93 protein-coding genes and 2 tRNA genes (1 of these 95 running past the window's edge) are annotated in these 107710 nt (G+C 74.6%); 56 read left to right on the forward strand and 39 right to left on the reverse strand.

The features are described from left to right. Both CPE01_RS04290 and purE read left to right on the forward strand, forming a co-directional pair. Positions 1–699, forward strand: the 3' portion of a protein-coding gene (locus CPE01_RS04290; protein ID WP_146805399.1) for a 5-(carboxyamino)imidazole ribonucleotide synthase. Its footprint begins 468 nt before the window's first position; the window shows 699 of its 1167 coding nt (coding positions 469–1167); its start codon lies off the left edge, out of view; its stop codon occupies positions 697–699. Between the two features lie 23 nt (positions 700–722). After that, positions 723–1262, forward strand: a complete 540-nt coding sequence (gene purE, locus CPE01_RS04295) for a 5-(carboxyamino)imidazole ribonucleotide mutase (RefSeq protein ID WP_146805400.1) — start codon at positions 723–725, stop codon at positions 1260–1262. An 86-nt stretch (positions 1263–1348) separates the two neighbouring features. Here purE and CPE01_RS04300 read toward each other — a convergent pair whose 3' ends face one another. Genes CPE01_RS04300 through CPE01_RS04320 form a run of 5 tightly spaced genes read right to left on the reverse strand, consistent with a single transcriptional unit; the run spans position 1349 to position 7565 of the window. After that, the gene (locus CPE01_RS04300) at positions 1349–3469 is read right to left on the reverse strand and encodes an acyltransferase family protein (protein ID WP_146805401.1); all 2121 of its coding nucleotides are present in this window, start codon (positions 3467–3469) and stop codon (positions 1349–1351) included. Beyond that, positions 3466–4596, reverse strand: coding sequence for a glycosyltransferase (locus CPE01_RS04305; protein ID WP_246783734.1), 1131 nt, complete (start codon positions 4594–4596; stop codon positions 3466–3468). Before CPE01_RS04305 ends, CPE01_RS04300 begins: the two co-directional genes overlap by 4 nt. Continuing rightward, on the reverse strand, positions 4593–5426 hold the full coding sequence (locus CPE01_RS04310; RefSeq protein WP_146805402.1) for an ABC transporter ATP-binding protein: 834 nt from the start codon (positions 5424–5426) through the stop codon (positions 4593–4595). The genes CPE01_RS04305 and CPE01_RS04310 overlap by 4 nt, the downstream gene beginning before the upstream one ends. Next, a complete protein-coding gene (locus CPE01_RS04315; protein ID WP_146805403.1) occupies positions 5413–6309 on the reverse strand; it encodes an ABC transporter permease in 897 nt (298 codons plus the stop codon). The genes CPE01_RS04310 and CPE01_RS04315 overlap by 14 nt, the downstream gene beginning before the upstream one ends. Further along, positions 6306–7565 carry a nucleotide sugar dehydrogenase gene (locus CPE01_RS04320; RefSeq protein ID WP_146805404.1) on the reverse strand — a complete coding sequence of 420 codons (1260 nt, stop codon included), beginning with the start codon at positions 7563–7565 and terminating at the stop codon, positions 6306–6308. The genes CPE01_RS04315 and CPE01_RS04320 overlap by 4 nt, the downstream gene beginning before the upstream one ends. Positions 7566–7745: 180 nt before the next feature. On the opposite strand from CPE01_RS04320, the gene CPE01_RS04325 reads away from it, so the two are divergent. Continuing rightward, entirely contained in the window at positions 7746–9536 is a 1791-nt protein-coding gene (locus CPE01_RS04325) for an SGNH hydrolase domain-containing protein (protein WP_146805405.1), read from the forward strand. Between the two features lie 10 nt (positions 9537–9546). Beyond that, positions 9547–10722 (forward strand): class I SAM-dependent methyltransferase, encoded by a 1176-nt coding sequence (locus tag CPE01_RS04330; protein WP_146805406.1) that lies wholly within the window; start codon positions 9547–9549, stop codon positions 10720–10722. A gap of 72 nt (positions 10723–10794) precedes the next feature. Here CPE01_RS04330 and CPE01_RS04335 read toward each other — a convergent pair whose 3' ends face one another. Beyond that, positions 10795–13221, reverse strand: coding sequence for a glycosyltransferase (locus CPE01_RS04335; RefSeq protein WP_146805407.1), 2427 nt, complete (start codon positions 13219–13221; stop codon positions 10795–10797). A gap of 51 nt (positions 13222–13272) precedes the next feature. Next, the gene (locus tag CPE01_RS04340; RefSeq protein WP_146805408.1) at positions 13273–15402 is read right to left on the reverse strand and encodes an acyltransferase family protein; all 2130 of its coding nucleotides are present in this window, start codon (positions 15400–15402) and stop codon (positions 13273–13275) included. A 128-nt stretch (positions 15403–15530) separates the two neighbouring features. On the opposite strand from CPE01_RS04340, the gene CPE01_RS04345 reads away from it, so the two are divergent. Continuing rightward, the gene (locus CPE01_RS04345; protein ID WP_146805409.1) at positions 15531–15956 is read left to right on the forward strand and encodes a hypothetical protein; all 426 of its coding nucleotides are present in this window, start codon (positions 15531–15533) and stop codon (positions 15954–15956) included. On the opposite strand, the gene CPE01_RS04350 is transcribed toward CPE01_RS04345, so the two are convergent. Genes CPE01_RS04350 through CPE01_RS04355 form a run of 3 tightly spaced genes read right to left on the reverse strand, consistent with a single transcriptional unit; the run spans position 15944 to position 19367 of the window. Next, the gene (locus CPE01_RS04350) at positions 15944–18433 is read right to left on the reverse strand and encodes a glycosyltransferase (protein ID WP_146805410.1); all 2490 of its coding nucleotides are present in this window, start codon (positions 18431–18433) and stop codon (positions 15944–15946) included. The genes CPE01_RS04345 and CPE01_RS04350 overlap by 13 nt on opposite strands. Further along, complete coding sequence (locus tag CPE01_RS16345) at positions 18430–18585, reverse strand: hypothetical protein (protein WP_186811405.1); 156 nt, start codon at positions 18583–18585, stop codon at positions 18430–18432. The genes CPE01_RS04350 and CPE01_RS16345 overlap by 4 nt, the downstream gene beginning before the upstream one ends. Continuing rightward, positions 18585–19367 (reverse strand): hypothetical protein, encoded by a 783-nt coding sequence (locus CPE01_RS04355; protein WP_146805411.1) that lies wholly within the window; start codon positions 19365–19367, stop codon positions 18585–18587. The genes CPE01_RS16345 and CPE01_RS04355 overlap by 1 nt, the downstream gene beginning before the upstream one ends. Positions 19368–19511: 144 nt before the next feature. On the opposite strand from CPE01_RS04355, the gene CPE01_RS04360 reads away from it, so the two are divergent. Both CPE01_RS04360 and CPE01_RS04365 read left to right on the forward strand, forming a co-directional pair. Further along, complete coding sequence (locus tag CPE01_RS04360) at positions 19512–21692, forward strand: glycosyltransferase (protein WP_146805412.1); 2181 nt, start codon at positions 19512–19514, stop codon at positions 21690–21692. Then, positions 21689–22261 carry a hypothetical protein gene (locus CPE01_RS04365; RefSeq protein WP_146805413.1) on the forward strand — a complete coding sequence of 191 codons (573 nt, stop codon included), beginning with the start codon at positions 21689–21691 and terminating at the stop codon, positions 22259–22261. Before CPE01_RS04360 ends, CPE01_RS04365 begins: the two co-directional genes overlap by 4 nt. A gap of 85 nt (positions 22262–22346) precedes the next feature. On the opposite strand, the gene CPE01_RS04370 is transcribed toward CPE01_RS04365, so the two are convergent. Beyond that, positions 22347–23339 carry an LCP family protein gene (locus tag CPE01_RS04370; protein ID WP_146805414.1) on the reverse strand — a complete coding sequence of 331 codons (993 nt, stop codon included), beginning with the start codon at positions 23337–23339 and terminating at the stop codon, positions 22347–22349. Between the two features lie 199 nt (positions 23340–23538). Here CPE01_RS04370 and CPE01_RS04375 point away from each other — a divergent pair, with 199 nt between their 5' ends. Next, entirely contained in the window at positions 23539–23733 is a 195-nt protein-coding gene (locus CPE01_RS04375; protein WP_146805415.1) for a hypothetical protein, read from the forward strand. Positions 23734–23824: 91 nt separating this feature from the next. On the opposite strand, the gene CPE01_RS04380 is transcribed toward CPE01_RS04375, so the two are convergent. Then, positions 23825–25060, reverse strand: a complete 1236-nt coding sequence (locus tag CPE01_RS04380) for an LCP family glycopolymer transferase (protein ID WP_246783735.1) — start codon at positions 25058–25060, stop codon at positions 23825–23827. 132 nt (positions 25061–25192) lie between these two features. After that, positions 25193–26476 (reverse strand): LCP family protein, encoded by a 1284-nt coding sequence (locus tag CPE01_RS04385; protein WP_246783736.1) that lies wholly within the window; start codon positions 26474–26476, stop codon positions 25193–25195. A gap of 217 nt (positions 26477–26693) precedes the next feature. Here CPE01_RS04385 and CPE01_RS04390 point away from each other — a divergent pair, with 217 nt between their 5' ends. From CPE01_RS04390 to CPE01_RS04405, 4 genes are read left to right on the forward strand one after another with little or no spacing between them, the layout of a single operon-like run. Beyond that, positions 26694–27866 (forward strand): glycosyltransferase family 2 protein, encoded by a 1173-nt coding sequence (locus tag CPE01_RS04390; RefSeq protein ID WP_146805416.1) that lies wholly within the window; start codon positions 26694–26696, stop codon positions 27864–27866. Positions 27867–27873: 7 nt separating this feature from the next. Further along, on the forward strand, positions 27874–28743 hold the full coding sequence (locus tag CPE01_RS04395; RefSeq protein ID WP_146805417.1) for an ABC transporter permease: 870 nt from the start codon (positions 27874–27876) through the stop codon (positions 28741–28743). Continuing rightward, entirely contained in the window at positions 28721–29854 is a 1134-nt protein-coding gene (locus CPE01_RS04400; protein ID WP_246783737.1) for an ABC transporter ATP-binding protein, read from the forward strand. The genes CPE01_RS04395 and CPE01_RS04400 overlap by 23 nt, the downstream gene beginning before the upstream one ends. A gap of 35 nt (positions 29855–29889) precedes the next feature. Continuing rightward, positions 29890–30996 (forward strand): glycosyltransferase, encoded by a 1107-nt coding sequence (locus tag CPE01_RS04405; protein ID WP_246783738.1) that lies wholly within the window; start codon positions 29890–29892, stop codon positions 30994–30996. A gap of 72 nt (positions 30997–31068) precedes the next feature. On the opposite strand, the gene CPE01_RS04410 is transcribed toward CPE01_RS04405, so the two are convergent. Both CPE01_RS04410 and CPE01_RS04415 read right to left on the reverse strand, forming a co-directional pair. After that, positions 31069–31428 (reverse strand): hypothetical protein, encoded by a 360-nt coding sequence (locus tag CPE01_RS04410; RefSeq protein WP_146805419.1) that lies wholly within the window; start codon positions 31426–31428, stop codon positions 31069–31071. Beyond that, positions 31425–32735, reverse strand: a complete 1311-nt coding sequence (locus CPE01_RS04415; protein ID WP_146805420.1) for a glycosyltransferase family protein — start codon at positions 32733–32735, stop codon at positions 31425–31427. Before CPE01_RS04415 ends, CPE01_RS04410 begins: the two co-directional genes overlap by 4 nt. A gap of 220 nt (positions 32736–32955) precedes the next feature. On the opposite strand from CPE01_RS04415, the gene CPE01_RS04420 reads away from it, so the two are divergent. Continuing rightward, positions 32956–34185, forward strand: a complete 1230-nt coding sequence (locus CPE01_RS04420) for a glycosyltransferase family protein (protein ID WP_146805421.1) — start codon at positions 32956–32958, stop codon at positions 34183–34185. A gap of 62 nt (positions 34186–34247) precedes the next feature. On the opposite strand, the gene CPE01_RS04425 is transcribed toward CPE01_RS04420, so the two are convergent. From CPE01_RS04425 to CPE01_RS04435, 3 genes are read right to left on the reverse strand one after another with little or no spacing between them, the layout of a single operon-like run. Continuing rightward, positions 34248–36080, reverse strand: a complete 1833-nt coding sequence (locus tag CPE01_RS04425; RefSeq protein ID WP_146805422.1) for a glycosyltransferase family 4 protein — start codon at positions 36078–36080, stop codon at positions 34248–34250. Beyond that, a complete protein-coding gene (locus tag CPE01_RS04430) occupies positions 36073–37401 on the reverse strand; it encodes a glycosyltransferase (RefSeq protein WP_146805423.1) in 1329 nt (442 codons plus the stop codon). The genes CPE01_RS04425 and CPE01_RS04430 overlap by 8 nt, the downstream gene beginning before the upstream one ends. 49 nt (positions 37402–37450) lie before the next feature. Beyond that, positions 37451–38752: a nucleotide sugar dehydrogenase gene (locus tag CPE01_RS04435; RefSeq protein ID WP_146805424.1), complete on the reverse strand. Its 1302-nt coding sequence runs from the start codon at positions 38750–38752 to the stop codon at positions 37451–37453. 167 nt (positions 38753–38919) lie between these two features. Between CPE01_RS04435 and CPE01_RS04440 the strand changes: the two genes are divergently transcribed. From CPE01_RS04440 to CPE01_RS04460, 5 genes are all read left to right on the forward strand, one after another. Continuing rightward, positions 38920–40686 (forward strand): glycosyltransferase, encoded by a 1767-nt coding sequence (locus CPE01_RS04440; RefSeq protein WP_146805425.1) that lies wholly within the window; start codon positions 38920–38922, stop codon positions 40684–40686. A gap of 140 nt (positions 40687–40826) precedes the next feature. Then, positions 40827–43364, forward strand: coding sequence for a cell wall-binding repeat-containing protein (locus CPE01_RS04445; RefSeq protein ID WP_146805426.1), 2538 nt, complete (start codon positions 40827–40829; stop codon positions 43362–43364). Then, on the forward strand, positions 43361–45589 hold the full coding sequence (locus tag CPE01_RS04450; RefSeq protein ID WP_146805427.1) for a cell wall-binding repeat-containing protein: 2229 nt from the start codon (positions 43361–43363) through the stop codon (positions 45587–45589). Before CPE01_RS04445 ends, CPE01_RS04450 begins: the two co-directional genes overlap by 4 nt. Then, positions 45586–46653 carry a non-hydrolyzing UDP-N-acetylglucosamine 2-epimerase gene (wecB, locus tag CPE01_RS04455; protein ID WP_146805428.1) on the forward strand — a complete coding sequence of 356 codons (1068 nt, stop codon included), beginning with the start codon at positions 45586–45588 and terminating at the stop codon, positions 46651–46653. Before CPE01_RS04450 ends, wecB begins: the two co-directional genes overlap by 4 nt. Then, the gene (locus CPE01_RS04460; protein ID WP_146805429.1) at positions 46650–48038 is read left to right on the forward strand and encodes a SpoIID/LytB domain-containing protein; all 1389 of its coding nucleotides are present in this window, start codon (positions 46650–46652) and stop codon (positions 48036–48038) included. Before wecB ends, CPE01_RS04460 begins: the two co-directional genes overlap by 4 nt. A gap of 105 nt (positions 48039–48143) precedes the next feature. On the opposite strand, the gene CPE01_RS04465 is transcribed toward CPE01_RS04460, so the two are convergent. The 4 genes from CPE01_RS04465 to CPE01_RS04480 form a co-directional block, all read right to left on the reverse strand. Further along, positions 48144–49130, reverse strand: coding sequence for a Gfo/Idh/MocA family protein (locus tag CPE01_RS04465; RefSeq protein WP_146805430.1), 987 nt, complete (start codon positions 49128–49130; stop codon positions 48144–48146). After that, complete coding sequence (locus CPE01_RS04470; RefSeq protein WP_146805431.1) at positions 49130–50221, reverse strand: DegT/DnrJ/EryC1/StrS family aminotransferase; 1092 nt, start codon at positions 50219–50221, stop codon at positions 49130–49132. The genes CPE01_RS04465 and CPE01_RS04470 overlap by 1 nt, the downstream gene beginning before the upstream one ends. Continuing rightward, positions 50218–50820, reverse strand: a complete 603-nt coding sequence (locus CPE01_RS04475; protein WP_146805503.1) for an acyltransferase — start codon at positions 50818–50820, stop codon at positions 50218–50220. Before CPE01_RS04475 ends, CPE01_RS04470 begins: the two co-directional genes overlap by 4 nt. 136 nt (positions 50821–50956) lie before the next feature. Next, the gene (locus tag CPE01_RS04480; protein ID WP_146805432.1) at positions 50957–51787 is read right to left on the reverse strand and encodes a TIGR03089 family protein; all 831 of its coding nucleotides are present in this window, start codon (positions 51785–51787) and stop codon (positions 50957–50959) included. A 248-nt stretch (positions 51788–52035) separates the two neighbouring features. Between CPE01_RS04480 and CPE01_RS16880 the strand changes: the two genes are divergently transcribed. From CPE01_RS16880 to CPE01_RS04495, 3 genes are all read left to right on the forward strand, one after another. Next, positions 52036–52383 (forward strand): WhiB family transcriptional regulator, encoded by a 348-nt coding sequence (locus CPE01_RS16880; protein ID WP_146805433.1) that lies wholly within the window; start codon positions 52036–52038, stop codon positions 52381–52383. A 127-nt stretch (positions 52384–52510) separates the two neighbouring features. After that, positions 52511–56239 (forward strand): glycosyltransferase, encoded by a 3729-nt coding sequence (locus CPE01_RS04490; protein ID WP_146805434.1) that lies wholly within the window; start codon positions 52511–52513, stop codon positions 56237–56239. Further along, complete coding sequence (locus CPE01_RS04495; protein WP_146805435.1) at positions 56236–57798, forward strand: DUF5719 family protein; 1563 nt, start codon at positions 56236–56238, stop codon at positions 57796–57798. Before CPE01_RS04490 ends, CPE01_RS04495 begins: the two co-directional genes overlap by 4 nt. 11 nt (positions 57799–57809) lie before the next feature. Here CPE01_RS04495 and CPE01_RS04500 read toward each other — a convergent pair whose 3' ends face one another. Beyond that, on the reverse strand, positions 57810–58295 hold the full coding sequence (locus tag CPE01_RS04500; RefSeq protein WP_246783739.1) for a metallopeptidase family protein: 486 nt from the start codon (positions 58293–58295) through the stop codon (positions 57810–57812). A gap of 169 nt (positions 58296–58464) precedes the next feature. Between CPE01_RS04500 and CPE01_RS04505 the strand changes: the two genes are divergently transcribed. From CPE01_RS04505 to CPE01_RS04525, 5 genes are all read left to right on the forward strand, one after another. Beyond that, positions 58465–58872 carry a DUF3499 domain-containing protein gene (locus CPE01_RS04505; protein WP_146805437.1) on the forward strand — a complete coding sequence of 136 codons (408 nt, stop codon included), beginning with the start codon at positions 58465–58467 and terminating at the stop codon, positions 58870–58872. Between the two features lie 3 nt (positions 58873–58875). Continuing rightward, positions 58876–59148: a hypothetical protein gene (locus CPE01_RS04510; protein ID WP_146805438.1), complete on the forward strand. Its 273-nt coding sequence runs from the start codon at positions 58876–58878 to the stop codon at positions 59146–59148. Positions 59149–59230: 82 nt separating this feature from the next. Then, on the forward strand, positions 59231–60751 hold the full coding sequence (locus CPE01_RS04515) for a phosphomannomutase/phosphoglucomutase (RefSeq protein WP_146805439.1): 1521 nt from the start codon (positions 59231–59233) through the stop codon (positions 60749–60751). Then, complete coding sequence (locus CPE01_RS04520; protein WP_146805440.1) at positions 60748–60957, forward strand: Trm112 family protein; 210 nt, start codon at positions 60748–60750, stop codon at positions 60955–60957. Before CPE01_RS04515 ends, CPE01_RS04520 begins: the two co-directional genes overlap by 4 nt. A gap of 46 nt (positions 60958–61003) precedes the next feature. Then, a complete protein-coding gene (locus CPE01_RS04525) occupies positions 61004–61915 on the forward strand; it encodes a cation diffusion facilitator family transporter (protein WP_146805441.1) in 912 nt (303 codons plus the stop codon). 53 nt (positions 61916–61968) lie between these two features. Here CPE01_RS04525 and CPE01_RS04530 read toward each other — a convergent pair whose 3' ends face one another. After that, complete coding sequence (locus CPE01_RS04530) at positions 61969–62787, reverse strand: RDD family protein (RefSeq protein ID WP_146805442.1); 819 nt, start codon at positions 62785–62787, stop codon at positions 61969–61971. 94 nt (positions 62788–62881) lie between these two features. Here CPE01_RS04530 and CPE01_RS04535 point away from each other — a divergent pair, with 94 nt between their 5' ends. Then, complete coding sequence (locus CPE01_RS04535; protein ID WP_146805443.1) at positions 62882–63871, forward strand: stage II sporulation protein M; 990 nt, start codon at positions 62882–62884, stop codon at positions 63869–63871. A gap of 93 nt (positions 63872–63964) precedes the next feature. Here the strand turns inward: CPE01_RS04535 and CPE01_RS04540 are convergent, their stop codons facing one another. The 5 genes from CPE01_RS04540 to CPE01_RS04560 form a co-directional block, all read right to left on the reverse strand. Next, positions 63965–65305 (reverse strand): DUF58 domain-containing protein, encoded by a 1341-nt coding sequence (locus CPE01_RS04540; protein ID WP_146805444.1) that lies wholly within the window; start codon positions 65303–65305, stop codon positions 63965–63967. A 10-nt stretch (positions 65306–65315) separates the two neighbouring features. Next, entirely contained in the window at positions 65316–66386 is a 1071-nt protein-coding gene (locus CPE01_RS04545; RefSeq protein WP_371861982.1) for an AAA family ATPase, read from the reverse strand. Between the two features lie 122 nt (positions 66387–66508). Then, positions 66509–67717, reverse strand: a complete 1209-nt coding sequence (locus CPE01_RS04550; protein WP_146805445.1) for a DUF4350 domain-containing protein — start codon at positions 67715–67717, stop codon at positions 66509–66511. Beyond that, positions 67714–68427: a DUF4129 domain-containing protein gene (locus CPE01_RS04555; protein WP_246783740.1), complete on the reverse strand. Its 714-nt coding sequence runs from the start codon at positions 68425–68427 to the stop codon at positions 67714–67716. The genes CPE01_RS04550 and CPE01_RS04555 overlap by 4 nt, the downstream gene beginning before the upstream one ends. Further along, positions 68424–69812 carry a hypothetical protein gene (locus CPE01_RS04560; protein WP_146805446.1) on the reverse strand — a complete coding sequence of 463 codons (1389 nt, stop codon included), beginning with the start codon at positions 69810–69812 and terminating at the stop codon, positions 68424–68426. Before CPE01_RS04560 ends, CPE01_RS04555 begins: the two co-directional genes overlap by 4 nt. Before the next feature lie 174 nt (positions 69813–69986). Here CPE01_RS04560 and mtrA point away from each other — a divergent pair, with 174 nt between their 5' ends. The 3 genes from mtrA to CPE01_RS04575 are packed head-to-tail and all read left to right on the forward strand — an operon-like array spanning position 69987 to position 74084. After that, positions 69987–70670, forward strand: coding sequence for an MtrAB system response regulator MtrA (mtrA, locus tag CPE01_RS04565; RefSeq protein ID WP_146805447.1), 684 nt, complete (start codon positions 69987–69989; stop codon positions 70668–70670). Between the two features lie 31 nt (positions 70671–70701). Next, complete coding sequence (gene mtrB, locus CPE01_RS04570) at positions 70702–72402, forward strand: MtrAB system histidine kinase MtrB (protein ID WP_146805448.1); 1701 nt, start codon at positions 70702–70704, stop codon at positions 72400–72402. Continuing rightward, on the forward strand, positions 72399–74084 hold the full coding sequence (locus CPE01_RS04575) for an LpqB family beta-propeller domain-containing protein (protein WP_146805449.1): 1686 nt from the start codon (positions 72399–72401) through the stop codon (positions 74082–74084). The genes mtrB and CPE01_RS04575 overlap by 4 nt, the downstream gene beginning before the upstream one ends. Here the strand turns inward: CPE01_RS04575 and CPE01_RS04580 are convergent. Together CPE01_RS04580 and CPE01_RS16355 are read right to left on the reverse strand one after the other, a co-directional pair. Beyond that, complete coding sequence (locus CPE01_RS04580) at positions 74072–75067, reverse strand: PH domain-containing protein (protein ID WP_146805450.1); 996 nt, start codon at positions 75065–75067, stop codon at positions 74072–74074. The genes CPE01_RS04575 and CPE01_RS04580 overlap by 13 nt on opposite strands. A gap of 24 nt (positions 75068–75091) precedes the next feature. Then, positions 75092–75259, reverse strand: coding sequence for a hypothetical protein (locus CPE01_RS16355; protein ID WP_186811407.1), 168 nt, complete (start codon positions 75257–75259; stop codon positions 75092–75094). Positions 75260–75522: 263 nt separating this feature from the next. Here CPE01_RS16355 and CPE01_RS04585 point away from each other — a divergent pair, with 263 nt between their 5' ends. The 5 genes from CPE01_RS04585 (at position 75523) to secA (ending at position 82446) form a co-directional block, all read left to right on the forward strand. Next, positions 75523–76440, forward strand: a complete 918-nt coding sequence (locus CPE01_RS04585; RefSeq protein ID WP_146805451.1) for a ComF family protein — start codon at positions 75523–75525, stop codon at positions 76438–76440. A 152-nt stretch (positions 76441–76592) separates the two neighbouring features. Beyond that, positions 76593–77216 carry a ribosome hibernation-promoting factor, HPF/YfiA family gene (hpf, locus tag CPE01_RS04590; RefSeq protein ID WP_146805452.1) on the forward strand — a complete coding sequence of 208 codons (624 nt, stop codon included), beginning with the start codon at positions 76593–76595 and terminating at the stop codon, positions 77214–77216. 157 nt (positions 77217–77373) lie between these two features. After that, positions 77374–78708, forward strand: coding sequence for a winged helix-turn-helix domain-containing protein (locus tag CPE01_RS04595; RefSeq protein ID WP_246783741.1), 1335 nt, complete (start codon positions 77374–77376; stop codon positions 78706–78708). Further along, positions 78705–79715 (forward strand): DMT family transporter, encoded by a 1011-nt coding sequence (locus tag CPE01_RS04600; RefSeq protein WP_146805453.1) that lies wholly within the window; start codon positions 78705–78707, stop codon positions 79713–79715. Before CPE01_RS04595 ends, CPE01_RS04600 begins: the two co-directional genes overlap by 4 nt. After that, positions 79678–82446 (forward strand): preprotein translocase subunit SecA, encoded by a 2769-nt coding sequence (secA, locus tag CPE01_RS04605; RefSeq protein ID WP_146805454.1) that lies wholly within the window; start codon positions 79678–79680, stop codon positions 82444–82446. Before CPE01_RS04600 ends, secA begins: the two co-directional genes overlap by 38 nt. A 421-nt stretch (positions 82447–82867) precedes the next feature. Here the strand turns inward: secA and CPE01_RS04610 are convergent, their stop codons facing one another. After that, positions 82868–83470, reverse strand: a complete 603-nt coding sequence (locus tag CPE01_RS04610) for an Rv3235 family protein (RefSeq protein ID WP_146805455.1) — start codon at positions 83468–83470, stop codon at positions 82868–82870. After that, entirely contained in the window at positions 83467–84531 is a 1065-nt protein-coding gene (locus CPE01_RS04615) for a LysM peptidoglycan-binding domain-containing protein (protein ID WP_146805456.1), read from the reverse strand. The genes CPE01_RS04610 and CPE01_RS04615 overlap by 4 nt, the downstream gene beginning before the upstream one ends. Before the next feature lie 174 nt (positions 84532–84705). Here CPE01_RS04615 and CPE01_RS04620 point away from each other — a divergent pair, with 174 nt between their 5' ends. Then, complete coding sequence (locus CPE01_RS04620; protein WP_146805457.1) at positions 84706–85233, forward strand: hypothetical protein; 528 nt, start codon at positions 84706–84708, stop codon at positions 85231–85233. A 58-nt stretch (positions 85234–85291) separates the two neighbouring features. On the opposite strand, the gene CPE01_RS04625 is transcribed toward CPE01_RS04620, so the two are convergent. Then, the gene (locus CPE01_RS04625; protein ID WP_146805458.1) at positions 85292–85528 is read right to left on the reverse strand and encodes a helix-turn-helix domain-containing protein; all 237 of its coding nucleotides are present in this window, start codon (positions 85526–85528) and stop codon (positions 85292–85294) included. Between the two features lie 123 nt (positions 85529–85651). Here CPE01_RS04625 and CPE01_RS04630 point away from each other — a divergent pair, with 123 nt between their 5' ends. The 5 genes from CPE01_RS04630 (at position 85652) to CPE01_RS04650 (ending at position 88529) form a co-directional block, all read left to right on the forward strand. Next, a complete protein-coding gene (locus CPE01_RS04630; RefSeq protein WP_146805459.1) occupies positions 85652–86332 on the forward strand; it encodes a hypothetical protein in 681 nt (226 codons plus the stop codon). Continuing rightward, the gene (locus tag CPE01_RS04635; protein WP_146805460.1) at positions 86329–87654 is read left to right on the forward strand and encodes a CpaE/TadZ family protein; all 1326 of its coding nucleotides are present in this window, start codon (positions 86329–86331) and stop codon (positions 87652–87654) included. The genes CPE01_RS04630 and CPE01_RS04635 overlap by 4 nt, the downstream gene beginning before the upstream one ends. Before the next feature lie 55 nt (positions 87655–87709). Beyond that, the gene (locus CPE01_RS04640; protein WP_146805461.1) at positions 87710–88174 is read left to right on the forward strand and encodes a DUF6912 family protein; all 465 of its coding nucleotides are present in this window, start codon (positions 87710–87712) and stop codon (positions 88172–88174) included. A gap of 117 nt (positions 88175–88291) precedes the next feature. Continuing rightward, positions 88292–88363: transfer RNA gene (locus tag CPE01_RS04645), tRNA-Gln, on the forward strand. A gap of 93 nt (positions 88364–88456) precedes the next feature. After that, a tRNA-Glu gene (locus tag CPE01_RS04650) sits at positions 88457–88529 on the forward strand. 161 nt (positions 88530–88690) lie between these two features. On the opposite strand, the gene CPE01_RS04655 is transcribed toward CPE01_RS04650, so the two are convergent. After that, a complete protein-coding gene (locus CPE01_RS04655; RefSeq protein WP_048343457.1) occupies positions 88691–89410 on the reverse strand; it encodes an IclR family transcriptional regulator in 720 nt (239 codons plus the stop codon). Positions 89411–89525: 115 nt separating this feature from the next. Between CPE01_RS04655 and leuC the strand changes: the two genes are divergently transcribed. From leuC to CPE01_RS04680, 5 genes are all read left to right on the forward strand, one after another. After that, positions 89526–90989 carry a 3-isopropylmalate dehydratase large subunit gene (gene leuC, locus CPE01_RS04660; RefSeq protein ID WP_146805462.1) on the forward strand — a complete coding sequence of 488 codons (1464 nt, stop codon included), beginning with the start codon at positions 89526–89528 and terminating at the stop codon, positions 90987–90989. A 30-nt stretch (positions 90990–91019) separates the two neighbouring features. Further along, positions 91020–91682 carry a 3-isopropylmalate dehydratase small subunit gene (leuD, locus tag CPE01_RS04665; protein WP_146805463.1) on the forward strand — a complete coding sequence of 221 codons (663 nt, stop codon included), beginning with the start codon at positions 91020–91022 and terminating at the stop codon, positions 91680–91682. Between the two features lie 281 nt (positions 91683–91963). After that, entirely contained in the window at positions 91964–93280 is a 1317-nt protein-coding gene (gene murA, locus CPE01_RS04670; protein WP_146805464.1) for a UDP-N-acetylglucosamine 1-carboxyvinyltransferase, read from the forward strand. A 34-nt stretch (positions 93281–93314) separates the two neighbouring features. Beyond that, entirely contained in the window at positions 93315–94070 is a 756-nt protein-coding gene (locus CPE01_RS04675; RefSeq protein ID WP_146805465.1) for a lysophospholipid acyltransferase family protein, read from the forward strand. Then, a complete protein-coding gene (locus CPE01_RS04680; protein ID WP_281285097.1) occupies positions 94067–95101 on the forward strand; it encodes an NAD(P)H-dependent glycerol-3-phosphate dehydrogenase in 1035 nt (344 codons plus the stop codon). The genes CPE01_RS04675 and CPE01_RS04680 overlap by 4 nt, the downstream gene beginning before the upstream one ends. On the opposite strand, the gene CPE01_RS04685 is transcribed toward CPE01_RS04680, so the two are convergent. Beyond that, positions 95091–96290, reverse strand: a complete 1200-nt coding sequence (locus CPE01_RS04685; RefSeq protein ID WP_246783742.1) for a trans-sulfuration enzyme family protein — start codon at positions 96288–96290, stop codon at positions 95091–95093. The two genes, CPE01_RS04680 and CPE01_RS04685, sit on opposite strands and share 11 nt — an antisense overlap. Before the next feature lie 194 nt (positions 96291–96484). On the opposite strand from CPE01_RS04685, the gene CPE01_RS04690 reads away from it, so the two are divergent. Further along, the gene (locus CPE01_RS04690; protein ID WP_146805509.1) at positions 96485–97576 is read left to right on the forward strand and encodes a D-alanine--D-alanine ligase family protein; all 1092 of its coding nucleotides are present in this window, start codon (positions 96485–96487) and stop codon (positions 97574–97576) included. A gap of 48 nt (positions 97577–97624) precedes the next feature. On the opposite strand, the gene CPE01_RS04695 is transcribed toward CPE01_RS04690, so the two are convergent. Further along, positions 97625–98110 (reverse strand): DUF3515 family protein, encoded by a 486-nt coding sequence (locus tag CPE01_RS04695; RefSeq protein ID WP_307723671.1) that lies wholly within the window; start codon positions 98108–98110, stop codon positions 97625–97627. Positions 98111–98229: 119 nt separating this feature from the next. On the opposite strand from CPE01_RS04695, the gene CPE01_RS04700 reads away from it, so the two are divergent. Then, a complete protein-coding gene (locus CPE01_RS04700; protein ID WP_146805467.1) occupies positions 98230–99279 on the forward strand; it encodes a thiamine-phosphate kinase in 1050 nt (349 codons plus the stop codon). Positions 99280–99331: 52 nt separating this feature from the next. On the opposite strand, the gene CPE01_RS04705 is transcribed toward CPE01_RS04700, so the two are convergent. After that, the gene (locus CPE01_RS04705; RefSeq protein ID WP_186811409.1) at positions 99332–99856 is read right to left on the reverse strand and encodes a GNAT family N-acetyltransferase; all 525 of its coding nucleotides are present in this window, start codon (positions 99854–99856) and stop codon (positions 99332–99334) included. Between the two features lie 96 nt (positions 99857–99952). After that, complete coding sequence (gene rpmB / locus CPE01_RS04710) at positions 99953–100144, reverse strand: 50S ribosomal protein L28 (protein WP_048343462.1); 192 nt, start codon at positions 100142–100144, stop codon at positions 99953–99955. Positions 100145–100455: 311 nt separating this feature from the next. Here rpmB and CPE01_RS04715 point away from each other — a divergent pair, with 311 nt between their 5' ends. The 8 genes from CPE01_RS04715 (at position 100456) to rpmF (ending at position 107645) form a co-directional block, all read left to right on the forward strand. Beyond that, entirely contained in the window at positions 100456–102012 is a 1557-nt protein-coding gene (locus CPE01_RS04715; RefSeq protein ID WP_186811410.1) for a DAK2 domain-containing protein, read from the forward strand. A gap of 81 nt (positions 102013–102093) precedes the next feature. Further along, on the forward strand, positions 102094–104259 hold the full coding sequence (locus CPE01_RS04720) for an ATP-dependent DNA helicase RecG (RefSeq protein WP_186811411.1): 2166 nt from the start codon (positions 102094–102096) through the stop codon (positions 104257–104259). Between the two features lie 150 nt (positions 104260–104409). Further along, positions 104410–105018: a 16S rRNA (guanine(966)-N(2))-methyltransferase RsmD gene (rsmD, locus tag CPE01_RS04725; RefSeq protein WP_146805471.1), complete on the forward strand. Its 609-nt coding sequence runs from the start codon at positions 104410–104412 to the stop codon at positions 105016–105018. Continuing rightward, positions 105015–105644, forward strand: coding sequence for a GNAT family N-acetyltransferase (locus tag CPE01_RS04730; protein WP_246783743.1), 630 nt, complete (start codon positions 105015–105017; stop codon positions 105642–105644). Before rsmD ends, CPE01_RS04730 begins: the two co-directional genes overlap by 4 nt. Before the next feature lie 5 nt (positions 105645–105649). Further along, the gene (gene coaD, locus CPE01_RS04735) at positions 105650–106132 is read left to right on the forward strand and encodes a pantetheine-phosphate adenylyltransferase (RefSeq protein WP_146805472.1); all 483 of its coding nucleotides are present in this window, start codon (positions 105650–105652) and stop codon (positions 106130–106132) included. Positions 106133–106217: 85 nt separating this feature from the next. Beyond that, on the forward strand, positions 106218–106712 hold the full coding sequence (locus CPE01_RS04740) for a hypothetical protein (protein ID WP_146805473.1): 495 nt from the start codon (positions 106218–106220) through the stop codon (positions 106710–106712). Between the two features lie 154 nt (positions 106713–106866). Next, positions 106867–107445, forward strand: a complete 579-nt coding sequence (locus tag CPE01_RS04745; RefSeq protein WP_146805474.1) for a YceD family protein — start codon at positions 106867–106869, stop codon at positions 107443–107445. Positions 107446–107447: 2 nt separating this feature from the next. After that, the gene (gene rpmF / locus CPE01_RS04750; RefSeq protein ID WP_094180454.1) at positions 107448–107645 is read left to right on the forward strand and encodes a 50S ribosomal protein L32; all 198 of its coding nucleotides are present in this window, start codon (positions 107448–107450) and stop codon (positions 107643–107645) included. Positions 107646–107710 lie beyond the last annotated feature (65 nt).

Raw genomic sequence — 107710 nt, forward strand, 5'->3', positions numbered from 1 at the left:
GTCGTCTCGTCGTCCGACGAGGCCGACGACTGGCTCGCCGCCGCGGCGCTGCCGGACGGCGTCCCGGTGCTCGTCGAGGAGAAGGTGCCGTACACGCGTGAGCTCGCGGTGCTCGTCGCGCGCCGCCCCTCGGGCGAGGTGCGCACGTGGCCCGTCGTCGAGTCGGTGCAGCGCGACGGCGTGTGCGCGGAGGTCGTCGCCCCCGCGCCGGACCTCGCGGACGCGACGCGCGACGAGGCGCTCGACGTCGCGGTGCGCGTGGCCGAGGGCCTCGGCGTCGTCGGCGTGCTGGCCGTCGAGCTGTTCGAGGTGCCGGGCGGTCCCGGTGAGGCGCCCCGCGTGCTCGTCAACGAGCTCGCCATGCGCCCGCACAACTCGGGTCACTGGACCATCGACGGTTCGGTCACGAGCCAGTTCGAGCAGCACCTGCGTGCCGTGCTGGACCTGCCGCTCGGCGACCCGGCGCCCCGCGCGCGGTGGACCGTGATGGCGAACGTGCTCGGCAGCACGCTGCCCGACCTGACCGCCGCGCTCCCGCTCGTCGCCGCGCTCGACCCCGGCGCCAAGGTGCAGCTCTACGGCAAGGACGTGCGGCCGGGCCGCAAGCTCGGTCACGTCAACGTCAGCGGCGACGACCTCGACGAGGTGCGCGCCCGCGCGCTCGCCGCGGCGGCGCTGCTGCGCGGTGAGACACTCTGACGCGCGACGACAAGGAGACTTCGATGACCGCAGCCGCCCAGGTGGGCATCGTGATGGGCTCGGACTCCGACTGGCCGGTCATGGAGGCCGCCGCGCAGGTGCTCGCGGAGCTCGGCGTCCCGGTCGAGGTCGACGTCGTCTCGGCGCACCGGCAGCCCGACAAGATGATCGCGTACGGGCGGCAGGCGGCCTCGCGCGGGCTGCGCGTGATCGTCGCGGGTGCCGGCGGCGCCGCGCACCTGCCGGGCATGCTCGCGTCGGTGACGACGCTGCCCGTCGTGGGCGTGCCCGTGCCGCTGCGGTACCTCGATGGCATGGACTCGCTGCTGTCGATCGTGCAGATGCCCGCGGGCATCCCCGTCGCGACCGTGTCCGTGGGCGGCGCGCGCAACGCCGGGCTGCTGGCCGCGCGCATCCTCGCCTCGGGCACGGACGACGAGTCCGCGCGCCTGGCCCAGCGGCTCGCGGCGTTCAGCGACGACCTGCGCGCGCAGGCCGACGCGAAGGGCGAGCGCCTGCGCGGGCTGACGTCGGGCCGTCCCGCCACGGGTTTCCAGGCCTGACCACGCCGGGCGTCTGACCGGCGCGATCCGTCCCGCGGGTCGGCGCAGCCGAAATCGGGCAGCGTCGGGTCAGGGCAGCGGTCGGGTCAGGGGAGCCCCGCGGCGACGAGCTGCTGCTCGAGCACGTCGGTGAGCGACCGGGCGTACGTCGCGGTGATGTGCGAGCCCTGCCGGTACACCGTCACGCCGCCGATGACCGGCCAGCCGTGGTTGCCCGGCGTGATCCACGGCTGCATGTCGGCGACCGGCGTCCCGGTGCGCTCGGCGGCCTGGATCAGCGTCGGGCGCTTCTCGACGGCCAGCCGGAACTCGCACGCGGAGACGTCGTCCTCGTGCGACGCGACGCACGCGATCATGTCGGTGTCGGGCTTGCGGTTGTCGGCGACGACCACCGGACGACGCCCCGCGTCCGTCAGGTCCCGCAGGACGTCCTCGAGCGCGCCGCGCATGACCTTGCGGCTCTGCCGGGCGCACGAGTCCGGGGAGGCGCACGCGACCTGGCTCGCCTGCGACAGCAGGACGTGGTCGATCGCGTCGTCCGCGAGGACGGCGTCGATCCGGACGTCGTTCACGCGGCGGCACGCGTCGTTCGGCGCGTCCTCGCGGTCGACCACCGTCACGTGGGCGAACGGGCACGCCGACTGCAGCATCGTGACGAGGTGCCAGCCACGACGGTCGGCGATCTGCTGGAGCGCGTCGAGCCACTGGTGCATCTTCGAGTCGCCCACGACCGCGATCGTCGGGCCGGTCGGGTCGCCGTAGTCGCACAGCTCGACGTCCTCGGCACGCACCGGACCGATGCACTTCTCACCGGCGAGCGCGCCGACGTCGTCGCCGATCAGGCTCGGGGTCGGGAGGTAGCCGGTGGGGCTGCGGTCGTCGGGAGCCCAGTCGGCGGGCGGCTCGTCGAGACCGAGCACGCGCCCGCCGGGGTGCGTCTGGCCGAGGGTCTGCGCCGCGGCCTGCTCGGTCGCCAGACGGCGGTCCGCCGCGAGGACGAGCGCGCCGGCCGCGACCAGGCCGACGAGGATGCAGACCAGCCCCGCGGCAAGCGCGCGTCGCGGCGCGGCGAGCAGCGTCGACGTGTGGAACGGCTGCTCGACCACCCGGTACGCGAGCCAGGCCGGCACGACCGAGAACCCGATCGCGAGCAGCGCGGTGGGCACCCGCAGCGGCTCACCGGGCGTGCCCCAGAACGCCTGCGCTCCGATGAGCACGGGCCAGTGCCACAGGTAGAGCGAGTACGACAGCGCGCCGACGTCCTGCATCGGTGCGAGCTCGAGCGGCGCGAGCCGGCCGCGGCCGTCTCCCGTCCCCGCGGCGATGACGGCCGCAGCGCCCAGGACGGGCAGCAGCGCAGCGAGGCCGGGGAACGGCGTGCTGACGTCGAACAGCGCCGCCGCGGCGGCGATCGCGGCGATGCCGGCCCAGCCCAGCGCGGTGCGCACGACGAGCGGGAGCCGTCCGACCCGGGTCAGCCCGACCGCGAGCAGCGCGCCCACGGTGAGCTCCCACAGCCGCGTCGTCGTCACGAAGTACGCCCGTCCCGGGTCGGCCGAGGTGAGGTGCACCGACCAGGCCAGTGACGGCACGGCGATGACGAGCAGACCGAGCGCGAGCCGGCCGCGCGACAACGGACCGGAGCGCCGCCGCGCCCACCAGAGCAGGCCCACGATCAGCAGCGGCCAGACGACGTAGAACTGCTCCTCGACCGCGAGCGACCAGAAGTGCTGCAGCGGGCTGGTGGCGGTGTCGGCGGCCAGGTAGTCCACGGACAGGTCCGCGAACCGCCAGTTCACGACGTACAGCGCGGACGCGACCATGTCTGAGGCCACGTCGCGCCACTGCGAGACGGGCAGGACCGCGGCCGTGACGGCCGCCACGGCGACGAACACGAGCGCGGTCGCGGGCAGCAGGCGGCGGGCGCGGCGCGCGTAGAACCGCGTGAGCGACAGGCGTCCGGTGCGCTCGATCTCGCGGACGATCAGTCCCGTGATGAGGAAGCCGGAGATGACGAAGAAGACGTCGACGCCGACGTATCCGCCCGGCAGGCCGGGGACGCCCGCGTGGTAGAGCAGGACGAGCGCGACGGCCACCGCGCGCAGCCCCTGGATGTCACGCCGGAAACCCGGCGGGGCTGAGCCGGTGGTGCTCGAACCCGACGGACGGTCCCGCTCGCGCGGGACGGTCATCGTCGCCGAGGTCACGGCGTGGTGCTTCGTCGCGTCCGGTGCTTGGCGACGACCCGCTCGAGCTCGGCCAGGAAGGCCGCGCTCTGCACCGACCAGTCGAACTCGGCGACCGCGGTGGCCCGCCCGGACTGCGCCATGCGCTCGCGCAGGTCCGGGTCCTCGAGCAGCCGCAGGACCGCGTCGACCGCGACCGACGGCGTCGCGAACGGCACGACGAAGCCGCACTCGGCGCGCTCGACGAGCGCCTGCGCGAGGGGCAGGGGAGTGGTCACGACCGGCACGCCGTGCGCCATGTACTCGACGACCTTGGTCGGCAGGCTCGCGCGGTAGTTCGCGGTGTCGTGCAGCAGACTCAGCCCCGCGAGCGCCCCGTCGAGCGCCTTCATCGCGACCTCGGAGGACTGCCGCCCGTCCCAGCGCACGTCGCCCGCCTCGACGGCGGCCCGCAGCGCGGTCGTCGTCGGCTCGTCGGCGGGACCGATGAGCCGCAACGTGACGGCGCCGTCGGTGCGCCTGCGCAGCTGACGGCCGACCTCGATGAGGTCGAGGCCGCCACGGACGCGGGTGATCGAGCCGACGTACAGCACGGTGGAGCCGCCGCTCGGGCTCACGTCGGCGGGGACGCGGACCGTGTTGGGCACGACCGTGTGCGCCTGCGAGAAGCGGTCCTGGTAGGCGTGCTCGGCCAGGATGAGGTCGAAGTGCCGCTCGGACCAGCGCTCGAGCCAGCGCGCGGCCGCGGACGCGACCCCGCGCGCGCTGCGCGGCAGCCAGCCCTTGTGCTCGATCGCACCCGCGGTGTCCTCGTGCACGTCCCAGACGACCGCCGGCGTGCTGCGCGACGCGGTCGCGAGCACGAGCTCCGGGTCGTGCAGGAGCACGAGGTCGTGCCGCGGCGACTCGGCGTGCACGAGCCGCCGCGCGGCACGCCACGCGGCGGCACGCCGACGCCCGTACGCGCGGGGCAGGTCGAGCGCCCGCAGGCGCGGGAGCTCGGGGACCGGGGCGCCGGTCGCGGAGAACGGCGCGGCGTACGTGACGTGCCACCCCGCGTCGAGCATCGCCGCGATCTGGCGCGCGAAGATCCGGGAGTCGCGCGGGTCGTGCACGATCGTCACCACGAGGACTCGCACCGCGCTCACCCCCGCAGCCGCTTCTTGCGACGGATGGCCCGCATGACGCGCTCGTAGCTGTCGCAGACCTCGTCGGTGGGGCCGTCCATGCGCAGCAGGCCGCGGTCGATCCAGATCGCGCGGTCGCACATCTTGCGCACGGTCGCCGTCGAGTGGCTCACGAGGAACACGGTGCCAGCCTGCTGCCGGATCTCCTCGACGCGCGCCGCGCTCTTGGCACGGAACTCGACGTCACCGGTCGACAGGGCCTCGTCGATGATGAGGATGTCGGGTGCGGTGGACGCCGAGATGGCGAACCGCAGGCGCGCGGCCATGCCCGACGAGTAGGTGCGCATGGGCAGGTGGACGAAGTCGCCGATGCCCGCGAAGTCGACGATCCAGTCGTGCAGCTCGTTGACCTGCTTACGGCTCAGGCCCTTGGCCAGGCCGCCGAGCATGATGTTGCGCTCCCCGGACAACGCGCTCGACAGCGCCGCGTTGACACCCATGAGCGCGATGTCGCCGCCTGCCCACACCTCGCCGCCGGCGGTGGGGATGAGCCCCGCGATCGCGCGCAGCAGCGTGCTCTTGCCCGAGCCGTTGCGGCCGATCACGCCGATCGACTCACCCTCGTACGCCACGAAGCTGACCCCGCGCACCGCGGGGACCTCGGTGACGGTGCCCACGTGCCGCGTCACGCGGTCGAGCGCGCGGCCGAGCCGGCCCTCGGCCTCGTCGCCGAGCGCGTTGCGCTTGCCGCCGTACGCCTTGTACGTCACGCGCAGGTCGCGCACGACGATGGACGGCACACGCCCGGGCGGGACCGGGACACCGGTGCCGGTCACGTCAGTCGCGGCCATAGCGGCCCTCCGCGCGCCAGAACACGACCGCGCCGACGACGAGGAAGCCGACGGCCCAGACCGCGCCCCACAGCCACAGCAGCGGGTCCTGCGGCACCTCCGACAACAGGCACGAGCGCACGAGCTGCAGGAACAGCGCGACGGGCTGGTACTGCATGACGAGGCTCAGCGCGCCGTGCCCCGCGTACGCGGCGATCGAGAAGAACACGCCCGAGACGTAGCGCAGCAGGCGCACCGCGACGGGGATGAGGTTCGTCGCGTCGCGCACGTCGAGCACGAGCCGCGCGCAGATCATGGACAGTCCCGCGCAGAAGCCGAAGAGCAGCGCCATCGCGCCCGGCAGCAGCAGCCACTCCCAGCGCGGCGGCTCGCCGACGATCGGCAGCAGCACGAGCAGCACGCCGATCGCGGGCAGCAGCAGCAGGAACTCGGCGAGCGCGACCGAGACCGGCAGCGCGGCGCGCGGGAAGCGCACGCTGCGCACGAGCGACAGGTTGCTGGTGATCGACTTCGCCCCGGTCGTCGCGCTCGCCGCGATGAACGAGAAGATGAAGATGCCGACCGAGAGGAACGCGGGGTAGTTGTCGACGCCGCGCGACGTGTCCAGCAGCAGCCCGAAGATGAGGAAGTACGAGCCGGCCAGCAGCAGCGGGTTGAGCGCGGCCCACAACTGGCCGAGCACATTGTTCTGGTTGCGCTCGTAGGCACGCGCGGTCGCCAGCTCGATGACGAACGCACGCCGCTCCCACAGCTGACGCAGGTAACGGACGAGTCCCGGAGGGGTGTCCACCCGCTCGAGGCCGTACTCGTGGGCGAGCTCCGCCACCTGCGAGGCTGACCACGGCGGGTCGACCTCGAGGGCGGGCCACCGGCGTCCGGTCACAGACGATGTGCCTTCTCGGGGCTCACCACGCCGCGGGTGTCGAAGAACCGCTTCGCACCACCGACGAGCGCGTCGACGTCGTAGACCTTGTGGTTCTGCACCAGCACGACGAGGTCGGCCTCGGCGACCGCCTTCTCGAGGTCCTCCTCACGCGGCATCGTCGTGCCGTGCACGCCCCAGTTCGTCACGTACGGGTCGTGGAACCGCACCTCGGCACCGAGCTCGGCGAGCGACTTGGCCAGGTCGACCGCGGGCGACTCACGCTGGTCGGCGATGTCCGGCTTGTAGGTCACGCCGAGGAGCAGGATGCGCGCGCCCTTCGTGGCCAGGCCGTCGTCGTTGAGGATGTTCTGCGCGCGGCTCGCGACGTAGCGCGGCATCGTCGCGTTGATCTCCTGCGCGAGCTCGACGAACCGGAACGGGTAGCCGAGGCGGCTGCGCACGTTGTAGCTCAGGTAGTTCGGGTCGATCGGGATGCAGTGCCCGCCGACGCCCGGACCCGGGTAGAACGCCTGGAAGCCGAACGGCTTCGTCTTCGCCAGGCGGATGACGTCCCACAGGTCGATGCCGAGCTCGTGGCAGAACCGCGCCATCTCGTTGACGAGCGCGATGTTGATGTGCCGGAACGTGTTCTCGAGCAGCTTGGCGGTCTCGGCCTCACGCGTGCCCGACGCCGGCACGACCGTGTCGATGAACTTGCCGTAGAACGTCACCGCGCGCTCGGTGCACAGCGGCGTGCAGCCGCCCACGACCTTCGGCGTGTTCTTGATGCCGTACACCGGGTTGCCCGGGTCGACGCGCTCGGGGGAGAACGCCAGGTGGATGTCCTTGCCGACCTCGAGGCCGCCGGCCTCCAGCGCGGGCTTGACGAGCTCCTCGGTCGTGCCCGGGTACGTCGTGGACTCGAGCACGACGAGTGTGCCCGGCTGCAGGTTGCGCGCGACCGTCGCGGTCGCGGAGCGCACGGGGCCGAGGTCCGGACCGCCGTCCTCCGACAGGGGGGTCGGGACGCAGATCACGATCGTCTGCGCGCCCGCCAGCTCGGTCTCGTCGGTCGTCGCCCGGAAGCCCGCGGCCCGCATCGCGGCGACGTCGGCGTCCGACAGGTCGTCCACGTGGGAGACGCCGGAGTTGAGCCCGTCGACCACGGCCTGGTTCACGTCGAACCCGGTCACCGACAGACCCGCGCGGCTCGCCTCCTGTGCGAGCGGCAGTCCGACGTAGCCCAGTCCGACGATGACGAGATCTGCAGGCATGGTGAGGAGTCTTCCCATCGGAGTGAGAGTCGGGGCGGCCGCGCGCGTGGCCCGGCACCGTCGAAGAATGCTACCTGAGCCCTGTCCGGGACCAGGCGCACCCGTGGGCGAACTACCCTGGTGCGGTTGTCAGGGCGCGATGGCTCGCCTGCACACGACGGACGAAGGACGAACGAGGCGATGCAGGACGTGAGCCGGCGGCTGCTGCGCGGACGCAGCGGGAAGGCCGCGGTGATCGGCGTCGCGGTCCTGCTCGCGACCGTCGTCGTGTGGCTCCTGGTCGCGGCGCGCCACGACCCGGCGGTCCCCGTCTCGCCGGTCCCCACGCAGGCCGCGCAGGACGTTCCGCAGGTCGACGGCCGGCGGTGCCTGACCGGTGCGCGGGCGGCCACCCCGGTCGCGTGCGAGCTCGGGGCGCCCGACGCGCAGCCCTCCCTGGCCGTCGTCGGGGACGCGGCGGCCGAGGCGCTGCTGCCCGCGCTGGCGGTGCTCGCGGAGGAGAACGGCTGGCGCCTGACGACCGACCTGCGCGACGGCTGCCAGCTCGTCGACGCCGCGGTCACCACCGCGGGCGGCGACCGCGTCGACTGCGGTCGGCCGTACGACGCGCGGCTGCGACGGCTCACGCACGACCCCGGCATCAGCCACGTGCTGCTCGTCGGCTCGGCCGGGACGACGGCGTGCACCGGCGCGGGCTGCGACGAGCCGGACCGCGCCGTGCTGGTGCGTGAGCTGCGGCAGACGGTCCGCGCGCTGCAGAAGGCCGGCAAGGACGTCGTGGCGGTGCGCGAGCTCGGCGTGCCGTCGCAGGACCTGCCGGCGTGCGTCGCGCAGCGACCGCGCGACCTCGACGACTGCGGGTTCGACGCGCCGCAGGTCCAGGGGGCGCTGGCCGCCGCGGCGCGGCGCGAGCTCGTGCCGGTCGTCGACCTCACCGACCGGATGTGCTCGGAGGGGTGGTGCCCGGCCGTGGCCGACGGCGTGCTGCGGTACCGGCCGGACGGGCGGCTCACGGCGAGCTACGCACGCACCCTGAGCGACGTCCTCGGTGCCCGGCTCGCTGCTGCCGGCGTCGTGGCGGGCCCGTCGGACCTGCTCGGGGCCGGTGTGCTGCGCCCGGACCCGAGCGCGTCGGACGCGGGCCGGGTCGTCGACGAGGTGCCGTGGCTCACGCCGCCCGTCGCGAGCGCGACGCACGACGCGGCCGACCCGTACGTCGAGGGGTGCCACCAGAACCAGGCGGACGACGAGGCGCTCTCGTGTACCTACGGCGCGGCCGGCTCGAGCACGGTGATCGCGCTCGTCGGGGACTCGCACGCGGCCCAGTGGCAGCCCGCGTTGCGCGCGGTCGCCCAGGAGCGGGGCTGGCTCTTGCGCACGTACACCAAGTCCGCGTGCCTGTTCGCCGACGTCAGCGTGTGGAACGGCGCCCAGGACGGCGCCTACGAGTCGTGCACCGCGTGGTCCCGCAACGTCGTCGACGCGCTGCGCGCCGACCCGCCCACCGTGCTGATCCCGGTCTCGACGGGGCGGTACGCGCTGGCGACCGACGACGGCCCGCTGCGCGACGAGGCGGCGATCGTCGACGGCATGGTCCGCACGTGGAGCGCGGTCGCGCAGACCGGGACCCGCGTGCTCCCGATCGTCGACACCCCGTGGCTCGACGAGGACATGCGCGCATGCGTGCGGGAGAACCCCGAGCACCTGTCGGCGTGCGCCGTGCCGCGCGACCGCGCGGTGGCGAAGTCCGCGCGGGCATGGCAGGACGCGGCGGTCGCCCGCGTCGCCGACGCGGCGCTCGTCGACCTCACCGACGTGGTCTGCCCGGCCGACCGGTGCGCACCCGTGATCGGCAACGTGCTGGTCTGGCGGGACGCCCACCACCTCACCGCGACGTACGCGCTGTCGACCACGCCCTTCCTCGACGAACGGCTCACACCGCTCGTCGAGGCCGCCTCGGCGCACCGGTAAGGTGGCCGTCGTGCAACGACGACTGCTGGTGATGGTGGCGGGCGTCGGGCTCGTCGTGGTGGCGGGGCTCCTGGGCGCCCTGGCGGGATGGGGCCGGCTGGTCGACGCCGTCCTGGTCGTGCTCGCGGGTGTCGGGGTGGTGCTGCTCCTCGACCTGCGCCGACGTGCGGGCGAGTCCACGGTGCTGTTCCGCCGCGCGGCCGAGCGCGACCGCGAGCTGTCGCGGCAGGTCGGGGCGCTGGCCCGAGCGCGCGGAGCCGCAGCGCCCGGCACCTCGTCGCCCGGTACCTCGTCGCGCACGGTGACGGCCGACCTCGAGCGGCAGGTCGCCGCCCTCGGCGAGCAGCTCGCCGCGGTCAGCGCGTCGCTGGTCGACGCCGTCAGCGAGCCCGTGCAGCGGGTCCTCGGGCCCGATGGCCAGGTCGAGCAGATGGAGCGGCGCGTCATCGGCTCGTTCGAGGCCGAGCGCCTGCAGGCCGCCGAGCGGCACCGTGAGCTCACCGCCGCCTTCGCGCAGCAGGGCGAGCTGGTCCAGAGCGAGACCAAGCGCACGGTCGACGCGCTGACGACCGTCGCGCGCGACGAGACGCGCCAGGTCGAGGCTCTGCTCCAGATCGTCCCCGGTGTCGACCGCAACGCCCTGCTGCCGCCGAGCGGCCGGTGGGCGATGGACGCCCGCTCGATCGGGCACCTCCTGGACATCGTCCGCGCCCGCGCGCCGCGGCTCGTCGTCGAGCTCGGCGGCGGCACCTCGACCATCTGGCTCGGCTACGAGCAGCGGGAGCGGCAGGGGCGCGTCGTCAGCGTCGACCACGACCCCACGTTCGCGGGGCTCACCGGCGAGTCCGTCTCCCGGCACGGCCTCGACGACGTCGTGGACGTCCGGCTCGCGGAGCTCACCGAGCGGCCCGACGGCGCGTCCTGGTACGACACCGCTGTCCTCGAGGATCTCGAGGGCATCGACCTGCTGCTCGTCGACGGCCCTCCGGGGCACACGGGTCAGAAGAACCGGTCCTTCGCGCTGCCGTACTTCATCTCGCGACTGAGCCCGGACGCGGTCGTGCTGCTCGATGACGCCAACCGCCCCGACGAGCAGGAGATCGTCGACGAGTGGTGCCGCGAGTTCGACCTCGAGCAGGTCGACGCCGGCGTGTCGCGCCTCGCGGTGCTGCGGCCGCGCCGGTAGCACCCGGCCGTCCCGGTCGCGCCCGCGACCGGGTGCTGCGCGGCCGGGACGTGCCTCGGTCCGGGACGCGCCTCAGGACGCCAGGATCGTGGCGACCTGCTTGGCGTAGCTCGCGCGGCTGAACCGCTCCTCGACCCGCCGCACGGCCAGCTCGGACTGCGCGCGGTACAGCTCGGGGTCGGCGTAGTAGCGCTCGACCAGCTCGCTGGTCTCGGCCGGGGTCGCGTACAGCGCCGCGTCGCCGAACGTCGCCTCCATCTCGCGGGGCAGGATCGCGACGAGACCCGTCGCGAGCGCCTCGAGGACGGCACGCCCGAACGCGTCGTACGCCTCCGGGTGCTGGTGGTAGACGAAGAAGTCGAGCGAGTTCAGGAAGGTCCGCACCGGCATCTCGTCGGCGTCGAACACGAGCCACGTCGGCGGGGTCGGTGCGCCCAGGACCTCGCTCGGCGCCTTGCGGCCGCCCATCGCGCGGACCTCGACCGAGCCGTCGGCCGGGTACGCCGCGAGCAGCGTCTCGCGGTCGGCGGGCCACTTCATCGCGTTGTCGCGCGAGTGGCGGCCGATCACCGGCCGGTCCGAGCGGAACGAGGTGCGCTCGGACCGCCACTCGTCCACGTCGATGATGCCGGGGAAGTCGTAGTCCGCGAGCTCGCCCGGCGCGACGTCGTCCTCGATCGCGGCGCGCGCGGTCGGACCCTGCGGGACCCACAGCGCGCGACGGCCGAACACGGCCTCGGCGTGCGCCGAGACGTCCTGCACCACGTAGCGCAGGTCGCTGCCGTCGCGCTCGCTCGGCGCCTGGTTGGCGACGACGACGAGCCGCTCGACCTGCAGCTTCGACGGGTGCGCGGGCGGGAACTGCAGCAGCGGCGGGTAACGCAGCGCGAGCAGCTCCACGACGTCCTCGTCGTCCTCGAGCACGCGCGTGACCTCGCCCGCGTGGATGAGCGCGCGGATGGGCTCGCACAGCAGCCGGTCGTCGGTGCTCATGAAGCGCAGCGCGTCGAGGTGCAGGATGCCGACGGTCCGGCCCGCGGCGCGCAGCGCGGCGACCTCCTCGAGCATCGAGCGCTGGGGGCCACCGAGGAACCGCCAGTCGCCCGCGAGCACGACGTCGAACCGGCGCGGAGCGGCGGGCGTGACTTGGAACCGCACGGGCACGGGGACGGGCGCCTGGGCCTGCGTGGGCGTCGAGCCGATCACGAGGTTCTTCGGCTGGGTGTTGGCGTGCCAGTGCCGGTAGGCGTCCTTGTAGGCCACGCGGGCGGGATGGTTCCAGCCGGGTGCGAAGTCGGGGCTCGACAACGACCCCGCGCGCACGCGCATGACCGACAGCGGGAGGCGGATCTCGACGTGCGGCTGCTCGGCGTACCGGTCGAGCCGCATCATGAGCTCGGTGTCGGAGGCGCGGCGCGTCGGGATGAACCCTCCGACGGCCAGAGCGAGGTCGCGTCGGAACAGCAGCGACGACACGTTCGCGAACACGTGCGCGTAGCCCGGGCGCTGGGCGACGAGCCGCTCGTCGGTGCGCATGCACCAGCCGATGCTGGAGGGGATCGACGGATCCTCGAGGAGCGGTCGCACCTGGCGCTCGATGCGCTCGGGGTGGGACCAGTCGTCGTCGTCCTGGTTCGCGACGAAGACGCCGCGCGCGGCCTCGAGCGCCGCGTTGCGCGCGAGGTACGTGCCGCCGTTCGTCGGCATGCGCAGCACGCGCACCCGCGGGTCGAGCGCGGCCAGCGCGTCGAGCACGTCGCCGTACTCGGCGGGGGAGGCGTCGTCGACGACGATCAGCTCGACGTTGGTCCACGTCTGGCGCAGCACCGAGGTCGCGGCGTGCACCACGTACGGCAGCTCCGGCTTGAACGTGGTCATGACGACGCTCACGAGCGGTCCGTCGACCGCCGGCAGGTCGTCGGGCGCGGCGAGCCGTTCGAACCCCGTGACGTCGGTGCGCAGCACGGGCTTGATGAGCTCCGCGCGCTCGAACCGGCGCCGGAACCGGTGGACCCACTCCTCCTCGTCGGCGAACGGGCTCGCCGTCTGGGGGTTGGCGAGGTCCATGCGGAGGTAGTTGTAGCCCGTCTCCTTGAGGAACTTGCTGTGCTGGATCACCTCGCGCGCGCCGACGTAGTCCTCGCGTGCGAACAGCAGCTCGGCGAGCAGCTTGCGGTACGGCCGGGCGTCGCGCTCGGGGAGCCCGGGGACTGCCTCGCGGAGCAGCTCGATGCCGACGGCCTGGTCGTCGGGCATGAGGTTCTGCAGCGCGACGACGCGCCCGAGCGACGCGAGCCACCGGTGGTCGGTGGCGAGCGACGGGCGCGCGACGACCTCGTCGAGGCGAGCGGTGCCGCCGGTGGCGAGGTAGGCGAGCAGCTCGCGTGCGCCGTACGAGCGCGAGCGCAGCGCGGTGTTCTCGAGCGCCGAGGAGGACCGCCGCGAGACCACGTCGGCGTAGTCGTGCAGGAGCCTTTGCGCCGGCGGCTGCAGGGCCACGAGCGGTCGACGGTCCGACTCCGGCGGCGCTTGCGTGCTCGAGATCGACACTCAGTCCTCCATCAGGGGAGCGGCGGGCGTCGCCGCCAGTGCGCTGACCAGCTGCGCGTGCAGGGGCTCGGTCAGCGTCGAGACGTAGGTCCGGGTCAGGTGCGAGCCCTGTCGGTAGACAAGCACGTCTCCGATGACCGCGGGGCATTTCCCACCCGGGCAGATCAGCTCGGACAGGTCGAGGACCACGGCGCCGGTCGCCCTCGCCGCCGCGCTCTGCACCTCACGGGTCGGGTACGTCGCCTCGAACGCGCACGTCGACAGCGCGTCGGGGTGCTGGGCCACGCACTCGTACACCTCGTCGTCGGGTGCGGCGTTGTTGGCGATCGCGGCGACCGTGATCCCGGCGTCGCTCAGCTCGCCCCAGCGCTCCTCGAGCCCGGCGACCATCGCCTCCGACGTGCCCGCGCTGCTGCCCGAGCCGGCCGCAGCGGCGCGTGCCGCGTTCTGGGAGGTGATGACGAGCGCGGGCTTCTGCTCGAGCAGGAGAGCGGTGACCGCGTCGTTCCACTCGTTGCACGTGTCGTAGGGCTTGCCGTCCCGCAGGACGTCGGCCGCGGTGAACGCGCACGTCGACTTGGTGTGCGTGATGACGCGCCAGCCACGCTCCTTGCCGATCTCGTCGAGCGCGGTGATCCACTGCAGGGCCTTGGAGTCGCCGACGAGCGCGACGGTCACGTCGCCGTTCTCGTCGCCGTACACGCACTCGACGGGCTCGCTCGAGTCCTGCGACACCTGGCAGCCCCGGTCGTACGCGTCGGGGACGTCGGCCGTCGCCTGCTCGGGCGCGGGCGTGATCGAGTCGGCCGTGTCCAGCTTCCACAGGTTCGCGGCGCCCTGCTCGTCGGCGGCGATCGCCGCCGCGCCGAACGGCTTGGTCGGGTCGGCCGCGACCGGGGTGGGCCGTGCCGTGACGAGCGGCAGGCACAGCACGAGGCCGGCGATCGCCGCGGCGAGCGAGAGGTTGCCGCCCAGGGACAACGACAGGCCGTTGGAGCGCGCGAGCCGCGGCGAGAAGCGCACGGGGTTCTCGACGAGCTTGTGCGACAGCCAGGCGGGGATGAACGCGAGCGCGGTGAGCAGCAGTCCGCGCTTGGCGCCGAGCTCGCCGTAGTGCGCGGTGCCGCCCACGATGAACAGCCAGTGCCACAGGTACAAGGAGTACGAGATCCCGCCGACCCACACGAACGGTCGCCAGGCCAGCAGGCGGTTCACGCCGGTGTCGGCGGCGGACACGCCCGCGATGATGACGGCGGCGGTGGCGAGCACGGGGACCATCGCGAGCGAGCCGGGCCACGGGTCCTGCGCGTCGATGACGAAGCCCGAGTACGCCAGTCCGAGCGCGCCCAGGACGCCGAGGACGATCGCGAAGGCGCGCGGCAGCCGCTTCCACCACAGCGCGCCGACCGCCACGGCGGCGCCGATGCCGAGCTCCCACAGGCGCGTGCTCGTCACGAAGAACGCGGTCGAGGGGGACGCCGCGGTCTGGTGCACCGACCAGGCGAACGTCGGCACGACGACGAGCGCGAGCGCGACGCCGAGGGTCGGGCGCAGCGGCGTGGAGAACCGGCGCGCGACGAGCAGGCCGACGATGATGAGCAGCGGCCAGACGATGTAGAACTGCTCCTCGACCGCGAGCGACCAGAAGTGCTGCACGGGGGAGGCGGCCACGTCCTCGGCGAGGTAGTCCACGGACCGGTCCGCGAGGCGCCAGTTCACGACGTAGAACGCGGCCGAGACGATGTCCAGGCCGAACACGCGGCGTTGCGTGATCGGCAGCAGCCACCAGGTCATGAGCGCCGCGGCCACCAGGACCAGGGCCGCGGCCGGCAGCAGGCGGCGCGCGCGGCGCGCGTAGAACTGCGCGAGCGCGACCCGTCCGGTGCGCTCGATCTCCCGCACGAGCAGCGACGTGATGAGGAACCCCGAGATCACGAAGAACACGTCGACGCCGACGAACCCGCCGGGGACCCAGTCGACACCCGCGTGGTAGATGAGCACGAGGCCGATCGCCACCGCGCGAAGGCCCTCGATGTCGGGCCGGAACGCGGTCGAACGGTGCTTGCCCGACGCCGCCTCGGGACCCTGCGGGGTCAGCGGTTCGACGTGGGCGGTCGACGTGGCGGCCATGCAACTCCTCGTTCGGGTGACCGCGGCATTCTACGGGGCGGGAGGGAGTGCCCCTGCGGGCGGGTAGCCTCGACGCGGGCGGCCGGACCTCAGGCGGGCCGCGTCCCACGGACGAGAGGAACTGTACGGTGCGCGCACGAGTCAAGGCCCTGCTTCCCGTCGCGGCGGCGGGGGTGCTCGGGGTCGTCGCCGCGGTGCTCGCCCTCGCGGGGGAGCAGAAGGCGGCGCTGGCGCTGGTCGCGCTGCTGGTCACGCTCGTGGCGGCCGTCGCGGTCGACGTGTGGCTCCGCACACGTGACTCCCAGCACATGCTGCGGCTGTCGGCGGAGCGGCAGAACGTGATCGCGGGTCGCCTGAGCGCGTTCCTCGACGACACGAGTCTCGAGGGTGACGGCGAGGAGCGGCAGGGCAACAACCTCGTGCTGCGCCTCGAGGCGATCGAGCGCCGCGTGGTCGCCGCGCTCGAGTCGGAGCGGCTGCGGTCGGCCGACGAGCGCGCCGAGCTGCGCCGTGAGGTCGCCGAGCTGCGCGCCGCGAGCCGTCAGGACGGCTGAGCGCCGGTCCCCGCGACCACGCTCGAGTCGAGCAGCGGGCGCAGGGTGTCGACGAACCGCGCGACGGTGAACCGCTCGGCCGCGAAGCGCTGACCGCGGCGCGACTGCGCGAGCCACTCGGCGGGGTCGGCGTGCAGGCGTCGCACGACGTCCGTGACCTCGAGCGCGTCCGCGTACACCGCGGCGCCGCCGTAGACCGGGCGGTAGACCTCGGGCACGACGAGCACGGCGCCCGACGCGAGCGCCGCGGCATGCGTCGTGCGCATGCGCGTGAGCGGGCCGGACTGGTCGACGTAGAACTCGAGCTGGCCGAGGTACTCCCGCGGCGTGACCTCGTCGCGCACGTAGACGAGCCACCCGGGCGGCACCGACCGGCGGCCCAGCATCGCGCGCACGCGCTTGGGGGAGCCGATCAGCCGCACGTCGAGCGAGCCGTCGACGGGGTAGAGGCGGCGCACCTCGTCGGCCTGGGGCGGCCAGTCCCGGCGGTCGTCGGCGCGCTGCCCGACGACCGGGGTCGACGAGCGCGGCAGCGTGCGCGGCACGGCGAACCGCTCAGGGTCGGCGAGCATCGGCACGTCGTGCTCGGCGAGCTCGAGGCCGACCCACGCCTCGGCCACGAGCGACGCGCGCACGAGCTCGTCGCGCGGCACCCACAAGGGCGTTCGGCCGAAGATACGCTCCGCGTTGCGCGTGCAGTCGCGCACCGAGTACGCGGCCACGCCGTGCGCGGGGTCCGTGGGCTCCTGGTCGACGAGCACGAGCACGCGGTGCACGTCCATGAGCGAGGTCTCGGCGGGCGGCAGCTCGAGCAGCCCGGCCTCGGCCACGACGAGCGTGCCGATCTCGACGTCGTCCTCGTCGAGGAGCAGACGGTCGACCGTGCGTGCGTTGATCATGTCCTGCACGGACGGGTGCATCTCGAGGCGTCGCCGCACCGGGTAGCGGTTGTCGGGCAGGTGCACGAGCCCGACGCGCAGGCCCGCGCCCCGCAGCGCGTCGACCTCGTCGAGCACCGGGTGGCGTGCCGAGTCGCTCGTGCGCCAGTCCGCGGCGACCGCGACGTCGTACCGGTCGGGGCGCACCTTGACGGGCTCGTAGCGGCGCGGCACGACGACCGAACGGCCCGCCTCCGCGGGGTCGAGGCCGTCGCGCACCATGACCTGGTGCGCGCGCCCGGCCGACGCCCAGAACGCGGCGCGGGCCGGGTGGTGCCAGCCGGGACCGAACTCGCCGCGCGAGAGCGAGGCGACGTCGAGCCGGTAGAGCGCCAGGGGCACGTTGATGTCGCGCACGGGCTGGCCCGTGAACGCCTCGACGCGGCGCATGAGTTCGGTGTCGGCGCCCTTGCGGGCGTGCACGAAGCCGTCGCAGCGGCGCAGCGTGTCGCGCCGGGCCATGTACGTCGCGGCGTGCCGCCCGGAGACGGGCTGCCCGATCCGGTCGATCTCGAGGTCGGCGGTGACCATGTACGCGAGCACGCGCGTCGCCGTGACCGTCGGGTCGTCGAGGAACGCCCGCACCTGGTGCTCGATGCGCCGCGGGTGCGACCAGTCGTCGTCGTCGTTGCCGGTGACGAACTCGCCGTTGGCGACGGCGAGAGCCGCGTTCCGCGCGAGGTACGTGCCGCCGTTGACGGGCTGGCGCAGCACGCGGATCCGGGGGTCGAGCGCCTCGGCCTGCACGAGCACGTCCTCGTACTCGGGACCCGAGCAGTCGTCGACGACGAGGATCTCCAGGTTGCGCCACGACTGCTCCGCGAGCGAGCGCAGGGCGCCGAGCAGCTTGGGGCCGGGGTGCCACGTCGTGACCGTGATGGTGACCAGGGGCCCGTCGGTGACGGGCGGCGGCGCGTCGACGACGAGGCGGTCGAGCGGGTCGTCGTCGCCTGGACCGACGCGCGGCACCTCGAGGCCGTAGCGCGTGAACAGCGCCTCCCAGCCGGCGTCCCACGCGGCGGCGTCCGCGTACGGGCCGCCCGTGAACGGGTTCGCGAGGTCGAGCTCGAGGTACTGGCGGCCCGGCGTGCTCGGCGGGATCTGCGCGAGCTGCTCGGCGGCGGCCGCGGCGTCTCCGAGCGTCTCGAGCAGACGCGCGTAGAACAGGCGGTCGGCGGGCTTGAGCCGGTTCGAGGGCACCTGGGCGAACAGCAGCCGCGCGGACTCCATGTCGTACGGCTCGCCCGTCTGCAGCGCGAGCACGCGCGCGAGCGCGACGAGGCCCCCGGGGCTGAGGTCGTCCGGCAGCGCGGCGGGTGCGGTGCGCAGGCGGCGCACGAGGTCCTCGTAGCGCATCTGCCCGCGCGTCGCGCGGTGCGCGAGCACGGCACGCATCGAGCGCGACCGGGTGCGCAGCGCGTGCGCCTCGACCGCGCGTGAGCTCGGTGCGATCTGCTCGAGCGAGTCCAGCAGCGTGAAGTCGCGGGGGTAGACGTCCTCGTCGGGCCGCTGGGCGGGTCGGGAGGTCGGGTCGGTCACTCGTGCGGCCCCTGCTCCGCCAGTCGCGCCTCGGCGGCCTGCGCGCGGTCGAGCGCCTCGTCGAGCGCGGCGCGCAGCATCGCGAGCTCGACCTCCTGCTGCGCGAGCTTGTTCGTCAGGTGCGTGATGACGACGTTCGCGTCGACGTCCACTAGATCTTCTCCAGCTTGAGCTTGCCGCGGACGACCGAGAGCCGGTACAGGTGGTCGGCCACCTTGTCCTTGAGGATCGGGCCCCGGCCCGCCGAGAAGCGTGCGTCGCCGTCGAACCGGACCTCGCCGGTGCGACGGCTGATCCGCAGCACGCGCCGCTGCTCGCCGGTCTCGTCCTCGTGCGCCGAGACCACCAGGTCGTTCGACGGGGCCGGCGACATCTCGACGGACCAGCGCTGGTCGGCGGGCGCGCCGGGGCGGTCGACCGCGAACTCGAGCCGCGTCCGGGACAGGCGCAGCGTCGCGCGGTGCACCGTGAAGTCGGCGTTCGACGTGGTGATGTTGGTGTGGTCCTCGCCGTACGGGATCGCCAGGCGCGTCTTCATCAGACCGGCGGCGTTCGCCACCTCGATCGAGAAGTGGCGGTGCGGACGACCGCCGTCGTTCGCCTCGTCGTGCGCGCCCATCCACGCCTTCATGACGGGGTTGTCGGGATCGGTGTAGTCCCACCACCCGATGAACGCCTTCGCCGCGGGGTGGCGCCACCGCAGCTCCATGACGTCGCCCGAGCGGTTGTTCGCCGTGTTGGAGCGCGTGTACGACTCGAGGACGAGCCGGCTCGAGCGCGTGCTCTTGCCGCCCGCGTGCGGGGTCGGCGGCGTGCGCAGGTACAGGTCGCCCGTGATCGTCGCGCCCGTCGTCGAGAGCTCGACCGGCCCGGCTGCGTCGGTGGCGCGCTTCGCGGGCGTGCGCACGGCGTCGTCGCCGGTCGGCAGCGTCACGGGAGGTCCTCCTCGGGTCGGGTGCGCAGCGATTGTCCGCACTGCGTCGCGCGGGCGGCAAATCAGCCCAGGCCAGCCCACCGTACAATCAGCGGGCATCTTCGAGGACGCCGCGTCGGCGCCTCACCCTGACGAGAGGACGTCGTGAGCCCAGCCCAGCACTACGACGTCCTGCTGGCGTCGGACCTGCGTCTTCCCGGCGGCACCACGGCGAGCATGGCCGAGGAGCTGCGCGCGCAGGCCGCCGCCGGCTACCGCACCGCGCTGCTGCACGTGCCGAGCAGCCTCGCCAACCGCGGCCTCGGCATCGAGCCCCGGCTGCGGCGCTGCCTCGACGACGGTCTCGCCGACCTCGTCGTCGCCGGGACGCCCGTGCACGCGACGCTCGCCGTGCTGCGCAACGCGACCGTGTTCGACGCCGTGCCCGCGAACCTGCCCGTGACGGCCGACCGCGCGATCATGCTCGCCAACCACGTCCGCGTGGACGCGGCGCGCGTCCAGCACTACGACGTGGCCGTGACCGACCAGGCCGTCACCGACTGGCTCGGCGTGCGCCCCACCTGGTACCCGATCGGTCCGGCGGTCCGGCCCGGGCTCGAGTCCGTGCGCGACCAGATCGAGCTCGCCGGCACCGACTGGCTCAACCTGCTCGACGTGGACGAGTGGGCCGTGCCGCGCACGGGCGTCGCGCCCGGTGCGATCCCCGTGATCGGCCGCCACTCGCGCTCGTCGGCGGCCAAGTGGCCCGAGCGCGCCGCGGACCTGCTCGCGGCCTACCCCGACGACGGCTCCGTCCGCGTACGGGTGCTCGGCGGGGCCGACGCGGTCGCCGACGTCGTGGGCCACGTGCCGGCCTCGTGGACCGTCGAGGAGTTCGGCGCGCGCGACCCGCGCGACTTCGTCGCCGGGCTCGACTTCTTCGTCTACTTCCACCGCAGCGACCTCGTCGAGGCGTACGGGCGCACGATCATGGAGGCGCTCGCGAGCGGCGCGGTCGCGATCCTGCCGGAGCACTTCCGGTCCGTGTTCGGCGACGCCGCGCTCTACACGACGCCCGCGGGCGTGCGCGAGATCGTGACCCGGCTGTCCGGCGACCGCGACGCCTACCTCGCGCAGTCCGCGATCGGTCAGCAGTTCGTGCGCGCGACGCACGGTCACGAGTCGCACGCCGCGCGCCTGGCCGCGCTCATCGGCCCGCCGTCCGACGAGCCGCGCACCGTCCCGTCCCGGCAGCGTCCGGCCGGCCGTGAGCGCGTCATGTTCGTCAGCAGCAACGGCGCGGGCATGGGGCACCTGACGCGGCTGCTCGCGATGGCGAACCGGGCCGACGAGCGCATCGAGCCGATGTTCTTCTCGCTCTCGCAGGCCGTCGGCGTGGTCGAGCAGTACGGGCACCCGTGGGAGTACTGCCCGTCGCGCGGGGACCTCGGCTGCTCGGTCGAGGAGTGGAACGAGCTGTTCCCCGTGCGGTTCGCCGAGGTGCTGCGCCGCTACCGTCCGCGTGCGGTCGTGTTCGACGGGACCATGCCGTACGTGGGCATGGTCTCCACGCGCGCGAAGTTCCCCGACATCGCCTTCGTCTGGTCGCGCCGCGGGATGTGGCGGGAAGGGACGACGACGAAGTTCCTGTCGCGCGGCGCGATCTTCGACCTCGTGCTCGAGCCTGGCGAGGTCGCCGCAGCCGCCGACCGCGGACCGCTGGTCGGCCGCGGGGACAGCACGCACGTGGGCCCGATCACGCTCCTGGACACCGCCGACCTGCTCGACCGCGCGACCGCACGCGCCGAGCTCGGCATGGACCCCGACGCCCCGGCGCTCCTGCTGAGCCTGGGGGCCGGCAACATCAACGACATCGCGTCCGACCTCGACCTGTTCGCCGACGCGGCCGCGGCGCTGCCCGGCGGCTGGGTCACGTACGCGACCAAGCCGCCGATCCAGCGGCGCGGCGGGCCCCTGCGCGAGCACGTCACGCCGCTGTCCGTGTACCCGCTCGCGCGCTACCTGCGGGCGTTCGACGCGGCCGTCGTCGCGGCGGGCTACAACAGCTTCCACGAGGTGCTCATGGCCGGTGTTCCGTCCGTCGTCGTGCCGAACCTCGCGACGACCACCGACGACCAGGGCGCGCGCGCCGCGTACGCCGACGCCCAGGGCTGGGCCGTGGCGGTCGCCGAGGTGACCGCGCAGTCGGCCGCCGACGCGCTGCGCCGCGTGACCGACCCCGCGTGGGCCGCCGCGGCCTCGGCGCGCGCGCTCGAGGCGTATCCGGCCAACGGCGCAGGCGAGGCCATGCAGCATGTCGAGCGTCTGATCGGGGTGCACCGATGAGCGCCGGTCGCCGCGTGCAGCGCGCTGCCCGCCGGGTGCTCGCGTTCCCCGCCGCGCGCCGGGTCGTCGTCGCGGTCGGCCGCCGCGCACCTCGCGTCAAGGACGCCGGCAAGGTGCTCCTCGGCGTCGAGGCGGGTGGCTCGCGGCACCTGCACGGCAAGCCGCGCGTCGACATCCGCGGCGGGCACATGCTGCTGCCGCACCAGGGTCGGCGCTGGCCCATCGTGCTCGTCGTCGCGCTCGGCCTCGAGCCGGGGGACACCGAGGTGGTGGCGGACGCGATCGAGCGCGTGCAGCTCACCACGGGTCGGTTCCGGCCGCTGTTCCTGGTCGACTCGGGGCAGCTCGGGCCCTTCCGCTCGCGCTCGTACGCGGTCGAGACCGTCATGCCGCGGGCGATGTACGCGTGCGTGAACCCGCAGGACTCCTACGGCGACTACCTGGCCGACCGGACGCAGTCGATCGTGCACGCGTACGGCGTGCGCTCGGTGGTGCCGGTGTCCGTGGCGGCGCTGCGCGACGGGGTCCGCCCCGACGAGCTGCGCCTGCTCGGCCAGCTCGAGCTCTAGCCCGACCGCCGACCCCGGCAGCGTCGACCCCGGCAGGCCGGACGAGCCTGACCCGTCGGCCCACCGGGGGCCGGGCGCCGAGCGCCTAGACGCCGCCGACCTTGCCGGGCTTCAGCTCGCCGTCGCGGATCTGCCGGAAGAACTCGGGCGCCGCGCCCGGGTCGAGCAGGACCGTCGAGCCGACGCCGCCCGGCCGGTAGTCCATGCTCGCGATCGGCGGCGTGCCCGTGATCCCGGCGTCGCTGTTCGCGGCGCGGAACGCCAGCGCGAGCCGCCCCAGATCGATGATGTCGGCCGACTCGTCGACCGTGAGCGTGCCGGTCGCGGCGTCGATCAGGTCGACCTGACGGCTCGGGTGCAGCACGAGCTCGCGCGGCTCGACGTCCGCCAGGACGGCCTTGACGAGCTGGCGCTGCCGCTCGGCGCGGCCGATGTCACCCAGCGGGTCGGACTTGCGCATGCGCGCGAACTGCAGCGCCTTGGTGCCGTCCGCGGTGTGGCAGCCGGCTTTCCACTTCAGCTTGGAGTCCTTGTCGTCGACGTCGCGGTCGTAGCACAGGCGCACGCCCCCGACGGCGTCGACGACCTGCTTGACGCCCGCCATGCCGATCTCGGCGTAGTGGTCGACCGTCAGGCCCGACAGCTTTTCGACCGTCTCGACCAGCAGGGGAGCGCCGCCGTACGCGTAGGCCGCGTTGATCTTGCCGGGACCCTTCCCGGGGATCTCGACGTACGTGTCGCGCGGCAGCGAGATGAGGGCCGTCGGGCCGCTGCTCGGTACGTGCAGCAGCAGGATCGTGTCGCTGCGCTGACCCGCGGTGCCGTCGTCCTTGACGCCGCCGTCCGCGCGCGAGTCGGAGCCGGTGATGAGGTACGTGGTGCCGGGCGTCCCGGTCGCGCCGGACAGCGCGTCGACGTGCTCGATCTTGCCGTTCGCCCACATCACCAGACCGATCGGCCAGGCGAGCATGAGCACCAGCACGAGCGCGACGACGGCGAGCACGAGGCGGCGGCGGCGCTTGCGCCGCGGCGGAGCCTGCCCCGGACCCTGCCGGCCGGGACCCTGCTGGCCCGGCACCTGTTGACCAGGCCCCTGCGGGCCCGACCGCTGACCGCCGCGAGCCGAGGCGGGACGCGACGGGGGAGCGCCCGCGGCACGTCCGGTCGCGTGGCCGCTCGCGGTCCGACCCGCCGGCCGGGCGTCTGCGGGGCGTCCGGCGGTGCTCCGGCCCGTGCGCGCAGCGCTCTGTGCGCCACCCGTGCCCTGCGCACCGCTCGTGCCCTGCGCGCTGCCCGGCGAGAACGACGGCGGGGTCCCGCCCGTGCGAGCGGGCTGGCGCGACGAGGGCGACGACGCGCGGCGCGGCGCGGCAGGTGCCGACGAGCGCTGCGTGCGCGCCTCGGCTGCGGAGTCGGGCGTGCGCGCGCTCGTCGGACGAGCCGGACGGCCCGGCGTACGGGCGTCGTCGTGACCCACGGCGACCGCGTCACGTGCGGTGGGCCGGGAGGCGCCACCGCCGGGCGCGAAGCTCGGCGGCGTGCCGGGCTCGTCGCGACGCATGCTCAGCACTTGCCCGTGTCGTCGTCGAGCGTGAAGGACTCACGGCCCGCCTTGCGCGTGGCCTTGGCGGTCGGCTCCTTGGTCGGGTTGGCGCTCGCCGTGCTCGACGGGGCCTTGGTGGGCTCCTTCGTCGGCTGGTTCGCGCGGTCGTCCTTGGTGCCGGTGAGCATCGGGACGTCGTTGGCCATGTTCGACCAGATGATGTCGGCCTCGGACGTCCAGACCACCCGGTTCTTGTTGTCGGGTGCCGCCCCCCACGGGATCGTCATGAACGTGATGTTGCCAGTCCGGATGCCGCGGGCGCTGTAGGCGAGCCCGGCGAGGTCCGAGGTCGACATCGAGGTCGTGACCGACTTGGTCGCGGCGTTGAGCAGCCCGAGCAGATCGGTCCAGTCCGTCAGGACGTTCTTCGAGAGCGTCTGCGAGGCCATCGCGGCGAGCAGACGCTGCTGGTTGCCGATGCGTGCGATGTCGGAGCCGTCGCCCGCCTGGCTGTGCCGCGACCGGGCGTACGCGAGCGCGGTCTTGCCGTCGAGGTGCCGGTTGCCGGCCTCGATGTGCAGGCGCGCCTTCTTGTCGTCCATGTCGGTCGGGATGCACATGTCGACGCCGCCGATCGCGTCGACCATCGTCTGGAAGCCCGCGAAGTCGACGAGGACGAAGTCGTGGATCGTGACGCCCGTCGTGGCCTCGACGGTGCGCCACGTGCAGGCGGCGGCCGACGCGAGGTCGAGCCCCTTGTCCCAGCCCCGTGCGAACGCCTCGTTGAACATCGCGCGGCTGCTCGCGCTCGTGTCGCCGTTCGTCGTGCGGCACGAGGGGATCGCGACGAGCGAGTCGCGGGGGATCGAGACCATCTCGACGCGCGAACGGTCCGCGGAGATGTGCATGACGATCGAGGTGTCGGAGCGCATGCCGCCTGCGACCCGGCCGCCGATCGCGCCGTTCTCGCCCTCCCGAGAGTCGGAGCCGAGCAGCAGGATGTTGACGGCCTTCCCGGCGTTGGGGTCCTCGCCCGCCTGGGGCGTGACCGTCGGCCGGGGCCCGAGCAGGCCCGAGACGTCGACGTAGTCGATGTTGCCGTTGAGCTTGAGGTACACCGAGTAGGCCGCGGTCCCGCCGAAGGCGAGGAGCGCGACCGTCACCAGGGCGACGCTCTGCAGGATCCGACCGCGGCGGTGGTTGCGCGCGTGACGGGCGTTCGCAGGGCGCTCGGCAGACATGTGGCGGACAGGCACGGCGTCGATCCTAGGGACGGCGGTCGGACGAGCGAGGGAGCCAACGCAGGCGCGCGGTGGAGAAGTTGTGCAGATCGGATGTCACGATCCGTGCAGGTCAGCGGGCGATCCGGACACCGCAGGACGCAGCGCTCAGCACGAGGCGGTCTCGTCGGCGAGGGTGAACGCCTCACGGCCCGCCTTCTTGGTCGCGCCGGTCCTCGCCGGGGTCCGGGTGGGTGCCTGCGTCGCGCCGGCGGTGGGCGGCGTCGTACCCGCCGTCGGGCGGTCGCGCGCCGGGTCCTGCGACGTGCCGGTCAGGACCGGCAGGTCGCGGGCCAGGTTGTCCCACACGGTCGCGGCCTCGTCGGACCACACCAGGCGGTTCCTCGGGTTGTCCGGGTCGGGGACCGTCGGGGTGCTCAGGAAGGTGATGTCGCCCTTCCCGACGCCGCGCAGGCTGCGGGCCAGCCCCGCGATGTCGGTGGTGCCCATCGACGTCGTGAGCGAGCGGGTGCCGGCGTCGAGCAGGCGCATGAGGGCCGGGACGTCGGTCAGCACGTCGTCCGACAGCGCCCTGTCGGCCATCGCCGCCAGGAGTCGCTGCTGGTTGCCAATGCGTCCGACGTCCATGCCCAGGTTGCCCTGGAAGCCACGTGAGCGCGCGAACGCCAGCGCGGTCGGCCCGTCGAACCGCTGGTAGCCGGCCTTGACGTGCAGCTTGGCCTTGTCGTCGTCCATGTCCCGGGGCACGCAGATCCAGACGCCGTCGATCGCGTCGACCATGTCCCGGAACCCGACGAAGTCGACCAGCATGAACTCGTCGACGACGACGCCCGTGGTCGCCTCGACCGCACGCCACGCGCAGGCCGCCGCCGACTCGAGGTCCCCGCCGTGGTCCCAGCCCCGCGCGAACGCCTCGTTGAACTGCCGGTAGTCGCGCGCCGGGATCGTCTCGCCGCTCGTCGTCGTGCACTCCGGGAGCGAGACCATCGAGTCGCGCGGGATCGACACGAGCTCGACGCGGGACCGGTCCGCCGAGACGTGCAGCACGATCGTCGTGTCCGACCGCATGCTGGTCGAGACCCGGCCGCCGATCGCGCCGTTCCTGCCGTCGCGCGAGTCGGAGCCCAGCAGCAGGATCGTGCGGGCGCGGCCAGCCGCGGGGTCGACCTCCTGGGCGGCCTGCGTGGGGCGCGGGCCGAGCAGCGGGTCGAGGTCGACGTGCTCGATGTTGCCCTCGAGGCGGGCGACGAACGCGAGCGCCGCGGTGCCCGTGAACGTCACGGCGGCGAGCGCGGTCAGCGCCACCACGCGCCACGCCCGGCGGTCGCGGCGCGCGCGGGCGTGCCTGGTCGTCGTCGGGCCCGGGGTCTCGTGCTGCGGAGCCCCGTGGTCGGCGGGCTCGCGGTCGGCCGGCCCGTGATGGCGTGTCACGCGGCTGACGCTAGGAGCGTCCTGCCGTGCGCGCGGGAACTCCTGCGACCACGCGGTGGAGAGCTCGTGAAGATCCGCGCACGCGCGCCCGCCCCCCTCCCTGCCGCGGGTGCGGCGGACGCGTGGCGGCCGAGCGCCCGGCCTCGTCGGCGCGCGTCGCCCGGCTGTCCCCAGGCGCGCACCTCCGGGGGGTTCGGCTGGGCTAGCCTGGTCCGCGATGTCCCCCTCGACCAGCCCGTCGGCCCCCGACGGCACCCATGACCTCTCCCCGGTCTCGCCGCCGTCGGACGCGTCCCCTCCGGTCGCTCTTCCTGCGGTCTCGGTGTTCCTCACGGTTCGTGAGGAGGAGCGGCACCTGACGGCCGCGGTCGAGCAGGTGCTGGACCAGGACTATCCCGGCGAGCTCGAGGTCGTCGTCGCGGTCGGGCCCAGCCACGACCGCACGCGCGCGATCGCCGACGAGATCGCGGCACGCGACCCGCGCGTGCGCGTGCTCGACAACCCGACGGGCCTGACCCCGTGCGGGCTCAACATCGCGGTCGCCGCGGCGGCGCACGACGTGCTGGTGCGCGTCGACGGGCACAGCGAGATCGACCGCGACTACGTGCGCGTCGCGGTCGAGGCGTTGCTGGAGACAGGGGCCGCGAACGTCGGGGGCCTCATGGTCCCCGTGGGCACCACGCCGTTCGAGGAGGCCGTCGCTCGCGCGATGAGCAGCAGGCTCGGCATCGGCGCCGCGTCGTTCCACACGGGGGGCGAGGCCGGTCCGGCCCCGACCGTCTACCTCGGGGTCTTCCGCCGGGACGCGCTCGAGCGCGTCGGCGGGTACGACGAGCACTTCGTGCGGGCGCAGGACTGGGAGCTCAACCACCGGCTGCGCGAGAACGGTGAGGTCGTGTGGTTCGACCCGCGTCTCGCGGTGACCTACCGCCCGCGCGGCGACGTGCGCTCGCTCGCCCGGCAGTTCTTCCGCAGCGGGCAGTGGCGACGCCAGGTCGTGCGGCACCACCCCGAGACCGCGGGGCTGCGGTACCTCACGCCGCCGGCCGCGGTGGTCGGCATCGTCGGCGGCGCCGTGCTGGGCGTGGTCGGGGCGACCGTGGGCCCGACGTGGCTCGTCGCGGGCGCCGCGGTGCCCGCCGCGTACGTGGTCGGCGTGCTCGCGGGGTCGGTCGTCGTCGGACGCGGCATGCGACCCGCGGCGCGGCTGCGCCTGCCCGCCGCGATCGCGACCATGCACGTCGCCTGGGGCTCGGGCTTCCTGCGAGGTGTGGGGCGCGAGGCTGGCGGCTCGCGGGCGTCCGTCCTCTATCCTGATCCGGCCAATGCGTCCCGACCGGCCCGATCCGCCGCGGGCGAGGGAATCAACCGTCACTCGGCGGAGGACTGAGCCAGACATGCCCACCCAGGAAGCCGTGCGCCCGCGTCGGGGCGAGCTTCGCGTCTACGAGCCGCACCGCGCCGGCCTGCCCAAGTTCGGGCCGTACTTCAGCGACCTGCGTCACCGCCTCCCGTTCGCCGCCGAGTTCTCGCGGTCGGGCATCCGGGCCGCCCACACGCAGACCGTCTTCGGGCAGCTCTGGCTCGTGCTGAACCCGCTGCTCATGGCGCTCGTGTACTACCTGCTCGTCGCGATCATCAGCAACAGCGGCGGCGGCGTGGACCGCCTCGCGCACATCGTGTGCGGACTGTTCGTGTTCCAGCTCGTCGCGGGCGGCCTGCAGCAGGGCGCCACCTCCGTCACCGGCGGCGGACGCCTGATCATGAACATGGCCTTCCCGCGCCTGCTCATGCCGCTGGCCGCCGTGCGCACCGCGTTCTTCCGGTTCCTGCCGACGGTTCCCGTGTTCCTGGTGATCAAGGCGTTCACGGACGAGCCCTGGGGCTGGCAGATGGTGCTGTCGGTCGTGTTCCTGCTGATGCTCACGGTGTTCAGCTTCGGGCTCGCGGCGATCATGGCGACGCTGCAGGTCTACTTCCGGGACACGTCGAGCTTCCTGCCGTTCTTCACGCGCATCTGGCTCTACCTGTCGCCGGTGCTGTGGACGATCGACGACCTGGGCGGGCACGGGCAGCGGTTCGCGCACCTGATGCTCGTCGGGAACCCGCTGTTCTCGTTGATCGGCGGCTGGACGCAGCTCGCCCTGCTCAACGAGGTCCCCGAGCCCAAGGTGTGGCTCGCCGGTGCGGCGTGGGCGCTCATCGCCGCCGTCGCCGGGTCGCTGCTCTTCATGTCGAGGGAGCGTGAGTTCGCTGTCCGCCTCTGACATGGACACGCAGGGTGCTGCTCGTCGGACCGACGCGCAGGCCGCCGCTGACAACCCCGCCGTCGCTGCTCCGGACGCCCCCGGCGCGGAGCCGCAGGCCGCGACCGACTCGTCCGCCGTCGTCGAGGCACCCGCGGCCGACGCCCCGGCCGCCGACGGGTCCGCGGTGTCGGGCGAGGGTGCGGTGTCGGACGAGGGCGGTGCCGCGCAGGCCGCGACGCCGCAGCCGGGCGACGAGCCGCCCGCCGACGCGCCCGTCGAGGACGCGCCCGCACCTGAGACCGCCCCGGCGGCCGCGGTGACGAAGCCGCGGATCGAGCGCACGTACCCGGTCGACCCGGACGCCCCGCCCGCGGTGAGCGTCCAGGACCTCACGATCACGTACCGCACGACGTTCGAGAAGGTGCCGACGATCAAGAGCGCCATCGTGCGCCTGGGTCGCGGCGAGCGTGCCGTGCGCGAGGTGCACGCGCTGCAGGGCCTGACGTTCGACGTCATGGAGGGCACGGCCCTCGGCATCATCGGTGCGAACGGTGCCGGCAAGTCGACGCTCATGCGCGCGCTGGCCGGCGTGCTGCCGCCCACGAGCGGACGCATCGAGGTCCGCGGCGAGATCAGCTCGCTGCTGTCGCTCGGCGTCGGCTTCAACGGGGCGCTGTCGGGCCGCGAGAACGTCATGCTGGGCGGCCTCGCGCAGGGCCTGACGCGTGCCCAGGTGGCCGAGCGGGCCGAGGAGATCGCCGAGTTCGCCGAGCTCGGCGACTTCATGGACCTCCCGCTGCGCACCTACTCCGCGGGCATGGCCCAGCGCCTGGCGTTCGCGGTCTCGGTGCACATGGAGCCCGACATCCTGCTCATCGACGAGGCGCTGTCCGCCGGTGACGCCAGGTTCAAGAACAAGGCCGCCGCGAAGATGGACGAGCTCATGTCCTCGGCGCGTGCGATGTTCCTCGTCAGCCACTCGCTCGCGTCGATCCGCGAGCTGTGCAACGACGCGATCTGGATCCACGAAGGCCGACTCATGATGCGCGGCACCCCGCAGGCATGCGGTGACGCCTACACGCGCTTCCTCGAGGTCGGCGAGAACGCCTTCACCCTCGAAGATCTCTGAATGGAGACCACGCGGTGAGGCCGCAGGTGAGCATCGTGACCTCCGGTCACGATGTCGCTGACGCGCGTCTGCACCGCGAGGCGGCTGCGCTGCAGCGTGCCGGTCTGCGCGTCGAGGTCCTCGGCCTCGGGGCGGCCGGCTCGGGCCCGCCCGGGGCGCGCACGCGCACGTGGCCGCGCCGGGGCGTGACGCGTCGCGCCTGGTACGCGCTCACGCTGCCGCTGCGCACCAGCGGCGACGTGGTGGTCGCGCTCGACCCGGACTCGGCGGCGGGTGCACGGCTCGCGCAGCGGCTGCGGCGCGTGGGCGGCCGACGCACCGCGCTCGTGACCGACGTGCACGAGGACTACGAGCTGCTGCTCAAGGACCGCGCCTGGGCGTCGGGCCTGCGCGGCGCGGTCGCTGCGGTCTCCGCGCGGCTCGGCTCGCGCGCCGCGCGGCGCGCCGACCTGCTCGTCGTCGCGGACGACCACCTCATGCCCGACGCCGAGCGCCGGCTCGTCGTGCGCAACCTCGCCGACACCTCGATGCTGCCCGCCCCGACCGACCCGGGGCCGACGCCGCGCGCGGTCTACATCGGCGACCTGCGGCGCAGCCGCGGGCTGTTCGCGATGCTCGACGCGGTCGAGGCCGCGGGCGGCTGGGAGCTCGACCTCGTCGGGCCGATCGCGCCCGCCGACCGCGAGGAGTTCCTCGCGCGCCTGGCCTCGCCGCAGCTGTCCGGCGTCGTGCGGTGGCACGGTCGCCAGCCTCCGCGCGAGGCGTGGACGTTCGCGCGCGGCGCGTGGGTGGGCTTCCTCATGCTGGACGCGACGCCCGCCTTCCGCGATGCGATCCCGTCGAAGCTGTTCGAGTACCTCGCCTGCGGGCTCGCCGTCATCACGACCGACCTGCCGCGCAGCGCTGCCGTGGTGCGGGAGACGCGTGCCGGGGTCGTCGTGGCCGACTCGCAGGAGGCCGCGCAGGCCCTGCGCGCGTGGGCGGCGGACCGCTCCGAGCACGAGCGGCTGCGCACGTCGGCCCTCGCGGCCGCCGACTCGTACGTCGCGGGGGAGGACCTCGCGTCGTTCGCCGACGCGATCGCCCGTCTGGTGCCGGACGCGCCCACGACCCCCGACGAGGGCGCGGACCGGGGCGCCTGACGTCCGACGTCGCCCCCGGCGCGGATCGTGCACGGCCTCGCTCGTCCGGCTGGACGAGCCTGCCCGTCGCAGTCAGCGCGCGCCGAGGGCCTGGAGCGCGGCCGGTACCCCGTTGACCAGCTCGGCGCGGGGGTTCCAGCGTCGGCAGCGCCAGACCGCGGCGACCGCGGTCCTGTCGGCGGCGACGACCAGGTCGGCGTGCGCGACGAGCTGCCGGTGGTCGGCGGTGAGGCGTCGCGCGGCGGCCCACGAGTCGGCCGTCTCCCGGACCGCGCGCAGCGCGGAGCGTGCGCCACGCTCGGCGAGCCGTGCGGGACGGAGGTCGACGACCGTCAGCTCGGCTCCGGCCGCGCGCAGCGCGTCGGCGTGCGCCTCGATGGCGTCGTCGGAGGCGTGCCGCGCGGCGACGACGAGGACGGTGGCGGTGCTCATGCGTCCTCCCGCGGGCGCAGTGCGGCGACGCGCGGTGCGAGCTGCCGGTCGCGGCGTAGGCGGTCGGCGAGCGCGTCGAGCGTCGCGCGGGTCTGCTCGTCCTGCCGATCGACGAGTGCGGCACCCTCGGCGAGGGCGCGCGCGACCTCGTCGGCGGTCACCGCGTCGATCCGGGCGACGAGCGGGTGGTCGGCCAGCACGTCGGTCGTGGCGTTCGCCGGGTCGTGCACGGCGACGATCGGCCGCTTGGTCGCGACGTACTCGTAGACCTTGCCGCTCGTGACGTACCGACCCGTCCCGAGCGCCAGGACGAGCACGTCCGCGTTCGCGTAGAAGTCGGCGACCTGCGCCTTGGCCACCGGTCCGACGTAGCGGACGCCGTCGGTCGCGGCATCGGCGAGGACCTCCGCGAGCGGGCCCTGCGGCACGGCGAAGTAGCCGAGGTGACCGCCGAGCGTGAGCGTCGACCCCGCCGGCAGGCGCCCGTCCGCCATCGCGGCGCGCCAGCCCGCGAGCAGCTCGCCGAGCGGGACCTTGGGCGTGACCGTCCCGAGGTAGGCGAACCGCAGACCGCCGTCGTGCGGCACGGCCGGCGGGACCGGCGGCAGGAGCGCGGGGTCCCAGCCGTTCTCGACGACGACCATGCGGTCGGCCACCGCGGGGAAGTGCCGCGCGTGCCAGTCGCGCAGCGGGCGGTTGACGAACCAGACCTCGCGCGCGTCGGCGAGGAGCCTGGCCTGCCAGCGCGAGACGCGTGAGCGCGCGCTCGTCGTCGTGCGGCCCGAGAACACGTCGAGCGTCCAGGCGTCGCGGTAGTCCATGACGTACGGGACGCCGGCCGCGCGCCACAGGTCGTGCGCGGCGGCGAACGTCACGTGCGGGTTCGCGGTCGCGAGCGTGAGGTCCACCGGCTTGTCGTCGTGCACCGCGCGTGCCGCCGCGGCCAGCGGAGCGCGCCACGGCCCGTACGACGGCTCGGGGAAGGTCCGCTCGTCCTTCAGCCGGCGCAGGCGTGCCCACACCGGGGGGAGCGCGACCCGCAGCGGGCTGTAGCGGCGGATGTCGGTGTCCTGCGCGGGCCAGTCGAAGCCGATGCGGCGGACCACGACGCGCGGGTCGACGCGCTCCTCGAGCGAGGCGTCGGCGCCGGTGTAGCGCTCGAACGTCTCGCGCGACGCGGTCACGACGGTGACGTCCCAGCCGGCGTCGGCGAACGCGTTGACGGTCGCGAGCGCGCGGTACACGCCGCCGGCGCGCGACGGGGGGAAGCCCCACGCGAGGTACAGCAGGTGCGGCGGTCTGGTCATCGTTCCTCGGGGTGCGCGGGGTCGGGCCGCCCCCGAGGTTACGCGACCAGACGTGCCCGTCGGCGCGTGCCCCGGCCTACCGCGAGGGCCGTAGCCGGCGCCTCGCGCGAGGTGCCGGTCAGACCTGCCGCGATCGGGGAGGATGGTCGCCGGGCTCACGACCTGGGCTCACGACCCGGGCCGACGACCTGGGCCGACGAGAGCGGAGGACGACGTGGGCGTGGCACGACGAGCACGCGACCTGGCGGCCGGGGCGGCAGGGGCGGTCACCGCGCGTCGGCACCTGCTCCCGGCGCGGCTCGACCGCGCGCTGGACGTCGCGAAGTGGGCGCGCACGCCGTGGACCGCCGACGCCTGCGACGTGCCGACGCTGGTCTCACCGCGCTCGGGCCGTCCCGCGCGGGTGCTCGTCGGACCGGCCAACTTCGCCGGGCAGGGGCTCGCCTGGGCGTCCGCGCTCGACCGCGCAGGCGTCCCGGCGGTCTGCTGGGCGTTCGCCGCCGACCCGCGCTTCCGGTTCGGCGCGGACCACCGCGCACCGCTGACGGCCGTGCACCGCGCGTCGCGCGCCTACCAGCGCCGCGTGTTCGACCGCGTGGTCGAGACGGTCGAGGCCGTCGTGATCGAGGCGGGCCGACCGCTGTTCGGCCGCCTGCACGGCTACGACCCCGTCGCGGAGGCGCACGCGCTGCAGGCGCACGGCGTGCGGGTCGCGCTGCTGTGGCACGGCACGGACATCCGGGTGCCCAGCGTCCACGCCGCGACGCACCCCGACTCGCCGTTCGGCACCGCGGACGCCCGCACGCGCTCGCTCGAGGCCGTGGCGCTGCGCAACCGTCGCCGCGCCGCCGCGTTCGACGGACCGGTGCTCGTCTCGACCCCCGACCTCCTGCCCGTCTGGCCGGGGGCGCGTTGGTGCCCCGTCATCGTCGACGCCGACACGTGGTCGAGCGACGAGCCGCTGCTCGCACGCGACCGACCGCTCGTCGTGCACGCCCCGAGCAACCGGGCGCTCAAGGGCACGGACCTCGTCGAGCGCGCCGTCGGGACGCTCGAGGGCGAGGGGCTGCTCACCTACCGCGAGGTCGCGGGTGTACCGGCCGACGAGGTCCGCGACCTGTATCGCGGCGCGGACGTGGTGCTCGACCAGTTCCGGCTCGGCATCTACGGCGTCGCGGCGTGCGAGGCGATGGCCGCGGGCCGCGTCGTCGTGAGCCAGGTCGACGCCCAGGTGCGCGCCGAGGTCGCGGCGACGGGCCACGCGCTGCCGGTGCGGGACACGGCCCCCGACGGGCTCGAGGCGACGCTGCGGGACGTGGTCACCGACCGCGCGCGCGCCCGCGAGCTCGCTGCGCGGGGGCCTGCGTTCGTCCGCGCGCTGCACGACGGCCGCCGCAGCGCGTCGGTCCTCGTCGACGCGCTCGGTCTCGAGGCGCCCGCGGACCGCTGAGCCGCACCTTCCGCCGGTCGACCCGTCGCCCTGCGTCGACCCGTCGCCCTGCGCCGCCGCCGTCAGTCCTGCGTCGGCGCCGTCGGCTCCGGGGCCGCGCTCGAGCCCTGCGTGGCCGCGGCGGCGCGCTCGCGCGCGGTCGCGACGAGGTCGCGCACGACCGCGTCGGAGACCGCTCCGACGATCTCGGCGTCGGGGTAGCGCTGCGCGAGCCGCCACGCCAGCGGCACCGAGGCCTCGTCGCCCATGACGATCACGTCGGGGACGTGCGCGTCGAGCCACGCGCCGTGCTCGTCGACCACGTGCCGCGCGATCCGTGCCGGACCGATGTGCGAGTACACCCGGCGGTCGAGCACGGTCTCGACGCGGCGCGCGAGCTGGTGGTGCTTCGAGAGCACCTTGCTCGTCAGGTTCACGCCGCGCTGCGCGGGAGCCCGCAGCGGCGTCGACGTCGAGGCGACGAGGGTGCAGCCGCGGCGCACGCCGCGCACGAGCGTCTTCGGGACGACGTCGACGATCACGTGCGGCACGAGGTGCGCGGGGCCGCGGTGGACCTGCGGGCCGAGGTCGAGCACGTCGACGTACGGCTCGGTCTGCGGCCCGTTGTTCTCCGCGGCGGTGACGAGCGCGACGCGCGCGCCGGCGCGCAGCGCCTCCGACTGCACGCGCACGAGGCGGCGGGCGGCGAGCTGCGTGCTCGCGAGGCACAGCACGAGCGGTGCATCGGCCGCGGGCGCGGGCACGGGCGGCCGTCCGGCGAGCGCACGGCGCAGGCGCTCGCCGTAGTGCTGCGCGCCGTACCGGCTCACGAGGACCTCGCGGACGGCCGCGGCGTCGGCCGTGGGCAGCGCGTCCTCGAGGCGGTGCACCGCGGTGACGGTGCTCTCGGGCGTGGCCGGCAGGCCCACGTACTCGGCCATGCCCGACGCCGCGGCGTCGGAGAGCGTCTCCTGCGGGCCGCTGCTCGTCGTCACCACGACCGGCAGGCCCGACATCGCGGCCTCGACGACGGTCAGTCCGAACGTCTCGAACGCGGACAGGTGCACGAGCACGTCGTGCTCGGCGAAGATCCCGGGCAGGTCGTCGGGTCTCGCGTGCCCGTGGAACGTGACCTTGTCCTGCAGGCCGAGCTCGGCGACGAGCGCGACGAGCTCGTCACGGTCGGGTCCGCCGCCGACGAGCGTGAGGTGCGCCGTCCGCGGGCGCTCGTCGGCCCACTGCGCGAACGCCCGCACGAGGGTCGTGACGCCCTTGCGCTCGATGAGGTTCCCGACGAACACCCACCGGTCCAGGCTCGTCGGCGTGCGCTCGCGCAGCGTGAAGCGCTCGTCGTCGACCGGGTTGGCGATGACCCGCACGCGCGACCCGAGCTCGGGGTAGAGGCCGCGGACCCGCCGGGCCTCGAGCTCGGACACCGCGAGGTACCACTGCGCGCGGCGCATGAGCTCGCCGTACAGCTTCGCGCCCTCGGGCAGCCGCAGCACGGTGCGCAGGTACGTCGCGTGCTCGGTGACCACGAGCTGCTGGTCCGGGCGCAGCAGACCGCTCACGGCCCAGCCGGTCGGCATGCCGACGTGCGCGTGCACGACGTCCGCGTCCCGCAGCTCGGGCAGGTCCGCGCGGCGCAGCGCCTCACGCTGCAGGCGGGCGGTGTCGACGCGCGGGCTCATCGGGTCGACCGGCAGGTCGATGCGGACGAGCTCGCCGTACGGCGTCGTCGAGCGTGTCACGCCCGCCTCGGCGCCCGGCGGGAGGTTGCGCACGTGCACGATCGTCGTGAGCTCGGCCGGGTGCCCGAGCGCGGCGACCGACTCCTGCACGAAGATGCCGTCGTACGGCCGGCCCTCGACCGGGTACCACGGTGTGGTGACGACGAGTCGCTTGCCCTCAAGCACGTGTGATGACCTCCCGCAGCGCGGCGTCGAGCACGCGCACCTGGTTCTCGCGCCGGTAGGTGTCGGCGTGCGCGCGCGCTGCCGCGTAGACCTCCGGCGTGGCGCTGCGCGCCGCGCGCGCCGCGTCGACGAGCGCGTCCGCGACCGCCGGGCCGTCGACCGAGCGGACCGGGAACCACAGCGGGTACCCGCGCATCGGTTCGGTCGCCGCGGTCTCGGGCGTGTGGATCGCGACGACCGGCTTGCCCGTCGCGAGGCACTCGTACGTCTTGCCCGCGGTCACGAAGCGTGACGACGGGATCATCATGAGGATCACGTCGAGCGACTCGTACGCCGCGCGCACGTCCGCCTTCGCGACCGGACCCTCGAGGAGCACGCCCGCCTCGGGACCGGGGATCATCGCGCGCAGCGCCTGCGCGTCGCGCGGGAAGAAGCCCAGGTGGCCGTACAGGTGTGCGGTCGCGCCCGCGAGCTCCGGGTGCGTGCCGAGCGCGAGGTTCCAGCCGTGCCACGTCGCGGCGTGGGGCAGGTGGCTCGTGATCGTTCCGAGGTAGCCGAACCGCAGCGGCCGGTCCGGAGCAGGGACCTCCTGCTTCACCTCACCGAGCAGCTCGGGGTCGAAGCCGTTCTCCACGACGAGCATGCGGTCGGCGGCGCGCGGGTAGCGCTCGGCGTGCCACGCACGCATCGGCTCGTTGACGTGCACCACGCGCGCCGCGGCCTCGATGAGGCGCCGCTCGGCGGCCACCTCGCGGGAGTCGTCGGCGAACGCCGGACGCTCGTTGAACTGGTCCAGCGTCCACGAGTCCCGGTAGTCCATGACGTACGGGACGCGCGCGAGCCGGCCGAAGTCGTACGCGGCGCGGAAGGCGGTCCACGGGTTCCCGGTCGCGAGCACCACGTCGACGCGTTGGCGGCGGTGCACGCCCGCCAGACGCTTGACGACCCCCGGCAGCCACGTCACGTACTTGTCGGGGAACACCTTCTGACCGATCCGCGCGCCCGCCGTGGCGAGCAGCGGCATGTCGGCGCGCAGGCGTGACATCTTGCGCACGTCACGCTGCAGGTGCTGGGAGGGCACCGGCACCCGCTCGACCCGCACGCGCGGGTCGATCGCGGCGAGCAGGCTGTCGTCGCGCGAACCCGTGATGTCGTCGAAGAACGAGGGGTCGGCCGTCACGACCGTGACGTCCCACCCCATCTCGACCAGCAGGTTCGCGGTCGCGAGCGGGCGGTACACGCCGCTCGCACGTGAGGGCGGGAAGAACATCGCGACGATCGCGATGTGCGGACGTGCGCCGGAGTCGTTGGTGGTGCTCACTCGTGTCCCGTCGTCCTGGGGGCGTCCTGGCGGCTGCGGTGCGGTCGCGTCAGGCGCGCGAGGCGCGCCCGATCACCGTACGGGTGACCGTGGGCCACAGCGCGGCGTCGGTGACGCCGCGGCCGTCGACGAGCGTGCGCACGCCCGGCAGGTCCGCCTCGCCGAGGGTCCGGTACTCCGCGTGGTCCGCCTGCACGACCGCCGCGTCGACCTGCTCGCCCACGTGGTAGGCGTCCAGGCCGAGCTTGGCGAGCTCCTCGTCCGAGTACAGCGGGTCGTGCACGAGCGGCGTCGCGCCCGCGGCGCGCAGCGCCTCGACCGTCGGGAAGACGCCCGAGAACGCCGTCTCCTTGACGCCGCCGCGGTACGCCGCGCCGAGCACGACGACGCGCAGCCCGGTCAGCGGGCCGGTGGCTGCCTCGAGCAGCGCGACCGCGTGCGCGGGCATCGCGGCGTTCGCCTCGCGCGCGGCCCGCACGACCGTCGCGTCCGGGTCGTTGAACAGGTACAGGCGCGGGTACACCGGGATGCAGTGGCCGCCGACGGCGATGCCGGGCCGGTGGATGTGGCTGTAGGGCTGCGAGTTCGACGCGTCGATCACGGCCTGCACGTCGATGCCCTCGCGCTCGGCGAACCGCGCGAACTGGTTCGCCAGGCCGATGTTGACGTCGCGGTACGTGGTCTCCGCGAGCTTCGCGAGCTCGGCGGCCTCGGCCGAGCCGAGGTCCCACACGCCGTTCGCGCGCTCGAGGTCGGGGCGCTCGTCGAAGTCGAGGACCGCCTCGTAGAACTCGGTCGCGCGCTGCGCGCCGCGCTCGGTCAGGCCGCCGACGAGCTTCGGGTAGCGGCGCAGGTCGGCGAAGACGCGTCCGGTGAGCACGCGCTCGGGGGAGAAGACGAGGTCGAAGTCCTCACCCTCGGTCAGGCCGGAGATCTCCTCGATGAGCGGCTTCCAGCGCGTGCGCGTGGTGCCGACCGGGAGCGTGGTCTCGTAGGACACGAGCGTGCCGGGCGTCAGGTGCGCGGCCAGCGAGCGCGTCGCGTCGTCCATCCAGCCGAAGTCCGGCTGCCACGTCGCGTCGTCGACGAACAGCGGCACCACGAGCACGACGGCGTCGGCGCCGGGGATCGCGTCGGCGTAGTCGGTCGTCGCGCGCAGCCGGCCCGCCGGCACGAGCTCGGTGAGCTTCTCCTGCAGGTGCGCCTCGCCCGGGAAGGGCTCGGTGGCGGCGTTCACGAGCGCCACGACCTGCGGGTTCACGTCGACGCCGACGACGTCGTGCCCCTTCGACGCGAACTGGACGGCCAGCGGGAGGCCGATCTTGCCAAGGGCGACGACAGCGATCTTCACAGGATCCTCAAGGTGCAGACGGCGGTGGGCGGCCGGCGAGCCCGGGCAGATGAGTCCGGGCAACCCGGGCGAACGGCCTCCCTATACTAACGACGGCTTCGAGCCGGTCAGGGTTCGAATGTCCCCCCTGCAGCAGCGCCGCCGCTGCCGTGCCCCCAGGAGGTCGAGTGGTCCACGCCGAGCCCGCGCTCATCGCCTCCGACGTGCGCGACAGGCTCGTCGTGGTGACGCCGTGGTACCCGACGGCGAGCAACCCCTACGGCGGCGCGTTCGTGCGCGAGACGACGCGCGCGCTGCTGTCCCACTTCCCGGACCCGCTCGTGGTGCACACGGAGGTGCGTGCGCTCGACGCCGAGCCTGTCGCGGCCTCGCGCGGCGTCGTCGACGGCCTCGACGTGCTGCACCTGCCGGTGCCCATGGACCCGCTGACGCCGCGCGCCCGCGTCGCCGAGCTCGTCCGGGACGCGCTCGCGCCGTACGCGCAGGCGCTCGCGGAGGCCGAGGTCGTGCACGTGCACGTCGGGATGCCGACGGGCTGGGCGGTCGTCGACCTGCTCGGCGACCGCACGCGCGTCGTCGTGAGCGAGCACGCCTCCTACCTCAACAAGCTCTGGGCGCTGCCCGAGTCCGAGGCGATGTACGCGCGGACGGTCCGCGAGGCGGCGTTGGTCACAGCCGTGGGCCAGGACACGACACGCGCGCTGCAGCAGCGCTACCCGGACGTCGCCGACAAGGTCCACACCGTGCCCAACCCGCTGGACGTCGAGCGCTTCGTGCCGGGGGACGTCCCGCCGACGAACCTGCACCGCTGGCTGTACGTCGGCAACCTGCTCGAGGCCAAGGGCGTGCTGCGGCTCGTGCGCGCGTTCGCGGCGTGGCACGAGCAGCGTCCCACCGCGACGCTCACGGTGGCCGGCGGAGGCGTCGACGCCGACCGCATGCGCGCGCTCGCGGCCGAGCTCGGCGTCGCCGACGCGGTGACGTTCGTGGGCCGCGTCGCGCCTGCGCAGGTCGGCGAGCTCTACCGCGACGCGGACGTGCTCGTGCACCTGTCGGTCGCCGAGACGTTCGGCCTGACGGCGGTCGAGGCGCTCGCGAGCGAGCTTCCCGTGGTCGCGACCGCGACGCGCGGTGGGGTGCGCACGCTCGACGTCGCGCAGGACGAGGGCATGGCCCGCCTGGTCCCGGTGGGCGACGGCGTGGACGACGTCATCGCGGCGGTGCGTGACCTCGAGGAGCGACGCGCGAGTGCCCGGCCGTGGCTCGTGCGCGACGACCTCGCGGTGCGGTTCGGCACGGGACCGGTGGCGGCCGTGCTGGCGGACGCGCTGCGTGGTGCGCCCGTCGACGAGCCCGCGCCCGATGCGCCGCTCGTCGTCGCGGTCGCGCTGCACGGCTCGGCCGTGCCGGGCGCGGCCCGCGTGGTGCGCGACGCCGTGCGGCGTGGCGCGCGTGCGGTGCTCGTCGCCGACCGGGCCGACGAGCTCGCCGACGAGCTGGACCTCGACCACCGCGTGCAGCGCGTGGACGTGAGCCCCGTCCGGGCACGGCTGCTCAGCCACCGCATGGAGAAGTGGGTGCTCGACGCCGTGCCGCGCACGCTGATCCGTGCCGCCGGGCCGGTGGCGCGGGCCGCGGGCCGCCCGCAGGCCGTCGACGCCGCGCTACGCCGCCAGCAGCGGCTGTCGGCGCGGTGGAAGCAGGTGGTGGGCCGCCCGGGCCACGCGCGCATCGATCCGGGGGCGCTCGCGCGCGTCGTCGCCCGCGAGTCCGCGGCGCTCGTCGCGGATCCCGTGCTCGTGACCTGGGGACACGCGCAGGGCAGGCCGCTCGCCGAACGGATCGCGCAGCGCAGCCCGGGCGCCACCGTCGTCCAGGACGCCGACCTGGACCTCGTCTCGAGGCTCGTCGCAGGGGCCCGTTCCGCACGGTGACGCGGCTCGCCGGTGGCCCGGTGAAACGTGCATGTGTGACAGGTGTGAATTACTGTGACGGCGGTTCGGGCCCTTCCCGCGGCGCTCGGGCACCAGTCTCAGCAGTGAAGGGCACCTCGATGCGACCTCGCGGAGCACCTGTGCCGCACGGCGGCCGACCGATCCTGGCCGGTGCGGTGGTCGCCGCGCTGCTGACCACGCTCGCGCCCGCGGCGACCGCGTCGCCCGGCGGCAGCTCGACCGGCAGCATGACCGGCACCGGGGCCGGCATCGCGGCAGGCGCCACCGGGTCCGGGCTCAGCGTGCCCGTCGCACCCGACGCCCCTGTCAGCACCACCACGCTCGCGCTGTCCGCGAGGGTCGACACCGCGAGCCGCGCGGCGCTCGCGCTGCCCGTCGAGGTCGACGACGAGCACGCGGGACAGGCGGGGCGCCTCGCCGTCCTCACGCCGGCGCGCGCGACCACCGACTTCGACGTCGTCGGCGTCACGTGGGACCAGGGCGTCGACGTCGGGCGCGTGCTCGTGCGGACGCGGCACGACGACGCGTGGTCGAGCTGGACCGAGCTCGAGATCGACCCCGAGGCGCCCGACGCGGGGACCGCGGAGGCCAAGGCCGCGCGGCCCGGCACCACGCCGTACGTGCGGACCGGGGCCGACGGGCTGCAGGTGCGGGTCGAGACCGCGAGCGGGATCGCCCCGACGGGGCTGGCCGCGACGCTCGTCGACGCGGGCGTCGAGGACCTGGCCGACGCGAAGGTCACGACCGCGCCGGACGCGGCCGGTGACGCGGCCGCCGCCGAGGCGAGCGCAGCCGCTCAGGATGTGGACGACGTCGAGGCGGCGGCGACCGCCGGGGTGAGCCCCGCGCGCCTGCGACCCGCGCTCGTGACGCGTGAGCAGTGGCACGCCGACGAGTCGATCCGCAAGGCGATCGACTGGAGCTCGACCATCCAGGCGGCCGTCGTGCACCACACCGTCAACGCGAACACCTACTCGAGGGCGCAGGCGCCCGCGCTCGTGCGCGGCATCTACGAGTACCACGTCAAGGGCCGCGGCTGGAGTGACGTCGGCTACCACTTCCTCGTCGACCGGTTCGGGACCGTGTACGAGGGCCGCAAGGGCTCGATCGACAAGATCCCGCTCGGCGTGCACTCGGGCGGCTTCAACACGAACACGATCGGCATCGCCATCATCGGCGAGTTCACCGGCTCGGCCCCGCCCGACGCCGCGATGCGCTCGGTCGCGCAGGTCGCGGCCTGGAAGCTCGCGACGTTCGCGCGGGACCCGCTCGGCACGACGGTGCTGACCGCGCGCGAGGGCAGCACGCACCCGGTGCGCAAGCCCGGCTGGACGGGGTCTCTGCCCGTGATCATGGGGCACCGCGACGTGGCGTCGACCGCGTGCCCGGGCCAGAAGACGTACGACCGGCTGAGCACGATCCGCTCCTACGCCGCCGACCAGGTCAACCGCGTCGTCTCGCGGGGCGCGGTCACGTGGGCGACGCCGGGCAGCGCCGTGGTCGCGCAGGCCTACAACGCCTCGACGACGGCGTGGACGGCGACCGTGCGGTCCGCGTGCGCGGGCGGCATCGTGCGGACGCTGTCCGGCAAGGGCCGCGGCTGGGTCGACGTCGCGTGGGACGGCAACCGTGACAGCGGGTCGCGGGCGTCCGCGGGCATCTACAAGATCACGACGACGCGGCACGGCCTGAGCGACTCCGTCTGGGTCGAGCGTCTGCCGTCCGGCGGTGCGGGCAAGGAGACGTGCGGGCTGTCCCGCTGGGGCGGCGCCGACCGGTGGGGGACCGCGGTCGCGCTCGGCGGCGCGCGGTCGTCCGGCTCCGACGAGGTCGTGATCGTCGCCGGCACGCAGGCGTCGATCGTCGACGGGCTGGTCGCAGGTCCGTTCGCCCGGTCGCGCAACGCGCCCGTGCTGCTCTCGGCGCGTGACGCGCTGCCGGCGGCGACGCGCGACGAGATCCTCCGGCGCTCGCCGTCGAAGGTCTGGCTTGTGGGCGGCACGGGCGTGCTGAGCACCGCGCTCTCGCGCGAGCTGCGCCGTCTGGGCGTCGACGACGTGCAGCGCCTCGCGGGCGACGACCGGTACGGCACCGCGGCGGCGGTCGCGCGGGCGATGCCCGCCTCGTCGCAGGTCGTGCTCGCGTCGGGCGAGCAGGCGCACCTGGTCGACGCAGCGGCCGCGGGCGGCGCGGCCGCCGGGACCAAGCAGCCCGTCCTGCTCACGACCCGCAAGAAGCTCCCGACCCCGACGCGCAGCGCGATCATCGACCGGAAGGTCACGCGCACGACGATCGTCGGTGGCACCGGCGCGGTCTCCGAGGCGACCGCCGAGCAGGTGGAGTTCGTGACGAAGGGCAAGGTCGTGCGCTACGCGGGCGACGACCGGTACGGCACCGCGCTCGCGACCGCGCAAGGCTTCGCCTCGCGCGTCGGCACGAGCCGCGTGGTCGTCGCCGCGGGCAAGGACGCGCACCTGATCGACTCGGTGACGGCCGGGGCCCTCGCACGGCTCGTCGTGCTGGTCCCGGGCGCGAGCGGGCACACCGACGTGCAGCGCTGGCTGACCTCGGTCGGCACGAAGGACCTGGACCTCGCCGGCGGGCCGGGGGCGATCACCCCCGCCACGGCACGACTACTGATCGGCGCGGTGAGATGACGCAGGAGCACGACGCGGCGGCCGGGCACGGTCGCCGCGCACTGAGGGGCGCTGTCGCGGGGGCGGTCGTCGCCCTCCTCGTCGGCCTCATGACGCCCGCGGCCGGGGCCGCCGACGTCCCCGCGGCGGGCACCGAGCGCGGCGCCCTGACGTCGAGCGTGCGCGCCGCCGCCGCGGTCCCGTCGACGTTCACGTTCACGGGCAGCGGATGGGGCCACGGCCTGGGCATGTCGCAGTACGGCGCCTACGGCATGGCGCTCGACGGCTACTCGGGTGCGGGCATCCTCGAGCACTACTACGAGCCGGCGACCGTCACGCGCCGCACCGACGACCCGCTCCTGCGCGTGCAGGTGCTCACGGGCGTCCGCTCGGTCACCGTGTCGCGCGACTCGTCGACCACCTGGACGCTCGGCACGGCGCCGAGCACGACGCACACGATCAAGGCGAGCTCGCTGACGTTCACCTACTCGAGCGCGAGCGGCACGGCGCGTGTGGTCGTCGTCGCCGACGGTGTGGAGTACCGCACCAACCCGTCGACGTGGTCCGAGCTGCGCCTGAGCTGGTCGGGCGGGCTGGTGAGCGTCCCGCTGGCGAACGCCGGCAGCGGGACCGTGCGCTACGCGCGCGGCATGCTCTCGTTCGGCCCGCTCAGCGGCGGGACGAACGTGGTCAACACCCTGCGGCTGAACAGCGAGTACCTCTACGGGATCGCCGAGATGCCGTCCTCCTGGCCCGCTGCCGCGCTGCAGGCCCAGGCCATCGCGGCACGCACGTATGCCTACCGCAAGGTCGAGGCGGGCGTCCGGTCGGGGCTCAACGCGCACCTCACGGACGAGACGACCGACCAGAAGTTCACCGGGTGGAACAAGGAGGCCGAGCCCGGGTACGGCACGTACTGGGTGGCTGCGGTCGACGCGACCCGCAACAAGAACGGCGCGCAGGTCGTCGTGGCCCCGGGCGGCAAGCTCGCCGAGACCTACTACTCGTCGTCGACGGGTGGCCGCACCACGAACTCGGAGGACGTGTGGGGCAGCGCGACGCTGAGCTACCTGCGCAGCCGCGACGACAGGTGGTCCGTCGACCCGCGCGTGCGCAACCCGTACGCGAGCTGGCAGACGACCATGACGCAGGCGCAGGTGCGCGCCAAGTTCCCGTCGCTGGGCGACGTCGCCACGCTCACGGTGACCCAGCGCGCGAGCTCGGGTGCGGTGATGCAGCTGCGCGCCACCTCGTCGACGGGCAGGTCCGCGCTGCTGCAGACCAAGGTGACCACCGACGGCGTCCGCACCAAGATGGGCCTGAGGTCGGCGTACTTCTCGGTCGGGTCGCTGTCGGCCGTGCAGCGGCTCGCGGGCGACGACCGGTACCAGACCGCCGCCGCGATCGGCCGGGCCGCGTTCCCGACGGGACGCGAGGTCGTGATCGTCTCGGGCGAGCAGAAGTCGCTCGTCGACGGGCTCGTGGCCGCGCCGTACGCGCGCTCGCTCAAGGCCCCCGTCCTGCTCGCGACCAGCACGACGGTCCCGAAGGCGACGCTCGACGAGATCGCCCGACGCGGTGCGACGCGCGCGACGCTCGTCGGCGGCAAGGGAGTGCTCGGTCCGCGGGTGGTCAACGCGCTGCGCAGCGCAGGCCTCGAGGTCACCCGGCTCGCGGGTGACGACCGCTACGCGACGGCTGCGGCGGTCGCGAAGGCGTTCGGCAAGGCGACGAGCGTCGTCGTGGCATCGGGTGTCGCGGCCAACCTCGTCGACGCTGCCGCGGCGGGCGGCCCCGCCGCCGCGAGCGGGCAGCCGATCCTGCTCGTGCCGCGCAGCGCCGTCCCGAAGGCGACCCAGGACGCGATCACGGCGCTCGGGGCGAGGACGGCCACGGTCGTCGGAGGAACCGGGGTCGTCACGGCCGACGTCACGGCCGCGCTCGGCGCCGCGGGGCTGACGTTCAACCGTCTCGCGGGCGACGACCGGTACGCGACGGCGGCCGCGGTCGCCACCGCGTACGAGTCGCGCGTCGGGAGCGACGCGGTGCTGCTCGCGTCGGGCAAGGACGCCAACCTCGTCGACTCGCTCACGGGTGGCGTGCTGGGCCGGCTCACGCTCCTGACGGCCGGGTCGAGCGCACCCGCGCCGACGATCACGTGGCTCGCGGCCCGGCAGGTGCCGCAGCTGCTCGTCGCAGGAGGGGCGGGGGCGGTGCCCGACGCCGTGGTCGAGGCCCTGCGGTGAAGGTCCTGTCCGTCGTCGGGGCGCGCCCGCAGTTCGTGAAGCTCGCTCCCGTCGCCGAGGCGCTCGGGGACGCGGGCGTCGAGCACGTCATCGTGCACACGGGTCAGCACTACGACCCGGAGCTGTCCGACGTGTTCTTCGCCGACCTGCGGATCCCGGCGCCCGACGTGCACCTCGCGGTCGGCTCGGGCTCGCACGGCGCCCAGACGGGCGCGATGCTCGGCCCGCTCGAGTCGGTGATGGCCGAGCAGCGCCCCGACTGGGTGCTCGTCTACGGCGACACCAACTCCACGCTCGCGGCCGCCCTCGCCGCGGTCAAGATCCACGTGCCGCTCGCGCACCTCGAGGCCGGGCTGCGGTCGTTCAACCGCCGCATGCCCGAGGAGCACAACCGGGTCCTGACGGACCACGCCGCCGACCTGCTGCTCGCGCCCACGCAGGTCGCGGTCGACCACCTGGCCGCCGAGGGTCTCGCCGCGCGGACCGAGCTCGTCGGCGACGTCATGACGGACGTGTGCTTCCGCGTGCGTGACGCGGTGCTCGCCGCGGGCACGCGCGCACCGGGTGCGCCCGACGGCGACCACGTCGTCGCGACCCTGCACCGCGCGGAGAACACCGACGACTCCGCGCGCCTGGCGGCGATCGTCGAGGCGCTCGCCGCCCTGCCCGTGCCCGTCCTGCTGCTCGCACACCCCCGGCTGCGCGCCAAGGCGGCGGAGCACGGCATCGCCCTCGACCGTGGCTCGATCGTCGTGGCCGACCCGCTGCCGTACCACGAGATGGTCGCGGCCGTGCTCGGGGCGAGCGGTGTCGTGACAGACTCGGGCGGACTGCAGAAGGAGGCCTACCTCCTCGGGCGCCCGTGCACGACGCTGCGGACCGAGACGGAGTGGGTCGAGACGCTCGAGGGGGAGTGGAACATGCTCGTGCCCACCATCGCCGAGCTCGCGCGGCTGGACGAGATCGTCCTGCGCGGAGCGGGTGCGTCGCCGCAGGCGACGCCGTACGGGGCGGGGGACGCCGCACGGCGCGTCGCGGCCGTGCTGCAGGAGCGTCGGCCGTGAGCGCGCGCAGAGGCGCGGCAGCGCGCGCGGGCGCGTCCGCGGTGGCGGTGCTGCTCGCCGCCGCACTCGCCGTCCCGGCGTCCGCGGCCACCCCCGCGGCGTCGGCGGACGCGGCCGGTCCGGACGGTGCGGGGCCCGACTCCGCCGTCGCGCTCGAGTCGGCGCTGAGGTCCGGCCTGCTCGCCACCGCCTCGGGGCGCGCGGTCCCGGCGGCTGCGGGTGACCTCGTGATCGAGGGCCGCGGGTTCGGCCACGGCATCGGGCTGTCGCAGTACGGCGCTCAGGGCCGCGCGAAGAAGGGCCAGTCGGCGCAGAAGATCGCGGCCGTCTACTACCCGGGGACCTCGCCGGCGAGCGCGTCGGACACGCGCACGCTCGACGTGTGGCTGCGCGGCGACACCGACGGCAAGCTCGACGTCGTCGCCGAGAAGGGGCTGCGGATCCGCGGCTCCGACCCGGTCGCCGGCCGCACGGGCTCGCTGGTGTCGCTGCCGACGACCGTCACGAGCGGCTCGCGCAAGGCGACGCCGTCCCGCTGGCGCGTGAGCCGGCTCAGCTCGGGCTGGCGCCTGCAGGCGAGCGTCGGCGGCACGTGGACCACGGTCACGAGCTCGGCGATCAAGGCGACGCTCACGGGCGCCACGCGCGTGACGATCTCCGACTCGGACTACACGGTGCGCAACGTCGTGGGCTCCACCGCGACCGAGTACGTCGGCGCGCTCAACGCGGACCTCACCGACGCCGCGACGCGCACCGTGAACGTCACCCTGACGTCCAGCTACCGCTCGTACCTGCGCTCGGTGGTCCCCGCCGAGATGCCCTCGTACTGGCACGCCCAGGCACTCGGCGCGCAGGCGATCGCTGCCCGGACCTACGCCTCCTACGAGCAGGCAGGCGGGTACCGCCCGTGGTGGTGGGACACGTGCGACACGACGTCCTGCCAGGTGTTCAAGGGCGCCGCGTCGTACGACCTCAAGGGCCGGCGGACCGCGACGCACACGACCGCGGCGACCGACGCGGCGGTGCGCGCCACCGCCGGGAAGATCCGTACCTACGGCGGCAAGCCCGCGTTCGCGCAGTTCAGCGCGTCCAACGGGGGCTACTCCGTCCGGGGCTCGCAGCCGTACCTCAAGGCCAAGCCGGACCCGTACGACACGTTCGCGTGGAGTGTCACCGTGAGCAAGGCGACTCTCGCCAGGGCGTACCCGTCGGTCGGCACGGTCACGTCGGTGAGCGTGACGCGCGACGGCAAGGGCGCGTACGGCGGCCGCGCGACGTCGGTGAAGATCACCGGGACGGGCGGCACGACGACGGTCACGGGCGACCAGTTCCGCCTCGCGCTCGGCCTGCGCTCCACGCTCTTCGCGGTCACCGTCAAGCGCTGACCGGGGCGGCACGCCCCGCCGCGCACGCGCGGCCACCGCACGACGAACGCCCGGCCCCCGAGGGGACCGGGCGTTCGTGCTGCCGGGGTCTGCCGAGCGGGTCGCTCAGACGAGCTGCGTCGTGCCCGAGGCCGCCGAGGCCAGCACGGCCTCCGCGACGCGCACGGTCGCGAGACCGTCCTGCATCGTGACGATGTCGACCTCCTTGCCGAGCACCGCGTCGCGGAACGCCTCGTGCTCGGTGCGCAGCGGCTCGGGCTTCGGGATCGCGAACCGCACCACGTCGCCCTCGCTCACACCGCGGAACTTGGCGATGGACTCCCACGTCGTGGGGACCGTGCCGTTGGCGTAGAAGGTCAGGTCGGCCGTGAGCGTGTCGGCGACGAACGCGCCGCGCTCACCGGTGACGACCGTGACGCGCTCCTTGAACGGGGACAACCAGTTCACGAGGTGGCTCGTCACGGTGCCGTCGGCGAGCTTGCCGACGACCGCGACCATGTCCTCGTGCTGGCGTCCGCTCTGCAGCGACGTCTGCGCGGCGACCGAGACGAACGGCGACTGCGTCACCCACGCGGTCAGGTCGATGTCGTGCGTCGCGAGGTCCTTGACGACACCCACGTCGGCGATGCGCGCCGGGAACGGTCCCTGGCGACGCGTCACGACCTGGTAGACGTCGCCGAGGTCACCCGCGGCGAGGCGCTCGCGCAGGTTCTGCAGCGCGGGGTTGTACCGCTCGATGTGCCCGACGGCTCCGACGAGCCCGCGCGAGGCGAACGCGTCGGCGACGCGCTGCGCGGACGGCGTGTCGGGCGCGAGCGGCTTCTCGACGAGCGCGTGCACGCCCGCCTCGGCGAGCGTGATCGCGATCTGCTCGTGGAACGTCGTCGGCACCGCGACCGTCACGTAGTCGACGCCTGCCGCGATGAGGTCCTCGACCGACGAGCCCACGGGGAGCCCGTTCGCGACGCCGTGCGGGTCCCCCGCGGGGTCGGCCACGGCGACGAGCTGGACGCCCGGGAGCGAGCGCAGCACGCGCGCGTGGTGCCGGCCCATCATCCCCAGGCCGATGAGCCCGGCGCGCAGGTCGGCCATCAGGCACCCGCCTTCGCGACCGCGTTGACGCCGGCGACGATGCGCTCGAGGTCCTCGTCGCTCAGCGACGGGTGCACCGGCAGCGACAGGACCTGCTCGCAGGCCTCACGCGTGACCGGCAGGTCGAACTCGAGGCCGAACGAGGGCAGCTGGTGGTTCGGGATCGGGTAGTAGACGCCCGAGCCGACGCCGTGCTCCGCCAGCAGCGCCTGGGCGAAGCCGTCGCGGTCCTGCGGCACGCGGATCGTGTACTGGTGCCACACGTGCGTCGCGCCCTGCGCCACGTGGGGGACGCCCACGCCCTCGAGGTGCTCGGACAGGAACGTCGCGTTCGCCTGCCGCTTCGCGGTCCAGGCCGGGAGCTTGCCGAGCTGGACCCGCCCGATCGCGGCGTGCACGTCCGTCATGCGCGAGTTGAAGCCCACGACCTCGTTCTCGTAGCGCCGCTCCATGCCCTGGTTGCGCAGGAGCTGCACCTGGCGGACGACCTCGGGCGTCGCGCACGAGACCATGCCGCCCTCACCCGACGTCATGTTCTTGGTCGGGTAGAGCGAGAACATGCCGAACGTGCCGAACGAGCCGACCGGAGCGCCCTGCCAGGTCGCGCCGTGCGCCTGCGCGGCGTCCTCGAACAGCTGGACGCCGCGGGCCTGCGCCAGCGCGCCGAGCGCGGTCATGTCGGCCGGGTGCCCGTACAGGTGCACGGGCATGATCGCCGCGGTGCGCTCGGTGATCGCGGCCGCGACCGAGTCGGCGGCCAGGCAGTACGTCTCGGGGTCGATGTCCGCGAAGACGGGCGTCGCGCCCGTCAGCGCCACCGAGTTGGCGGTCGCGGCGAACGTGAAGGACGGCACGATCACCTCGTCGCCCGGGCCGATCCCCGCGGCGAGCAGGCCGAGGTGCAGACCCGTGGTGCCCGAGCTCACGGCGACGCACGTCCGACCGCCGACGAGCTGCTCGCCGAACTCACGCTCGAACGCGGCGACCTCAGGGCCCTGCGCGATCATGCCGGAGCGCAGCACGCGGTCGACCGCGGCGCGCTCCTCGTCACCGATCAGCGGCTTGGCCGCGGGGATAGTCGTTCCGGTCATGCGTGCAGCTCCTCGTCCGCCGACGCGCGTCGCGTCAGCACACCCTCGTGCTCGTCGTACAGCTCGCCCGTGGTGGGGCAGCGGTACGTCCCATCTCCTTGGTCCTGCAGCGGGACGCCGGCCCGGCCGACCCACTTGAGCCGGCGAGCCGGCACGCCCGCGACCAGCGCGTAGTCGGGGACGTCCTTCGTGACGACCGCGCCGGCGGCGACCGTCGCCCAGCGTCCGACCGTGACGGGTGCGATGCACACGGCACGCGCGCCGACCGAGGCGCCCTCGCGCAGCGTGACGCCCACGGCCTGCCAGTCGTGCGCGCTCTTGGGCGTCCCGTCCGGGTTGACCGCCCGGGGGAACTCGTCGTTGGTCAGCACCGCCGCGGGGCCGACGAACACGCCGGGCTCGAGCACGGCGGGCTCGTACACCAGCGCGTAGTTCTGGATCTTGCAGTTGTCCCCGACGCTCACGCCCGAGCCGACGTAGGCGCCGCGCCCGATGATGCAGGACTCGCCGATCGTCGCTCCGTCGCGCACCTGGGCCAGGTGCCAGATCGAGGAGCCTTCGCCGACGGTCGCCGTGGGGTCGACGTCCGCGGACGCCATGATGCGTACGTTCACCAGCCAGCTTTCCGCTCGGGGGCGTTCCGGCGACGGCCGGACCTGCCACAGCCTACCGACGGCGCGCTCGTCGCCGGGGACCGGAGTCCCAGGCGACGCCCCGTCGGGGACGTCGTCCTCGTCACGTCCCGACCAGCTCGCGCGTGACGCGCTCGTCGGCCGCGAGACGTGCGAGCCAGGCTCGCGCACGACCCTGTGCGTCCTCGCGCTGGTCGTCGGCCGCGGTCGGCGTGTCGGCCGGCGGCGCGGTGCGTGCGGGGGAGAGCAGCACGAGCGAGCCGTCCGCGGCGAGCGACCCGACGACCTGCGCGAGCCACGCGCCGACGTCGCTCGAGGCCGCGAGCAGGACGCGCTCGCGCGGCTCGCCCGCGGTCCACCACGTGGCGAGCCCGGCGTGCGTGACGGCCGCGGCGTCGGCCCGCTCGAGCGCGTCAGCCGTCGGGTCGGCGGGTGGGACCCAGCCGAGCCGGTCGCCGTAGGTCATGACGGCGGCCGCGGCGTCGATCGCGCCCGCGGGTACCCGGTCGACCGCGCGGCGCGCGAGCGCCGCGAGCGTCACGACGACGAGCGCGGGCCCGCGCCCCGCCGCGACCGGGGGCTGCGGCCGGCTCGTCACCAGCACGTCGAGGTCGCCCGGCGCGTGTCCGTCGGGACCCGGCAGGACGACGGTGGCGCCCGCGCGCCAGGCCGCCAGCGCCCACAGGACGGTGCGCCAGTGCGCGGGCAGCTCGAGCCCGACGCGCGTGCCCGGTCCGGCATCGAGCTCCTCGACGAGGAGGTTCGTGGTCTTGTTCACCCAGTTCTCGAGGACGGCGCCGGAGAGCTCGACGCGCTCGCCGTCGTCGCCGTACCACGTGAGCCGCGGACGCCCCGGGTCGGCCGTCAGGAGGCGCAGGATCGCGGGCACGTCGGTCGGTGCGGTGCTGGGCGCGGGAACGCGCTCGGAGGTCATGCGCGCCACCCTAGGCGTGTGATCGACACGCTTCGAGGCGGCGATCGCAAGAAGTTCACCCGACAAATCGGGACAACTACCATGGCTCCGGTTGACTGCTACGAACGACACGCGTGTAATTCAGATTGTCCGATGACAACGAGCGCGAGCACCACGGCGCGGCAGCCCTGACCGTCTCCCGGCGGTCGACGACGGGGCGTCGCTCAGGTCGAGCCTTGACCGAGAAACAGCATCAGCCGGAGGCACGCATGTGGAACCTGCTCGACGGTGACGGGGCCACCTCCGAGTTCCCAACTGACGCGCACCGCCCGGCGGCGCCCGTCTCCCAGACTCCCTCGAACGTCCTGTCGCTGTTCGGCACGCCCGACGACGACGGGCCCATGGGCTGGCAGGAGCGCGCGCTGTGCGCCCAGACCGACCCGGAGGCGTTCTTCCCCGAGAAGGGCGGCTCGACGCGCGAGGCCAAGAAGGTCTGCACGGGCTGCGACGTCCGAGCCGAGTGCCTCGAGTACGCACTCGCGAACGACGAGCGGTTCGGCATCTGGGGCGGGCTGTCCGAGCGCGAGCGTCGCAAGCTCAAGCGGCGCGTCGTCTGAGCGCGCGTCGGTCGCAGGGTCGCTACGACGAGGTGACGACCCGGTCGACCGACCCGTCCGTCCGGTCCGGACGGCGTGGCGAGTCGCTCCCCACGCGCACGGGCCGGGCGTGCATCATGGCCCGAGCATGAACGCGACCCGTCCGCCCGTGGACCACCCGACGAGCACCGCGGTCCCGTCGACGCCCACGACCGGGGCCATCCCGACGACGACGTCGGTGACCGCCGTCCTCGTGACCCGTGGGACCACCCCGTACCTCCGCACGACCCTCGCGGCTCTCGCGGGGCAGGCCCGGCGGCCCGCACGCGTCCTCGTCGTCGACGTCGCCGAGGCGCACGTGGGCGACCCGCTGCCGCTCGTCGTGGAGCGCGCGTTCGCGGTCGTCGGCGGTCCGGCGCCGCAGGTGCAGGTGCTGCAGGCCCCCGCGGCGCGCACGTTCGGCGACGCCGTGCGGGCCGCGCTCGCCTCCGACGACGGTCCGTCGACGACCTGGCTGTGGCTGCTGCACGACGACAGCGCACCCGAGCCGACGGCGCTCGCCGAGCTCTCGCGCGCCGTGGCCCGCGCGCCGTCCGTCGTGGTCGCGGGCGCCAAGCAGCACACCTGGACCGACCCGGTCCGGCTCATCGAGGTCGGTGTCCGCACCGCGCGCTCCGGGCGTCGCATGACCGACGTCGAGCCCGGCGAGCTCGACCAGGGCCAGCACGACGCGCGTGAGGACGTGCTCGGTGTGGGCCTCGCGGGCGCCCTGGTGCGGCGCGACGTGTGGGACGAGCTCGGCGGTCCCGACCCCGCGCTCGGCCCCTACGGCGACGGCCTGGACCTGTCGCGTCGCGCACGCCTCGCGGGGCACCGCGTCGTCGTCGTGCCCGCGGCCGTCGTCCGGCACGCGCAGGCCGGGTACCTGGGGCTGCGGTCGGTCGCGCCGTCCGGGGTCGACGACGACGGGGACGGCGAGGACGACAGCGCCGACCCGCGCCGCTCGTTCGCCGCGCGCCGGCGCGCGCTCACGCACCAGCGGCTGGTCACCGCGCCGCTGGTCCTCGTGCCGTTCGTGGTCGTGCTCGCGCTCGTGGGTGCGGTCGTGCGCTCCCTCGTCCAGGTCGCCGCCAAGCAGCCCGGTCTCGCGGTCGACGAGCTGCGCGGCCCGCTGGCCGCGCTCGCCCGTCCCGGCGCCGTGGCCGCGGCGCGGCGTCGCGCGCGGGCGACCAGGCGCCTGCGGCGTCGCGCGCTGCGTCCGCTGCAGGCGACGTGGCGCGACGTGTGGCGCCAGGCGCGCGACAGGCGGCTCGCGCGGCGCGAGGAGCGCCGCGTGGTGCAGGCGCCGTCCGAGCTCGAGCTGCGCGAGCTCGCGGCCCTCGCGACCAGGCGCCGGGCAGGGCTCGCCGCCGTGACGGTCGGCCTGGTGGCGGTGTCGACGGTCGCGTTCGGGCCGCTCGTGGCCGCGGTCGGCAGCGGCGCGCGGCTCGTCGGAGGTGCGCTGCTCCCGCTCGCCCAGAGCGTCGGGGACGTGTGGGACGCAGCGACCTCGAGCTGGGTGTCCGGCGGCGTCGGCGCGGCCGGACCCGCGGACCCGCTCCTCGGCGTGCTCGTCGTGCCGGCGACGCTCGCGGGCGGGCGGCCGGACGCGGGAGTCGCGCTCGTCGTGCTCGGCTCCGTGCTGCTCGCAGGTCTGGGCGCCTGGGTCGCGGCGGGTGCCGCGACCCGCTCCGTGACGCTGCGCGCGTGGGCGGCCGTCGTCTGGGCGGGTGCGCCCGCGCTGCTGCTCGGCGTGGCCGACGGGCGGCTCGGGCCCGTGCTCGCGCACGTCCTGCTCCCGTGGGTCGCGCTCGGTCTCGCGCGCGCCGTCGGCGTCCAGCGCGTCGACCTCGTGCTCTCGGGTGTCGCGACGGCCCGCCGCGGGAAGGATCGCGAGGGCACGGTGATCGTCCCGGGCGACGACGAGGACCTCGCGGACCTCGGTCGGTCCGCCCGCAGGACCTCCCGCACGACCCCGGCGACCTCGTCGACCGGCGTGACCGCGTCCGGCGCCGACCCCGACGCGTCCGCCGAGTCCTCGTCCGAGTCCTCGTCGGACTCACGCGACGAGGAGCGCACCGTCCCCGTCGGGCGCGACGAGCACGACGTGCGGGAGGACGGCGAGGGCCGTGACCCGGCGAGCGGGACGGAGGTCGACGAGCCCGGCCAGGCCGGGGCCCCCGCGCCGGAGCCGCAGGCGGCCGACTGGGTCGGCGCCGCTCGCCCGACGGGCTCGGTCACGGCCGCCGCGGCCGCGTCGCTCGCGCTCGCCGCAGCGGTCGCGAGCGCGCCGTCGCTGCTCGTGCCGTGCGTGCTCGCGGTGCTCGTCGCCGCGGTGTGCGCCCCGCGGCACCGCCGGCGGCTCGTCCTCGCGCTCGGTCCCACGCTCGTCGTGCTCGGCCCGCTGCTCGTCGAGGCCGTCTCGCGCGGTCGAGACGGCCTGCGGCTGCTCGTGGCCGACCCCGGGCTGACCGTCGCGACCGCACCCGAGGGCGCGGTCGAGCGGCTGCTCGGGCTGCCGTCGGCCGCGGCGGCGCTCGTGCCGGAGTCCGTCCCGGACGACCTCGCCCGGTTCTGGCCGCTCGCGCTCGGTGCGGTCGTCGTCGCGGTGGCCGCGCTCGCGCTGCTGCGCGGTGACGTCGCGCGCGGCGTGCGGCTCGGCTGGGTGGTCGCCGCGCTCGGCCTCGGCGCCGCGACGCTCGTCGCGCTCGTGCCGGTGGGCCTGGACGACGGCGTCGCGGCCTACGGCTGGACCGGTCCGGCGCTCTCGCTCGCGATGCTCGGGTTCCTGGCAGCCGCGCTGCTCGGCGCGGACGGCATGCTCACGCGCCTGTCGCGGCACTCGTTCGGCTGGCGCCAGCTCGTCGTGGGCGTCGTGACGGTCGCCGCCGTCGTCGTCCCCGTGGCCTGGCTCGGCGGCTGGAGCGTGCAGGTGCGCGACGGCACCGCGATGAGCGCGACCGCGCTGGACCGCACCGTGGTCCCCGCGGTCGGCCGCCAGGCGCAGGGCTCGGCGAACGCGTCGCGCATCCTGGCGCTCGCGCGCGACGCGAGCGACGGCGCGGTGACCTGGCAGCTGCTGCGCGCGGACGGCCCGCAGCTCGTCGACCTCGCGGCCACGGTCCGCACGCTCGACCTGACCGGGCGCCGTGACGCGCCGCGTGCCGCCGAGCCGGACGCCGCGACGCAGGAGATCGACGCGCTCGTCGCGCGGATCGCCACGGGCGCGAGCGGTGACGTGGCGGGCCCGCTCGCGGCGCTCGCGGTGAGCGACGTCCTCGTCCCGGTGCTGCCCGCCGGGCTGTCCGACGACGACGAGGCGGCAGCCGACCGGGCGCGGGACGCGCTCGTCGGCGAGCTCGACGCGACCGCGGGGCTCGAGCGGGTCACGCAGAACGCGTCGGGCATCCTGTGGCGCGTCCAGCCGGCCTTGCCCTCCGGCGGCGGCGAGCCGACACCGGTCGTGACCGCGTGGGCGCGCCTGGTCGCCGGAGGGGACGCCACGAGCCCGGACACCCTGGACCCGGGCACGGCGGCCGTGGCGGTCGAGGCCCGAGGCCGCTCGATCGACACGCGGATCGCGGCGGGGGACACCCCGCGGCTGCTCGTGCTCGCCGAGCGCGCCGACCCGCACTGGCGCGCGACGCTCGGCGGCAGGTCGCTGCGCGCGGTGTCGAACGGCTGGCGGCAGACGTTCGAGGTCCCGGCCGCGAGCGGCCGTCTCGTCGTGGAGCACGAGGCGCCGCAGCGCACCACGTGGCTCGCGGCGCAGGCGCTCGTGCTGGGCCTGACGGTGCTGCTCGCGATGCCGGTGCGACGACGGAGGGCGGGCCGATGAGCGCGGCGACGAGCGTGGTCCGGCTGGTCTCGGGGGCGGCGGTCGCGGCCCTCGTGGTCGCCGCCGTCGGGTGGGGGCTGCAGCAGCCGTCGCCCGCGACGGGCGAGACGGTGTCCGAGGGATCGGTCGTCGACGTGCCGCCCTCGCCGACGCGCCTCGTGTGCGCGGGCCCGCTCGTCCTGCCCGAGGAGCGCGAGTCCGACGCGGCGTTCGACCCGGTGCCCGTGGACCCGCTCACGTCGCTCGTGGCTGTCGCCACGTCCAGCGGCGGCGGCGCGCTGGTGGACCTGCCCGGCGCGGAGACGCTCGCGAACCTCACCGAGGGCGTGGACGCCAGCGTGGTCCGCGAGGCCCCGGGCCCAGTCGTGGTCGAGGCGCAGCCGACCGACCTGCCCGCGGCGCTCGCCGCCGCGAGCTCCGCGCTGGTGACCGCGGGTGACCTGCGCGGCCTGGCAGCCGCCTCGTGCCAGGCGCCGACGACCGACGCGTGGCTCGTCGGCGGTTCGACCGAGCTCGGCGCCACCGCCCTGCTGGTGCTGCAGAACGCCGGCTCGACGCCCGCGGTCGTGCACCTCGACGTCTACGGGGCGACGGGCGAGGTCGACCTCGACACCGAGCAGTACCTGGTCGCGCCCGGCGCCGAGCGGGTCGTCGTGCTCGGCGGGCTCGCCCCCGAGGAACGCCGCGTCGCGGTGCACGTCGCGGCCACGGGCGGCCGCGTCACGGCGTTCGTCCAGGACTCGACGCTCGACGGCTTCACGCCGACCGGCACCGACCTCGTCGTCGCGGGCGCCGAGCCCGCGCGCCGTCAGGTGATCCCCGGGGTGTCCGTGCTCGCCACCGACGTCGACGACAGCGACGCGGGCGTGCTGCGGCTGCTCGTCACCGGTCGCAGCCCCGCGACGGCGCGCGTGCGCCTCCTGGGGCCGGACGGCGTCGAGGACCTGCCGGGCGCCGAGTCGCTCGCCCTCGAGCCCGGGGTCGTGACGGACGTCCCGCTCGGCGGGCTGCCGGAGGGGGCCTACACGCTCGTCGTCGACGCCGACCACGCGGTCGTCGCGGCCGCGATGCTGGCCCGGCCGGGGGAGCCCACCGCGCAGGACCCGAGCGTGCCGACGCGTGAGCGGGCCTGGGTCGCCTCGGTGGCACCGACGCCCGACGACGTGTCGCACGAGTCGGTGCTCGCGCTGCCCGACCGCGCGCGGGGCACGCTCGTGCTGGGTGCGGTCGCGCGCTCGGCCGAGCTCGACCGCGAGGGCGTCGCCGCGGCCGACGTGCGCCTGCTGGGCTCGGACGGCGAGGTCGTCGTCGAGGAGCGTGTCGAGCTGCCCGTGGGGCGCTCGGTCGCGCTCACGCTCGCGGACCTCGCACCCGAGGGCACGCGGCTGACGGGTGTGCAGGTCGTGCCGGACGAGAGCCGGGCGTGGCTCGCGGCCGGGCTCGTCGCGCAGGTCGCGCGCGGCGACGGCGTCCTGCTCTCGGTCCTGGTCCCGGTGCCGGGCGAGGTCGGGACGACCGCGACGACCGTGCGCGAGGACCCGCGGCTCGGGACGCGCTGAACGGTCGGGGGTCAGCGGCCGTCGTCGCGGTACGTCGGGTCGACGTCCTCGGGAGAGCGGCCGAGCATGTGGGCGACCTGCTCGACGACGACGTCGCGCACGAGGTCGGCGAGGTCCAGCGTGTCGTGCGCGCGCGCCTCGACGGGGCGCCGGTAGACGACGATCCGCGCGGGGAGCCCCGAGTCCGCGGGGAAGTAGCGGCCCAGCGGGACTCCGCCGTGCTCCCACGGTGCGGGGTTCGAGGGCGGCACGTCCTCGACCGCGAACTCGGTGCCTTCCAGCTGACGCGCCCACCGCCGCTCGAGGTGCTCGACCGCGTCGAGCACGAGGTCGTCGAACCGCTGCGCACGGGTGCGGTACGCGGGCATCGTCGCGGGCATGAGCGGACCGCGCGGCCCGCGGCCCCGGCGGTCACGGCGGCGTACGGGCCGGACCGGCCCCGGCGCGTCGCGCTCGGCGGGGTCGTGTGCTCGTCGATCGGGCAGGCGTGCGCTCACCGTGTGCACGATATCCGCCTGACGACTCGCGTCCACGCCCGGTGCGTGCCCGCGCCGCCCGTGGTCGAGGCGCCCGGTGGAGCTGCACGGCCGGGCGATCCGGGGCTGCGCGGCACCGTGCACGGCGTGGACGGCAGAAGGTGCGGCCGACTGGGGGTAGGTTCGCCCCGTGAGATCCGTACGGCAGTGCTCGCGCACCGCGTGCGGCCGCCCGGCGGTCGCGACGCTGACCTACGTCTACGCCGACTCGACGGCCGTGCTCGGTCCGCTGGCCCAGCACGCCGAGCCGCACTCGTACGACCTGTGCGTCCCGCACGCCGAGCGCCTGACCGCCCCGCGGGGGTGGGAGGTCGTCCGGCTGCTGCCCGAGTTCGAGCCGCTCGCGCCGAGCCGTGACGACCTGCTGGCCCTCGCCGACGCTGTCCGCGAGGCGGGCCGGACGCCCGAGCCCGTCGCGGCGACCCGGCCGACCGCGGTGGTCCCCGAACCGGCCGCGCTGGCCGACGCGCCGCGTCGCGGGCACCTGCGGGTGCTGCGGGGCACCGGGCCCGACTCCGCACCCGAGGGAACGGTCTAGCGCGTGGCACGCCGCAAGGGGGATGCGGCCCGCGCTCGTGCCGCCGCTCAACGGGAGTCCCTGGGCTCGATCAGCCAGGCCCAGGGACCGCTTCCGCCCGGCACCGAGGCGTGCCTGGGCTGCGGCGAGCGCCGGCTGACCCGCATCCGCATGGCCCTGCCCGACGGCCGGCAGGCGACGTTCGTGTCGTGCCCCTCGTGCGAGGTCACCAACTGGTTCGCGCTCGAGGGCGACGGCACGCCGCTCTCCCGCGCCGAGGTCACCGGCCTGGGCTGACCGGCTCCGCGACGGACGTGCTGTCGCCGTGCCGGGGCGCCGCGCGCACGAGCGGGGCGTGCGGGCCCGATACGATGCCGCGGTGAGTGCCGAACGAGTCGACCTGTCCGCGTTCATCAAGGCCTACGACGTGCGAGGGGTCGTCCCGGACGAGCTCGACGCGCACGTGACCCGCGCGATCGGCGCCGCCTTCGCCGACGTCGTCGTGATCCCCGAGACGCCCGCGGGCAGCCGCCCGACCGTGGTGATCGGCAACGACATGCGCCCGTCCGGCCCCGAGCTCGTCGCGGGCTTCGCCGACGGCCTGACGGCGCGCGGCGTGGACGTCGTGACGATCGGCCTGGCCTCGACCGACGGCCTGTACTTCGCGTCGGGCCGCCTCGACGTGCCCGGCGCGATGTTCACCGCGAGCCACAACCCCGCGCAGTACAACGGCATCAAGCTGTGCCGCGCAGGTGCCCGCCCGGTCGGCCAGGACTCCGGTCTCGCGGCGGTGCGCGACCTCGCGGGCGACTACCTCGGCGGCGAGGTGCCGCAGGTCGCCGACGACGAGCGCGGCTCGGTCACGTCGCGCGACATGCTGACCGAGTACGCGCAGTTCCTGCGCTCGCTCGTCGACCTGTCCGGCATCCGTCCGCTCAAGGTCGTCGTCGACGCGGGCAACGGCATGGGCGGCTTCACCGCGCCGGCGGTGCTCGGCACGGCCGCGGGTCTGCCGGAGCTGCCGCTCGAGGTCGTCCCGCTGTACTTCGAGCTCGACGGCACGTTCCCGAACCACGAGGCGAACCCGCTCGAGCCGGCGAACCTCGTCGACCTGCAGCACGCGGTCGTCGAGCACGGGGCGGACATCGGCCTGGCGTTCGACGGCGACGCCGACCGCTGCTTCGTCGTCGACGAGAAGGGCGACCCGGTCTCGCCGTCGGCGATCACCGCGCTCGTCGGGCTGCGGGAGGTCGCGCGCGAGCAGGCCGCGGGGCGTACGCCGACCGTGATCCACAACCTCATCTCGTCGCGTGTCGTGCCGGACCTGCTGCAGGCCGCGGGTGCCACGACCGTCCGCACGCGCGTCGGCCACTCGTTCATCAAGGCGCAGATGGCCGAGCACGAGGCGGTGTTCGGCGGCGAGCACAGTGCGCACTACTACTTCCGCGACTTCTTCTTCGCGGACACCGGCATGCTCGCGGCGCTGCACGTGCTGGCCGCCCTCGGCAGCCAGCCGCACCCGCTGTCGGCGCTCTCGGACGCGTACCAGCCGTACGTCGCGTCGGGCGAGATCAACTCGCGCGTGACGTCCGTGCCCGAGGCGCGGGGCCGCGTCGTCGAGGCGTACGTCACGCAGCAGGGCGCGGGCCCGGTCGAGGTCGACGAGCTCGACGGCCTGACGGTCTCGCACTGGGACGGCCACCCGCAGTGGTGGTTCAACCTGCGCGCCTCGAACACCGAGCCGCTGCTGCGGCTCAACGTCGAGGCGGCCGACGAGGACATCATGATCAAGGTGCGCGACGACGTGCTGTCCCTGGTCCGGCAGGGCGAGCCCGCGTACGCGCAGGAGCCCGACCAGGGCTCCGACGAGACGTCCGACGAGACGGGAGCCACGGCATGAGCGAGGACCTGACGGCCGTCCCGGGTGGGCTCGAGTCCTGGGCGCGCGAGCTGCTGCGCTGCCCCGTGACCGGTGCGACGCTCGTCGACGGGACCGACGACGAGGGCAACCCGGTGCTCGTCTCGACCGATCCGGAGCGTCCGTTGCGCTACCCCGTGCGGGACGGCATCCCGGTGCTCCTGGAGTCGGCGGCGACGCCTGCCTGAGCGCCGCTAGGGTGTCCCGGGACCTGACGGAGAGGGGAACGGGCGCATGGCGCACTCGGGCGGCAACAAGGCGATCGTCGCGGCACTCGCGGCGAACCTGGGCATCGCGATCACGAAGTTCATCGCGTACCTCCTGACGCACTCGAGCTCGATGCTCGCCGAGGGCGTGCACTCGCTGGCGGACTCCGGCAACCAGATCCTGCTGCTGGTCGGCGGGAAGCGTGCCCGGCGCGCGGCCGACGAGGAGCACCCGTTCGGGTACGGGCGTGAGCGCTACCTCTACGCGTTCATCGTCTCGATCGTGCTGTTCTCGCTCGGTGGCCTGTTCGCGCTGTACGAGGCGTGGCACAAGTGGGCCGACCCGCACCCGATCGAGTCGTGGCACTGGGTGCCCGTCGTGGTGCTCCTGGTCGCGATCACGCTCGAGTCGTTCTCGTTCCGCACCGCGATCCACGAGTCGAACCAGGTGCGCGGCACGCAGTCCTGGGTGTCGTTCATCCGGACGGCGAAGGCGCCCGAGCTGCCCGTCGTCCTGCTCGAGGACTTCGGCGCGCTGATCGGCCTCGTGCTCGCGCTGTTCGGCGTGAGCATGACGCTCGTGACCGACGACGGCCGCTGGGACGCGGTCGGTACCGCGGGCATCGGCGTGCTGCTCGTGGTGATCGCCGTCGTGCTCGCCATGGAGACGCGTTCGCTCCTGCTCGGCGAGTCGGCGACCAAGGAGTCCGTCGCACGCATCCGGGGCGCGCTCGTGGGGGAGGGCGTCACGTCCGTCATCCACTTGCGCACGCTGCACCTCGGACCGGAGGAGATCCTCGTCGCGGCGAAGATCGAGGTGCCTGCCGCGACGTCCGCGGGCGACGTCGCCCACGCGATCGACCGCGCGGAGACCCGCGTGCGCGCGGCCGAGCCGAGCGCGACCGTGATCTACCTCGAGCCCGACCTGCGGCGCGAGTAGCTCCCGCTCTCGCCGCGGGTCGCCGGGCGCGGCTGTGCTCCCGGCGGTGGGTGTCAGGACGGCGGGTCGGGCACCTCGTGCGGCAGCCGGTGCAGCAGCGCGGCCTCCTGGTCGCGCCGTGCGCTCGCGCGGTGCTCGGCGACGAGCTCACGGTCGCGGCGCTCGGCGAGCACGGCAGCCAGGAAGGCCTCCGGGTGCGTACCGGGCGCGGGCAGCGGCCGCACGTAGCGCTGCACCTCGTGCGTCAGGCGCGTGCCGAGCTCGACGCGCGACGCGGGGTGCAGGCGCGGCGCCCGGCCCAGGAACTGCCGGACCGACAGGGCGAGCCCGTCGGGCAGGCGCGCGATGTCGGCGGTGCGCGCCCACGCCGCCAGGTGCGGCGGCATGACGAGGACCTCGCGCGGGCGCGCACCGCCCCGCACGCGGACCGCGTACGTGCCGGCGAGGATGTCGCCCACGCGCTTGCCCTGCGGGTGGACGATCGAGCAGATCAGCGCGATCGAGCCGAACGTGAGCCAGAGCTCCACCACACCGACGAGCGCGCGCACGAACGCCTGGCGGAACACGATCGGGCCGCCGTCGTCGCGCACGATGCGGATGCCCACCGCGAGCTTGCCCAGCGTGCGTCCGCGCGTGAGCGTGTCGACGGTCGTCGGCAGCACGATCAGGACCGCGGCGATCGCGAGCGTGCCACCCACGTTCGCCACGGCCTCCGAGACCGCCGAGCGCATGACGCTCGCCAGGACCACGCCGATGACGATCAGGACGACCGCGAGCACCACGAGGTCGATCAGCGCGCCCAGGAGACGTGAGACGGCCGACGCCGGCCGGGCGTCGAGCTCGACGCCCTCGCCGATGACGATGGTGTCCACGCGGTCCTCCTCGTCGTGCGTCCGGTGCACCTCGCGGCGAGGTGACCATCGCGAGGTGCACCCTAGCCGGTCGCAGGGATGGCAGGCTGAGCGCATGGACCTCGACGCCTACCAGGCGGTGCACGCGGCGTCGTGGCAGCGGCTCGACGAGCTGACCCGCGCGCGACGACGTACGGGCGCCGAGGCGGACGAGCTCGTGCGCCTCTACCAGGCGGCCGCGACGGACCTGTCGACGATCCGGTCGGCCGCACCCGACCCCGAGACGGTCACGCGCCTGTCGCAGCTCGTGGCCCGGGCGCGCGCGGCGATCGCCGGGACGCACGAGCCGTCGTGGCGCGACGTCGTGCGGTTCGTCGTCTCGACCGTCCCCGCGGTCTTCTACCGCCTGCGGTGGTGGACCGTGGGCGTGATGGTCGCGTTCCTCGCGGTCGCGGTCGTCGCCGGCGTGTGGGTCGCGACGAACCCCGACGCGTTGGACGCGCTCATGCCGCCGGCCGCGCAGCGCGAGTACGTCGACAACGCGTTCGCGTCCTACTACGACCCCGGCATCGGGTTCGCGGCGACCGTGTGGACGCACAACGCGCTGCTCACGGCGCTCTGCATCGGGACCGGCATCACGGGCGTCGGCCCCGTGTACTTCATGTGGGCCAACGCCGTCTCGGTCGGGAACATCGGCGGGATGATGGCGGCGCACGACGCCCTCGACGTGTTCCTCACCCTCATCGCGCCCCACGGCATGCTCGAGCTGACCGCCGTGTTCGTCGCGGGCGCCGCCGGGCTGAAGGTGTTCTGGGCGTGGCTCGCGCCCGGTCCGCGCACGCGCGGGCGTGCGCTCGCCGAGGAGGCGCGTGCGCTGTTCACCGCGGCGATCGGGCTCGTCGGGGTGCTCGCGCTGTCGGGCCTGGTCGAGGGCTTCGTCACCGGGTCCGACCTGCTGTGGTGGGTCAAGATCCTCATCGGCGCGGCCGCGCTCGCGGCCTTCTGGGTGTACACGCTGGTGCTCGGCCGTCGCGCGGTGCGCGCGGGGGAGACGGGCGACCTCGAGGCCGACCGCGCCGGCTACTCGCTGGCCGTCGCGGGCTGACGCACCCGGCCGACCCGAGCGGATGCGAGCCGACCCGGCCCCGTCCGGCCCTCCGGACCGGCACTCGGGTCCGGCCGCGGCTGAGACCCGCTGCTACAGCCGGCCCGCCGCCTTGAGCGCGAGATAGGTGTCCGCGAGGCGCGGCGCGAGCTCGTCGGGCAGACCCTCGACGACCTCGACGCGGCGCTGGCGCAGGCGGACCGCGACCGCGGCGCGTTCGAGCGCCCCGCGCTCGGCGGCGGCCGCGTCGAACACCTCCGTCGCATCCGCCCGTCCGCGCGCCAGCGCGGCGACCTCCGGGTCGGTCACCGACGCGACGACGACCTGGTGACGCTCGGCGAGCCCTGGGACGGCGTCGAGCATGCCGTGCTCGACGACCGCCGGCTCGAGCGCCGTGACGAGCACGACGAGCGCGCGCTGCGACATCCGCGCGCGCACCTGCGCGACCACGCCCGGCCAGTCCGTCTCGACGAGCTCGGGGCGCACGACGGCCAGCTGGTCGGCGAGCTCGGGCATGAGGCGCGGGCCCGACGCACCGGCGACGCGCGCCCGCACGCGCCGGTCGTACGCGAGCAGCTCGACGCGGTCACCCGCGTGCTGCGCGAGCGCGGCGAGCAGGAGCGCGGCCTCGATGCCGGCGTCGAGCCGCGGCTCGTCCAGCACGCGCACTGCCGACGTGCGGCCCGTGTCGAGCACGATCATCACGCGTCGGTCCCGCTCAGGCCGCCACGTCCGGACGACGACGTCCGCGCGGCGCGCCGAGGCGCGCCAGTCGATCGACCGCACGTCGTCACCGATCACGTACTCGCGCAGCGAGTCGAACTCGGTCCCGGCGCCCCGGACCTGCACGGCGGCGCGCCCGTCGAGCTCGCGCAGGCGGGCCAGCCGGGACGGCAGGTGCCGGCGCGAGCGGAACGGCGGCAGGACCCGCAGGCGTGCGGGCACGGTGACGGACGCCTGGCGTCCCGCGAGCCCGAGGGGGCCGAACGCGCGGATCGTCACGCGGTCCGCGTGCACGTCCCCGCGTCGCACGGGGCGCAACGCGGTCCGCACCCGACGCGCGTCGCCGGGTGCGATGTCGACGTCGTGGCGATCGGGGTGCGTGCGCGGCGTGCCGTCCGCGCCGGGCGTCACGCCGGCGGCCGCGAGGACCCCCGCAGACGGCGGCCAGGCGTCGCGCACGCGCGCCCGCAGCCGCCGCCGGCCCACGTTCGTGAGCGTGACCGTGCACGACGCGGGCTCGTCGACGCGCACCGAGGTCGGCACGTCACGCGCGACGGCGACCTGCCGCGGCGAGGCCGCCAGCATCGCGTCGACCGTGCACGCCACGGCGACGAACGCGGCCCACACGATCACGGTCCCGGTGAGCGGGACGAGCAGGACCACGGGGATCCCGAGCGCGGCGAGCAGCACGGCCCGCCAGGTCAGCGCCACTGCCGGCCCGTCAGCGGGGCACCGGGACCGACGCCAGGACGGTGTCCAGCACGGTCTCGGCGGTCACGCCCTCGAGCTCGGCCTCGGCGCGCAGCTGCACGCGGTGCCGCAGCGTCGGGTGCGCGAGCGCCTTGACGTCGTCGGGCGTCACGTAGCCGCGGCCGGACAGCCACGCCCACGCGCGCGCGGTGGCCAGCAGCGCGGTCGCGCCACGCGGCGAGACCCCGAGCGACAGCGACGGCGACTGGCGCGTCGCGCGGCACACGTCGACCGCGTACCCCAGCACCTCGCGCGCCACCTGCACCTGCTGCACCTCGGCGCGGGCGCGCTCGAGCACCGTCCGGTCGGCCACGGGTCGCACGCCCGCCGCCGCCAGGTCACGCGGGTCGAAGCCCGCGGCGTGCCGCGCGAGCACCTCGACCTCGTCCTCGCGCTCCGGGAGCGGCAGCGTGAGCTTGAGCAGGAAGCGGTCGAGCTGTGCCTCGGGCAGCGGGTACGTGCCCTCGTACTCGACGGGGTTCTGCGTGGCGATGACGAGGAACGGGTCGGGCAGACGGCGTGGCACGCCGTCGACGGAGACCTGACGCTCCTCCATGGCCTCGAGCAGCGACGCCTGGGTCTTGGGGGGCGTGCGGTTGATCTCGTCAGCGAGCATCAGGTTCGTGAACACGGGGCCCTCGCGGAAGGAGAACTCCGCGGTGCGCGCGTCGTACACGAGCGAGCCGGTGACGTCGCCCGGCATGAGGTCGGGCGTGAACTGCACGCGCTTGGTGTCGAGGTCCAGGCTCGCGGCGAGCGTCCGCACGAGCAGCGTCTTGGCGACGCCGGGGACGCCCTCGAGCAGCACGTGGCCGCGGCACAGCAGCGCGATGACGAGCCCGGAGACGGCCGCGTCCTGCCCGACGACCGCCTTGGCGACCTCGGCCCGCACCCCGGCGAGCGCCTGCCGGAGCGCGACGCTGGGGGCCGGCGCGTCGGGGGTGGGCGCGTCCGGGGTCTGCACGCTCGGGGTCTGCGCCGCCGGCGCCGGAGCAGGGCCCGGCGTCGGCGTGCCGAAGGGCGACGGCGTCGTCGGGACCACGGTCGGCACGATCGGGGGCGTGACCGGCAGCCCGGTCGTCGGCGCGGGCGCAGGGACCTGCGGCGTGGGCACGGGCGCCGGTGGGGGTCCCGCCGGGTTCGGGGGCACGGTGGCGTCGTCGGTCACGATCGGTGAACCTCGCTCTCCAGGTCATCCAGGTACGCGGCCAGGCGAGCCAGGCCGGGGTCGTCGTGGGGTGGTGGTCCGTACAGCAGGTCGGCGACCTGGCGGGGGTCGCGTCCGACGGCGTGGGCGATCGCGTCGACGAGCTCGGCCGCGCCCGCCGAGCGTGGCAGCCCCAGCCGGGTGGCGCAGCGGGAGGCCGCCGCGGCGCGCAGGGCGGCGGCGGCGTGGCCGTGCGCCCGACCGCGCCGGTACAGGCGCCCACGCCCGCGCGTGGTCTCGCCCGAGCGCACGACGACGGGCAGCCGCTCGACGACGAGCGGTCCGAACCGGCGCCCGCGCCAGACGGCGGCCACGAGCGCGACGAGGCCGAGCATGAGCATCAGCGGGCCCGTCCAGGGCGGCATCGTCGAGGTGGGTGCGTCGTCGTCGGAGGTCGACCCGTTCCACGGGTCCTGCCAGGAGGGGATGTACCAGACGAGGTCCTCGCCGCGGCCGAGCACCCGCAGCGCGAGGGCTGCGTTGCCCGCCGTGGCGAGCGAGCGGTTCGTGAGCAGCTCGGCTCCCGCGAGCACGGCGACGCGTCGGCCGTCGACCTCGGTCACGGCGTAGGCGCCCGTGCCCGCAGGGTCGCCCGACGCGGGGAAGCACAGCGTCACGCCGGAAGAGGCCGCTCCCGCGGACAGCGTGCCGGACGTGACGATCGTGCCCGCCGCCAGCGCATCCGGGTCGTCGCACGAGGGGGACCGCTCGTCGTCGCCCGCATCCGAGTAGCCGGCCTCGACGCCCGCGACGACCGAGGCCGCCCAGGGCGCGTCGACGAGCACGAGGTCGGCGTCCATGTCGCGCAGCGCCTCGACCTGGTCGTCCAGGAGCATGGTGTCGCCGAGCACCGCGACGGTCAGCCCGGGCCGGTCGGCGTCGAGCACGTCGGCGAACCGCTGCGTGTACTCGACCCGGACACCGTGGTCGCCCAGGATCTGCGCGAGCGCGCGCGACCCGACGGGTGCGGGGTTGTCGGGAGCCAGGGGCGTCGAGGACGTCCGGGGCTCGGGCAGCGCCGCGAGCAGGCCGATCACGACGAGGACCGCGCCGATCGCGAGCGGGAACCGGGCCCGCCGCCAGCGTCGTGACGCGCGCGAGCGCGCGGTCGTGCCGTCGCCGACGACGCCCGTGGGCGGTGCGGGTGCGGGCGTGGTCGTCGTCATCGCGGCACCGTCTCGACGGGGCCGCGAGGCCCGCTCGTCGTGCCCGGCGTGAGGGGGCGCGCCGAGCCGATCGCCGCGGCCCAGGCCCGCAGGTGCGCGTCGTCGGCCTCCGAGGCGTGCCGGCCGCCGTACGCGACGTCGTCGAACAGCGCGCCCGCGTCACCGAGCGCGCCCGCGACGTCGGGCAGGCGCGCCCCGGCGTCGACGGTCGTCTCGTGCGCGGTGCGCCCGGGGCGTTCGTCCAGCACCGCGCGCTCCTCGAGGTCGCGCACGACCGAGCGGAACCGCTCGAGCACGGCGGTCTCCCAGTCGCCCGCGCGTGCCGCGGCGTCGGCGGCCTCGCGCAGCTGCGCGGCGGTGCGCTCGTCGTCGTGGGCCAGGACGGTGCGCGCGGCCGACGCCCGCCCGCTGCGGACCGGACCGGCGACCCACCAGGCGATGAGCAGCGCCACGACGATCGCACCGCCGACGACGAGGGCGACCATCGGGCCGTCGAGGTGCACGCTGTCCTGGACGTCCTCGAACTGCCGCATGAACCACTCGAGCACGCGCTGCAGGATCGAGCGCTGGTCGCGGTACTCAGGCTGGGCGAGCTCCTCGAGCGCCCAGCGCCGGGCGGTCTCGGCGTCGGGCGTGAGCGGCGGCTCGCCGCGCAGCGTCGTCCGCACGGCGTCGTGGACCGTGCGGACCGCGAGCGCCGAACAGGTCACGCGGCCTGCTCCGCGGCGCGCTGGAGCTCGATGTCGAGGCCCTCACGCCGCATGCGCGTGTCGATGTAGAGCAGCGCGACGACCGAGGACATGAACACGGTCGTCAGCGTGAGCGCGAGGATCTCGCCCACCGAGGTCACCGCGATCGCGCCGAAGCTCAGCAGGTCGGTCGACGGGAAGACGAACATGAGCACGAGCGTCACGGGGTACAGGATGATCTGCGCGACGATCTGGACGAGCACGCTGGTCAGCAGGTAGATGCCGAACAGCCGCCAGAAGCTGCCGCGGGTCAGGCGCCACGCGCGCGCGACCGTGGGCCAGAACTTGCGCTCCTCGAGCATCAGCGCCGCGGGCACGAGCAGCGTGCGGACGGTGATCCACACGCCGCCGACGATCGCGACGAGCACGGCGAGGACGACGAAGAGCGCGAACAGGCCCCAGCTCTCGGAGCGGGCGAGCAGCACGGCGACGCCGACGAGCGCACCCGTCGCGAGCGTGGTGGCGATCCCGAGCAGGAGCGTGAAGCCGACGACGTGCCACACCCGGCCCGAACGCAGCACCTCGGAGATCGAGACCTTGCGGCCGATCACCGAGCGGCTCACCGAGACGATGAGCAGACCCGTGAGCACGGTGGACGCGAGCGCGGACACGGGCAGCGTGACGAGCTGGGCGATGCTCGAGCCGAGGACCGACGTGGTGTCGCCGTCCAGCCCGGTGTCGAGCGAGCGCGAGTCCGCCCAGTCGGTGAACTCCCCGGCGACGAGCCCGCCGACGTACCACGTCAGGACGGCCTTGAGGAGCACCGCGACCGCGATGACGAGCAGTGACAGGCCGAACATGACGGTCGGGTTCGCGCGCACCGCGCGGAACGCGCCGTCGAGGATCTCACCCAGGTTGAGCGGGCGCAGCGGGATGATCCCCGGCCGCGCGACGGGCGGCTGCCAGGCGCCGGGACCGTAGCCGGGCGCACCCGGGCCGTAGCCCGGCGCACCTGGTCCGTAGCCGGGCGTACCCGGTCCGTAGCCCGGCGGGACCTGGCCGTACGGCGGGGGCTGCCCGTGGTCCTGCGGTGGGCCGTAGCCCTGGCCGTAGCCCGGCGCCTGACCGTACGGCGCGGGCTGACCGTACGGAGGCTGCGGCTGCTGGCCGTACGTCGGCTGGGTCGCGCTCTGGCCCGGGTACGGCGCGGGCGGCGGGACCGTGCCCCACGAGCTCGGAGCGGCGGGCGGCTGTGCTGCAGAAGGCTGCGCGGCAGGAGGCTGCGCGGTGGCGGGCTGGTCGGCGGGGGGCAGAGGCTGGTCGGGCTGCGCGGGGCGGGCGGGCTGTCCGGCCCCACCGGGCGCAGCCCACGTCGGCGTCTGGTCGGCGTCCTGCGGGCCCGTCATCGTGGCGTGGCTCCCTCGCGTCCGTGCCGGGCACCCGCCCGGTCGTCCCTGCGCGCGCGGCAGGGCCGAGCGCGCCCTCATCGTGCCACGCCGCAGGTCGCGGACGGACAGTTCCACCCGGTCGCGCGCGCGTGATCGCCCGGAGTGCACGGCTGACGGTGCGACAATGCCGCCATGAAGGGACGAGTGCTGGTGGTCGACGACGACATCGCGCTGGCCGAGATGATCGGCATCGTGCTGCGGTCGGAGGGTTTCGACCCGGTCTTCTGCGAGGACGGCGACGAGGCGCTGGGCGTGTTCCGGCAGACCCAGCCGGACCTCGTCCTGCTGGACCTCATGCTGCCCGGCAAGGACGGCAACGAGGTGTGCCGCCTGATCCGTGCCGAGTCCGGCGTGCCGATCGTCATGCTCACCGCCAAGAGCGACACGGTCGACGTCGTCCTCGGCCTGGAGTCGGGTGCCGACGACTACATCTCGAAGCCGTTCAAGCCCAAGGAGCTCGTCGCCCGCGTGCGCGCACGGCTGCGCCGGACCGACGAGCCCGCGCCCGAGCACCTCACGATCGGCGACGTCACGATCGACGTGCCGGGTCACCGGGTCGAGCGCGCGGGCCGGCCCGTGTCGCTCACCCCGCTCGAGTTCGACCTGCTCGTCGCCCTCGCCCGCAAGCCGTGGCAGGTCTTCACGCGTGAGGTGCTGCTCGAGAAGGTGTGGGGCTACCGCCACGCCGCGGACACGCGCCTCGTCAACGTCCACGTGCAGCGCCTGCGCAGCAAGATCGAGAACGACCCCGAGCAGCCCGAGATCGTCGTGACCGTGCGTGGCGTCGGCTACAAGGCGGGCGTGACGCCCACGTGACGCTCGTCGTACCTGCCGGGGGGTGCCCGACGTGCCGCGGCTGAAGGGGACCGGCCGCCTGGTGCGGGCGCGGGTGGGGCGGCGGCTGCGTCGCTGGGCCCACGCGTGGCGCTCGTCGCTGCAGGTCCGCGTCATCACGACGACGCTCGCGATGGGCCTCGTCGCCCTCGGAGCGATCGGCCTGTACGTCGGCGACCGGATGAAGGAGGGGCTCTTCACCGGGCGCGTCGAGCAACTGCTCGCGGAGAGCGCGCGCGGCACGAGCCAGGCGCAGAAGACGTTCGACTCCTCCAACGCGCAGACGGCGTCCGACGTGCAGCGCCTCCTGCAGGACGTGGCCACCGTGCAGGGCTCGGGCGGTGCGGGTGAGCGCGAGGTCTTCCTCCTGCGCGCACCGGGGGAGTCGTCGGCCGACTCCGTGGGCAACGCGGCGTCCGCGCGCGTCCTGATCCCGCTCGTCAGCCCCGAGCTGCAGCACGCGACCGCGGAGGGCGGCCAGCGCTGGCAGTCGGTGGCCTGGGAGGTCGACGGGCGCGTCGAGCCGGCCGTGATGGTCGGCCAGGACGTGAACGTGCCGTTCGCGGGGACCTACCAGCTGTTCTTCCTCTACAGCCTGCAGGCCGAGCAGGACCGGCTCGACTTCCTGCTGCGCACGCTCGCGGCCGCCGCGGCCGCGCTCGTCGTCCTCCTCGGGGGGATGACGTGGCTCGTGACGCGTCAGGCGGTGCGACCGGTGCGGCGCGCCGCCGAGGTCGCCGAGCGCCTCGCCGACGGGCACCTCGCCGAGCGCATGCCCGTGCGCGGCGAGGACGAGATGGCCACGCTCGCGAGCTCGTTCAACGAGATGGCCGCGAGCCTGCAGGACCAGATCCGACGCATGGAGGAGCTCTCCGCGCTGCAGCGGCGGTTCGTCTCCGACGTGTCGCACGAGCTGCGCACGCCGCTGACGACGATCCGGATGGCCGGCGAGGTCATCCACGCGTCGCGCGACGACTTCGACCCCGCCGTCAAGCGCTCGGCCGAGCTCCTGGCCACGCAGCTCGACCGGTTCGAGGACCTGCTCGCCGACCTGCTCGAGATCAGCCGGTTCGACGCGGGTGCGGCCGTGCTGGACGCCGACTCGCGCGACGTGCGCGACGTCGTGCTCGCGGCCGTCGAGCACACGTTCCCGCTCGCCGGGCGCCGCGGATCGTGGCTGAGCGTGGACCTCGCGCAGACCGAGTGCGTGGCCGACATCGACCCGCGCCGCGTCGAGCGCATCCTGCGCAACCTGCTCGTGAACGCCGTCGAGCACGCCGAGGGCAGCACCGTCGAGGTCAAGGTCGGGGCCGACCGGTACGCGGTCGCGGTCACCGTGCGCGACCACGGCGTCGGCATGACCGCGGAGGAGGCCCTGCACGTGTTCGACCGCTTCTGGCGCGCCGACCCCGCGCGGGCGCGCACGACCGGCGGCACCGGGCTGGGCCTGGCGATCTCGCTCGAGGACGCGCACCTGCACGGCGGGTGGCTCGAGGCGTGGGGCAGGCCCGGCCGCGGCGCGAGCTTCCGGCTCACGCTCCCGCGCCGCGCGGGCATCCGGCTCACGGACTCGCCGCTCGAGCTCGTCCCTGACGAGCCGCCCACGACGGGCGCGGTGCAGGTCGTCACGCGGTCGCGCACCGATCCCGCGGCGCTGCCCGACCTCGTCGACGAGCAGCCGGCCGACACCCACCAGCGGCAGGAGGTCCGATGAGCACGCCGCGCACCACGCGTCACCCGGGCCCCTCGCGCCGCCGCGCGCGCGTGCTCGCCGTCGGGACGCTCGTCGTGCTCGCGCTCGGTGCCTGCACGTCGATCCCGACGGCCGGCCCGGTGCGCGAGGGCGACGGCACGGTCGTCGAGAACGGCGACGTCGACCTGCTCGCCGAGGGCCCCCGCCCGGGCGCGACGCCCCAGCAGATCGTCGAGGGCTTCCAGCTCGCCGGCGCCGCGGGCTTCGACAGCGAGTTCGCGACCGCGCGGGAGTTCCTCACGGGCGCGGCCAAGCGCTCGTGGGAGCCGCTCACGGAGGTGCTCGTCGCCGACGCACCCGTGGTCGTCGACACGCAGTCCCGCGCCGTGACCGCGACCGTGCCGCTCGCGGCACGCGTGGACTCGGTCGGGCGGTACACCGAGGCGCCCGGGGGTGCGGAGACCACGGTCACGTACGAGCTCGTGCGCGACAGCACGGGCGAGTGGCGCATCTCGTCCGCGCAGGACGGTCTGGTGCTGACCGAGGCCGCGTTCGACAAGCAGTTCCGCTCGTCGCCGCTGTACTTCCTGTCCGCTGACGGCTCGTTCCTCGTCCCCGACACCCGCTGGTTCCCGGCGCACAACCTGCAGACCTGGGTCGCGCGCGCGTTGCTCGCCGGACCGTCGCCGTGGCTGCGGGACGCTGTGACGACCGCGATCCCCGAGGGCGTCGAGCTCCAGGCGGGGACGGTCGTGATCGACGGCTCGGGCTCGGCGCTCGTCCCCCTCGACCCCGCCAAGACGCTGCTCGAGGCCGACACCGCGAGCGTCGTCGCGCAGTTCGAGGCCTCGCTCGTGCATGTCGCGGGCGTCCGGCAGGTCAAGGTCACCGCCGGTGCGGTGCCGCTCGTCGAGAAGCGGGAGGTCACGCGCGGCGGGCTGCCCGACGGCCCGGTCGAGATGATCCAGGACGACCGGCTCGTCGCGCTCGGTGAGGACGGCCTCGTCGCCGTCGACGGCGTCGCGGCCCTGCCCGCGGGCGCCCGCGCCCCGGCCCGTGACGAGGAGGGCGACGTCCGCGTGATGCTCGACGCGGGCGGCGCGCTCGTCACCGTGCCCCGCGAGGACGACCCCTCGCACGTGCTCGTGTCCGGCACCGGGCTCGTCGCCCCGTCGGTCGACCGGCTCGGCTGGGCGTGGACGGCGCGCGGCGGCGAGGGCGTGATCGCGGTCAAGGACGGGGGAGACCCCGTGGTCGTCGCGGCCGACTGGCTCGAGGGCCGCACGGTCGTCGCGCTGCGCATGGCGCGCGACGCGACACGGCTCGCGGTGGTGTCACGCGGCGCCGACGGCGTGTGGGTCAACGTGTTCCCCGTCGTCCGCGACGGAGAGGGCACGCCGCAGAAGCTCGGTGAGCCCGTGCGCGTCGGGGCCGTGCTGGAGGACGCGACCGAGGTCGTCTGGCTCGAGGAGTCGGTGCTCGGCGTCGTCGGGCGCAGCAAGGACGAGGCCACGCTCGTCCACCGGGTGCCCGTCTTCGGGCCGACGACCTCCGAGGCCGAGGTGCCGGACATCGCGGCGCTCGCGGGCGGCCGTGTGGTCTACCTCGCGACGACCGACGGCGTGCTGCACAAGCTCGTCGGCACGACGTGGGCGACGGTCGCCGACGTCGAGGGCGTGCGGGACCCGAGCTACCCGGGCTGACCGTCGCCGTCGTCGTCGGTCCGCGGTGAGCCCAGGTCGACGAACCGTCCGGTCGGCTCGGACACGTACCAGGAGGGCTCGCTCTCCTCGTCGTCCACCGCCGCTGCTTCCGGTGCCGCTTCCGGTGCCGGCGGCTCCGGCACACCTCGCGCAGGCGCAGGTGGGTGCGGCGCGGTGCGGCGCGTGACCCGGACCGGCTGGGTGTCCTCGGGCGCGTAGCGCTCGTCGTCGTGCCACCCGGCCGTCGGGTCGGGCTCGTCGTCGTCCGTCACGACGACCGGGACGCGCCCGCGTGCGGTCGTCGGAAGGAGGGCCGGCGGAGCTGGAGAAGAGGGAGCGAGAGACGACGGAGCGAGAGAAGGGGAAGCGAGGGAGGGCGGCGCGAGCGCGGGGCTGGCGGGCCGCTGCCGGGGGCCACGCGCCGGTGCCGGTCCCGCGTCGTCCTCGCCGTCCGACGGCGGCGTCTCGACCGGTGTGAAGATCAGCGCGCACAGGTCGCGGTACGTCGCGTCCGGGTGGGCGACCCAGTTGATCTGGCGCAGGGCCTGGTCCTGACCGGCGGACTCGAGCAGGAACTGCCCGTAGCCGAGCAGCTGCCCCAGCACGGAGCGCGAGTACCGCATGTCCGTGACCTTCATGAGCGGCATCATGCCGATCTGGTGGGTCACCAGGCCCGTGAGCAGCAGCATCCGCTTGTCGGTGGCGACGAACCACTCGACGCGCCACACCAGCAGGCACCAGCCGAACCGGGCGAGCGCCGCGAACCACAGCCACCACACGACGAGCGCTCCGTCGCCGAACGCGGGCTGCAGGGCGAACGACAGCCACCCGCACAGGCAGAGCACCACGAACGTCGTCACGGCCGGCTCGACGAGCTTGGCCCAGTGCCACCGGGCCGCGAGCACCACGCGCTCCCCGGGCAGGACGTAGCGGCGCAGCAGCCGGTGCGACATGACGATCGTCGTCGCGTCGTCCGCCGTCACGGCACCTCCCGTCCGCGCCGTCCGCTAGGACGCCAGGTTGCTGAAGAACTGGGCGAAGCCCGCGAAGGCGGCGTAGATGAAGTCCCAGATCGACCGCGCGACGTCGGCGGCCTTGCCGGGGTTCCGCACCACGGCGTAGAGGAGGAAGATCACGCCGATCCAGATCAGGATGCTCTTCGCTCTCGCCGGCATGCGCGGCCCTCCGGGTCGTGTCGTCGTCGCGTGGTCAGGTGGTGCTGGTCACCCGCCGCCGTGGTCGTCCGGCCGGTCCCCGGTTGGCCGCCGTGCGGCCCCGGTCGGCGCACACAGTACAGACCAGGACGTTTCACCCGAAACCGACACGACGGCGCGTCGCGCAGTTCCCGGCTGCGTCGCGCCTCGTGAGGCGGGTGCTGGACCCCGGTCGTCCACAGGGCGCCGGTGCACGGTCGTCTCGTCGGGGCAGGATCCACGGCATGCGCACCGACCCGACCCGTGCACCGCAGGCCCGCACCGGCACGGCCCGCACCGGCACGGCCCGCACCGGCACGGCCCGCACCGGCACGGCCCGCCGTGCCGTGTCGGGCCTGCGGGCGGTGTGGCGCGATCTCGCGGGCCTCGTGCTGCCCGTGCAGTGCGCCGGGTGCGGCCTCGACGACGAGGCGTGGTGCGGCGCGTGCCGGGCGCCGTTCGACGTCGAGCCGTGGCGCTGCGAGGAGCGTGCCGGGCGGCTCGACCCGATCGACGCCGACGCGCTCCCGGTGCGCACCCTGGCCGACTGCGTGGGACCCGCGCGTGCGGTCGTGATCGCGTGGAAGGACCGGGGCCGACGAGATCTCACGGCACCGCTCGTGCGCGCGGCGGCACGCGTCGGCGTCGCCCTGGCGGCGGACCTCGCGCTGCCCGCCGGGGCGGGCGTGCTCGTCGTCCCGGCGCCCTCGACGTCCGCCGCCCGGCGGCGGCGAGGCTTCGCGCACGCCGACGAGCTCGCGCGTGGCGTGGCCGCAGGCCTGCGTTCGGCGGGCGTCCCCGCGGACGAGCTGAGCGCGCTGCGGCGCACCGGGGCCGACCAGGTCGGCCTGGGCGTGCGCGACCGGGGACGGTCGGCGGCCCGCGTGCGTCTCGCCGCGCGGTACCGGGAGACCGTGCGCGGCCGCGCGGTCGTGCTCGTCGACGACGTGCTCACGAGCGGCGCGACGCTCGCGGGCGCCGCGCGAGCCCTCGTCGCGGCGGGCGCCGTACCCCTGGCGGCGGCGACGCTCGCGTCCACGCCAGGCCCACGCGCTCGTGCGGACGAGCTGCCGGCGCCCGCGTGGGGGACCAACCGGGACCTTCTGCCCGACCCGGCCGCGCCGGACGGGCCGAGAGTGGTCTTGGACGCTGCACCGCGTTAGCGTGGTGAATCAGAGCCGATGGCGTCGCGCTCGTCCCTCCGGGGGCGTGCGGCGCATGCGAGGAGGTGGTGCTGACAGCGGCCCTCCCCAGGGCCACGACCGCAGACTCACCGGGCGGCGTGGAGCCGCCCCTCACCTCCCAGGAGGCTCACATGGAGATCGTGGTTGCCGGCCGGCGCACCGAGGTGTCCCCGAAGTTCCGGGCGCATCTCGAGGACAAGCTCGCGAAGATCGAGCAGCTGGCCCCCCGCGCACAGCGGATCGACGTCCTCGTCTCGCACGAGGTCAACCCTCGCCAGGCGGACAGCTCGGAGCGTGTCGAGCTCACCGTGATCGACAAGGGACCCGTGATCCGCGCCGAGGCGTGCGCCGACGACAGGTACGCCGCGCTGGACCTCGCGCTCGCCAAGCTGCTCGAGCGCCTGCGCCGCTCGCGGGACCGTCGCAAGGATCATCGCAACCACACTCCGCTGACACCCGTGGACGTGCGCCCGCCCGAGGCCGAGCCCCCCGCTCAGGAGCCGGTGGTCGCCGCCGACGGGTCGGTCGAGGTCACGCTCGGCGACTCGCCCGTGGTCATCCGGGAGAAGACGCACCAGGCTCAGCCCATGACGATCGACGACGCGCTCTACGAGATGGAGCTGGTGGGCCACGACTTCTTCCTGTTCGTGGACGCGGAGACCGCGCAGCCTGCGGTCGCCTACCGTCGGCGCGGGTGGAGCTACGGTGTGATCAAGCTCGACTCGCCGGTGGCCGCGCAGGCCCGGGTCGGCTGACCCGCGCGCCGCGCAGGCGCTCCCGTGGCTGACACGCCCGGCCGGTGACGCTGTCCCGGCCGGGCGTCGTCGTGTCCGGGCGTCGTCGTCCGAGCCCCCGCGTGCCCCTCCGTGGTCCGCGCGGCCGCGTGTGGGTGGGGCCGGGCAGGATGTGCCCGTGGTCACCACGCGCACCCCGAGCACGTCGGCGCTGCCGAGCGTCCCCGTCGGCGAGCGGTACACGCTCGCCCAGGCGCGGCGCATCGCGCTCGCCGCGCAGGGTCTGCACCGTCCGCGCCCCGACGGGCCGGTGACCATGCGTCACGTGCAGAAGGTCATCGACCAGGTCGGGCTGCTGCAGATCGACTCGGTCAACGTGCTGGCCCGCGCGCACCAGGTGCCGCTGTTCTCGCGCCTCGGCCCGTACGACCCGGCCCTGCTCGACCGGGCCGCGTCCCGCTCGCCCCGTCGGCTCATGGAGTCCTGGGCGCACGTCGCCTCGTACGTGCCGCCCGCGACGTACCAGCTGCTCGAGTGGCGACGGCGGGCCGATCGCGCGCGCCTCGGAGGGACGCAGGTCGACGGCGTCCCGCTGCGCGAGTCGCCCGTGCTCGACGAGGTGCGCACCGTCGTCGCCGAGCGGGGGCCGATCACGTCGCAGGAGGCGCACGCGCTGTTCGCCGAGCGCTTCCCGCGCCCCACGGGGGACTGGGGCTGGAACTGGACGGTGGCCAAGAGCGCGCTCGAGTACCTGTTCTTCGCCGGGGACGTCGCGGTCGCGGGACGCACCGCCGCGTTCGAGCGGCTCTACGACCTGACCGAACGCGTCCTGCCACCGGCCGTCGCGGCGCTGCCCGTGCCCGACGACGAGGAGGCGACGCGCCGCCTGGTGGAGATCTCGGCGCGTGCGCACGGCATCGGCACGCTGCGCTGCCTCGCCGACTACTTCCGGCTCTCCACGGCGGCGGCCGGCCGCGCGGTCCGCGCGCTCGTCGAGGACGGCGTGCTGGTCCCCGCCGCCGTGACGGGCTGGGACCGCGAGGTGTACCGGCACGTCGACGCGCGTCTGCCCCGGCGCGCCACGGGGGCCGCGCTGCTGTCGCCGTTCGACCCGCTCGTCTTCGAGCGTCGACGGGTCGAGGAGCTGTTCGGCCTGCGCTACCGCATCGAGATCTACGTGCCGGCGGCGCAGCGGCGCTGGGGCTACTACGTCCTGCCGTTCCTGCTGGGTGACGCGATCGAGGCGCTCGTGGACCTCAAGGCGGCGCGCGCGACGGGCCGGCTCGTCGTGCAGGCGGCGCACCGCGCGCCCGGTGCGCGCGACCGTCCGGGTGCACCGAGCGACGGCGAGGTCGCGCTCGCCCTCGCGGCCGAGCTCGCCCTGGTCGCGCGGTGGAAGGGTCTCGACGAGGTCACGTTCGGCACCGACGGGATCGGCGGCGACCTGATGGACGCGCTCACGCGTGCGGTGGGCGCCCCCGCCGACGTGGAGGCCGCCGGGATCGAGGCGTGACCCGCCGGGGCGACTTCGCGCTGGTCGCGCTCGCCGGTGTGCTGTGGGGCACCGGCGGGCTCGCGGGCGCGGAGCTCGGGGAGGCGGCAGGGCTGTCGTCGGGGGCGGTGGCCGACTACCGCCTCCTGGGCGGCGGTGGGCTGCTGCTCGTCGTGCTGGCGGTGCTCGGCCGGCTGAGGGGACTGCCGCGGACGCGTGCCGCGGTCACGCGCGTCGCGGCGACCGCGGTGCTCATCGCGCTGTTCGAGGCCGCGTACTTCGAGGCCGTCGTGCGAGCCGGCGTGGCGGTCTCGACGCTCGTCACGCTCGGCACCGCGCCGCTGCTGGTCGCCGCGGTGACCGCCGCGCGGGCCCGGTCCTGGCCGTCGCGCACGACGACGACCGCGCTCGGCCTGGCGCTGACCGGTCTCGCCGCGCTCGTGCTGGGGCAGGGGACGGGCCACGCCGTCGACGCGTGGGGCGTCCTGCTCGCCCTCGTCGCCGCGGGTGCGTTCGCCGGCATCACCGGGGTCAACGCGCGCCCCGTGCCCGGGCTGGACGGGCTCGCGGTGACCGCGCTCGCGTTCACCCTCGGCGGGCTGCTGCTCGTGCCGTACGCGGCCGCGAGCCCCGGTGGGCTCCGGCTGCCGACCGACGCGGCCGGGTGGGCGTGGCTCGTCTACCTCGCCGCCGTCCCGACCGCCGCGGCGTACAGCGCCTACTTCACGGGGCTGCGGACGGTCTCCCCGACGTCCGCGACGGTGCTCTCCTTGCTCGAACCGGTGACCGCCGCGGTGCTCGCGGTGACGATGCGCGACGAGCACCTGGGCGTTCTCGGCGTGGGCGGCGCGATGTTGCTCGTCGCCGCTGTGGTCGTCCTGCGCCCACGCACGTCAGCCTCGCCTAGGATGGTCGCGCTCGGCGGCGCCGCCGGGCTCCCGCGCCACCCCGCGCCGTCCGAGCCCGGGACATCTACACCAGGAGTCATGCGTGTCAGCGATTCTCGAGAAGGTCCTGCGGCTCGGTGAGGGTCGGATCCTCAAGAAGCTGTCGGGCATCGCCCAGCAGGTCAACGCCCTGGAGGATGCGTTCGAGTCGCTCACCGACGCGGAGCTCCGTGAGGAGACCGACCGGTTCAAGGCTCGGCTCGCCGAGGGGGAGACGCTCGACGACATCCTCGCGGAGGCCTTCGCGGCCGTCCGTGAGGCGTCGCGGCGCACCCTCGGTCAGCGCCACTTCGACGTCCAGCTGATGGGCGGTGCGGCCCTGCACCTCGGCAACATCGCCGAGATGAAGACCGGTGAGGGCAAGACGCTCGTCGCGACCCTGCCGGCGTACCTCAACGCGCTGACCGGCAAGGGCGTGCACGTCGTCACGGTCAACGACTACCTCGCGAGCTACCAGAGCGAGCTCATGGGGCGCGTCTACCGGTTCCTCGGCCTGACCACCGGCTGCATCCTCGGCAGCATGACGCCGTCCGAGCGTCGCGAGCAGTACGCCGCCGACATCACGTACGGCACGAACAACGAGTTCGGCTTCGACTACCTGCGCGACAACATGGCGTGGAGCACCGAGGAGCTCGTGCAGCGCGGCCACAACTTCGCGATCGTCGACGAGGTCGACTCGATCCTCATCGACGAGGCGCGGACCCCGCTCATCATCTCCGGCCCGGCCTCGGGCGACGCGAACCGCTGGTACGGCGAGTTCGCGAAGGTCGTGCGCCGCCTGCAGCCGGAGCGCGACTACGAGGTCGACGAGAAGAAGCGCACCATCGGCGTCCTCGAGCCCGGCATCGAGCGCGTCGAGGACTACCTGGGCATCGACAACCTCTACGAGTCGCTCAACACGCCGCTCATCGGCTTCCTCAACAACGCGATCCGCGCCAAGGAGCTGTTCAAGCGCGACAAGGACTACGTCGTGATGAACGGCGAGGTCCTGATCGTCGACGAGCACACCGGCCGCATCCTGCCGGGCCGTCGTTACAACGAGGGCATGCACCAGGCCATCGAGGCCAAGGAGGGCGTGGCGATCAAGGCCGAGAACCAGACGCTCGCCACGATCACGCTCCAGAACTACTTCCGGCTCTACGGCAAGCTCTCGGGCATGACCGGTACGGCCGAGACCGAGGCCGCCGAGTTCCAGGGCACCTACAAGCTCGGTGTCGTCCCGATCCCGACGAACCGTCCGATGCAGCGCATCGACCAGAAGGACCTCGTCTACAAGAGCGAGGCCGGCAAGTTCGACGCCGTCGTCGAGGACATCGTGGAGCGGCACGCCAAGGGCCAGCCGGTCCTCGTCGGCACGACGAGCGTCGAGAAGTCGGAGCTGCTCTCGTCCAAGCTGCGCAAGCTCGGCGTCCCGCACGAGGTCCTCAACGCCAAGCAGCACGCGCGCGAGGCGTCGATCGTCGCGCAGGCGGGCCGCAAGGGCGCCGTCACGGTCGCGACGAACATGGCCGGCCGCGGCACCGACATCATGCTCGGCGGCAACGCCGAGTTCATGGCGGTCGCCGACCTCGCCGAGCGCGGCCTGGACCCCGCCGAGAACGCGGACGAGTACGAGGCCGCGTGGCCGGGTGCGCTCGAGAAGGCGCGCGAGGCCGTCAAGGCCGAGCATGACGAGGTCGTCGAGCTGGGCGGGCTGTACGTGCTCGGCACCGAGCGCCACGAGTCGCGCCGCATCGACAACCAGCTGCGTGGGCGGTCCGGCCGTCAGGGCGACCCCGGCGAGTCCCGGTTCTACCTGTCGCTGCAGGACGACCTCATGCGCCTGTTCAACTCCGGCCTCGCCGAGTCGATGATGACGCGTGCCGGGTTCCCCGAGGACCTGCCGCTCGAGTCGAAGATCGTCACGCGCGGCATCCAGTCCGCGCAGTCGCAGGTCGAGGCGCGCAACTTCGAGATCCGCAAGAACGTCCTCAAGTACGACGACGTGATGTCGCGTCAGCGCGAGGTCATCTACGAGCAGCGCCGCCGCGTGCTCGAGGGCGAGGACCTGCACGAGCAGGTCGGCCACTTCCGCTCGGACGTGCTCTCGGCGTACGTCGAGGGTGCGACGGCCGAGGGTCGTCCGGAGGACTGGGACCTCGACGCCCTGTGGACCGCGTTGCGCGCCGTCTACCCCGTGTCCATCACGCCGGAGGACGTCGTCGAGGAGGTCGGCGGCCCGACGCGCCTGACCTCGGAGGTCCTGCTGCGCGAGCTGCTCTCGGACGCCGAGGTCGCGTACGCCGAGCGGGAGTCGCAGATCGGCTCGGAGAACATGCGCCAGCTCGAGCGTCGCGTGACCCTGTCCGTCCTGGACCGCAAGTGGCGTGAGCACCTCTACGAGATGGACTACCTCAAGGAGGGCATCGGCCTGCGCGCGATGGCGCAGCGTGACCCGCTGGTGGAGTACCAGCGTGAGGGCTTCCAGCTGTTCAACGCGATGACCGACGCCATCAAGGAGGAGACGGTCGGCTACCTGTACAACCTGCAGGTCCAGGTCCAGACCGAGGACGGCGCCGAGGCCGACGAGGACGCGCCCGCGGTGACGGCCGACTCGGCGGCGGCGACGGCTGGCGGCGGGCCGCGGATCGTCGCGAAGGGCATCGACGGCCCCGAGCGTCGTGTGCCGCTGCAGTACTCCGCCCCGTCGGTCGACGGCGACGCCACCGTGGACGCCTCTGCGGCCGACGGCGAGCCCGCCGCGCCTCCCGCCGCCGAGGCGGGCAACCGCGAGGCACGCCGCCGCGCGGCGAAGCAGCAGAAGAAGCGCTGACGCCCACGCCCGACCAGCGCGCTCGCGCGCTGAGCGGCTGAGCACGACGACGCCGCCGACGTACTGACCGTCGGCGGCGTCGCTGTTCCCCGGCGCGACGGTGTCCGCACACCGCCGTGCCCGGGAACGCCATGCCAGCCCGCGGCCGTCCGTGCAGGCCGCCGAACGCGTCGACCCGCCCGCACACCGGTCGAGCGTGTGGCATTCGCCCGGGCGCGGACTGGTGGGCGCGTGAGCGCCGGTCTGCGGGCCGGTGGGCGGGCGAGCCCGGGTCTGCGGGCCGCTGGGCGGGTGAGCTGCGCTCGCCGGCCTGTGCACAGCCGCGACCGCGTGTCCGGCCCGCGGATGGATCGGCCTGGGGTGCCGGGTCTCCCGCGGACACGCTCAGCCGGATGCCCTCGGCGGCGGTACGGGCGCGGTGTCAGCCGATCTCGAGCGCGGTGACGCGCCACGACCGCCGGTGGGCCTCGAGCCGCAGCGCGAGGGCCCGTACACGGAGCCCGTCGTCGACGACCGCACTGGCCTCCACGACCCGCTCGCCCACGCGGCACGTGCGCACGTTCCGCACGACGACCGTGCGTCCGCCGGTCCGCGGGCCCAGCACGCGCGCGGAGGCCGTGGCACGGGCGTGCAGCGCGTCGTAGACCCCGGGCGTGAGCCAGCGCGCGAGCTGGGCCACCGAGCGCCTGCCGACGAGCGACTCGACGCTCGCGAGGGCCAGCGAGCCGACGAGCGAGCGGTGGTCGACGGGGACGGCCGCCGGCTGCTCGTCAGCCGCCTCCTCGACGTGGGTGCGGTCCGCGCCGCGCAGCACGGAGATCCGCGTGCGCAGGGTGTGGGCGGGCCGCAGGTCGTGCTCGACGGTGGGGATCGGGACGAGGGCCGGGCCGACCTCCGGCACGGGGTGGACCCGGGGGAGCGCGGGCCGTCGCGGGTGCGGGCCCGGACGGGGGCGGGGACGCGACAGGCCGGCCGCGAGCGTGTCCTCGAGGGTCGAGGCGGCCTCGACGGTGAGCGCGCTCATCGGGCGGTCTCCATCGGCACCTCGAGCGACTGGCCGACCAGCAGCACGTCGGGGTCGTCGCCGATGACCGTGCGGTTGGCCTCGTACCAGCGGGGCCACGCCGCGGCGATGTCGGCGGTCGTCGCGTCGGCGGGCAGGTGGGCCGCGGCGATCGACCACAACGAGTCGCCGGACGCCACGACGACCCGCTCCAGGGTGTCGCGCGCGTCGCCCGTCTGCCCGGCGGGCTGCCCGTCGGCACCGCGGTCGGCCCCGGTGCTCACGGCACCTGCTGTCCGGCCGTCGGCCGTGCTCTGCGCGGCGAGCTCGGGCACGAGGGACGCCTCCGAACGGGCGTCCCCGGGCGTCGGCCCGGTCGCGGGTGCCGGAGCCGGCGCCGTGCCTTGCTGGTCGCCGGCGCCGGACCGAGGCGCCTCGTCCTCGACGTCCTCGGAGGGCCCGGGCTCGGGCGTCGTGACCTGCCAGGTCAGGGAAGGGGCGGCGGGGTCCGGGGCGGCGACGGCGGCGGGAGCCGGTGCCACACCCGTGTCGCGACCCTTGCCGGCCGACGGTGCACCGGCGAAGCCGTCCGACCCGGTGTCCAGGACCACGCCGACGACGTCGTCGGAGCCCGTCGCCGGCGCGGTGTCCCACGCGGCCTCGGACGCGGTGGTCGTCGACGCAGTCGCGACCCCGACGCCCTCGACGGCCGGCGCCGCGTGGGCGCCCGTCGCGACGAGACCCAGGCCGAGGCTCGCGCCGACCGCCCCGGCGACGGCACGACGCACGACGACGGGTGCGCAGCGCCGCAGCACGGCCTCTCCCGCGCGCCACTGCGCGCCGACCACCCGACCGGCGAGGCAGGCCCACCCGAGCGCGCACGACGCGGCGAGCCATGCCGCCGTCGCGGCCCCGAGCGCTGCCACGGCGACGCTCACGAGGTCCTGGACGGCGATGGGCCGGCCCGGTCGTGCGGCGGCCAGGGCCACGGCGCCGAGGATCACGGCGAGCAGCCCCGCGCCGAGCGAGCCGGCGGCGAGCGCCATGAGTGTCGCCAGCCTGCGCTGACCTGATCGTGCCATCGTCTTCCCCCTGGATCACGGCCGATGATGATGTTTGATGCCGTTTGATGATCGTAGGTGTAGTCCACGCGTGTCCGATCTGTCCAGTCCTGGGGGCCTGTCGTCGCGCGTCGGCGTGCCGTCCGGTGCGTGAACCGGCCCACGGGCCGGGTTCGCGCGCCCTACGGTGGGGGCGTGCGGTGGGAGTCGCTGTTCGCTGACCTGGAGGCCGGGCTCGCCGCCGCGGCGGCACAGGACCTGCGCGACGAGGTCGCCGAGCTCACGCGCGCGGAGCGCGCGCAGGTACGCCTGGCCGATCGCCTGCGCGCCTCGCGCGGGGCGCCCGCGCGGTTCGTGCTGCGCGACGGGCAGAGCGTCGACGGGGTCGTCGTCGACGCCGCGCCGCAGTGGGTCCTGCTCGCGCCCGACGCGGTGCGACGTGCACTCGTGCCGGTCGGGGCGGTGACGGCCGTGGTCGGTCTCGCGCCCCACGCCGCACCGTCCGCGGGTGAGGTGGAGCGCCGGCTCACACTCGGGCACACCCTGCGCGCGCTCGCACGGGACCGGGTCTCCGTGCGCGTGGACGCCGACGGCGTGAGCGTCTCAGGCAGGCTCGAACGGGTCGGAGCCGATCACGTCGACGTCACGCCCGCCCACGCGCAGCGTGGGACCCCCGGGTGGACGTTCGCGTTCGACGCGCTCGTCGTCGTCCGGTCGGGCTGAGCCGTGCGCCGGCGGCGGCGCGAGCGTCGGTGCCGGCCCGGGCCCGGCGAGCCCGGGTTCAGCCCTCGGCGTCGCCCTCGTCGTCGAAGCCCGCGCCGCTCGTGATGCGCTCGCGGGTGCGGGCCTTGGCGCGCTGGACGTAGGCCTCGAGGTCGTCCACACCGACCCGCCAGATCTTGCGGCCGCCCATCTGGAAGCCCTCGAGCTCACCGGTGGTCACCATCGTGCGCACCTGCCCGACGGAGACCCCGAGGATCTCGGCGACGTCGGCGAGGGAGAGGTACCGCTGCGGCATGCCCGCAGTCTGGCACGCGGGAGGGGGCGTCTCGCGCTATCCACAGCCGTCGCGATTCGCCCCCTTTGTCCGTCCGGGTACGGCAGGATGCGTGCCGCTGGACCTCTCGACGAAGGAGCCCTCGTGGACACCGCACTGCTCGACCTGCCTGCGCCGACGGCCGCGCGGCTGCGACGCCCGGGATGGCGGGACCCTCGCCTGCTCGCTGGGATCGCCCTGGTGGCGGCAGCGGTCGCGCTCGGTGCGTGGGCCGTGCGATCCGCGCAGGCGACCGTGCCGGTGTACGCGACGCGCGACGTGCTGGTGCCCGGGACGGCCGTCGAGGCGGACGCGCTCGTGGTCGTCGAGGTCAGGCTCCCCGAGCTCGCGAGCGGCGGGTACCTCTCGGCGCTCGAGCCGCTGCCCGAGGATGCCGTGGTGCTCCGCACGGTCGGGGAGGGCGAGCTGGTGCCGGTGGGCGCTCTCGGGACGGCCGACGACGTCGCGCTGCGCCCTGTGGCGGTCCCGGTCCGCGCGGCACCGTCCGACGAGGTCGTGCGCGGCGCGGTGGTCGACGTGTGGTTCACGCCCGCGCGCCCGACGGGGGCGGCGGCGGACGTCCCGGCCGACGAGCTCGAGCCGCGTGCGCTGGCGACGGCGGTCACGGTCGCCGAGGTCAGGCGGCCCGATGGCGCGTTCGCCGCGAGCGGGTCGAGCGTCGTGCACGTGCTGGTGCCCGCCGACGACCTCGAGCCGCTCCTGGCCGCGCTCTCGGCCGACGGCTCGCTCGACGTGCTCCCCGTCCCGGGCGGGGCGCGCTCGTGAGCGAGGCGACGGCGCGCGGTGCGTCGGTCGGTGTCCTGTGCGCGGTGCGGGGCGCCGGTGAGGTGCTCGTGGTACGCGCGCTCGACGACGGGCCGGGCCTGCGGGTCACCCGCCGTTGCGCGGACCTCGCGGAGCTGCAGGCCGCGGCCGAGGCCGGGCTCGGCCGGGTCGCGGTGCTCTCGGCCGACCTGGAGCACGTGGACCTGACGGCGGTGGCGACACTGCGCGCGACCGGCGTGGCCGTGGTCGTGCTGCTCGACCCCGAGCGGACGACCGCCGCCGAGCGTGCGCGCGTGGCGGACGCGGACCTCGTCGTGGAGGGCCCGACCGACCCGGCGGGTGCGGCAGCGCTCGCCGACCGTGTGGCGATGCTCGCGCAGACGGTGCCGTCGGCGCACGGGGGCTCGACCACGGCGCACGCGTTCGAGCGCGAGGGCGATCCGTGGGACGACGCGGCGGCGCCGGTGACCCATCGCGGGCGCGTGGTGGCCGTCTGGGGGCCCACGGGTGCCCCCGGCCGTTCGACGGTCGCGCTGCATCTCGCGGCGGAGGTCGCGGCGACCGGGACGGCCACGCTGCTCGTCGACGCCGACACCTACGGCGGCTGCCTCGCGCAGCTGCTCGGGGTGCTCGACGAGGCGCCGGGCCTCGCCGCGGCGGCGCGCGCGGCCGGTCAGGGCTCGCTCGACCTCGTGACGCTCGCGCGGCTGGCGCCCTATGTGGCCCCTGACCTGCGACTGCTCTCGGGCATCACGCGCGCCGACCGCTGGCCCGAGCTCGCGGCGACGGCGCTCGACGCGGTATGGGTCGTGGCGCGACGGCTCGCGGCGGTCGTCGTCGTGGACTGCGGCTTCTCTGTCGAGCAGGACGAGGTCCTGAGCTACGACACCCGGGCGCCGCGTCGCAACGCGGCCACCCTGGGCGCGCTTGCGGCGGCCGACGAGGTCGTCGTGGTGGGCGCGGCGGATCCCGTGGGCATCCAGCGGCTCGTGCGCTCGCTGTCCGACCTGGCCGAGCTCGGCGTGAGCCCGCGGCACGTGGTGGTCAACCGCGTGCGTGCCTCGGTCGCGGGGCCGCAGCCGGCGCGTGCCGTGGCGCGGGCGCTCGAGCGCTATGCGGGCGTACGGGACGCCGTCCTGGTGCCCGACGACCGTGCGAGCCTCGACGCGGCGGTGCTCGAGGCCCGCACGCTGCGCGAGATCGCGCCGGGCTCACCGGCACGCCGGGCGATCGTCGAGCTCGCCGCTCGCGTGGCCGGTGCCGGACGGGCCCCGGCGGATGCGCTCGCGTCGCGGCCCGCGGTGCCCGCCTCGTTCGCCTGAGCGTGTCCCGGTGGCGTGCGACACATCGGTGTCGTGACCGGGGCAGACTGAGGGCGTGCGCCTCTACCTGCCTGCCACGCTGGACGACCTGGATCCCGACGCCGACGGCGCCGTGACGCTCACGCCGCGCGTCGCGCACGCGGTCACGCCGGCTCTGCGCGCCGCGCTGCCCGACGAGGACGAGGAAGGGCTCGAGTTCTCCGCGCACCTCGCGGCGGCGGACGACAGCCTGGCCCTGGTGGGCGAGAGCGCCGACGCACCGCCGCTGCGCCTCGTCGTGATCGTCGACGTGCCGCCCGAGGCCGTCCGTGAGGCTGGCTCGCTCGACGCCGGGCCCAGCGCGGTCGAGCTCGTGACGCGCGTGGGGCGCGACGCGATCGCGTGCGTGCACGTCGACGAGCCCGCGCTGCGCGAGGACGTGCGTGCGGCGCTCGCGGGGGACGAGGCGGCAGCGGAGCGCGTCGCGGACGCGGACCTGCTCTGGTACGACGTCGCCGAGCTGGGGGAGCTGCCGCGCTGACGCGCGGTTTGGTGACCGGCCACGCGACCAGGTATCGTTCACGCCCGGTACGACGCCCGATCGGGGCTGTGCCGCGCTCGTCGCGGCTGGCTCATCGACCCGGGGGTCATACCCCCATGGGGTATGGTGTAATTGGCAGCACGACTGATTCTGGTTCAGTTAGTCTAGGTTCGAGTCCTGGTACCCCAGCGCGAGCACCGCTGACCTGCGAGTTCGGAGCACTCCGAACTTCGGGTAAAGTGTTCACACGCAAGCGAGGCCCACGGGTCACGCAGGCGATAGGCCCCCGTTGTGTAGCGGCCTAGCACGCCGCCCTCTCACGGCGGTAGCGCCGGTTCGAATCCGGTCGGGGGTACAGCGCAAGGCCCGGTCACCCAGGTGACCGGGCCTTCGTCGTTCTCAGGCCAGGGTGACCGCTCCTCGGGCCAGGGTGACCCGAGGAGCGACGAGGTGTCCCGGACGGACGAACGGCCCCGGTCGTCCTGACCCGGGGCCGTTCGCGCGACGTGCTGTTCGTCACTCCGCCGTGCGGCGCAGCACCTCCGTGAGCCGGTTCGCGGCCGAGACCACGGCCGCGGCGTGCAGGCGGCCCGGCTGGCGGGTGAGGCGCTCGAGGGGACCGGAGACCGACACCGCCGCGACGACGCGCCCCGACGGTCCGCGCACGGGCGCCGAGACCGATGCCACGCCGACCTCCCGCTCGGACACCGACTGCGCCCAGCCGCGGCGGCGCACGCCGGACAGGATCGTGGCGGTGAACTTCGCACCCTGCAGGCCCCGGTGCAGGCGGTCGGGCTCCTCCCAGGCGAGGAGCACCTGCGCGGCGGAGCCGGCCTGCATCGTCAGGGTCGCGCCCACCGGGATCGAGTCGCGCAGGCCGATCGGTCGCTCGGCCGCGGCGACGCAGATGCGCTGGTCGCCCTGACGGCGGTAGAGCTGGGCGCTCTCGCCGGTATGGTCGCGCACGGCGGCGAGAACAGGTCCAGCGGCGGCCAGGAGGCGGTCCTCGCCGGCGGCGGTGGCGAGCTCGGAGAGCCGCGGTCCGAGGACGAACCGGCCCTGCATGTCGCGGGCGACGAGGCGGTGGTGCTCGAGCGCGACGGCGAGCCGGTGCGCCGTCGGGCGAGCAAGATGGGTGGCGGTCACGAGCTGCGCAAGGGTCGCCGGACCGGCCTCGAGAGCACTGAGGACCGACGCTGCCTTGTCCAGGACGCCGACTCCGCTAGAGTTGTCCATAGGCCGATATTGGTGTCTCGCAGGCTGAGATGCAAGTACCGACACCGGAAGTCAGCCCGATTGGCCGCAGAACCGGGGCACCCCCACCCGGATGAGCAGAACAGGACCGCACCACATGGCCGGCACGTTGGCAGAGAAGGTCTGGGACGCGCACGTCGTGCGACGAGGCACTGACGGAGCACCCGACCTGCTCTACATCGACCTCCACCTCGTCCACGAGGTCACGAGCCCGCAGGCGTTCGAGGGCCTGCGGCTGGCGGGCCGTCCCGTCCGCCGCCCGGACCTCACGCTCGCGACCGAGGACCACAACACGCCCACGCTCGACATCGACCGTCCGATCGCCGACACGACGAGCCGGACGCAGATCGAGACGCTGCGCAACAACGCCGCCGAGTTCGGCGTCCGCATCCACTCGCTCGGCGACGCGGACCAGGGCATCGTGCACCAGGTCGGTCCGCAGCTCGGCCTCACGCAGCCCGGCCTGACGGTCGTCTGCGGCGACTCGCACACCTCGACGCACGGCGCGTTCGGCGCACTCGCGTTCGGCATCGGCACGTCCGAGGTCGAGCACGTGCTCGCGACGCAGACGCTCCCGCTCGCGCCGTTCAAGACGATGGCGATCACGGTCAACGGCCAGCTCCCGCCCGGGGCGACGAGCAAGGACATCATCCTGGCGATCATCGCCAAGATCGGCACGGGCGGCGGCCAGGGCTACGTCCTGGAGTACCGCGGCGAGGCCATCCGCAGCCTGTCGATGGAAGCGCGGATGACCATCTGCAACATGTCGATCGAGGCCGGCGCGCGCGCCGGCATGATCGCGCCGGACGAGACCACGTTCGCGTACCTCGAGGGCCGCCCGCACGCGCCCGAGGGTGCCGACTGGGACGCGGCCGTCGAGTACTGGTCGACGCTGCGCTCGGACGACGACGCGGTCTTCGACGCGGAGATCGTGCTCGAGGCGAGCGACCTCGAGCCGTTCGTCACGTGGGGCACGAACCCCGGCCAGGGCCTGCCGCTGTCGGGCAGCGTCCCGGTGCCGGAGCAGATCGCCGACGCGAACGAGCGCGTCGCGGCCGAGCGTGCGATCGAGTACATGGGCCTGACGCCCGGGCAGCCGCTGCGCGAGATCAAGGTCGACACGGTCTTCATCGGCTCGTGCACCAACGGCCGCATCGAAGACCTGCGCTCGGTCGCCAAGGTGGTGCGCGGCAAGAAGAAGGCCGACGACGTGCGCGTGCTCGTCGTGCCCGCCTCCGCGCGCGTGCGTCTGCAGGCCGAGGCCGAGGGGCTCGACCAGATCTTCCTCGACTTCGGTGCCGAGTGGCGCAACGCCGGCTGCTCGATGTGCCTGGGCATGAACCCCGACCAGCTCGCGCCGGGGGAGCGCTCGGCGTCGACGTCGAACCGCAACTTCGAGGGCCGCCAGGGCAAGGGCGGCCGCACCCACCTCGTGTCCCCGCTCGTCGCGGCCGCGACCGCGATCCGGGGCACGCTCTCGTCGTACGGGGACCTCGCGACGGGCGAGCCCGTCCCCGACGGCTCGCCCCTGACCGACGTGGCCGGGCTCCAGACGGTCTGACCGGACGACGAGACGAGAGAAGGCAGACCCATGGAGAAGTTCACCCAGCACACCGGCGTCGGCGTCCCGCTGCGTCGCAGCAACGTCGACACCGACCAGATCATCCCGGCCGTCTACCTCAAGCGCGTGACCCGCACGGGCTTCGAGGACGCGCTGTTCGCCGCCTGGCGGGGCGACCCGGAGTTCGTCCTCAACCAGGACGCGTACCGCTCGGGCTCGGTGCTCGTCGCCGGTCCGGACTTCGGCACGGGCTCCTCGCGTGAGCACGCCGTGTGGGCGCTCAAGGACTACGGCTTCAAGGTCGTGCTCGCGTCGCGGTTCGCGGACATCTTCCGCGGGAACTCGGGCAAGCAGGGCCTGCTCGCCGCGCAGCTCGCGCAGGAGGACATCGAGCTCATCTGGAAGATCCTCGAGACCCGCCCGGGCACCGAGATCACCGTCGACCTCGAGGCGCGCACCGTGCTGTGCGACGACGTCGTCGTGCCGTTCCAGGTGGACGACTACACGCGCTGGCGCCTCATGGAGGGCCTGGACGACATCGGCCTGACGCTGCAGCACGTCGACGAGATCGCGGCGTTCGAGGCGAACCGCGAGTCGTGGCGTCCCGCGACCCTGCCGGCCAAGCACCTGCCGCCGGTCGAGATCAAGGCGGCCCGTCCCGTCGAGGTGGCGATCGGCCGCCGGCCCGCCTGAGCGGGTCGCGTCGACGAACGACCACGTGAGCCCGGTGCGCCACCCGCGCACCGGGCTCACGCGTCCCGAGAGGGCGTGCGCGCGCTACCGTGAGCGGGCCGGCAGACCCGGGGGGAAGAACTTCGGGCAGCCGTCGGTTGCGTAGGCGGCGGGCGGCATGAGCGCGCCGGTGCGTCACTGCGATCGCGGAGTGGTCTGCGGTCTGTGAAGGTGTCGTGCGAGGACGGTTGCCGTGTGCCCGACAAGCGGGTCCGGCGCCGCGGGTAGGCGAGGATGGGCGCGTGAACGATCTGCTGTACGTCAACGGTGGCAACCCGCTCCGCGGGGAGATCACGGTCAGGGGCGCCAAGAACTTCGTCTCGAAGGCCATGGTCGCCGCGCTCCTCGGTGAGACGCCGAGCGTCCTGCGCAACGTCCCTCAGATCCGTGACGTCGCGGTGGTCCGTGGGCTGCTCGAGCTGCACGGCGTGCGGGTCGACGCCGACGACGCCTCGGGCACGCTGCACCTCGACCCGAGCGACGTCGAGATCGCGCACGTGGCGGACATCGACGCGCACGCGGGCTCGAGCCGGATCCCGATCCTGTTCTGCGGCCCGTTGCTGCACCGCCTCGGCGAGGCGTTCATCCCCGACCTGGGCGGCTGCCGGATCGGCGACCGGCCGATCAACTACCACCTCGACATCCTGCGGCAGTTCGGCGCGGTGGTCGAGAAGCGCCCGCAGGGCATCTACCTGAGCGCCCCGAGGCGACTGCAGGGCACGAAGATCGCCCTGCCGTACCCGAGCGTCGGCGCCACCGAGCAGCTCCTGCTGACGGCCGTGCGGGCCGACGGCATCACCGAGCTGTCGGGCGCGGCGATCGAGCCCGAGATCATGGACCTCATCAACGTCCTGCAGAAGATGGGCGCGATCATCTCGGTCGACACCGACCGCGTGATCCGCATCGAGGGCGTCGAGCGGCTCGAGGGCTACCAGCACACGGCGCTGTCGGACCGCATCGAGGCGGCCTCGTGGGCGTCGGCGGCGCTCGCGACCGGCGGTGACATCTACGTGCGCGGTGCGACGCAGCCCGAGATGACGACGTTCCTGAACACGTTCCGCAAGGTCGGTGGCGAGTTCGTCGTCGACGACGAGGGCATCCGCTTCTTCCACCCGGGCGGCGACCTGCGCTCGATCCAGCTCGAGACGGACGTGCACCCGGGCTTCATGACGGACTGGCAGCAGCCGCTCGTCGTCGCCCTGACGCAGGCCAAGGGGCTGTCGATCGTGCACGAGACGGTGTACGAGAACCGCTTCGGGTTCGTCGACGCGCTCGTCGGGATGGGCGCGACCATCCAGGTCTACAAGGAGTGCCTGGGTGGGCGGCCGTGCCGCTTCGGTCAGCGCAACTTCTACCACTCGGCCGTGATCAGCGGGCCGACGCCCCTGTCGGCCGCCGACATCGAGGTCCCGGACCTGCGGGGCGGCTTCAGCCACCTCATCGCGGCGCTCACCGCGAAGGGCACGTCGCAGGTGCGGGGGATCAGCCTGATCGACCGCGGCTACGAGCACTTCATGGACAAGCTGACGGCACTCGGTGCCGAGTTCAGCCGCGACTGATCCCGTCACGCCGGTACCGGGTAGCCTGCTCGTCGTGCGTCCGCCTGCTCGTTCCAACCGTGCCTACCGCAACGTCGCCAGGATCGTCCGTCCGTTGCTCAAGGCGACGACGAAGACGGACTGGCACGGCGTCGAGAACTTCCCGACGGATCGCGGGTTCATCGTCGCGTCGAACCACATGACGAACGTCGACCCCCTGACGTTCGCGCACTTCCTCTGGGACAACGGCGTCGTGCCGCGCGTGCTGGCCAAGGCGTCCCTGTTCAAGGTGCCCGTCGTCGCGCCGGTGCTGCGTGCGACGGGTCAGATCCCCGTGTACCGCAACACTGCGGCGGCGGGGGAGTCGCTCGCCGCCGCCGAGAAGGCGATCGCGGACGGCGAGGTCGTGGCGGTGTTCCCCGAGGGCACGCTCACGCGCGACCCGGACCTGTGGCCGATGGTCGGCAAGACCGGCGTCGCGCGGCTCGCCCTCAGCACGCGCGCCCCCGTCATCCCCGTCGCGCAGTGGGGGCCGCAGAACCTGCTCGGCCGCTACAAGAAGCTGCTCAAGCCGATCCCGCGCAAGAAGGTCACCGTCGTCGCCGGCCCGCCCGTCGTCCTCGACGACCTGTACGACCGCCCGCAGGACACCGCGACGCTGCGCGAGGCCACCGAGCGCGTCATGGACGCGATCACCGCGCTGCTCGTCGAGATCCGCGGCGAGGCTGCACCCGCCGTGCGTTACGACATGCGCAAGCCCGACGCCGAGCGGACGGGCGGCGACCACGCGGCGCGGCCCGAGCTGCCGTGACGGGCACCGACGAGCAGGGCGCGCCGCTGCGGACCGCGGTCCTCGGTACGGGCAGCTGGGGGACGACGTTCGCCGCGGTCATGGCCGACGCTGGCTGCCACGTGACCGTGTGGGGCCGGTCGGCCGAGGTCGTGCGGCAGATCGCCGACCAGCACCGCAACGAGGCGTACCTGCCCGGGATCGACCTCCCCGCGTCCGTGACCGCGACGACCGACGCGCACGAGGCGATCGCGCAGGCGCGCATCGTCGCCGTGGCCGTCCCGTCCCAGGTCGCGCGGGACACGCTCACGCCGCTGCGTGGCGCGCTGCGCGACGACGCGGTCGTCGTCTCGCTCATGAAGGGCGTCGAGCTCGGCACGGACCGCCGCATGAGCGAGGTCGTCGCGCAGACCCTCGACCTGCCCGACGAGCGTGTCGCCGTGGTGTCCGGGCCGAACCTGGCCCGCGAGATCGCGCGCCACCAGCCGACCGCGACGGTCGTCGCGTCCACGTCGCCGGACACGGCCGCCTTCGTGGCCCGTGCGGTCGCGTCGTCGTACTTCCGCCCGTACACCAACCCGGACGTCGTCGGCGTCGAGCTGTGCGGCGCCGTGAAGAACGTCATCGCGCTCGCGGTGGGCATCTCGCAGGGCCGTGGCCTGGGCTACAACACCATGGCGACCGTCATCACGCGCGGGCTCGTCGAGATCACGCGGCTCGGCCTCGCGCTCGGCGCCGCACCCGAGACCTTCCCGGGCCTGGCGGGCATGGGAGACCTCATGGCGACGTGCGCGTCGCCCGACTCGCGCAACCACACCCTCGGCGGGCACATCGGCCGCGGGATGGGTCTCGACGAGGCGATCGCCGCGACCGGTGGCACCGCGGAGGCGGTCAAGACCTGCCGCCCGGTGCTCGAGCTCGCGCGTCGACTGGGCATCGAGATGCCCATCACGGAGGCCGTCGTGCGGGTCCTCTACGAAGGCCTGCCGGTCGACCAGCTCGCCCCGATGCTGCTGTCCCGCCCGCGCCGCTCCGAGGTCGTCACCGGCTGACGCAGGACGTCCCGACCTCCAGCCGGTCGAGGGCGTCCGCGAGGTCTCGCCACAGGTCCTCGACGTCCTCGATGCCGACGCTCAGGCGCAGCAGATCCTCGGGCACCGTGACGGACTCGGTCGCGAACCGACGACGCCGCTCCAGCGTCGACTCCACGCCGCCGAGGCTCGTGGCCGGGACCCACAGGCGCACGGCGGCGACGAGCGCGTCGGCGGCCTGCGGGCCACCGGCCGGCCGCAGGCCGATGATCGCCCCGTAACCGTCCATGAGCGCCGCGGCGCGTGCGTGGCCCGGGTCGCCGGGCAGGCCGGGGTGACGCACCTCGGCGACGCGCGGGTGCTCCGCGAGGCGCCGGGCGAGCTCGAGCGCGTTGGCCTGGGCGCGCTCGACGCGCAGCGCGAGGGTGCGCAGCCCGCGCAGCGCGAGCCACACCTCGAAGGGGCCGGCGATCGCGCCGTGCATGGTGCGGTAGGCGTGCAGGCGCTCGTGCAGCGCGGGATCGGTCGCGAGCGCTGCGCCGAGCACCACGTCGCTGTGCCCGGCCAGGTACTTGGTGACGGAGTGGACGACGACGTCGGCGCCGTGCTCGAACGGGCGCTGCACGAGCGGCGTCGCGAACGTGTTGTCGACGCCGACGAGCGCACCGGCCTCGTGGGCACCGGCGACGAGCGCGGGCAGGTCGGCGACCTCGAGCATCGGGTTCGTCGGTGTCTCGACCCACAGCAGGTCCGCCGGACGGTCGTCGTCACCACGCACGGCCGCGAGCACCGCGTCGGTGTCCGCGATGTCGACGAGCGTGACGCCCACGCCGCTGCGCTCGGCGAGGTCCGCGGCATAGCCCAGCGTCACCTGGTAGCAGTGCCGCGGCAGCACCAGCCGGCCGCCGGGCGGCACGAGCGAGAGCGCCGCGGCGATGGCGGCCATGCCCGAGCCGAAGACGAGGGCGGGCAGCGGGCCGCCCTCCAGCGCGCCGAGGGCCTCCTCGAACGCGTGCCACGCGGGCGTGTCCATCCGGCCGTACATCGGCTCGTCGGCGGCCGGGACGCCCTGCGACACGTACGTCGAGGAGAGCGTGAGGGCCGGGTTGAGGGACGCACCCGGCGAGCGCTCGGGCCGCCCGGCCGACACGACCAGCGTGGACGGGCTCACGGTGTGCGGGATGCCTGCGGAAGGGGTCGGCGAGGTCACGGCGCCAGCGTACGCGGCAGGTAGGGTCGTCCCCGATGAACTCCGTGCTGCCCCCGAACCCTGCCGACACCGCGTCCGACACCGTGTCCGACACCGCGCCCGGCGTCGCCGCCGACGTCACGACCTCCGACGCCGCCGCGCCCGAGGCCACGCGCGTCGACCCGGGGACCGGCATCCCGGCTCGTCCCCGCGTGATGGTGCTGTTCGGCGGCCGCTCCGGTGAGCACGCGATCAGCTGTGCCACGGCCGGCGGCGTGCTGCGGGCGCTGGACCGCGACCGGTACGACGTCCTCGCGGTCGGGATCACGCCCGAGGGGCACTGGGTGCTCGCCGACGACGACCCGGACCGCTGGTCGATCACCGAGGGCCGGCTGCCGCAGGTCGAGGACGCGCGTGCGCACGTGCAGCTCCCGCAGTCGTCGTCGGACCGGGAGGTGCACCTCGTCGCGAACGGGGACGTGCCGCTCCCGCTCGGCGCGGTCGACGTGGTGTTCCCGCTGCTGCACGGCCCGTTCGGCGAGGACGGCACGCTGCAGGGCATGCTCGAGCTGGCCGACGTGCGGTACGTCGGCGACGGTGTGCTCGCCTCGGCCGTCGGCATGGACAAGCACATGATGAAGCTCGTGTTCGCGGGCCAGGGCCTGCCGGTCGGCCCCTTCGTCGTCCTGCTCCCCGGCGCGTACGACCGTGACCCGCAAGGCCAGACCGAGCGCATCCGTCCGCTCGGCCTGCCGTTGTTCGTCAAGCCCGCGCGCGCGGGTTCGAGCCTGGGCATCACGCGGGTCGACGACCTCGCGGACCTGCCCGCCGCGATCGCCGAGGCGCAGCGGCACGACCCGAAGGTCGTCGTCGAGGCCGGCATCGTCGGGCGCGAGATCGAGTGCGGCGTGCTCGGCGGCCACCACGGCGAGCGCGCCCGTGCGTCGCTCCCGGGCGAGATCGTCGTGGACCACGGCAAGCACACGTTCTACGACTTCGAGGCGAAGTACCTCGACGAGGCCGCGGTCCGGCTCGCGTGCCCGGCCGACCTGTCCGACGAGGTCACCCAGCGGGTGCAGGAGATCGCCGTGCAGGCGTTCGAGGCGCTCGGCTGCGAGGGCCTCGCGCGCGTCGACGTGTTCGTCACGCCGGACGACGAGGTCGTCGTCAACGAGATCAACACCATGCCGGGATTCACGCCGTTCTCGATGTACCCCCGCATGTGGGAGGCGTCGGGCCTGAGCTACCCGGAGCTGGTCGACGAGCTGGTCCGGCTCGCGCTCGAGCGGCCCACCGGGCTGCGCTGAGCCACCGGCGCCCGCCGGTCCACGGGCGGGCGCGCGGGACGCCTCGGCCTACAGGCAGCCGCGCTCGCGCTCGGTGAGCGACACTGCGGCGCCCAAGCGGTCGAGGAACGACGACGGGTGCTTCTGGGCGACCTCGGCCGGCACGAGCACCTGCACGGCCGGGACGCGGCCGTAGGTCGTGAACGTCCAGTCGCTCGCCTGCTCGTCGTCCGGGTCGGAGGCGACGATCACCCAGTCCACGGACGTGCCGTCCGCGGCCTCGACGGTCTGGCAGCGGTCCGTCGTCGGAGCGAGGGGCTCGACGCCGCAGCGCAGCACGACGGCGCCCGAGCCGTCACCCCACGCGGTCGTGGCCTGCGCATCGGTGTCGCGCCGGGTCAGACCCTCCGCGAGCTCGTCGGGGGTCGTGAGCACGACCTGCGCGCAGACCGGGTCCGTCGCGAACGGTCCCGGCTTCGTCGCGACCACCGAGGCGCACCCGGCGAGGGTGGCCGGCAGCACGACGAGGGCGATGAGACGACGGGCGGAGGGCACGCGCACCACCGTAACCAGTCCGCGAGGCCGTCAGGGCCGTCGGGGCCGGGTCGGGCTTGTGGGGTGCCGCACGTGCGGACGCGTCGGCGACGTCCGCGGGCGGGCACTAGCGTGACGTCGTGCGCGTCGCCGACCTGACCGAGGAGCAGCTGCTCGCCCTGATCGTCCCCGAGCTGCCGCGAGGCGCCGCGACGCAGGTCGGCCCGGGCGACGACGCCGCGGTGGTCGCCGCGCCCGACGGACGCTTCGTCGTGACGACCGACGTCCTCGTCGAGGACCGGCACTTCCGGCGCGTGTGGTCGTCCGGCGAGGACGTGGGCCGCCGAGCGGCCGTGCAGAACCTCGCCGACGTCGCCGCGATGGGTGCCGTGCCGACGAGCCTCGTCGTGACGCTCGCGGTGCCGGCCGAGCTCGACGTGGCGTGGGTGGTGGGCCTCGCGCGCGGGCTCGCCGCGGTGTGCGCGCCGCTCGGCGTGGGCGTGGTCGGCGGGGACCTGTCCGGCAGCCCGCTCGTCGTGGTGAGCGTCGCGGCACACGGTGACCTGCAGGGTCGCGCCCCGGTGCTGCGCTCGGGCGCGCGCGCAGGTGATGTGGTCGCGCACGCCGGCACCCTGGGACGGTCCGCGGCGGGTCTCGCGCTGCTCGACCTCGACGGCGGCCTCGGCGGTCCTGTCACCGAGAGCCTCAGCGGCGGTGTCCAGGGTGGCGTCGGGCAGGGTGGCGTCGGGCGGGCGGGCTCGGACGACGAGGCCCACGTCCGGCTCGTCGGGACGTTCCTGCGTCCGTCGGCTCCGCTGGACGCGGGGCCGGACGCCGCGCGTGCGGGTGCCACCGCGATGCTCGACGTGTCCGACGGGCTGCTGCGCGACGCCGGACGGCTCGCGCGCGCGAGCGGCGTGCGGCTCGACCTGCACGCCGACGCGCTGGCCGCGGACGTCGCCGACCTGGCCGAGGCCGCGGCGGTGACCGGCGGCGACCCCTGGGCATGGGTGCTCGGCGGGGGAGAGGACCACGGGCTGCTCGCGACGTTCCCCGCGGACGCGCCGCTGCCTGCGCCCTTCCGGCCCGTCGGGCGCGTCGCCGCACGCGAGGGCGACGAGCCGGACGTCACGCTCGACGGCGCCGCCCCGACGACCGCGCCCGGTTGGGACCACTTCGCCGGTCGGTAGGCCTCGGGTCATGGGACCGGCGTCCATAGGCCGCCGGTGCCGGGGGCTCGCGTCAGCCGCGCCGGTAGCGGACCTCGAGCAGCTCCTCGCCACCCAGGTCCTCGTAACGCTCGACGCCGTCGGGCTGGAAGCCGTGCCGGCGGTAGAAGTGCCGCGCGCGCTCGTTCGCGGCGAGCACCCACAGGCTCATCGGCGTGTGCTCACCCGACTCGCTGATGACCGTGCGCATGAGCTCGCGCGCGACGCCGTGCCCCCATGTCGAGGGCTCGAGGTAGATCGAGTACACCTCGATCTCGCCGCGCCGCGCGTCCTCGTCGCGGCTGGGGCCGACGGACGCGAAGCCGAGCAGGCGCGCGCCGTCCTGAGCGATCCAGGTGCGCACGCCGTCGGCGGGGCCCTGCTCGAGGTGCTGGGCCCAGCGCACGGCGCGCTCCTGCGGGTCGAGCGAGGCCAGGTAACGCTGCGAGATGATCCCGGCGTACGCCTCCTGCCACGAGCGCACGTGCACCGCGGCGATCGCGTCGGCGTCGACGGGACCCGCGGGGCGGATGGTCAGCTCCTCGATCTGCTCGGCCATGGAGTCACCCTGCCACATGGGCACCACGACGCAAGGCCCGTGAGGACAAATCCTCACGGGCCTTGCGTGGACGTGCGTGGTGGTGCGAGCGCGAGCTCAGACGGCGCGCTGGACCTTGCCCGCCTTGAGGCACGAGGTGCACACGTTCAGACGCTTGGGGGTACCCGCGACGACCGCGCGGACGCGCTGGATGTTCGGGTTCCAGCGACGCTTCGTGCGGACGTGCGAGTGCGAGACGCTGTGCCCGAAGCTCGGGCGCTTGGCGCAGACGTCGCAGGTGGCGGCCACGGTGTTCTCCTGTTGCTCTGGTCGAACATGAACAGCCGCGGGATCCGCGGCGAAGTCTGGTGGACGGACCTGAGCCCCATGGGGGCGTGCATGCGGTCCATCCCGGGCGCCCGAACCCGTCGGGCAACCGGTCAAGACTAGCCCATCGCGAGCAGGCGCCCCAAATGTGGGCGGTGTGCGGCAGGGTGAGATGCGCCGCAGTCCTGCCGCACGGCTCACCGGGCGGTCGTGCGGCGTCGTGGGTCGCCCTCGTCCGGCAGGCTGTGCGGCAGGACCTGACGGAGACGTGACCGGGGGACGGGGAGGTGCGCGTGACGCTGGAGGTCGCACAGGCGATCGCCTGGGTCGACGGTGCGCGCGCGGGTCTCGCGCAGGCGCGCGGCCGGATCGACGCGGTCAACGTCTTCCCCGTGGCGGACGGGGACACGGGCACCAACGCCTGGCTCACGCTCGAGGGCGGGGCGCGCGCGGTCGACGAGGTGCGCGTGCGCGCCGACCAGACGGGTGGGCCCGACGCGGCCGACGTGCTGTCCGCGTTCGCGCGCGGCGCGATGCTGGCCGCGCGCGGCAACTCGGGCGTGATCCTCAGCCAGTGGCTCGCGGGGTTCGCGCGCCGTGTCACGGGCGCGGGGCCCGACGAGCGGGCCGGCGTCGTGCTGGCCGACGCCCTGCGTGCGGCCGCGCGGGCGGCCCGGCAGGCGCTGGCCGACCCGCAGGAGGGCACGGTCCTCACGCTCGCCGACGAGGTGGCGGACGCCGCGGTGCTCGGTGCGGACGCGGGCGCCCCGACGGCGACCGTGCTGGCGCAGTCGGCGACGGCCGGGCACCAGGCGCTCGCGCGGATCAGCGCGACGCATCCCGTGCTGCGGCGGGCGCACGTCCCGGACGCGGGCGCGTGCGCCCTCCTCGTCGTCGTGGACGCGCTCGTCGCCGGGGTCGCGGGTGACGCAGCGCCGGGCCCCGTGGCGTGGCTCCCCGAGCGCGGTTCCGGACACGACGAACCCGCACCCCAGGAGTGCGGAGCGGGGCACGCGGCCCAGGGCGGTGCGTTCGAGGTCATGCTCGTCGTGCGCGACGACGGCCCGCGCGACCTGGCCGAAGCGCTGCGCCGCGCGCTCGGACAGGTCGGGGACTCGGTCGCGGTCGTCGGTGCGGACGGGTGGTGGCACGCGCACGTGCACACCGACGAGCCGGCCGCCGCGATCGAGGCGTGCGCGCTCGGCCGGCGTGAGCAGGTCGTCGTGCGCCGTCTCGACGTGGTCGAGCTCGGGGTCGACGCCGGGCCGGGGGCCGGGTGGGGGCTCGTCGTGGTGACCGCCTCACCCGGTCTGGCGTCCTGGTACGCGACCGCCGGCGCCGTGGTGGTCGTGCGCTGCCCGGAGGAGCCGGTGACGGCGGCGCACGTGCGCCGCGCGGTCGAGGACACGGGGCGCCGCGACGTGCTGGTCCTGCCGGGAGGCGCCGTCACGGGGGCCGAGCTCGAGGCGCTGCTGGAGCTCGACGGCGTCGAGCTGCTGGGGGCCGACGACGAGGCGCGCGCGGCGGTCGCGACGCTCGCGTTCGTGACGGGCGACGGGTCGGCGCAGGTGCACGCGGCGGCGCTCGCGACGGGCCGCGTGCGTGTCGCGGCGCTCGAACCCGCGACCGCACGCGCGTCGCTCGCCGAGGCGGTGGCGCACCTCGTCGGGGCCGCGCCCGCCGACGAGCACGCGGCGCCGTCCCGCCCGGAGAGCCTGACGGTGGTCGTGCCCGGACCGCTCGAGGACGACCTGGCCGCACGCGTCGAGGCGGCCGCGGCCGCGCACGGCCTGGAGCCGACGATCCTGAGCGATGCGACGGCCCCGGCCGTGCTCGTCGCGGTGGACTGAGAGGAGGACGCGCAGGTGTACGCGGACGGGGTCGTGCGCTCGGACGGCTTGGACCGGCCCATCGGGAAGGTCGCGCCCCGCATGGGGCCCAAGTTCGAGGCGCTCGGCGTGCGGACGGCCGGCGACCTGCTGCGCTACTACCCGCGTCGCTACGCGGACCCGAGCCGGCTGACGGACATCGCCGGCCTGGAGATCGACGAGAAGGCCTCCGTGGTGGCCGAGGTGCGGTCGGCGTCGGGCGTGCTGCGCTCGCGCTCGTCGGGCAAGCTGCGTGTCGAGGCGCAGGTCACCGACGGTCGAGCGGTGCTGCACCTCGCGTTCTTCGCGCAGCGCGAGGGCATGGCCAAGAAGTTCGAGCGCGACCTGCGGCCCGGGCGCCGGGGCCTGTTCACGGGCAAGGTCGGGTGGTTCAACGGCCGCGCGCAGCTTGCCAACCCGGCGGTGGTGTGGTTCGACGGCGAGGACGAGCACGGCGTGATCGAGCACGCCGAGCGGCCGCTGCCCGTCTACCCGGCGAGCGCCCAGCTCGACAGCGAGAAGATCGCGGCGACCGTGCAGGTCGTGCTCGGCCCGCTGCGCGAGGGCGATGTCCCCGACCCGGTGCCGCCGCAGGTCCGCGAGGCCCGCGAGCTCGGCGAGCTGCTCCCGGCCCTGCGGCGGCTGCACCGTCCCGAGACCGAGCAGGACTGGGTGCACGCGCAGCGCCGGCAGCGTTACGAGGAGGCGTTCGTCCTGCAGGCCGAGCTCGCGCGGCGGCGCGCGCGGGCGGCCGCCGAGCCCGCGGTCGCGCGGCCGCGGCAGGCCGGCGGCCTGCTCGACGCGTTCGACGAGCGCCTGCCGTTCGAGCTCACCGCGGGTCAGCGGGAGGTGGGCGAGCAGATCGCCCGCGAGATCGCCCGTCCCGTGCCCATGCAGCGGCTGCTGCAGGGCGAGGTGGGCTCCGGCAAGACGGTCGTCGCGCTGCGCGCGATGCTGCAGGTCGTCGACGCCGGAGGGCAGGCGGCGCTGCTCGCACCCACCGAGGTGCTCGCCGCGCAGCACGCGCGCTCGCTGCGCACGCTGCTCGGCGACCTGGCCGAGGGCGGCATGCTCGGCGGCGCGGAGCAGGGCACGCGCGTCGCGCTGCTCACCGGCGCGGTCACCGGGGCCGCCCGGCGTCAGGCGCTGCTGGACGCCGCGTCGGGCGCCGCGGGCATCGTCGTCGGGACGCACGCCCTGCTCGAGAAGACCGTGCAGTTCGCCGAGCTCGGGCTCGTGGTGGTCGACGAGCAGCACCGGTTCGGCGTCGAGCAGCGCGACGCGCTGCGGGCCAAGGCCGCCGCCCAGCCGCACCTGCTGGCGATGACCGCGACACCGATCCCGCGCACGGTCGCGATGACGGTGTTCGGCGACCTCGAGACGTCGGTGCTCAGCGAGCTGCCCGCGGGTCGGTCGCCCATCACGTCGTTCGTCGTCCCGGCGGACCGTCCGGCCTGGCTCGCGCGCACGTGGAGCCGCGTCCGGGAGGAGGTCGACGCCGGCGGCCGCGCGTACGTCGTGTGCCCGCGGATCTCGGGCGACGACGCCGACGGTGCCGACCTCGTGGCCGACGAGCCCGCGACGCTCGGCGAGGCCGGTTCCGCCCCAAGGCGACCCCCTCGGGCGGTCCTCGACGTGGTCGAGGAGCTGCGCGCGCTGCCGGAGCTCGCGGGCCTCGAGATCGGCGTGCTGCACGGGCGGCTGCCCGCCGAGGAGAAGGACCGCGCGCTCGCGCAGTTCGCGTCCGGCGCCGCGCCCGTCCTCGTCTCGACGACCGTCGTCGAGGTCGGGGTGGACGTGCCCGAGGCGACCGCGATGGTCATCCTCGACGCCGACCTGTTCGGCGTCTCGCAGCTGCACCAGCTGCGCGGCCGGGTCGGCCGCGGCACGGCGCCCGGCGTGTGCCTGCTCGTCTCGGGCGCGCGTGAGGGCAGCCCCGGGTACCAGAGGCTCACGACCGTCGCCGAGACGCTCGACGGGTTCGCGCTCGCGGCGTTCGACCTCGAGCAGCGCCGTGAGGGCGACGTGCTGGGTGCGTCCCAGTCGGGCGCGGCCTCGTCGCTGCGGCTGCTGCGCGTCGCGCGTGACGGCGACCTCATCGAGCAGGCGCGGGCCGACGCACGCGCGGTCGTCGAGCAGGACCCCGAGCTCGAGTCGTACCCGGCGCTGCGGGCCGCGATCGACGCGCTGCTCGCGGGCGAGCGTGAGGAGTTCATCGACCGTGCCTGACGAGACCGCCGCGCGCGCCCGTCGCGAGGTGACGTCCCGGCGGGTCGTGGGCCAGGCTGTGCGCACACCGCGCGTCGCTCGGCGCGCGGGCCAGGGCGTCCAGGCGCGCGCCGACCGGTGCGTGGCCGCCGGTCGGGAGGGGAGGACGGTGTGACGAGGATCGTCGCGGGCAGCGTCGGCGGACGCGTGCTGCAGGTCCCGCGCGCCGGCACGCGTCCGACGAGCGAACGCGTGCGCGAGGCGCTCTTCTCGCGGCTCGAGCACCTCGACGTCGTCGCCGGTGCGCGGGTCCTGGACCTGTACGCGGGCTCGGGGGCGCTCGGGCTCGAGGCGGTGAGCCGCGGCGCCGCCGCGGTCACCCTCGTCGAGACGGCACGGCAGGCCGCCGACGTGTGCCGACGCAACGTCGCGACGCTCGGCGTGGGGGACCGGGTCGTCGTCGCCGCCGAGCGGGCCGAGCGCTTCGTCGAGCGACCGCCGCTGGCGCCGTGGGACCTCGTGCTGATCGACCCGCCCTACGACCTGTCCGAGGCCGACCTCGGGACCGTGCTGCGCGGGCTCGTCGGGACGCTGACCGAGGGGGCGGTCGTCGTCGTCGAACGCTCCGGTCGTGCGCCGGAGCCCGACTGGCCCGCCGGCCTGAGCCGCTTCGACGCGCGGTCCTACGGCGAGACCGCCGTGTGGTTCTCCGAGCCGGACGAGCCCACGGACGCCGACGCGCAGGGCGCCGGCGACCACGAGGAGGGGGTGCACGGATGACGCAGGTGCGCACGGTGCGCGAGGCGCGCGCGGACGACGTCCCGGCCATCCGGACCGTCCTGGCCCACGCGTTCCACGACGACGCGCTGGTCCGGTGGGTGCTGCCCGACGAGGCGACGCGGGACGACGTCGTCGCGGCCTGGTTCGGGGCTCTCATCGACCGCTACGTCGCGGTCGGGAAGGTCGAGGTGGTCGAGGTCGACGGCAGCGTGGCGGCCGTGGCCGCGTGGCGCCCGCCGCAGATCCCGGAAGGTCACCCCGTGCTGGAGTCCCTGCCGTCCGTGCCGGGGGTCGTCACGGCGGTCGTCGGTCCCGAGCGGGCCGCGCACGTGTTCGCCACGCTCGGCCGCACGGCCGGCCTCGCGCCCGCCGAGACGGCGACCTACCTGCACCTGCTGGCCGTCCGCCCCGATCAGCAGGGTCGCGGGTTGGGCTCGTTGCTGGTCAACCGCGGGCTCGCGGCGGCCGACGAGCGTGGCCTGACCGCCTGGCTGTGCACGGCCGAGCAGCGCAACGTCGTGCTCTACGAGCGCCTCGGGTTCGTCGGCGTGGGCGACGTGCCGCTCGACGACGCGGCGACGCTGCGCGCGATGCACCGGGCGCCGCAGGCCGCTGGCCTACGCTGACGCACGTGAGCCTCGCCGTCTGCCCCGGGTCGTTCGACCCCCTGACCCTCGGCCACGTGGACGTCGTGCGCCGCGCGCGCTCGATGTTCGACGAGGTCGTCGTGGGGGTCGCGCGGAACTCCGCGAAGTCGCCGCTGCTGGCCGTCGACGAGCGTGTCGCGCTGGCCCGCGCGGCGTTCGCGTCGGACGCGGGCGTGCGGGTCGAGGTGGTGCCCGGCCTGCTGGCGGACTTCGTGCGCGAGGTCGGTGCGTCCGCGGTGGTCAAGGGGCTGCGCGGCGGGGCCGACTTCGACGGCGAGCTGCCGATGGCGCTCATGAACCGCCACCTCACGGGTGTCGAGACGGTCTTCGTCGTCGGCGACCCCGGGCTGGCGCACATCGCGTCGTCGCTGGTCAAGGACGTGGCGCGGTACGGCGGGCCGGTCGACGACCTGGTCCCGCCGGGGGTCGCGGACGCCGTGCGGGCGGCGTGGGCGCAGCGCGCGTGAGGCGCAGCCCGGGCCGGCGGGTGCGAGGCTGGACCGTGCACCCCCGCGCCGTGGACGGTCGAGCGGGAGCAGACAGGAGGACGTCGTGAGCGAGGCGGAAGAGCGGACCGAGGGCCTGACGGGCGTGCTCGACGCGATCGAGGAGGCCGTGGTCGCGGCACGCAACATGCCGATGTCCTCGTCGGTGCTCGTGAGCCGTGCCGAGCTGCTCGACCTCGTCGCGCAGGCGCGCGACGTCCTGCCGGACCAGCTGACGCGTGCGGACCAGGTGCTCGCCGACGCGGACGCGGCGCGCGAGGCCGCGCAGCACGACGCCGACCTGATCCTCGAGCGCGCGCGTGCGCAGGCCGCCGAGCTGGTCTCGCGCGAGGCGGTCGTGACGGCGGCGCAGGAGCAGGCCGCCGAGATCGTCGCGCAGGCGCAACGCACCGCTGACGAGCTGCGGCGCGACGCGGACGACTACTGCGACCGGCGTCTCGCCGACTTCGAGATCGACCTCGGCAAGGTGCTCGCGCAGGTGCAGGCAGGGCGCGCGAAGCTCGCGGGCCGGCTCGGCTCCGACACGCGGGCCGACACCTAGGCGTCCGCACACGCCCGGCACGCGCCGGCGCGTGGTCGCGGTCACGTCGGTGCGATTTGGGAGGCCCTCGCACCGACCTGTAGAGTCGTACGCTGGTCCTGCCGGTCGGCGGGCCGAGATCGCAGAAGCAAGCACCACGAACGAGGGGACGGCCGTGCAGCGCCCAGTTCACCTCGATCCCCGCTCGCCCTTCGTGCTCGACACCCACGAGCTCGGTCGACGTGCGGGATCGACGCGGACCGTGCAGCGCACCGTCGCCGCTCCTGCAGATCTCGGTACCGAGGTGATCGGCATCCCCGAAGGGACGGACGTCGAGCTGGATCTGCGGCTCGAGGCCGTCATGGAGGGGGTCCTGGTCACCGGATCCGTCCGTGGCCGGGCGGTCGGGGAGTGCGTGCGCTGCCTGGGCGAGGTCGTCGAGGACGTCGACGTCACGCTCACGGAGCTGTACGTGTACCCCGAGCGTCAGGCCGCCGCGACAGAGGCGGGCGACGAGGACGAGGACGTGCGTGAGCTCGAGGGCGATCTGATCGACCTGGAGACCGCGCTGCGGGACGTGGTGGTGCCGGCTCTGCCGTTCCAGCCGCTGTGCCGTGACGACTGCCCGGGTCTGTGCTCCGAGTGCGGAGCGCCCCTGGCGGACGACCCTGACCATTCGCATGAGACGCTTGACCCTCGCTGGTCCGCCCTGAGCGGTCTGGTGAGCCAGGACGACGAGACGAAAGAGAGCTAGCCGTGGCGGTTCCGAAGCGCAAGATGTCGCGCAGCAACACCCGTGCGCGTCGGTCGCAGTGGAAGACCACTGCCACGACGATCACGCAGTGCCCCAACTGCAAGGCCGACAAGAAGCCTCACACGGCGTGCCCGTCGTGCGGTGCCTACAACGGTCGTCAGTACGCCGAGGCGCTGCGCAGCGAGCACGACGCCCGCTGACGCGGGTGCGTGCAGTCGTGACGTCCGGGAGCTCGGCATGAGTGCCGGCACGGACGCCTCGGCCA

This window comes from Cellulomonas persica (assembly GCF_007989825.1).
Taxonomy (GTDB): Bacteria; Actinomycetota; Actinomycetes; order Actinomycetales; family Cellulomonadaceae; genus Cellulomonas; species Cellulomonas persica.

Coding starts and splice junctions, on each gene's coding strand:
- purE (WP_146805400.1), top strand. CDS start 723: ATGACCGCAGCCGCCCAGGTGGGCATCGTGATGGGCTCGGACTCCGAC.
- CPE01_RS04310 (WP_146805402.1), bottom strand. CDS start 5,426: ATGGCCGCGACTGACGTGACCGGCACCGGTGTCCCGGTCCCGCCCGGG.
- CPE01_RS04320 (WP_146805404.1), bottom strand. CDS start 7,565: ATGCCTGCAGATCTCGTCATCGTCGGACTGGGCTACGTCGGACTGCCG.
- CPE01_RS04325 (WP_146805405.1), top strand. CDS start 7,746: ATGCAGGACGTGAGCCGGCGGCTGCTGCGCGGACGCAGCGGGAAGGCC.
- CPE01_RS04340 (WP_146805408.1), bottom strand. CDS start 15,402: ATGGCCGCCACGTCGACCGCCCACGTCGAACCGCTGACCCCGCAGGGT.
- CPE01_RS04365 (WP_146805413.1), top strand. CDS start 21,689: ATGAGCGCCGGTCGCCGCGTGCAGCGCGCTGCCCGCCGGGTGCTCGCG.
- CPE01_RS04390 (WP_146805416.1), top strand. CDS start 26,694: ATGTCCCCCTCGACCAGCCCGTCGGCCCCCGACGGCACCCATGACCTC.
- CPE01_RS04395 (WP_146805417.1), top strand. CDS start 27,874: ATGCCCACCCAGGAAGCCGTGCGCCCGCGTCGGGGCGAGCTTCGCGTC.
- CPE01_RS04410 (WP_146805419.1), bottom strand. CDS start 31,428: ATGAGCACCGCCACCGTCCTCGTCGTCGCCGCGCGGCACGCCTCCGAC.
- CPE01_RS04415 (WP_146805420.1), bottom strand. CDS start 32,735: ATGACCAGACCGCCGCACCTGCTGTACCTCGCGTGGGGCTTCCCCCCG.
- CPE01_RS04450 (WP_146805427.1), top strand. CDS start 43,361: ATGACGCAGGAGCACGACGCGGCGGCCGGGCACGGTCGCCGCGCACTG.
- CPE01_RS04465 (WP_146805430.1), bottom strand. CDS start 49,130: ATGGCCGACCTGCGCGCCGGGCTCATCGGCCTGGGGATGATGGGCCGG.
- CPE01_RS04470 (WP_146805431.1), bottom strand. CDS start 50,221: ATGACCGGAACGACTATCCCCGCGGCCAAGCCGCTGATCGGTGACGAG.
- CPE01_RS04475 (WP_146805503.1), bottom strand. CDS start 50,820: ATGGCGTCCGCGGACGTCGACCCCACGGCGACCGTCGGCGAAGGCTCC.
- CPE01_RS04480 (WP_146805432.1), bottom strand. CDS start 51,787: ATGACCTCCGAGCGCGTTCCCGCGCCCAGCACCGCACCGACCGACGTG.
- CPE01_RS16880 (WP_146805433.1), top strand. CDS start 52,036: ATGTGGAACCTGCTCGACGGTGACGGGGCCACCTCCGAGTTCCCAACT.
- CPE01_RS04490 (WP_146805434.1), top strand. CDS start 52,511: ATGAACGCGACCCGTCCGCCCGTGGACCACCCGACGAGCACCGCGGTC.
- CPE01_RS04495 (WP_146805435.1), top strand. CDS start 56,236: ATGAGCGCGGCGACGAGCGTGGTCCGGCTGGTCTCGGGGGCGGCGGTC.
- CPE01_RS04520 (WP_146805440.1), top strand. CDS start 60,748: ATGAGCGAGGACCTGACGGCCGTCCCGGGTGGGCTCGAGTCCTGGGCG.
- CPE01_RS04525 (WP_146805441.1), top strand. CDS start 61,004: ATGGCGCACTCGGGCGGCAACAAGGCGATCGTCGCGGCACTCGCGGCG.
- CPE01_RS04535 (WP_146805443.1), top strand. CDS start 62,882: ATGGACCTCGACGCCTACCAGGCGGTGCACGCGGCGTCGTGGCAGCGG.
- CPE01_RS04550 (WP_146805445.1), bottom strand. CDS start 67,717: ATGACGACGACCACGCCCGCACCCGCACCGCCCACGGGCGTCGTCGGC.
- CPE01_RS04560 (WP_146805446.1), bottom strand. CDS start 69,812: ATGACGGGCCCGCAGGACGCCGACCAGACGCCGACGTGGGCTGCGCCC.
- mtrA (WP_146805447.1), top strand. CDS start 69,987: ATGAAGGGACGAGTGCTGGTGGTCGACGACGACATCGCGCTGGCCGAG.
- CPE01_RS04575 (WP_146805449.1), top strand. CDS start 72,399: ATGAGCACGCCGCGCACCACGCGTCACCCGGGCCCCTCGCGCCGCCGC.
- CPE01_RS16355 (WP_186811407.1), bottom strand. CDS start 75,259: ATGCCGGCGAGAGCGAAGAGCATCCTGATCTGGATCGGCGTGATCTTC.
- CPE01_RS04585 (WP_146805451.1), top strand. CDS start 75,523: ATGCGCACCGACCCGACCCGTGCACCGCAGGCCCGCACCGGCACGGCC.
- hpf (WP_146805452.1), top strand. CDS start 76,593: ATGGAGATCGTGGTTGCCGGCCGGCGCACCGAGGTGTCCCCGAAGTTC.
- CPE01_RS04610 (WP_146805455.1), bottom strand. CDS start 83,470: ATGAGCGCGCTCACCGTCGAGGCCGCCTCGACCCTCGAGGACACGCTC.
- CPE01_RS04615 (WP_146805456.1), bottom strand. CDS start 84,531: ATGGCACGATCAGGTCAGCGCAGGCTGGCGACACTCATGGCGCTCGCC.
- CPE01_RS04625 (WP_146805458.1), bottom strand. CDS start 85,528: ATGCCGCAGCGGTACCTCTCCCTCGCCGACGTCGCCGAGATCCTCGGG.
- CPE01_RS04655 (WP_048343457.1), bottom strand. CDS start 89,410: ATGGACAACTCTAGCGGAGTCGGCGTCCTGGACAAGGCAGCGTCGGTC.
- leuC (WP_146805462.1), top strand. CDS start 89,526: ATGGCCGGCACGTTGGCAGAGAAGGTCTGGGACGCGCACGTCGTGCGA.
- leuD (WP_146805463.1), top strand. CDS start 91,020: ATGGAGAAGTTCACCCAGCACACCGGCGTCGGCGTCCCGCTGCGTCGC.
- CPE01_RS04690 (WP_146805509.1), top strand. CDS start 96,485: ATGGTGCTGTTCGGCGGCCGCTCCGGTGAGCACGCGATCAGCTGTGCC.
- CPE01_RS04705 (WP_186811409.1), bottom strand. CDS start 99,856: ATGGCCGAGCAGATCGAGGAGCTGACCATCCGCCCCGCGGGTCCCGTC.
- CPE01_RS04720 (WP_186811411.1), top strand. CDS start 102,094: ATGGGGCCCAAGTTCGAGGCGCTCGGCGTGCGGACGGCCGGCGACCTG.
- CPE01_RS04730 (WP_246783743.1), top strand. CDS start 105,015: ATGACGCAGGTGCGCACGGTGCGCGAGGCGCGCGCGGACGACGTCCCG.